Genomic DNA, 115343 nt, shown 5'->3' with positions numbered 1-115343 from the left:
CGAATCGTGGAGCTGGAGGGGAAGGATGGAGAGCTGCATTCTATTCGCCTGGAGGAAGGCTCGCGGGTGCGCTGCTCCGGAGGTTTCGTGTCGCCGATCTGGCGGCAGGCCGCTCTGTTTGGCGATTGGCTTGGGTGCGAGGTGAATGATCAGGGCGGCATACAAACTGATCGGTTAGGTCGTACGAGCGTGTACGGCGTATACGCAGCTGGCGATTCCTCAGTCATCGCGCCTGCGCAGGCTGTTATTGCGGCGGGAGAGGGCAGCAAGGCCGCGATCGGGATTAATGCGGATTTGATTCAGGAGGATTTTTGAGGGGGAGAAATGAGTTAGGGTTAGTGGATCGGAAAAATGAACAAAGGTAGGCAGATGTAAAGGGGTTCGGTATAATAGGTCACAAATTAGTGTTTCAGCCTGGCCGGGGTTTTGAATTAGGGCATATTAGGGGGAGGACATGTTTGTGATCTATTTGATTTTTATCATACCTATCTTGGGTATGATGCTATACATCAATACCGTAAAGCTGCTCAAAAATATAAAAGAAGGCAGAAATACCGCCAATCAAACGGGTTGGGGGGCAGTGCTGACTGGCTTGATCCTATTTCTTTCGTTTGTCGTGATACTGAATGCATTGTCCTATTAATTCAAAGTGAATGTCTGGTACGGCAAGTCTGACTATCTTGTGTTGGGGAGTCCATTTCGCTGCTATAGGATTTTCTCAACTTGCGCCGCAAAATTTCTTTATGATGTTCCTTCAGCAGCTCGAATTGCTTCTTGCGATGGCCGTTGGCGCCAGAAGGATGAGGGAAGTCGAATAAACAGCGTTCATGGAGCCGTTCCCCGGGGAGCGGTTTTTCGTCGTCGATGTAACGCAATACGTCCGAGACGGATTTGCCGAGCGGAATAACAATGGAGTCTTTCACGGCTGCAAGTTCATTGGCAAAGTCATGTAGTGCATACTTGCGAATGAGATTGGATGATAGCATCCGCGGATTATGGCCAGTGTAGTTGTCTCCTTTGCGGAACAGGGGATAGCGAATGACCGAAGTCGTGTGAATTAGCTCACGGCGGTCTCCGAATAGTTCGCTGCTATCGTAGACATTAAGCAGCTCCGGCAAGCCGAGCTCGTTCAACATGTCTATCAGATGGCGGCGCATCGTTCCGGCGAAGCTTGCCACGTACTTTGCTCTCCGGTCGATATCGGATAGGCTGATCCCGGACGCCAGGTCATCCTTGGCTTGAAGGAGTGAAAGCGACATTTGAGTAAAACCTGGCGTAATGCCGACGATGGTGACTTTAGCAGCAGGATTCACGTAATCGTAGGGTGCGTAGTACAAGGAAAGGTCGTTTTCTTGCTTCAAAAGTAAGTCCTCTATTAGAAGGTCCTCGCGTTGCCACGGCTGATCGGGAAGACCGGCAATGATGTTCTGATATGTCGCTAACTTCGATTGTGCCAATCCATCCGCCTCCGTAACATTTCGTTTAAGTAACTGTATCTTGTGATTGCGCGCAGCTTAACTTTATTATGCCATGTATTCGGAATAGTTGGCGGACAATCTCTCTGCAAGCAGAGAAACTCGGCTTAGAGGGCCGCCCGAGCGGGAAAAGGAAGCTGTAAGCAGTGAAACTCGGCTTAGAGAGCCGCCCGGGTGGGAACGGGAAGCTGCAAGCAGAGAAACTCGGCTTAGAGAGCCGCCCGGGTGGGAACGGGAAGCTGCAAGCAGAGAAACTCGGCTTAGAGAGCCGCCCGAGCGGGAAAAGGATGCTGCAAGCAGAGAAACTCAGCTTCTATATAGAAGGAGGGCTGCCCACGACGGGCAGCCCTCCTTCTGTCAACGCAGCGCTTCCTACTGAAGCGCATCAACAATTTTCTTGCGCAGCTCCGCGCTGAGCGGACCGCCGTGCGCGAGCTCCAGCGCCCAGACGACCGCGCCTGCGGCTGGCGGCTCCTGGAGCAGGATGAAATTGCATTCGCGTCCCGTCAGCTCCGCAACAATTTGCTTGTAGCGGTCGCGCATGATCGGGGAGGCAGCTTTTACCCACACCGAGCCGGCCATGACGATGTCGACAGGTCCCTCATCGAAGTCTAGGTGGCTGATGCAGCCAACCGTGGAGTAGGCGAGCTGGCGCGCGGAATGCTCCACGATTGCCGATGCCACAGGATCACCGTTTTCCGCCGATTCGAGCAGCAGCGTCACCAGCTCTGTAAAAGGAAGCTTGCGTGTGATCAGCTGCTCCAGTGCATAATCCATAAAGCTTTCCTTGTCGCTCACGCCGATCAGCTTCAGAGCAGGCGCTGTCATGCTTGTCTCGGGAGCGAGACGGTAGAAGCTGTCATAGATCGCGCGAATAACGCGGCGAGACAAGTAGAAGCCGCCGCCTTCGTCGCCGGACAGCTCGCTGCCGACACCGCCGACTTGCAAGCGCTGGCCGCTAGGCGAGATGCCGCCCGTGCAGACGCCGGAGCCGTTGATCGAGCAGATGCCGTAGCCTTTTTCGCTGCCGACCTTGATCCCGAGGAACGAGTCATTGTCCAGCGCATAGGTGGTGAAGCTGATCTTCTCCACCACTTCATTGAGGTTGCGCTTCTGGACCGGGATGTCCGCTCCTGCAAGTCCGAATGCGCCAGTAGCTACATCCTCCATCGATAGTCCATTTCTCGATAGCAGCAGCGTAATTTGTTCGTTCATCACGCGATAGGCTTCGGCATAGCTGTCCTTGAACTGCTCATGACTGCATGTGCCCGAGCGGATATGATCGACGAGCGTGCCGCTAAGATCGAATAAGAAATAATCCGTTTTGCTGTTGCCGCCGTCGACGCCAATTACATAATTACCTTTCATAACAGGTCATGCTCCTTAGTTGTACACCTTATTTGAATTGTGGCAAATAGTCCTTGTGCGCTTCCTTCAGCTCGTGGAAGCAATCATGTGCCGTCTGGTAGTCGCCTACCAGCGGGTTCATCATCAAGGCGCGCATCGCTGCCGCTTCGCTTCCTTCTACAGCTGCTGCAACGGTTTCGCGCTCGTAAGCCTTCACCATGCGCATGTAGTCGATGATATGCTGGTTGTCAAAGTCAGACACGGCAATCGGCTTCGCGCCGTCCTTGCCGATCACAGCCGTCACTTCAATGGCATCGCTGTCTTCCATAAATGGCAGAGCGCCATGATTCAGCAGGTTCACGACATGCTTCTCTTGCTTGTCGTTGAAGATCGCGTCCACGAGGCTGATCGCTACTTCGGAGTAGTTGGCGCCGCCTCGGGAGGAGAGCAGCTCCGGCTTCGAATGAAGCTCTGCGTTGGAGTAGATGTCCAGCAGCTCTTCTTCGATCTGCATGCATTTCTCGCCGCGAGACAGCTCAGCGTCCTTCAGCAATTTCAGTTTTTTATCTTTGAAGTAGTAATATTCAAGATAGGAGGACGGGATTGCGCCGACCAGCTGGACAAGCTCCTTGCTGAAGCCGGTGGAAGGAATGTTCTTCATCGTCTCGCTGTTCAGACCCATATCCAACGCTGTCTTCAAGTAGTCTTTGCCGTCTTGCTCGATGGCGGTTACCCAGCTCAGATGGTTCAGGCCGATATACGTAAGCTCCGCATTCGGCAGCTCCATGCTTTCGCGGATGCTCTTGTTCATATTGTAAGGGACGTTGCAGAGGCCTAGCATTTTCACATTCGTATGATTCAGAATCGCTTCGGTAATAATACCTGCCGGGTTGGAGAAGTTAATGAGCCAAGCATCCGGACAAAGCTCTTCCATTCGTTTCGCAATATCCAGCATAACGGGAATGGTGCGCATCGCTTTGAAGAAACCGCCGATGCCGCAAGTCTCTTGGCCGATCAAGCCGTATTTCAGCGGAATCTGTTCGTCCACTACGCGTGCAGGCAGCTTGCCTACGCGAATCTGGCCAAGCACGAAGTCCGCGCCGCGAAGCGCTTCGTCGAGATCCTTTGTTTTGACAACCTGGCAGTTCATGCCCGCAGCCGTTGTCATGCGCTCGCACAGGCCGCCAACAATCTCAAGCTTCCGGTCATCGATATCCATCAAGGCAAGCTCGTGAAGTGGAAGAGAATCCTTCCGCTTGATAATGCCTTCCATCAGTTCAGGTGTATACGTGCTGCCAGCGCCGATAATCGCGATTTTAAGCTTTCTCTCCATGTCACTCATCCTTTGCTGCATTAGTAAGGCCAGTATATCACGCGGTGCTATTTTCAACAATAAAAATCAATATGACTAAAAAGTTTTGAAATAAAATTTTAAAAATTGGATACTCATGCAAACGTTTGTGCCGAAAAGTGCTTGTAATTTGTGGCTATTACGTATACTATTTAGTTGCGAAAACATGACACGGAATAGGGAGCGGCACATGGCGATTAATGATAATGTCTTGATTAAAATCCGCGAACGCAAAGACAGTCTGACGCCTGTTGAACGGCTGGTCGCGGAATATATATTAGCCAATAAAGAAGAGATTCCGCATCTCTCGATCAAAAGCCTTGCGCAAGCGAGCAAGACGAGCGATGCATCCGTCCTGCGTTTCTGCAAGACGATGGGCTACAACGGCTACCGCAGCTTTATCGTCAGCATCTCGGCTTCGTTAGGCTCGATGGACGAGGATTCGGTTGACCAATATACAGATATCCAGCCTGGAGATGAGCTCATGACGATCATCTCCAACATAAGCCGGAACAATATGCGCTCTATCGAGGATACGTTGAGCGTGCTCGACCGATCAGCCGTGGAGCGGGCTGTTCATGCACTGCGCACGAGCAAGCGGATTATCTTCTTCGGAATCGGCGCTTCCGGCTTGGTAGCGCAGGATGCGGAGCAGAAGTTCACGCGCATCAATATGATGTGCCATGCCTTTCTGGACGGACACAGCCAGCTTACAGCTGCTGCGCTGTTGACCAAAGACGATGTGGCGATCTTCATCTCCAATTCTGGCGATACGATCGAAATTCTGGACTCGCTGGAGATTGCGAAGAAGAACGGCGCCCATATCGTAGCGATCACCAAGTACGGCAAGAGCGAGTTGTCCAGCCGCGCTGATACGCTGCTCAGCATCTCTACACCGGAGATTTCGATCCGAAGCGGAGCGATGGGCTCGCGTATCGCGATGCTGACGATCATCGATATGCTGTTTGCCGGGGTGGCAAGCGCGGATTATCAGCAAGTGAAGAAATATTTGTCCAAGAGCCGCAGCATTATTGCAAACAAGCGGAGAAGATAACAGAGCTGCCTATATGGTAGTTGATGACAACCACTGTCCTTCGGGACGGTGGTTTTTTATTTCAGCCAAGAGGGAAACTACAAGGCAGTCCCCATACGGCTTCCTATGGGGAAACCGCGAGTGCCGCGTTCGACACAGATTGTGCAAGGGGTACAAATTGTGATATAAAATGCCAAATATAAGTTTCAACTTAAAAATTTATTTCAAAATCTATTGACGAGATTGAAATAAAAGTTTTAATATAGAGTCAGCAACACAACAGAAATGAAACGATCACTCGGGATGACACACAGAAACGAACCCAAGCCATGATCACGTTAGGGGAATCACTATGAATGACTATCTTGCAAGCTTAACGACGGAGGGGATTAATGCCGAAACGGCCATGATTGACGAGTTGACGACAGAGCAAATGCTGAAACTCATCAATCAGGAAGACGCGACGGTGCCTACAGCGGTCGCCGCTGAGCTGCCTCAAATTGCAGCTGCGGTGGAAGCGCTTCATCGGGTGCTGGCAAGCGGGGGCCGTATGTTCTACATCGGCGCGGGAACATCGGGGAGACTTGGTGTGCTTGACGCTTCAGAATGTCCACCGACCTTCGGAACCGATCCCTCATTGGTACAGGGTCATATCGCAGGCGGAGACATCGCACTGCGGGTAGCTGTGGAAGGCTGTGAAGATGACGGCGAAGAAGGAAAAGCGTTAATCGATCGCATTGGCGTAACAGCTGGCGACGCGGTAATCGGAATTTCCGCAAGCGGAAGCGCTGCTTTCGTCATCGAAGGACTGCGAAGAGCAGGCGAGATTGGCGCGACGACGATTAGCGTTGTCAACAACAAAGGAACGAAGCTTGGCGAAGTAAGCTCCATTACGATTGCGCCGGTTGTTGGACCGGAGGTAATCGCGGGCTCCACAAGATTGAAAGCAGGGACGGCGCAGAAGCTGGTGCTGAACATGCTGACGACGGGCACGATGGTGAAGCTGGGCAAGACGTATAATAACTTGATGGTTGATATGAAAGCGAGCAACAAAAAGCTGTATGATCGTGCGGTGCGCATGATCAGAATGACGACCGGGGTTGACCACGACACGGCCAAGGACACATTGCAGCAAGCGAAAATGGACTGCAAGCTGGCGATCATGATGATCAAGTCCGGGCTTAAAGCCGATGAGGCGCGGAAGATGCTGTCTGATTGCGGAGGCAGCCTGAAGAGAGCTATTCGCGTTTGCGCTAAAGTAATGTAAGCTTGCTTGGCCGGATGTGGGTATATAGAATGAAATGATTAAAGGGAGGATCTTAGCAATGAAAAGAAAATCGAAATTTGCTGCAACTGTTTTGGCTCTCATGCTTTCTGTAGGCGCACTTTCCGCTTGCGGATCCAGTAACAACAATGCTGGTCCAAGCAACTCGCCTAGCCCGTCCGCTTCTACAGGAACGGAAGGCGAAGCTGCGAAAGACACCATCACGGCGCTGCTTCCGCCGGTGTCTCCTAAGTACCAAGAGAACTTCAAGCAAATGGAAGCCGACTTCAACAAGCTTTATCCTAACCTGACTTTGAAAATCGAACCTGCAAGCTGGGAAGACATGACACAAAAGCTTGACACACAAGTAAACGCGGGCAGTCCTCCTGATCTTGCTTTCATGGGCTCCGACGGTATCTCCAAGTATGCGCAAATGGGCATGCTGATGGATATTAAAGACCTTGTTACACCAGAGATGGTAGCTGACTTCGACGAAGCTCCGCTGGAATACATGAAGAACGGCGAAGGCCTGTACGGTTTGCCAGGATACATGGAAGTTCACTCTATTGGCGGCAACAAGCAAATGCTTGAAGATGCGGGAATCGACTGGAAGAAAGTACAGCAAGAAGGCTGGACTTATGAAGAGTTCCGTGAAGCGATCAAAGCTGGCGTCAAAACTGAAAACGGCAAAACGCGTTACGGTTTCGTATTCGCAACAGCTGGTGTAGCTTCCAAGGATTACCTGAGCATTTTGGTGAAAAACGCAGGCATGCCTTCGCCATTCACAAAAGATCATAAGTATTCCTACACAAGCAAAAACTATCTGGAAGTATTGAAAGCAATTCGCCAAATGATCGACGACGGCTCCATGCCGAAAGAGCTGAGCTCCGTTGACGCCGGCAAGCGCTGGAACATGTTCCTGACTGGCCAAACGATGATCACGGGTAAAGGACTGGCGGTATTCGAAAACTCCGCTAACCAAAACAACAAGAAAATCGAAGCAAATGATGGAAGCGCTGTTGCGGACAGTATAGCTGTAGATTACATTGCATTGCCAGTGCCTTCCTTCGCGGGCCAAGAAGCGGTATCCCATGCCGTTGTCGACGGATATGTAGCGTTCCGCGGCAAGAAAGAGCCAACTGAAGAGCATAAAGCAAACATTGTTAAAGCAGCTTACTTCCTGGCAAGCGGTCAAGTAGCAGCTACAACAAATGGAGACCTGTTCGCAGCTCATATCACGAACAGTGCTCGTGAAATCGCTAAAACAATGGAATCCACTCGTAACCCTGACAACATCGCGGCTGTAGAGAAGATGCTGGAGCATGCTGCACCGGCACGTCCTGACATCCCTGTAGAGCTGGGCGCGAAAGCGATCAAAGTAGAAAACGAAGTTGTCATTCCGAAGCTGCAAGCCTTACTTGCTGGCGAGATTTCGCCGGAAGACATGTACGAAGCAGTTAAGAAAGCTGCAATCGATGCCTTTGGCGCAGATGGAGTTGTACAAGAGTAATACAGTTCAATCCCATCGTATGCATTCGAGGGTGAGCGACCGCGTTTGAGCGGAGGTTTTGATCGCCGATAAAATTCGGCAAGATTAACGCTCGGATAGCCGCCCCCTGATCGGGGGGGCTATCCGATTATGTTTTCGGCGAAGTTAGCGGTAGTGAAAGGAGTCCTGAATGATGGCTCGAGCATCAAGCATCAAGAATCGTCTTAATAAGGGCGATAGCGTATGGGCGTACGCATTTATTGCAGTAGCGCTCGTCGTATATGCGCTATTCACAGCGTATCCCGTTATAAGTGCACTACTTATCAGTTTTCAGGAATACCGTCCATTAGGCTCCAGCTATATTGGAATTGACAATTACGCGAGTATCTTCAAGAGCGAGCTCTTCGGCAAAGCTTTGTGGAACACGCTAGTCTATACGGTACTGACGGTTCCGGTTGCGCTGATTCTCTCCTTCGGTGTTGCCATTATGATTATGCCGCTTAAGAAATGGGCACAGACAACGTTCAAGGCGATCTATTACTTGCCAGCTGTAGCATCAGGCGTAGCGTTGTCCGTTGTATGGCTGTGGATCTATGATCCAATGCCGGGCGGCATACTCAATCAGCTGATCGGACTTCTCGGCATCGAGAATCAGAACTGGCTGGGCTCCAGCTCTACGTCCATGTTCTCACTCGTGCTGATGTCCTGGCTATCCAGCCACGGAACGAGCATCATCATTTATGTAGCCGCGCTGCTTGGCATCGACGAAAGCTACTATGAAGCGGCGGAGATTGATGGCGCGACGTTCTGGCAGAAGATGTGGCATATCGTAATTCCATGTTTGAAGCCAACCACTTTGTTCTTGCTCGTAACCGGCGTTATCGGCTCCTTCCAGGTATTCCAGAATGCATACCTGATGACAGGCGGCGGACCGGACCATTCCACAACAATGGTGGGCTTGCTTATCTTTGATACGGCGTTCAAATATTTCGAATTCGGCAAAGCGGCGGCTCAATCGCTTATCCTTGCCTTGATTATCGGCATCATCGCGTTTATCCAGTTCAAGTTCCTGGGCAAAGACGTGGAATACTAGTAGAAGGAGGGACCCGAATTGGCCCTGTTTAACAACCACTTGGGAAATCGCGCAGCCAGATATACACGCAACACGATCATTGTTGTCCTCCTTCTGCTGTTTGCGTTAGCGACTTTGTTCCCAATTTATTTCATGATTATGTCGTCCTTCGGGGACCCCGTAGAAGCCGGAGCGATCAGCTATTCGATCTGGCCAAGCAAGTTCTCGTTCGAATCGTATAAGTTTTTCTTCAATTTTAGCGAGTACTCGTATCGCTGGTTACTGAACTCTTTAATTGTTGCTACGGTCGTTATGGTTTCTAACGTCATATTTGCTACGATGGCGGGCTATGCGTTTGGCAAGATCAACTTCAAAGGACGCAACGTGCTGTTCGCCGTATTGCTGGCGGCTATGATGATTCCTTACCAGGTTACGCAAGTGCCGCTGTACATTCTGATCGTGAACATTTTCGAGATTCAGAATACGTATCAAGCGCTCATTATGCCATCTCTCGTTACGGTCTATAATATCTTCCTGGCGAAGCAGTTCATGAGCTCGATTCCGAAGGAGATATTGGAGAGCGCCAAGGTAGAGGGTGCGAGCCAGTTCAAGATTTTGACCAAAATCATTATGCCTTTGTCCAAAACCGTTATGGCCGTTATGGCGATCCTGACATTCATGGAAAATTGGAATACGTTCTTCTGGCCGTTCCTGGTCACGAACACCATGGATATGCAGACGATTCAAGTCGGTCTGAAAAACTTCCGCTTTGCCAACACGACGTTCTTTGCTCCAATGATGGCGGGTGCGACCATTTCAGCGGTTCCGATGTTCATTCTGTTCTTCAGCCTGCAGCGTTACTTCCTGGAGGGTGTAACAGTCGGCGCGGTCAAAGGTTAACATTTGCGCTTACAAGGCTGCGGCTCCTGCCGCAGCCTTGGTATTAGGAACGGTTCATGGAAGAGGAGGGACAGCATGATTACAACCTGGAATGAGCGATATCGCTCGGAAGTGATCGATTTGTGGAATAAGGAAGCCGTTAAGGACAGCTACAAGGAGATGACGGAAGAGGACTTCTCCCGGATCTTCACGAATCATGCCAACTTCGACCCCGCCTGCACGTTCGTATGGCTGGAGGATGGCCGGGTAACGGGCTTTGCCTGCGGCTGTACGGGAGACGAGCTCCCGCTTGGCGATGCCGCCGGATATATCACCTGCATTGTGCTGGATTCTGGTTCAGATAAGCAGGAACAGTATGCCGGATTGCTGGAGGCTATGGAGGATCGCTTCCTGGAGCTGGGCAAGCGGCAGGCGGAGGTCCTGTTCTTTAACCCGATGCAATTGCCTTGGTACATCCCGGATACGGATTGCCACGAGCATAATAATGCGCCGGGCGTGCCTGTCGGAAGCGGCCTGCATCAGTTTCTGCTGCAGGAGGGTTACACGGAACGGGCGACGCAATGCGCGATGTATCTGAAGCTTGGTGGCTTCGAGGTGCCGGAGAGTATTCTGGCGAAGGAAGAGAAGGCTGCGGCAGAGGGTTACATGGTTGAATTGCTGGATACGTCGAAGCATACCGGCATCGCCGAGATGCTGGAGACGCTCGGCAATCCGCTATGGACGAGAGAGATTGGCGGCAGCGCGGAGTCGGGTACGCCGGTTGTTATCGCAGCGCATGAAGGGAAGGCGGCAGGCTTTGCCGGACCTGTGATCAGGCAGCCTAACGGACGCGGCTATTTTGCCGGTATCGGGGTTACGCCTCAGCATGAAGGCCATGGACTTGGCTCAAGCCTGTTCTTCCGTCTATGCGAAGCCTTTCAGAATATTGGCACTGACTATATGTCGTTGTATACAGGCAGCAACAATCCTGCCATACGCATCTATGAAAAAGCCGGATTTCAGACGGTGAAAACATTCGCTATCATGAGGAAGGAGCTTGTATAACCATGAGTGAGAGACAACCGATTACGATTCTGGGCATTGGGGCCCATGTAGGTGACGTTGAGCTGGTAGCGGGAGGCGTGCTTGCAAGCCATTACTTGAAGGGCGACAAGATCGCGACGCTGGCGCTGACAGCGGGCGAGCGCGGTGTGCCGGACTGGCAGGACGTGAATGAATACCGCGAGCAAAAAGTACGCGAGGCGCATACCTTCGCCAATATGCTTGGCGGCGAGGCACGTGTATTCGAGATTCCGGACGGCGAGATTCAGGATGATCAAGAAATTCGTCTGCGCGTCTGCGATGTAATTCGCGAGGTGAAGCCGAACATCATCATTACGCATCACTGCAACAGTATGCATAAGGACCATGCAACAACTCATCGTATCGTCAACGATGCGCGATTCTTCGCCGGTTTGCGGGCGATGGAGCGCGAGCATCCGGCGCATTTTGCAGCGAAGCTGTACTACGGCGAGAACTGGGAAGATGCGGTTGACTATGTTCCTTATGTCTACGTGGACTTCAATCAAGAAGCGTTCGACCTGTGGATCGAAGCTTTGTCCACGCACTGGTTCGTGACGGGCAGCAAGTCGTTCAACTATATGGATTACTACAAATCTCTTGCCCGCGTAAGAGGACTGGAAGCCAGGAAGGAATATGCGGAGACATTCATGATTCCAGCCGAGACGATGCGCTTGCGTCAATCCGAGCTGTAGTCCGGGATCAAAAGGAGAAGCTTATGATACGAAACGGAATTGACAATATCGATGCTTACGCCGATCTGTTCCGCGGCAAGCGGCTTGGTCTCATTACGGCACCGACCGGGCTGAATGCGGAGTTTCGTTCAACGATTGATATCCTGCATGAGAAATTCCATCTTGCAGCGATGTTCTCCCCCGAGCATGGCGTTCGGGGCGATCTGGCCGCGGGTGCGCTGGTCGATACGTATGAGGACCCTGCGACCGGCGTACCGGTCTACAGCTTGTACCGGAAGGATTCCAAACGCCTGACGCCGGAGATGCTGGACGCCGTCGATATGGTCGTCTATGATATTCAAGACGTTGGCGCACGCTATTATACATTCATCTATACGATGCTTTATGCGCTAGAAGACTGCGCGAAGGCAGGCAAGCCTTTTGTCGTGCTGGACCGGATGAATCCGCTGGATGGCGTGACGGTGGAAGGGAATGTGCTGAAGGAAGGATTCACATCGTTTGTCGGCAACTACCCGCTGGCCGTACGCTACGGGCTGACGGCTGGTGAAGTCGCCACGATGGCGAGCAGCGAGACGAACCTGGGCGCCGAGCTGTATGTCGTACCTTGCGAGGGCTGGAGCCGGACCATGACGATCTCGGAGACGGGACGCGCATGGATTCCCCCTTCCATGGGTATTCCGCGCTTCCATACGGCGCTGCTTTATCCGGGCACTTGCCTGTTCGAAGGCACCAATCTATCGGAAGGACGCGGCACGACAGCTCCGTTCGAGCTGATTGGCGCGCCATTCGTAGACGCGGAGCTGCTCGCGAAGGAAATGAACGCCAAAGGCTTGCCGGGCGTATATTTCCGCCCGTCCTACTTCAAGCCGTCCTTCTCGAAGCATGAAGGCGAGCTGTGCAGAGGCGTGTATGCGCATGTGCTCGACGAGCGCGCGCTCAGACCGGTAGAGCTAGGTGTCGAGCTGCTCTTTACCGTGAAGAAGCTATTTCCGGAATTTGCGTTCTTGCCTCCTGTAAAGGAAAATGGAAGACCGTTCATCGATCTGCTGTGCGGAGACAATGTATACCGCGGGGATTCGGTTGATGTTCCGGCGCTGCTGGAGCAATTCCGCGAGGAAAGCCGTGCCTTCGCGGCGCGCAAGGCGCAATTCCACTTATATTAGAGACAACGAAGCCGGAGTGATTCGAACATGAGATATGTTGCGGGACTGGATGGCGGAGGCACGAAGACGGCAGTGACGATTGCAGATGAGAACGGATCAATCGTACACGAATTTGCCGTCGGCGCCTTGAATATTAACGGCCAGGATGAAGCCAGCGTAAGAGCGGCACTTGCCGAAATCTGCGAGGAGATTGGCCGGGCTTTGCCAGGCGGCCTTGCTGCTTGCTCGGTCATCTGCCTAGGCGCGGCGGGCATCAGCAATCCCGTGGTAAGCGGTCTGATGACCTCGGGTCTGCGCGAAGGCGGTTATCAGGGTGAGCTTGTGCTGGTTGGCGATCATGAGACTGCACTATGCGGAGCGCATGATGGCTTGTACGGTGCCATTCTGATTGCAGGCACAGGCTCGATCGCTTACGGCCGCAATGGGAGCGGCGATACGCATCGCGCCGGCGGCTTCGGCCATCTCATTGACGATGAGGGCAGCGGTTACAGCATTGGCCGTGATCTGCTGTCAGCGGTTGTCCGTGCATCGGACGGCCGGGAGGAGTCTACGGTTATTACGGATTTGGTGTATGAACGACTCCATATCGGCTCGGTTCGCGAGATTGTAGGATTCGTCTATGACAAGAACCGGAATAAAAAAGAGATTGCTGCAATCGCGCCTCTGTTATCCGCAGCTTGTGAAAGCGGGGACCGCGCGGCTCTGCGCATTGCGCAGAAGAATGCAGAAGCTCTTGCCGAGACGGCATGTGCCGTCACCCAGCGTCTTGGTCTGCAAGATGGAGAGCTGGCACTGCTCGGCAGCGTGCTGACACGCAATCGTCATGTGCGGGAGATGTTCATCGAGGCAATGAGCCGTCTGCAGCCGCAGGTGAGCTGTATTGAGCCGAAGCGGGACGCGTCGTATGGTGCGGTATTGCTTGCGCTAGAGAAGCTGAAGGATGGCGAGACAGGCTAGGGCGGCTGGAGCCGCAGTCTTTGGGAGGATGAAGCATCCTCCGGCGGCAGCTGGCAGAAGTTGAAGGGCAAGAAGAGGCCGGCAGAACGATCTGTCGGCCTCTTGCCGTATCAAGATGATAGGCCGAGGCCCGCAGGCATCGATGACGCCGCATGCGGGGATCAACAATGAAAAAGGAGTGTGGCGGAGCATGCTAACAGGCTTGGCGGGGAAAGCATCGGTTATCGGCATCGGTCTTATGTCTGGCACATCACTGGACGGAGTGGATGCCGCTGTAGTAAAGATAGAAGGAAGTGGACTGCAATCCAAGGTTCATCTGTTGCATTATTATACGAAACCCTATGATGATGAATTGCGAGCGCGGATCAAAGAGCTGTGCGATCCTGCGACGTCCAATGTTATGAATATTTGCGGCATGAATGTCTATATGGGCGAGCTCTTCGCACAGGCGGCGATCGAGGCGGCGCGCGAGGCGGGTCTTGCGAAGGAGGAGATCGACTTCGTGAGCTCGCACGGACAGACGATCTGGCATATGCCTGAGGAGACGGTACAGGATCAATATCTGAGCCGCTCGACTCTGCAGATTGGCGACTTGTCGGTTATCGCCAAGCGGACGGGATGGCTCACTGTGGGCGACTTCCGGCCTGCCGACATGGCGGCAGGCGGTCAAGGTGCGCCTCTAGTTCCTTACGGAGATTTGATCCTGTTTGGCGACCCGAGCAAGGGCAGGCTGCTGCAAAATATCGGCGGCATCGGCAATTGTACAGCGCTGCCTCCTGGAGCGGGGCCGGAGGACGTATTCGCCTTCGATACCGGTCCGGGCAATATGATCATGGACCAGACCGTGCTTACGCTCACCGATGGACGTCTGAGCTATGACGAAGGCGGCGCATGGGCAGCGCTGGGCACACCGGACGAAGAACTGCTGGCTGAGCTGCTGTCGCATCCGTACTTCCGCCAGCTACCGCCGAAGTCAACGGGCCGGGAGCTGTTCGGTGCTGCTTATACCGAAGCCTTCCTGCGCAGAGCAAGCGAGCGCGGCCTGCATGCAGCGGATATTGTAGCGACGGCTACAGCGTTCACGGCGCATACGATAGCGGATGCCTGCAAGGAGCTGGTTATGCCGCGCTGCCGGATCGACGAGGTTATTGTCAGCGGCGGAGGCGCTCATAACCGCACGCTCATGGCTGCGCTGGCACGGCTGCTGCCAGAGCAGAGCATTATGAACGCCGGGGCGCTGGGGCTGGCTGACGACGCCAAGGAGGCTGTCATCTTCGCTTTGCTCGGCCATGGCTTCCTGTGCGGCGAGACGAACAATGTGCCGGCAGCGACCGGAGCGGCTTATCCGACGGTGATGGGCAAGCTGGCTTTGCCGTAAAGGAGAGGCCATTCAACTCTCCAGATCCATAGAAAAGAACCTTCGTACTCTCAAAGTGATGCGCTCCTCTAATCCACTCGCCGGACAAGAACTGCGGTTAATCCGGTGGGTGAACAGGGGCATATCTCATCGCCTGAGAGGCTTCGAAGGTTCTATTTGTTGTGGAGTGCTAATTGTATTGTGCGGCTGGGACTCGCCTCAATGACCGGTCAGATAAGGAGGCAGGCTGCCTTCGTTCGTCTTCAAGGTCATGCTTCCTCGCGTCACCGTATAAATCATCGCGCGGCTTCCTTCTTCATTCTCTTTGCTCCATTGCTCCCGGAAGGTCACTTCAAATTGCTCATGGCCAACCCGTGCAACAGATGTTTCCCGGGTGACCTTGTAGCCGTCCAGCTCAAGCTGGGTAGCGCCTACCTGCTTCGGGAATATCTCAAGCTCAGTGCCGCTGGTCCCAGAGGTTGCGGCTCTGACAGCGGCTTCTTTCGTGAAGGGCTGCTGTTCAGGCGTCTTTTCGTTTGTAAGCGACAGGAGGCCTACCCCGGCAATGATAACGAGCGGCAGCGCCAGCGAGATCAGTATGCCGTTTTTGCGCCATCCCCGCTCCGAAATCCAGGCAAACAGGAAATCTGCAAGCCAGTAAACCAGAGCAGCCGCAAGACATAACCAAGTGAAGCTGGCTGACCGGAAAGGGATGCTGAGTAATGCGCCGAATATCAGATGTCCGGCAATAGGGAGCGCAATCTCCATGATGCGGCTGTGCACGCGCCGGTTCGTTACAAACTCCAGCGCAATCGATACAAGTGAGCCATATATCAGTACGATCGGAAACACATATAAGCTAATGAAGGTCGTCCAGGTCATGAATTGATCAAAGCGGGGGAAGGTAGCTTGCGCTTCTACCCCGGTCAGAACCAAAGACATGTAGATGACGACTGCAAATGAAGTCAAATAAGATGCCATGACTTTTCTAATTAGCAAATGCAGGCCTCCTTTCCGAAATATTATCACCGGCGCCACAAGCCGAATGATGCGAAAGCGATTGCAAGGACGGACAGTCTGTTACTGCGTATAGGAATGATGTTTTTGAAAGAAATATATAGGATGAATGAGAAGCGCACCCCAAAAAAGCTGCCATGCCAACGGGACGTATGACCCGTTTAGCAGGCAGCCTTGTGCAGCCCGGCGCTACTCTGCTTGATAATCCTCGACGATAACTTCGAGCTCGCCCGTCTCAGGATCGATGACGAAGCCATGTACAGGAATCGCTTTAGGGAACAATGGATGCTTGCGAATCATTCGAACGCTATGCATGACGCCTTCTTCTGCACTGCTGAAGCCGCGAAGGAACTTCTCCATGCGAATGCCGGAATTCTCCAGTGTCTCGAGCGCGAGCGGGTCGATACCGTGCTCGCTAAATTTCTTGATCATGCCTTGCGTATCCAGGTTTGTCATACCGCAGCCGTGGTGGCCAATGACGAGCACCTCGCGCGCGCCAAGCTCGTATACCGCTACCAGAATGCTCCGCATGGCACTTCCGAAGGGCTGGGTCAGGATGGCGCCAGCGTTCTTGATAAACTTGGCGTCTCCGTTGCGAAGGTTAAGCGCTTTGGGAAGGAGCTCAACGAGTCTGGTGTCCATACAGGTGAGGATGGCGATTTTTTTCTCCGGGAACTTGTCCGTTAAGTAAGCCTCGTATTGTTTTTCCTCGACGAATGTTTTGTTGAATGCCATCAATTGTGGAACGATAGACATAGGTGATCCTCCTTTTAACATTTGAAACTCGTACAGAGCGTGCTTTTTTATCTATTATTCATACAATCGCGCCGCTCGTCAATGAAAGACTGTTGACAGGAAACCGAAAGGTTTCGTATTATGATAATTAGAAACCATTTGGTTTCCTAATGAGTGGTTTAGTGAGCGGAACTGTGTTTTATAGCATAAAACCTGACGAGGGAGCGAAGAGACGGTATCGCTATCGCCTCAATCGTGACCTGCGTCTAATAGGAGGAATGAATACAGGATGTCGAGTGAACAACAGGGAGTACTGGCGGATGTAGTCAAGGAAGTCACGATAAAAGCTCCAATAGCAAAGGTATGGGAGGCAGTAGCAACGGCGGAAGGAATCGCTGCATGGTTCATGCCGAACAACTTCGAGCCGATACTGGGGCACGAGTTTCAGTTAAATGCAGGGCCATTCGGTCATTCGCCATGCAAGGTGCTGGAGCTGGACCCGCCTAATCGCCTGGTCTTCTCTTGGGACAAGGACTGGACGGTAACTTTCCAACTGGAGGAGATAGATGAGGGTACAAAATTTAAGCTCATCCACGGGGGCTGGGATGCCGATACGGCTACCGCTTTTGGAGAGAAGCATGCGGTGGTCAGAGAGCGGATGGCTGGCGGTTGGACGGGTATTGTGCAGAAGCTTGTCCGTATGGTGGAGGGCTGAGATGGGAGAGGCATTGCCTAAGCATGATGTCTTCCATGCGATCTCGGACCCCACAAGACGGAAGCTTCTTCACCTGCTCGGCGATGGCGAGCTGCCAGTGAACGTCATCAGCGGACACTTCCCGATGAGCCGGCCAGCGGTGTCCAAGCATCTGCGCATTCTGGCGGATGCAGGGCTGGTGAAGGATCGCAAGGTGGGAAGAGAGACGAGGTACAGGCTGGAGGCGGAGCCGCTGCGGGAGCTGCAGCAATGGCTCACTTACTTCGAGCGGTATTGGGACAATAAGCTTGCTGCTCTCAAGCAGTATGTGGAAAGCGGAGAACAAGAAAACGGGTAGTGTGGCAAATAGCCATGCATCACGCCCAAGCATGAACCCAAAAGGTCCCGTCAGCGATTATGCTGGCGGGACCTTTATTGTATGACGGACTATTCTCTTAACAGCCGCAGATCGAATGCCGGTACAAGTCCAAGCTTGGCCGCACGGCCGAGCAAAGCTTCTATGGCTCCATAGCCGTCCTCGCCCAGATCATGGCTGAAGGAATTCACATACAGCTCGATATGGGACTGCGCCACTTCAGGCGACAGCTCCTGGGCATGGGCCATGACGTACTCTGTGGAGGCGGAAGGGCTATTCCAGGCATGCTCGAGCGAAGAGCGAATCCATCCACTGAGGGCATCTGCATCCAGCGAACGCTTGGCGATAATGGCGCCGAGCGGGATCGGCAAGCCTGTATCCTCTTCCCACCAGCTGCCCAGATCGGCCAGCTTATGAAGCCCGTAGTTACCGTAAGTGAAGCGGGCTTCATGAATGACCAGACCAGCGTCTATCTTGCCGTCTCGAACAGCAGGCATGATTTCATGGAATGGCATAACGACGATCTCGCCTACGCCGCCAGGCACTTGCTGGGCCGCCCATAACCGGAACAGCAAGTATGCCGTAGAGCGCTCGCTAGGAACAGCAACGCGTTTGCCCGTCAGAGCAGAGTCGTCTAGCGAGCCGCTGCCCCCTTGCATCAATACAAGCGGCCCGCAGCCTCTTCCGAGCGCGCCGCCGCAAGGGAGCAGTCTGTAATCGGAGAGCACCCAAGGCAATGCGGCGTAGGAGATTTTCATCACTTCCGGTCCCTCACGGCGGGCGGCCAGATGGTTCGTTATATCAATGTCCGCATAGGTTATGTCAAGCTGGGGCGCATCCGGAAGCAGACCGTTCGCCCAGGCATGGAAAATAAAGGTGTCATTCGGACAAGGAGAATAAGCGATTTGAAGACGTTGTTGCATAAAAATCCCTCCTTCTGTTGTTCATGATGCCTATATTCAATGAGCCAGTCTTATCAAGGCGTAATAGAAGCGAATGCGGCAAAGGCGCTCTCCAGTGACTTCAGAGCTTGGCCGATCTGCCATGTGGAACGGTCGCGCGGGCCGACCGCATTGGAGATGGCGCGCAGCTCCGTGACGGGTATGCCTTGCTGTGCCGCGGCAGTCGCCACTCCGAAGCCTTCCATGCCTTCGGCTGCGGCTCCCGGCACAAGCCGTTCTCGCAGCGCTGCTGTCGCAGCTGTTCCCGTCGCCGAAGAGACGGTCAGGATAGGGGCAAGCGTACAGGCCAGACCCGCATCGGCTAACTGAGCAGCGAGTCTCTTATTCCACACTGCGTGGGAGTCGATGCGCGAGCTGCCGAAGCCAAGTTCGTCTATGCTGAGGAAGCCGTCTGGCGTCTCTGCGCCAAGATCGGCCGATACGATCGTATCGGCGATGACGAGTGACCCGATCTCGGCCCGTTCGGGGAAGCCGCCCGCTATTCCCGCGCTGATGACAAGTTGATAATGATGTCCGGCGGTCGCCAGGAGGGCAGCTGTGCGCGCCGCGACGGCAGCAGGCCCTACGCCGCCAGCGATCACCTCAAAGCGGGTGGAGCCGGCTTGGGAGAGGCCGCGCAGGACGGCTTCTCTCTCGGCATCTACAGCCGTCACAACCAGGATGCGTGTATCTTCTGTAGTTATTGTAGCAGGGTGGGTCATGGTGAAGACTCCTTTATATGGGTCGGCAAGCAGTTGCCGGAACGGTGGTCGCCTTACTGGTCTGCCGCCCTGTTCACAGGAAGACGAATCTCTACGCAGGTGCCTTCGCCGACCAGGCTCCGGTATTTCAATTTGCCGTTATGATTGCGGATAATCTGCTGGCAGATCATGATCCCAAGGCCGTTGCCGCCTTCCTTCCGCGTGAAGAACGGTTCGCCAAGGCGTCCCATATCTTCCTCCGAGATGCCGAGGCCTTGGTCGGTGAAGCGAATGGCAATTTCGCGGCCATCCTCGATAGCGGCAAGTTCGACCGTAAGCTCGCCGCCATCGGGCATGGCTTCGACGCCATTTTTGATCATATTGACGAACACCTGCTTGAGCTGGCTGCTAACGCCTCCGATAACGGGGATATCCGTGATTTGATGAACGGACAGATTGACTTTGCTTAATCGTGCCTCCGTATCCATCAGCATGACGATATCCCGTATCAGCTCGTCGACATTCAGGCAATCATGCCGGATCGCCTGCGGCTTGGCGAGCACCAGAAACTCGCTTACGATCATGTTGATCTGATCCAGTTCAGACAGCATCAGATCCAGATGCGACATGGACAGGGAGCCTGTCTGCTTCTGCAGCTGGACGAACCCGCGCAGCGTAGTAAGCGGATTGCGCACCTCATGGGCGACTCCGGCGGCCAGTTGGCCGACAACGGCAAGCTTCTCCGAACGGCGGATCATCTCCTCGGATTGCTTCCGGGATGTAATGTTTCTGGATATTGTAGCGATTGCGACAATCTCGTCCATCTCGTCCCGAATGGCGGATATCGTAATGGAGACGTCGATCAGCCCGCCGTGTTTGGTGTAACGAACCGTCTCGAAGTCGGTCACAGAGCCGCCATCCATAATCGTAGCAATCAGCATCTCATGCGACTCTATCTGGCTGTCCGGCAAGTTAGGAGGCAGTTGGCCGATCACTTCTTCGCTGCTCCAGCCATAGATGGTCTCGAACGCCGGATTGACCTGGATAATATGCCTGTCCAGATCCAAGACATGAATGGCATCAGAGGTATGATTGACAAAGGACTCCAAATATTGCTTCGTGCTTTGCAGCTCCTTAGCGGTATCCTTCAATTGAGTCGTATAGTTCAGCAGCCGCACGCCCATTGAATTGACGCGAGATGCCAGCAAGCCAAGCTCGTCCTTATTCTGAATAGAGATGCTGGCGTCGAAGTTGCCCTCCGCAATGGCATTCACTTTGTTCATAATCTGATTCAGCGAACGGAGCATATAACCAGCAATAAAATAACTGCCTAGCATGGCAAACAGCAGCAGGCATAACGAAATCAGCACGTGGGCAAGCAGCTGGCGATGAAGGGGCTCTTGAAGCCCAGCCTTGTCGAAGGCAACGCCGATGACATACGTTTTCTCAGCGTTGATCTTGATCGGGATGAAGCTGCGCAGCACCTCTTTGTCATTGATCGTATACTTCTCGGTCTGCATGATCCCGCTCTCCAGCACCGTATGAATATGATGCGTATCCTCCTGAGAGTTGCGGTATTCATATTGGCCAAAAGGGATAGCCCTAACGTCCAGATTATAGACGGGAATGCCTTTTTTCATCTTAATGATCGGCTCTGAGCCGAAGTACTGCGGATCGAAGCCGGTCACTTCCAGCAAGCTTGGCTGCAGATTCTTGAGCTTGGTGATCACATTATTGGTGCCGTTGACGAGATCAAATGAGAAATTCTCATCCGTATTAATGATTGTGTTAATCATATAATTGGTTGTCCCGTCGTAATAATACCCCCATTTGTTAATTTGGGTAGGGTCGGAAACCGCATAATTGATAGGACCGGACCAATAATGCTTAAGCGCATCCCCGCGTCCGACGGACACCTCTGCCATATCGAAGAGCTGATGGAACGCTTTGTCCCAGTAATCCCATGTCTTGGAGCTCAAGTTGATTTCCTCTGGATTGGAAGAAAGGACGGAGACGACCTCGCCATCCAACCGTTGCCATAGCGTAATGTCGTCCAGACCCAGCTCTTCGCTGAGGGATACCAATTGCGCATTGCTGACATGCTCAATATCGGGATCAAGCTTCTGCTTGGCCACGATAGCGGCCATGCGAAGCTTCTCGCCAAGCTCGGCGTCCATCGCCTCGCGTGTCGTCTCAATAATTTCAAGCGTAACGCCGAGCTGCTCGACGATCGACTGAATTTGCTGCTCCAGGGCGGCGTCTTGGGCCATCTTGGTGCTGATATAGGAAAACATAATATTTAAGGCGAGAATCGCCGCTACAATCGCGGAGATGGAAAAGGATAGCTTAGCTTTGATGGACACAGATGTTCCTCCCGAAATCTAGTTGTTTACTTACAATTAGACAACGGGAGGCAAATTCCTGTCTATTCGCGTCGAAACCCTTCATCTGCCAAATACTGAGTCGCTTCGTCATGCGTCTCGAACGCCATGTCCAGCTCATTGCCGGCATAGACATACCACAGATCTTCCTGGAATAACAGCGTCAGCCGGGTGCCGCCGGCTCCACGCCAAAATTCGGCGCGAGAAGAACGATAGCCAGCTTCTTCTTCAGCTGGCTGAACTTCTGGTTCGCTTGCTTCTCCAGCAGATAACGATGCAATGGAACGGGTGATCAGGTCCTTAAGCTCTGCTTCATCGCAGTCGCGAATATTGACGAGCCCTTTGGCGTCGGTGTCCAGGCCGTCGATCAGTCCGCCATAGACAAAGCCGTTCCCGTTCGGGTGGAGATGATAGACGACGGTTTTTTTCTCATGGACGCTTTCTTCGTAATGAAAGTTTACGCGCCCAAGCGAAACGTCCTTCCGCTGAAGCTCAGGAAAGGACGCGATAATGGCAAGCTTTTGGTCAAAGGTAAGCATAGCTTTGGTTAATCCTCCTTGGATGGTAGGCTGCCACTGGCTTTCTCTCAGTCGGATTTCTTGCGCAGCGTCAGAATCGCGGCTCCGCCTACAATGAGCAGGATGGCGAAGTACGGTTGTTTCGTCAGCAGCACGTCAAATAGCGAGCTGAAGGAGAAGACGATAAAGAATAGCAGCGACAGTACGGTCAAAATATTAATCGGAATAAGCAGCCACTTGTTGCGGTTGCCGAACCAGTAGAACTCGAACAGGCCGACAGCCGGCGCCAGAATGAAGCCCGGCCACATGTATTCCCAATTGCCAAACAGCATCGCGATCTGGCAGACAAAACCCGCAGTAAGCAGCACGCCTCCTGGAATGAGCAGCCCCGAAGCCCGGCGTTCCGTTACGCTGAAATACAGCCAGTGGAAAAACAAACCGAGCGGTATGACGAACAGGGATGGCCAGAAGTAAGCAAAGATTTTGCCGGGACCAAATGTCTCGCCTTGATTCAGAAGCAAGATAATGCCGAGCAGCAGCAGGAGTACCCCGCCAATGGTTTTGATTTTCATACCGATGAACACTCCGTTCTTCATATTAATTATATAGGATTAGAGGGCCCGATCATAGCGTGGTGCCCTATTCCGGATGATTATGTGTTTCGACACCGATTTGGAAGGGAGAAGTGACCCCCTCGTACATCAAATGCATCGTCATCCCCGCGGCTGCGTGCTGGAGGTTGTGGCAGTGATCCATCCACACTCCGGGATTGTTCGCCAGATAAGCAACCTCGTAGACTTCGCCGGACAATACATCCAGTGTATCGGACCACCAGGGGCTGCCCGTTACCGGCTCGCCATTACGGGAGAGCACAAGCATATGATGGCCGTGCAGATGCATGGGGTGATCGACAGCGCTTCGATTATAGATCGTTGTTTTGATGAGTTCCCCTTCCTTGACCATGTACATAGGTGTATCGGGGAACACCTTTCCATTAATTGTATCATAGAGCGCAGGCACCCCGTTGAAAAAAGCGAGGCGATTATCCAGAATCATCGTAAACGCCCGATCGAAGTCGCTGCTGGCATCGAATGGCGTCGGCGCTTCCTTGCCATAATGGGTCGGATCAAAGACGGATGCCGGACGAATCGTCTTAGGCGCATCGCCTGAGCCATCGGCGCTCATGAGTATTCCTCGCTCGCGGTTGCCGTCTACGCTGAGATAGACAGGCGCTGCGGGCATAATGAACTCCACATCGTAACGTCCTCCGGTGGTCAGAATCAGATCTGCATTCTCCAGCAGCTCCGGCTCGTTCAGATCGACGCCATCGATGGCCGTAACCTTGAATGGCGTACCGGATAGCGTATAAGAGCGGCGAACCCAATTATCGGTCTGAATGAATCTAAGCTTCACGCGTTCGCCAGCACCAATCTGCATGCGCTGGAGAGTGTCGTAGCTGCCGACAGCGGTGCCTGCTCCCTCCCAGACATGGGTGAGCACGACGATATCATGATCAGACTGAAGGTCTGCCTTGGCAGGCTCGACGATCAGAGCGCCGAACAGTCCCTTCTCGACAGCTTCCTTGGAATGCTGATGGGAATGATACCAGAAGGTGCCGACCTGCTCCGCTATGAAGCGGTAAGTGTGGCTGCCGCCAGGCATAACGGCATCCTGAGTTGCTCCAGCCACGCCGTCCTCAGCATTCGGCACATCGAGGCCATGCCAATGGAGCGTAGCGCCGTCTTCAATATCCTCGTTGTACAACGTTACTTCTACAAGATCGCCTTTGCGTACCCGGATCTCCGGTCCCGGCAGTTGGCCATTGTACGTCCAGACATCAACCATTTTCCCTGAGCTTAGCGCAACGCTCGCCTTCTTGGCCGTGAGTGTGAAGGAACGGTCCGGCGTGCCTTCCTGCGGTCCGCTTAAGGCGGTCACGGGAACACCAATTTCATCGGACTTCAGCGTCGCTGATACAACTGGCAACGAATGATGAGCATGGCCAGCGGGGGCAGCCTTGACCAGCTTGCCGTTCGGCTCGCGGATCATCCCATAGTCGGGTTTTCCTGCCATCATGCTTAGGCTTCCGGGATGGCGGCTCGTATCCATCGCGATAAGCAGCGGTACACTCAATACGGCGCAAGCGACTGCCGCGGCCCCTGTGATGCGGACACGTCTCGACCAGGGGCGATAGACGGCGACTGCATCGGACGCAGCGGCTGCTGCATTACGGCTCGATTGGTGCATCCAGAGCAAGCTGCCGACGAACAGCATCGTGGTCAAAGGAATCGCGATCTCTACCATTAGGAATGGCACAGGCGGAGACAGGACGAAGTAGATGAGTATAGCAGCCGTAAGCGCCAGCCACTTGTAGGGCGCGACCAGAGCCGTGTCTGTGGCATGTCTCCTGCGCGGCATATCCGGTGCGAGCTCCCTTTGGCTCTGCGTGCGCTGGATGAGCATCCGCAGCCTTGGCCATGCCATCAGCCAGAGCAGGGCGAGAGCAAGCAGAGCAAGCGGCGTGCGCAGGAGAAGGCGGTCCATCCAGAAAACGGGCGGGCTTATTGCGGCGAGCAGAGCATCCGCTGCGATCGAGCCTGCGGCCAGTATGCTGGGCAGTATCGTCCAAAAGCGCAGCTTGCGCGCTCTGCGATGCAATTCCATTTCCGTCGGAGAGAAAATCAGCTTGGATGCCTTATTGGCGGCGATCAAGCCGAAGATCAGCAGAAGGAATAACATCGCCTGGCTGATATTGGTTAACACACTATACATAAGGTGTAATCCTCCCGTTCATTTGCTTTCGTTAATATCGTATCCCGTGAGGGATTTGCGTGTAACCTCCGGGAGACTCATCCTTACCTAGACCTCAGACGGGGAGGTCTGACAAGCGGCAAAACCCGCATCGCAAAACGGAAAAACTTCCTATGAAACGACATTTTACACCTCTATCCCCATACCTATGAAAGCGCTACAATAAAGATACAAAATGGTAGGGAGGTGAGAGATATGAGCCAAGAACAAGAAATTGTTCAAGAGGGCGCTGAAGAGATCGTGGAATTGATTTCGGAGGATGCACCTGCTGCGGAAGAAGCGGCAGAAGAGGCTGAAGACGAAGAAGCAGTTGATGCAGAAGCCGCAGAAGCGGTGGAAGCGGAGCTGGAGGAAGAACTGGAAGAGGCGGCTGCATCGGTGGAAGAGGCCGAGGCGGAAGCAGAAGAAGTATCCCAAGAAGAAGCGGAATAATATTTATTATTTGCAAATAGAATGGAAGCTGTCCTCGCCGTCTTACGGTGGCAGGGGCAGCTTTTTTATATGGTCATGCCAGAAAAAAAGAGTTGACAGCAAGATGTCTTTGATTTAAGATAATTTCATAATCTAAAGTTAGTTAATAATTAATTGTTAGTAAATAAAATCACATATGGAGGTTATTGATATGACTAAAGCACAATGGGCAGTAGACGCATCGCATAGCGAAGTAGGATTTTCCGTAAGACATTTAATGATTGCAAAGGTTAAAGGCACGTTCCATGCGTTCGATGCGAATATTGTTGCAGATCCGGCCGATCTGACTTCCGCGGAAATTTCCTTCAATATCGATCTGGGCAGTGTAGATACGCGCAATGGCGATCGCGATGGGCATCTGAAATCCGCTGATTTCTTCGACATCGAGAAGTTCCCTACGCTGGGCTTCCAAGCGACATCCATCTCCAAAAGGGGTGAAGGCGAATACACAGTTACGGGAGACGTAAGCCTGCATGGCGTTACGCGTTCCGAATCGTTCGAGGTGACATTCGAAGGCACAAGCCGCGACCCGTGGGGCAACACGAAGGCAGGCTTCAGCGCGACTGGCGCGATCAAGCGCAGTGACTACGGCTTGACGTATAACGCAGCTCTGGAGACAGGCGGCGTGATGATTGGCGATGAAGTGAAAATTACGCTTGAGATTGAAGCTTTGCAACAAGCTTAAGCCTCATGCGATCGGGAAGACTGCAGGCCATCGGCCTGCAGTCTTCTTTTTGTTTGTCGTCCGTTTGCCGGCTTCTCATCCTGCGGAAAGAATCAATTTACATAAATGGATGTAGATGCTATGTTGTTCGTAGATAAGCAGTGATGACGAGGGGGGAAGGCGTTGAGCAGAACAAAAAGACAAGCTGCTTGGTTATTAATTTCCATTGCGGTGGTGGTGGCGGCCATGATATTCGGAGGACGGGTCATGGCTCCGGGTGGGGATGAGGCCGCGCCGGTTGCCGATCAGTTGCCGGATCTTCAGCAGGCAGCTCAATCTCCTGAACCATCCGCAGAGGTACCAAAGGAGAAGAGTTTGGAGGAGCTGGTGCAGGCGTACCGTGATCTGCAGCTAATGGACGCTCACAATCATAATGCAGCGGGAGGCAAATACCTCAGCATGATCCCCAAATGGGATGCGAGCGGGGTGGACCGGATCGTGCTCTTCGGAGCCGTATCGGAACCGGCTGCGGAGGCAACGGATGAGACGGCTTGGAAAGCGTATCAGAACCATCCTGAGCGATTTATTCCCTTCACGTCCGGTATCAATCTGCTGGAGCAATCAGGCCTCGATAAGCTTCGCGAGAATCTGGAGCAAGGATACTTCGGCCTGGGCGAGATAGCCGCCGCATCCCAGCATTCTCCGGTGCTCGCCCAAGTGGAGTGGAAGACGGAGCATCCGATGGATGGCATTCTCCCGGATATCTATGCCTTATGTGCGGAATATCAGGCACCGGTTCTGCTGCATATTGATCCGCTGAACGGTATGCCGGTCACCAAGCTGAAGGAAGCGCTGGCTGCTTATCCCGATACGACCTTCATCCTTGCCCATGCCAATGCATTCAACTCGCCTGCAAATATCGAATCGTGGTTGGAGGCGTATCCGAACCTGTATGCCGATTTCTTCGCGGGCTTTACGGTATTCAATCCCGAAAGCGCCAATGTGCTGGAGGATTTCATTCCAGTGATTCGGAAGTTCCAGGACCGATTCGTGCTGAGCACGGATTCGGGCTTTGGTCTCAATAGCGAGGAACAAGCCATTGAAGCGATGTATCACTTAATAGATAAGCTGGACGACCGCGAACTGGCAGAGCGTATCGCGTACAGCAATATGAACGGGCTGATCGAGCGGCAGCCGGCAACCCGGACGCAGCTGGAGCAGATACGTGCGTTAGGCGGGGAAGGCGATAGCGGGCTTGATCTGGCGACGCTGTCGAAGCGGGAAGCGGGCGAATGGCTGATTCGGACACTTCTTCCGGCGAGTTGATGCCATGCAGATTGCAGACAATGGTTTGCGATTGCTGCAGCAGGCTTGTACCCGCTGCGTCTTCCGGAAGGGAAAGTGAATGGGGCTTGCTTTAAACGGGAAACCTATTTATAATACAAAAAAAAGATACGGACATTATGCCAGTGAAGAGAATCCAACTCGGAGGCGTACTCGTCAAGGTGAAGGCCTGTCACATCTGCCTGTTTCCCTAAGTTTGCCGGAATCCGCCCGTTACCGCGGAACAAAGAGAATCGGACTCTCTAATTGGTCCGGTTAATTTGGGTGGCACCGCGAGACAAGCGCTCCTCGTCCCATAGGGATAAGGGCGCTTTTTGTATTTCTATACGAAAAGGAGCGCGGTGACATGTTGGACATGAAATGGGTAAGGGAACATGCGGAAGAGGTAAAGGAAACGGTGCGGAATAAGGGCATTCATCTGTCGGTGGATGAATTGCTGGCACGTGATGAGGAGCGTCGCAGGCTGAAGCGGGATACCGATGTGCTTCGGGAGCGTCGCAACCGTCTGTCGAATGAAATAGGACGACTTATGCAGGATAAGCGTCGGGAGGAAGCGGAGGCCATTCGCTCGGAGACGAAAACCGTCAATGCCAAGCTGGCAGAGCTTGAGACAGAACTAAGGGTGGCGGAAGAGCAATTTAGGGTCTTATATGAGCTTGTCCCCAACGTCGTATCGCCCGATTCGCCGATTGGCCGCTCGGATGAAGACAATGTAGAGTTGAAGCGCGTTGGGGAGCTGCCGGTATTCCCGTTCGAGCCGAGGGATCATATCGAACTAGGGGAGCTGCACGGCTTGATTGATGTGCCGCGGGGTGTGAAGACAGGCGGCAGCCGCCACTATTACTTGATGGGCGCGGGAGCGCAGCTGCATCGGGCTGTCCAGCAGCTCGCGCTGGATTTGCTGTTGGAGCGTAACTTCACACTGCTGGAGGTTCCGTTAATGGTGAAGGAAGAAGCAATGAACCATACCGGATATTTTCCGCTTGGCCGTGACCAGGCTTATAGACTGGATGGCGTGGACGGCTATCTTGTCGGCACTTCGGAAGTGCCGCTGATGATGTATTATGCGGGTGAAATTGTGGAAACGGAGACGCCAATCCGGTTGGCAGCAGCCTCGATGTGCTTCCGAAGCGAGGTAGGCTCGGCAGGCAGAGATGTCCGGGGACTCTATCGCGTTCATCAATTCGCAAAGGTGGAGCAAGTGGTCATCTGCAAGGCCGATCCCGCCGTGTCGGAAGCAGTTCTGCAGGAAATTACGGCTAATGCAGAGCTGCTGCTGCAGAAGCTGGAGCTGCCTTATAGGCAGATGGCAGTCTGTACCGGGGATATGTCGCAGAAGACTTACAAGCAATACGATCTGGAGACATGGATGCCAAGCCGCAGCGCATACGGCGAGACGCATTCGTCGTCGAACCTGCATGACTTCCAGGCGCGCCGCGCCAACATTCGCTATCGGGATGAAGAAGGCGTGCTGCGCTATTGCCATACGCTCAATAATACAGCGGTCGCGAGCCCGCGCATCCTGATCCCGCTGCTGGAGAATCATCAGCGGGAGGACGGCTCGATCTATATTCCGGAGGCGCTTAGGCCATATATGAACGGATTGACCGAGCTTTGCCTGCCTTGCGAGCCTTAAGAAGAGGAAGCTTGAACGCTGTGCAGATATGCTATGACCTTGCGGTCCTCTTCCTCGTTGTAGGCAAAGCCGAAATGCTGCGCAACCATATGGGCCGTCTCGCGGAACAGCTCGATCATGACGAATAAGGACCGCCAAATTTGAGCGGTATCGTCATTCGAGAAGGTTAGCCGGAATTTGGCCCACAGTTCAGGAGGAAGCAGCTGCTCGTAATATTTGCCGAGTTTGCCTGGATTTCCTTTAAAGTCCGATTGGCAGCCAATATACCAATCCAGCATATAGATCAGCATATCGCGCACTGGACGCTCCAGGTGGAACTTGGCGTAATACAATTCGCCGCGCCACAGCCCCTTGGCGATGTAGGTGCTCACCCACCAAAACTCATTGCAGCATTCGGCAAAATGCTGGGCGCTGGGCTCCTTCGTCCGGTAGTCATCAATGGTGGGGGCCGGGAGCGTCCCTACGCGCACCTCCTTGTCCAGCAACACGAGGCTAAGGCTGTCATGACGCATGTTGTTGCTCAATATGTTGGCGGGCGAGAAAGTCAGATCGATGCGGTTGCCGTCCATGAACAACATAAGGTAGGCAAAGCTGGCGCGAGGCTCGTCCTCGATGAGCGTGCCTTCATCAGGTGTCTGCATGATCAGGATGTCGCCGAAGCGGCGGATCCAGTTGCGGTCTGCTACCCACTCTTGTACATCGGAGACATAATAGACGATATCGTAATCCTGGAATCGGTCTTTGGCTGCGTGAGGATTGACGCGGGAGCCGTTCATAATGACGGCTCTAATCCCCGGCTGCTCATTCGCAAAACCCACAATCAACCCTATCATTTCCTCTTCGGTACGCATGGCGGTTCACGCTCCTTGTTCCCTATAGGGATGATTTCCCTTATTATAGACTTGAATGGAACAAGTGGGAATCAAGGTTATGAGCCAGGTATGTGGGGGAGGGCTTTGCTATTCGTATAGATCTCCTATCAGGATTGATTCTTTTGATTGGCGTCTATGCTCATCGTTGCAGGTTTGTTGAAGCTGGTGATTTTGGGAAGATAGCGGAAGATAGATCAAGCTCCTGGCAGGAGTGCATAACAGCACCAATGCCAGGAGCTTTTTTGGTTAATGAAGGGGTCACAGCCCGGCTACAGCACCTTCTCCAAAAACCGCTTGGCGCGCTCGCTTTGGGGGCTGTCGAAAAATTGCTCGGGAGGCGTCTTCTCGACCAGTCTGCCGTCGTCCATGAAGTAGATGGTGTCAGCGGCTTCGCGGGCGAACTTCATCTCATGCGTGACAATCAGCATAGTCATGCCAGTGCTCGCAAGTCCCTGAATGACGGCGAGCACCTCTTTAACCATCTCAGGGTCCAGTGCCGACGTGGGCTCGTCGAACAGCATGATGTCGGGCTCCATAGCGAGGCTGCGAGCAATGGCGACGCGCTGCTTCTGCCCGCCGGACAGACGTGACGGATAGCTGTCCGCCTTATCGGCTAAGCCTACGCGTTCCAGCAGCGCGCTCGCTTTATCCCTGGCTGTTGCGGCAGACAGTCCCTTCACCCGGCGAGGAGCGAACGTAATATTCTCCATCACCGTCATATGGGGGAACAGATGAAAGTGCTGGAAGACCATGCCGATACGCTGCCTGACCTTGCCGATGTTGGTATGGCGGTTGGTCAGCTCCGTATCGTTAATTGTAATAATGCCGGAGGTGGGCGTCTCCAGCAGGTTCAGGCAGCGCAGAAAGGTCGACTTGCCAGAGCCGGAAGGGCCGATCAGGGCGACGACTTCCCCTTTGCGTACAGAGGTCGTTATGCCCTTTAGCACCTGGTGCTTGCCGAAGCTCTTGGTCAATTCCGTTACGTTAATCACTGCGTCGCAGCCTCCTTTCCAGTAGATGGGCAAGCGAAGTAAGCACAAGCACCAGGACGTAATAGATCACCCCGGCGAAGAGGAGCGCCTCCAGTGCGCGGAATTCCGTCGCCTGCACCACATTGGCTCTGCGCATAATATCTTGCACGCCAATAACAGAGACGAGTGACGATTCCTTCAGCAAGGCCACGCATTCATTCACAAGCGCAGGAAGAATGGTCCGCACAGCCTGCGGCAGGATGATGCTGATCATCATCGTCCGATACGGGATGCCAAGCGACATGGCCGCCTCCCGCTGGCCCTTGTCGACGGCCATAATGCCGCCGCGAATCGTCTCCGATAGATAAGCGGCGGAATTGAGGCCAAAAGCCAGACCCGCTGCCATAAGCGGAGAGATGTCATACTGGAACAGCTGCGGCGTCGCGTAATAGATCAGGAAAAGCTGCAAGAGCAGCGGCGTTCCGCGCAGCACGGAAGTATAGGCGGTTGCGAACCACTCCAGCGGCTTGATCCCGGATATTTTGAAGAGAGATAAGATGGTCCCCCAAATGAAGCCGAATGCAGCGGATACAAGCGTGAAGAGCAGCGTCACGTAGACGCCCTTCAGCATGTAAGGGATATATCCTTTCAGGATGCCAAAGTTCAAATTAAGGAAGTTGTCCGCTTGCGGCTCGCGCTCGGTGGCAAACCACTTGTCTACGATGGCATCGACTTGACCGCTTGTCTTCATCTCCTCCAGCACGCCGTTGAAGGTCTCCACCAGAGCCGAGCCCTTGGGAAACGCGATTGCATACCCGTCCTCCGTGCTTCCTGGAGGCAGGAAGCTCATCATAAGGTCAGGATTTGCGGCCGTCATCTCCACCGCAACAGCATCTTCAACGATTACCGCATGAATGCGTCCGGTCTTCAGCTCCTGGATGAGATCCGGTATCCGGTTCAGCTTCTTCAGCTCGACGCCCTTCAGTGTCTGCGCATAGAGATCCTGCGTCGAGCCAAGCTGGGTGCCGACCACCTTCCCTCCCAGCGATTCACTGGACTCATATGGCTCATTCCTTCTGGACACGATGGTGTTCCGCGCTACATAATAGGTAGTAGAGAAGTCGACGTTCTGCTTCCGTTCCTCAGTAACGGACATCGCAGACATGACGAAGTCGACCCTTCCCGTCTGCAAGGCGGCGATCAGTCCGTTGAAGTCCATCGCGGCGATCTCCAGCTTGTAGCCGAGCTGTGCCGCAATGAATTTGGCGATATCAATGTCCATGCCGACAATTTCACCGTTGTTTTTGGCATCGACATTCTCATAGGGCGGATAGTCGGGCGATGTGCCGAGCACGATCGTTCCCTTTTCCCCCACGCTTGGAGCGACTGGGGCAGTTGTTGACGCATACGGTTCGATTCCCGTGCGGGCATCGCCCAGAAGGCTGGGCAGCAGCGCAGCGGAAGCGACGAACACAAGAAGAAGCAGATAGATCATTCGCAGCAAAGTCGTTCTTCGCATAAGCCCTCTCCAGATCATTGTGAATTGTTGTTACTATAACCTGTTTGCATCCGTATAATTAAAAACGATTCTTAGTCCGAGGAAGGGAGGGATTGACATGTTCGAGTTGGAACTCCAGGAATGGCTGCCATATCTGCTCACAATCGGCTGGATCTGCGCAGTAGCAGGGCTTTATTCCGTCCATCTGCATACCGTGTCCGCGACGATCGTCCATAGCGAGGATGATAGCGGCATGCTCATTGCGTCGGAACGCCGGATTGTGGCGATTGCGGCAGTGGTACAGAAGCGGCTGGTCCGGCATATCAAGCGGAAAGACGCGCCGGAAGAAGATGATCCGGAGTGCAGCGCCTCGTTGGTTCGCAGAAGATCCAATCAACGAGGAGGGACTATATGGCAGGTCGATCATTCATCTCTTCCCGGCATAGCGGGATAAAAAAATTCATGCTGGTGCTGGCTGTGCTGGCGCTGCTGGTCATCTTGCCTGGCTGCGGTTCAGCTACAGGCACAATCAATGAAGATACGCCGGGCGTATTTAATCATTACGTTATCTATCCGCTGTCGGAGCTGATTAGCGGTATTGCAGGAGCGCTTAGCGATAATTATGGTCTTGCGGTCATGGCGATCACTATCATTATCCGTCTTGCTCTCTTCCCGCTGATGGTTAGACAGCATAAGTCGCAGCGGAGCATGAAGGCCAAGATGGCCGTACTGCAGCCCGAGTTGAAAGCTCTGGAGGCCAAGTATAAGGACAAGAAGGATCAGGACGCGCTAAAGAAGAAGCAGCAGGAGACGATGGAGCTGTATCAGAAGCACAAGGTCAATCCGCTTGCAATCGGTTGTCTGCCGATGCTCATTCAATTGCCAATCCTGACGGGGCTGTATTCCGCGATTCGAATGACGCCGGAGATGTCTACCCACACGTTCCTTTGGTTCAAGCTGGGGGCGCCGGATCTATGGCTGCCGCTTATAGCGGCATTTGTCTACTTCCTGCAATTCAAGGTGTCCCAAAGGGGTGTCGACAATTCGGCTAATAAGCAGCTTGCGTTCATGGGGTACCTTTCGCCGGTTCTGATGGGGTTGTTCGCTTTGTGGGCTCCGGCCGCCATATCGCTGTATTGGGTGACGGGGGGAGTATTCATGATCGGACAATCATTCCTTCTGTCCAAGCTTTATCCAGCGATCAAACTTCCCGACATCGCCACTCCGGCCCCCAAGGGCAAAGCTCAGAAAAGCGAAGCTTGATCACGATCAAGAGATGGCGGATCGTCATTCTCCTGACATTATTCGTACGTATCCTGGCAAATAAAGAGGCCTCCCCTTATCACGAGGGGAAGCCTCTTTCGTCGTTTTGCCGCTTATTTATTGGTGCTGTGCTGTTTATTCGGAAGCTGCGCGCCTGGCGATCCCTGACCGTTGGTACGCTTATTCCGTTCGGCTTTTTGCTGAGTATCTTTCACTTTATCCACGAATGAATCCGCATGGCTCATTGGCTCACCTCCTCTGTCCACTTTCCCCCGAGTCATGGATTTCCATTCCTTTGAATAAAAATAAAGAAGTAGGGTGTGAAAGACCGTCCTGGGGTAATGAAGGATTGGAAATAACAAGTATAGGAGGGATTTGCCTTATTCCGGTGTACATGGTACAATGACGGAAATTTAATACTTAACTTCCTGTTGTCACCTAGACGATGACAGAGCCCCATAGACGAAAACTGCCCGCTGACCTAGCGTTTGAGGCAGTTTTCCGTTTTGTCAAGGGGTTGTCGGGATAGCCGGATGATGGGACGCACATTACACATATCTGCGAGGCGGACGCTGCCGGATGACCGGCATGCGTTGGCGCTGGCGCGAAGGAGGCTGGCCATGTACAATCGTAAAAAACCGCTAGAAGAAATTCCGCTTGAAAACACGAAAGTATGGACATGCGAGACTGAGGGCTGCAACAGCTGGATGAGAGATAACTTTTCATTCGAGCGAGTGCCAAGCTGTATTATGTGCAACGCGCCAATGGTAAGCGGCGAAAAAATGCTTCCAATGCTAGTCAATTCTACGGCGGAACTGAAGAGCTAAGCCACTGCAAATCAGAAGAACGCTGCATGGAGAGATTCCCTCTCATGCAGCGTTCTTCTGTATATGCGGGGAATGATCCGCGTGCTGGTTGATTGTGAACTTGAAAGGGTAATCTATAGCAGATCAGAAACCCAGAGCTTGCATGAGGAGGCCCCATTATCAAGGAGAATCAACGCGTAAGGCTGCCGGATACCGTCAAGCATGAAGGCTTGGTTACCGAACGGGACATTGACGAGGAATTCGGATTGTTCACAGAGGAACCTGAAATCGGGAGCGCCTGGAAGAAGGGGACGGAGCAGGAACGAGAAGCCTAAGCCATAGTCAGGAAGAAGCGGCAGCTCAACTACCATTCAGGTATTCCGGGCTGCCGCTCTCCGGTTTTATAAGGATTTGATCGACGTATGGTCCTTGATGGCTTCGATGATGGCGTCCCAGTCATGATGATGCAGCTCGTGGCCGGTGCCGTCCAGTGTTACTAGCTTGGCTCCTGGAATGGTATCCGTCAGATGCTGACCATGCGCATAAGGAATGATCGGATCTTCTGTCCCATGAATAATTAAAGCAGGGACATCTATCTCGCTTGTACGCGTCAGGTAGTGTTCACCACCCGTGACCAAGGCATGATTGTTGATGCTCTCCATTCTTGGGCTGCGTCTCGCTTCTTCCTGAGCCAGCAGAGAAACTCGGGGCAGATCGAACGGGTTCTTGGAGCCGGAGAGCAGCTTTGACTTGCTGATATTGAAATCAATGACCGCTTGGGTGTCCATCCAGTCTATCTGCCCGGCATTTGAGAAATAGTCCATTATCTTAGCTTCCATAGGAGGAAGATGCGGCGCAAAGTTGGAAGTCGCAAGTAACGTAATGGTGCGCACGCGGGACTTATGACGAAGTGCTGTCATCTGTGTCAGCATGCCGCCCATAGACATGCCGACAATATGCGCCTGCTCAATGCCGTAGCTATCCAGAACATGAATGGCGTCATCTGCCATGTCCTCAAAGGTATAGTCTGGACTGCCGGGCTCGCATGTGGTGGATAACCCTGTGTCACGGTTGTCGTAGCGAATGACAAACCGGCCCTCGTCTGCGAGATAGTGGCAGAAGGCCTCCTCCCACCAGACGAGCGAGGACTGCGCTCCCATAATGAGCAAGACAGCAGGATGGGCTGGATGGCCGAAGCTTTCTGTGCAAATAACAGCTCCGTTGCTCGTCACTAGCTTTTGATTCATATCATCATTCCTCCTATCGCGATTCGCGGTCTAATATAAAAAAGCACAGGCTATGGGCCTGTGCAGATCGTAATCGAGACATAGAGGAGCGCGGATGATAACCGGGCTGTCGGAAGGACAATAAGGGCATTGGCAGACTGCGAATACTGCCTATTGTCCTTGCGGGCCGGGTTACGAGGGATGCGTCCTCTATGTAATTGGGTTACCGTATGGCAAACCAATTCTTCGATTACGATGCACAAAGAGAGCCTATAGGCACGATCTGTGTTCTATGCACATCGAGCAATCGAATCATTAGTTCAACACACATAACCCTCCGTTCAAGTGAATTGGTTCTCATATTATCACATGATTTTTTTGGATGTCAACCCGCTTTTTTGCATGGATTTGCAGCTTTGGAACGGCTGGACAACTCCTGGATGTATGCTACACTAAGGGAACAAATGTTCTTTCGGGCGGATGAGAAGGAGAGATTATGTCGGAGACGTATACAGTATCCTTGTCAGTTAGGCAGCTAGTTGAATATGTCTATTCCAGCGGCAGCATTGATGCCCGGCTGCAGAGCGCGGACGCGATGCAGGACGGCACGAAGGCGCATCAGCGCATTCAGGGTGAATATGGCGAGGACGACCAGAAGGAAGTGTTCTTGAAAGCGGATATCGTCTGGGGGGATGACTTGAAGTTCACCATTGACGGGCGATGCGACGGACTGCTTGCATCTGGATCTGTACCGATGATCGACGAGATCAAGTCGACGAGGGGAGACCTTGCCCGCGTGAAGGAAGCAGGCGGATTGCCCGTTCACTGGGCGCAGGCTTGGTTCTATGCCTATATGTATGCGAGAGACTACGACGTGCCAAGGATGAGCGTGCAGTTGACGTATGTTCACACCTTAACAGATGAGACGATCCGCTTCGTACGAGAGGCGAGCTTCGAGGAGCTGGAGTCGGATATTCTAGGCATGATCGAGCAGTATGCCCCGTATGCGCAGCTTCGCAGAGAGCATGAGCAGAGTCGCAATGCGAGCATCGGACAACTCCCTTTTCCGTTCCATACCTATCGGACCGGTCAGAGGAAGCTGGCAGGAGCTGTGTTCAAGTCGATTGAAGAGGGAGTATCCCTATTCGCAAGAGCGCCTACCGGGATCGGCAAGACGATTTCCACTACCTATCCTGCCATCAAAGCGATAGGCCAGGGGTTGCTTCAGCGCATTTATTATTTAACAGCCAGAACGACGACAAGAGCGGCGGCAGAGGATGCGCTGCGGCTTATGGAATCGCAAGGGCTGCGGCTGCATGCCGTGACCATTACAGCCAAGGACAAGATCTGCTTTCAGGAGGAGACTCGCTGCGAGAAGGAACATTGTCCGTACGCAGACGGTTATTATGATCGGATTAACGAAGCGGTCTTGGATATTTTGCGTGAGGAGACGCTGCTGACGCGCCCGGTCATTGAGCAATACGCACGCAAACACCTTGTATGCCCATTCGAATATTCGCTGGACCTGGCGTATGCCGCCGACATGGTCATATGCGACTACAACTATGTCTTTGATCCTCGGATTTCGTTCAAGCGGCTGCATGGGGAAGTGAAGAAGCGGACGGCGCTGTTGGTGGACGAGGCGCATCATCTTCCCGATCGCGGGCGGGAGATGTTCTCCGGCATGCTGACGAAAGCTCCGTTTCTTGCCATGCAGCGGGAGCTGAAGGGCAAGCATCCGGGCGCGCATGGCGCGGCGAAAGCGATCAACGATTATTTCATCGCGAAGCGCAAGCAACTTGGGGACGGAAGGCCGCAAGCTATGGAGCAGGAGAAGCCAGAGGAGCTGATCGTGCTCGCGGAGCGATTTGCGGAGGAGATCGAGCCACTGCTGGAAGGCGCCGGCGCCGAGCTGCTGGATCTCTATTTTCAGTCCCAGCAATTCCTCCGGGCCGCGAAGCTGTATGACACTCGGTACGCCACACTGACGGAAGTCTCACGGGGCGATGTCACCATGAAGCTCTATTGCCTTGATCCTTCGGAGCTGCTGAAAGGGATGAGGAAAGGCTATCGTTCGGCTGTTTATTTCTCGGCCACGCTAACACCGCTCGGGTATTACATGGACATGCTGGGCGGCGCGGAGGAGGATTATACGATCTCGCTGGCTTCTCCCTTTGACAGCGGACAGCTCGATGTCTCCATTCATGCTGTCTCGACCCGTTATCAGGTTCGCGGACAATCGTACGGGCCTATCGCCGGCATTGTGCATCGAATGATCATGTCTAGGAAGGGCAACTATTTTGTGTTTTTCCCCTCCTATGCCTACATGAACGCAGTCCATGAAGCATATATAGAGTTGATGGAGAGTGAAGGGTTGCCGCCTGAGGAGCGTCCAGTCGTTCAGGTGCAGAGAAGCGATATGACAGAGGAGGAGCGGGACGGCTTCCTGGAGGCGTTCCAGCCGGGGGGAGCTCGGTCGCTTGTCGGCTTTGCAGTCATGGGCGGCGTCTTCTCGGAGGGTGTTGACCTGCCGGGAGACCGATTGATTGGCGTCGTCGTTGTGGGCGTCGGCATGCCGCAGCTAGGGATGGAGCGGGATGCTCTAAGGGCCTATTACCAGCAACGGGGTAATAGAGGTTTTCACTATGCCTATGTCATACCCGGGATGAACAAGGTTCTCCAAGCTGGCGGGCGGCTCATTCGATCCGAGACGGATGAAGGGCGGCTCATGCTCATCGATGATCGGTATCTGGAGCAGGATTACCGCAGGCTGCTTCCGGAGGAATGGCTGCAGGCGGTAAAGAATACCTATAGCGAATTTTTGGATTGACAGCCTCTTGATCGGGATGATAAAGTGACAAATAGATTTCAAGAAATTTCTAGCAAAGAGGGAGGATTACGAACATGCGGAATAACGATCTTAACGGCCATTTTAATATGGGATTCCTTAACGTAATCCATCTGCGCGAAGAATAGCTTTGTATATCAGGGTATTCCGGATATCAAAGGCGCAGGGTTACGTGACCGTAATCATGCGCCTTTATTGTGCCTTGGAAGGGTTTCCCTGCGTTCCGCGCGGGGGAAATTCCAGGCCGGATAAGAGCGTGTCGTTGCGGCGACAGGCTCTTTTTGTATGAGCGGAAAGCGGGAGCAACCGGCAATAGTCCCGATTAGAAAGAGAAAGAGAAAGAGAAGCATCCGACTTGTGGATGCGAGACGGAAGGTGTGGTAAAAGCGATGTTTGGCGTATTGAAAAAATTGGGCTGGTTCTTTCGAAAGGAATGGAAGCGATACACGCTGGCAATCTCGCTGCTTGTATTGACTGGAATTATTGATATTATTCCGCCTTGGCTGCTCGGCTACATCGTAGACGGGATAAGCCAAAATGCGCTCGGCACGTCCGAGTTCAATCGCATTATGTATATGTGGATCGGGTTGACCGTGTTTGGGTATCTCATTACGTATGTGTGGCACTATAAGCTCTTTGGCGGTGCGTTCGTGCTGGAGAGGCTGCTGCGCTCCAGTATGATGGGACACTTCCTGCGCATGACGCCTACATTCTACGAGCGCAACCGAACTGGCGACTTGATGGCCCGCTCGACGAACGATCTGGGAGCTGTGGCGACGACGGCAGGCTTCGGCATTCTGACGCTGGTCGATTCGACCTTGTTCATGATTACAATTCTGATCGTGATGGCAGCCGCAATCAGTCTGAAGCTGACGCTGGCTGCGCTTCTTCCATTGCCGCTTATGGCAATTGCAATGTCCTATTACGGCAAGAAGATTCATGAGCGGTTCACAGAAGCGCAAGACGCTTTCGGCGAGATGAACGACCAGGTGCTGGAATCGGTGGCAGGCGTACGCGTCATCCGTGCATTTGTGCAAGAGGAAGCAAGTGAAGGGCGATTCAATGCGAAAACAGATGAGGTATTGGGCAAAAATATCGCAGTAGCCAAAATCGACGCGCTCTTCGAGCCAACAATGAAAATTCTCGTCGGCAGCAGCTATCTGATTGGTCTGGGCTACGGCGGCTTCCTCGTATTTCATAACGAAATTACGCTAGGCGAGCTGGTCTCGTTCAACATTTTCCTTGGCATGCTGATCTGGCCGATGTTCGCGATCGGCGAGCTGATTAATATTATGCAGCGCGGCAATGCGTCTCTGGATCGGGTGAATGAGACATTAGGCTACAAGCCGGATGTGAAGGACGCTTCGAAGCCAGCCGTAGTTGGCGAACCGACTTCGCTGGAATTCGATAAAGTGACATTCCGCTACCCGTCCTCAGAGGTTGATAACCTGACGGGCGTGTCGCTCAAGCTTCATCAGGGCGGAACACTGGGTATCGTCGGCCGCACAGGCAGCGGCAAGACTACGCTGCTCAAGCAATTGCTGCGCGAGTATCCGCTTGGCAAAGGCCATATCCGGGTATCCGGTGAACCGCTTGGCAATGTAAAGATTGATCACATACTGGGCTGGATCGGCTATGTGCCTCAGCAGCCGATTCTTTTCTCCAAGACGATTCGGGAGAACATCTTCTTCGGACGTACAGATGCGTCGGAAGACGATCTCCAGCGGGCGCTGGAGCGCGCATCCTTCGCGAAGGACATCGCCTTCCTGCCGGATGGGCTGGATACGATGGTCGGCGAGAAGGGGGTTGCGCTGTCCGGGGGGCAGAAGCAGCGGGTAAGTATCGCACGCGCGCTAATCGCCGATCCTGAAATTCTGATGCTCGATGATGCGCTATCCGCTGTCGACGCGAAGACGGAAGCGGAGATTATCGAGGGCATCCGTACGGAGCGTGCAGGCAAAACGACTTTAATTACAACGCATAGGCTGTCTGCGGTGCAGCATGCCGATTGGATTATCGTGCTGGAGGACGGCAAAATCGTGGAAGAAGGCACACATGACCGCTTGCTCGCAAGCGGCGGCTGGTACCGCGAGCAATATGACCGTCAGCAGTTGGAAGCATCAATTGAGACTGAATAGATAGGAGGCGTCAAGAACAATGGGTACAACAGGCAAACGATTGTTTCAATACGCCATGCTGTATAAAAAAACGATTCTGATCGCGTTGGCGCTTCTCGTGCTGGCGGTATGCGCGGAGCTTACAGGACCGCTTATTGCCAAGCGAATGATTGATCAGAACATTCTTGGCATTGAGAAGAAGTGGCATCAGGTAGAGGGCGATCAGCCTTATGCCGTGCAATATCAAGGCAATTGGTACAAACGGGAGGACCGCTTCTCCGGGGAGGAGAGCGGAGGGAAGGGGCAAGAGGCTCGCGTGCTGCAAGTGGGCAGAAGCTATTACTTCCTGACTGGCTCACTAGTGAGCGAGACGGGCAAGCGGGAAGTGACAGGCAACGAGCTGACCGTGACGGACGGCACAACAGGCGAGCAAAACGTCTATCCCGTGACGAAGCTGGAATCCAAGGAACTGTACAGCTTCTACAAACCGGAGGTGCCGGGACTGCTGGTGCTGGCAGCCATTTATTTCGTCCTCTTGCTGGTGGTGGCTGCCCTGACCTACGGACAGCGGCTCATGCTGCAGACATCTGCGAACCGCATCGTGCGCAAGATGCGTAATGACGTGTATGCACATACGCAGCGTCTGCCGGTTAATTATTATGACAATCTGGCCGCAGGCCAGGTCGTATCCCGCATTACGAACGATACGGAAGCGATTCGTGAGCTGTATGTAGGCGTGTTGGCGAACTTTTTTACAGGCACGATCTACATGGTTGCGATATTCGGTGCGCTGTTCCTGCTGGATACGCGCCTTGCGCTTGTTACGCTGCCGCTGATTCCGCTGTTGATCGTATGGATTATCGTTTACCGGAAGTTTGCAGCCAAGTACAACCGCATAATCCGGGCAAAGCTTAGCGAGATCAACGCGATGATCAATGAATCGATTCAAGGCATGACGATTATTCAAGCCTTCCGCCGCCAGAAGGAGACGTCCAAGGAATTCACTGAGATGAACGATCATTACTTCAAGTATCAGAACAAATTACTGAGTCTGAACTCGATTACTTCTCATAACTTGGTCAATGTCGTTCGGAACATACTGTTCTTGATCGTCATCTGGATGTTCTGGGGCGGCACGCTCGGAACGCTGGTTACGGTCGGGGTGCTGTTCGCTTATATCGACTATATGAACCGGATGTTCTCGCCGATTGTCGGCATCGTCAATCAGCTCTCCAATCTGGAGACGGCCCGTGTCTCCGCGGAGCGTGTGTTCAAGCTGATGGATGATGAAGGCATTGATGTAGCGAAAGGAAGGCTGGAGCGCTATAAAGGAAATGTGTCATTCGAGAACGTATCGTTCGCGTATAAAAAGAATGAATACGTGCTGAAAAACATTAACTTTCACGCGAAGCAAGGCGAGACGGTCGCTCTGGTCGGGCATACGGGCTCCGGCAAAAGCTCCATTCTGAACCTGCTGTTCCGCTTCTATGACATTAAGGACGGGGAAGGACGTATTGTCGTAGACGGTCGGGATGTGCGTGATATTCCAAAGCAGATGCTGCGTCAGCATATGGGCATCGTGCTGCAGGACCCGTTCCTGTTCACCGGAACGATTGCATCGAACGTCAGTCTGGATGATCCGTCGATCTCCAGAGAGAAGGTCATTCAAGCGCTGAAGGACGTTGGCGCTTATGAAATGTTCAGCCAGCTGCCGGGCGGCATCGACGCGGAAGTGATCGAGAAGGGAAGCACGCTATCCGCAGGACAGCGTCAGCTGATCTCCTTCGCGCGGGCGCTGGCCTTCGATCCGGCTATCCTCATTCTGGATGAAGCGACAGCGAGCATCGATACAGAGACGGAAGCGGTCATTCAGGAAGCGCTGAATGTCCTCAAGAAAGGGCGGACAACGTTCGTCATTGCCCACCGCCTGTCGACGATTCGTCAAGCTGACCAGATTCTGGTGCTCGACCGCGGCGTGATCGTAGAGCGCGGCAATCATGACGAGCTGATGGACCATCGCGGCAAATATTATGCGATGTATCAGCTGCAGCAAGGCTCGGTTCAGACAGCTTAATGTTTGCTATAGATTCTTTAGATCATGTCTGGATATAAGCTGGCAACAGGAGAGGCCCGCAAGCACACCGTAATGGCGTGCTTGCGGGCCTCTTATTAAATAAGGACTTGAATTAGGTCTTGAAGCGTCCGACGGCTTGATTCAAGCCGGTTGCCAGGCTGCGGAGCTGCACGGAGCCGCTTGCTACCTCTTGCATGGAAGCCAGCTGCTCCTCCGAAGCGGCTGCGACGCGTTGTGCGTTAGACGCAGTAGATTGGGCAATGTACGACAACTGATCCAGTGAAGCGGCAATTTCTTCGCTGCCGGCCGACATTTGCTCGGATGCGGCGGATACTTCCTGCACCTGAGCCGACACCTGCTTGATGGAATCTACGATGGAGCGGAAGGATTCACCCGCCTGATTCGCTACGGAAGAGCCTTCGCGAGCCGCCACCGCTGAGCGCTCCATGGAGCTTGCGGCTTCTCTCGTGCGCATGCCGATCATGTTCAGAATCTCGTTGATTTGCTCCGAGGATTCCTTGCTTCTCTCCGCGAGCTTACGGATTTCAACGGCAACTACCGCAAAGCCTTTGCCATGCTCTCCTGCCCGAGCCGCTTCAATAGAAGCGTTCAGCGCAAGAAGGTTAGTCTGGTTGGCCACTTCGGCAATAAGGCCAAGAATGCCCTCAATTTTCTCGCTATGATCTCTGAGCTCACGGAGCGTGACGACCGTCTGCTCCACATTCTGCTCCAGCTCTTTCATCTGGGTCTGCGTTTGCTCCATGACGCTTTCGCCTTCTGTAGCCAGATGAGTGGCATCCGATGCCATCTCCGATACGATGGCCGACGATTCGGCAATCCGTCCGATACCGACCGCCATCTCTCCCATTGCACGCTGGCATTCCTGGAAGCTCTGCAGCTGCGATTCCGATCCGGATGCGACCTCTTGGATCGCTTCCGTCACTTCTTCCGTTGCGCGGGAAGTCATCTCCGCACTCTGCTGCATATTTTCCGCCGAGCCGGCTACTTCTCCTGTGCTGTTCCGAATATCGCCGGTCAGCTTGCGCAGGCTGGCAATCATGCCGTTGAACGATTTGGACAGCTGCCCGATTTCGTTGTCGCCCTTCGCATTCACGGATATTGTCAAATCTCCGGCAGCCGCCAGCGCCGACACTTCAGCGAGCCTGCGAAGCGGCCGGAGCACGAGACGGACCAATATTGTAATAATCAGGATCGCACCGGCTGACAGAGCAGCGGCGATAAAGACGCTTTTCCACACCATAGCTCCCAATTCGTCTTCGACGTGTCCGTAGTCGAAGTCAATGGCTAACAGGCCCACAACTTTGCCCGTTGTATCCTCAATTCTTTTTATATATGTGATCCAATGGCCGAAGTCGTCCTCATAGATTTCTGTCCATGCTGCTCCTTGAGCCTCAGCCTTCTGGAATGCGGTATCGAAACTTTCTGCCATCGCATAAGTCTCGCCTGGACCCAGATCGGTCTGGTGCAGCTCTTCATTGCTTTGAAGCATGGTGGCTGTGCGCTTGCCGTCCACTTCTTTCACTTCAGGCATATAGATGGCGGCATTCGTTACCCGTTCATTGCGCACCATGGCGTCGAATTTGCTTTTCAGCACACGGAAGGCATCCGCTTCATAGGTACCGCTTTGCAGCAATTCATCATGAGCGGCTGCGACAAGATCATATTCGAATTCTAGTTGATAGCCTAATGTTTCGCCCAAATCTGTAATATCGTCTTTGTAAGCTGCTTTCTGGGAGTTGTAGGATAGCCACTGCGTCGCACTGATCAGCACGATCAGAATAAGGGCTAATACCAGAGAGCTAGTTACGACCAAACTGCGGTCTTTCCATCTGAACATGAATGCCACACCTCTCGTTTGTTGTAAAGGCTGGCAAGACAATTGGCTGTCCGTCATGGTAGGAATATGTTAGAACAAACCGGTCCCGCCTAATATCCTACACTAACATGCATTTATTAGAAAAGTTTAGCAGCTAATGTTAGGAAAGTATCAGGTGGGACCGGCTTTTAGCTAACGTTTTCGGTTGGGACGAGCAGGGCCTCCAGCTCAGCGGCTGGCAGCGGCCGGCTGAACAGATAGCCTTGCAGCTCATCGCACTTGAGCTCCTTGCAGAAGCGAGATTCATCGGCTGTCTCGACGCCTTCCGCCACAACCTTCATGTTCATGCTATGGACAAGCTCGATGATGGCGCGAACGATAGACGACTTTTTGTCATCGCTTGTAATACCTTGAATGAAAGAGCGGTCAAGCTTCACATCTGAGATCGGCAGCCGCTGCAGCTGATTCAGCGACGAATATCCCGTGCCGAAATCATCGATCGAGATCTGGATGCCCAGATTGCGCAAGTACAGAATCGTATCAATGACTTGGTCGATATTGCGCATGAAGACGCCCTCTGTAATTTCAAGGCATACATAGTGCGCTTCAAGCCCTGTTGCCTTCAGCTCGCTGAGGATCATTTCCTTTAAGTTGCCCTGATAGAAGTGACGCGCCGATATGTTGACCGAGACGCTGATCTTCTTCAGTCCGGCATCCTGCCAGGCTTTATTCTGGCGGCAAGCCTCGCGGAATACCCAGCGGTCGATCTCCAGAATAAAGCCGGACTCCTCCGCCAGCGGGATGAATTTATCCGGCGGCACAAGCCCCAGCTCCGGATGCTTCCAGCGAATCAGCGCTTCGATGCCGCATAACTCACCGGTTGCGGCGCTAATCTTAGGCTGATAGTAGAGCGAGAATTGATTCTCTTGCAGCGCCTTATACAGACCGTTCTCCAGCCGCATCTTCTCAGCAATGAGAGGCAGCAGATTCGGCTTGAAGTAGCGGTAGCAGCCATCTCCTTCTTCCTTGGCGTTATACATGGCAATGTCCGCATTGCGGACGATGGTATCCATATCGTCTCCGTCATGCGGATAGGCGCTGATGCCGATGCTTACGGTCAGGAACAGCGGCATGCCGTCGATGATGAACGGCTCGACGAAGCAATCCAGAATGGCTTCCGCATGGCGAGACAGCTCCTCCTCCTCTTGATAACGGACGACAAAGACGAATTCGTCCCCGCCGAGGCGGAAGACATCGCAGGATTTGCATTGAATGGATTGGAAGCGCCCCCCGGCCAACTGCAGCAGCTTGTCCCCAAAGGCGTGGCCCAGCGTGTCGTTAATTTGTTTGAACCGGTTAATGTCGGTGAACAGCACGCCGACCTTCAGTCGTGAGCCTGTGCCGGTGTTCATGGCAATCAGCTCCTGGAAGTGCCGGGTGAACTGATGGCGATTAGGCAGTCCTGTCAGCATGTCGTAATACGCCAGCTGATGGAGCTGCTCTTCCGATTGCTGCAGAAGCTGAGCCTGCATCTCCAGACGTTCGTTGTTGCTTTGCGATTCACGGAACAGATAGAGCAGGCTGCTCGACATATGCTTGATATTCATAATGAGCGAATGAATTTCGACCGTGCTGCTCTCAGGCAGCTCCAGCGCATTGTTATGCTTCAGCTTGAGCGGCAAATTCGTTGTCACGACCGCCAGCCTCTTCAAGCTGCGGGCAAAAGAGCGGTTGATGAGCAGCGAGACAAAGGCTGCTACAAGCCCAAAGCCGATCAAATAGAAGATATGAGTGAAATATTTGCCGAGCAGATACTTCTGGTAGTATTCCAGTGGGAACGTAATGACAATTTGTCCGGTTCCGTTGCCGAGCTTGGATTGGAACAAAAACTGCTCATCATTCCAGGTATAAAGCTTTAAACGGCTAAAGCTATTGTAATTGGATGAGAAATACAGATACTCGCTGATTGGCCTGAACGTCTTCTCGCCGAACGGATCAATATGCGTACCAATCAGTCCGTGATGGTTCGATGCGACGACCTGGTGCTGGTCATTCGTCAGGCTGAACGTATAGGTTTCCGTCGTATAACGGTCGATGAGGAATTGCAGCGTGCGAATCGATACGCCATCCGATGGAATCGTATAGGGAACATTGGATGCGCCCCATTCTTTTGTAATCGTGTTCGTGGCTTGCAGCGCGATATCCTCCACGTAGTAGCTGACTTCCTTGAAGGAGTTGATGCTGTTCACCAGCATATTCAGCAAGAAGCTGACGAGTACAATGCCGAGCGACAAATGCAGGAGCAGCTGGCTCATGGATCGGGGCAGACGCTTGATGCTGGACATGCCGCTCCAGCGGCTAAGCGGCAAGTATTGATGGGCGATTTCCGCGAATAGTGCATTAAATAAGCCATTGATTGCGATGAGGCAAGCAATAAGCTTAATATCGATTCCTGTCCCTGAATAATGTTGATTATAGAAGAAATATACGAGCGGAGCGCCGATGAGCAGCCAGAAGAAGAGGTCCGTCATAAACAGCCGGCCGCGATACCGGAGCATCAGCAAGCCGACGATGAGGGCTTCCAGCAAGCCGATCGCCTGGAACATGAGAAGATCCGCGGAAGCGGCTCCAGCCAGGAAAGCGGCGCAGGCGGTCAGAAGCCCTCCCCAGATCCCGAACAGCCGGACAGACAGAAGAACAAATAAGCTGGTGAGTGAAAAGGTAATGCCGTATATGAAATGGAACTGGCTCCATTCTCCTGCAACTGCCAGCAAGGCGCAGAGCGTGAGAGAGATGGCAATCATCCATTGGTTGCGAGGTTGATGAGTTGGATTGCTCAAGTTCGTCCTCCAGTTGCTGTTAGAAGCGATGTAATGAACGATAGATACGATGTATAAAAGCGCGTTATTTGGCATATGTATGTCGTGTTGATTCCCTAATATTCGACAAAATTTTCTTAAATCCTCCTTTCAAAAAAGAGGGTCGATTGACGTTAATTTGCATGCTTGTACCTGTCATGATATAGTTCTATTATCGAATAGTTCGACAATAGAATTAATTAGAGGAGGAGGGAACGAAATGGAAAAAGACCTCAGCCTGTTGAAATCCTTGATCCACCGCTACGAGATTGCGAATTTTATCGTAGAGCGAGGTCTCCATGTTAAGGTGAAGGACTTGATGCCAGAGGAATTGACCGTCGATCAGTTCAAGACGCTGCGATTTCTTCGACATAACGTCAACAGTACGGCATCGGAGCTTGCTCAATTTTTTTGTGTGGGCAAAAGCTCGATTACCGCGATTATTACCCGGCTGTCGGATAAGGGGCTCATTGATCGGATTCAGGATGATGACGACCGCAGAGTCATTCATTTGAAGCTGACAGAGGAGGGGGAGCGCATCAGCAGCCTGCTGGAGGAGCGCGTGCAGAATGTCCTTGCGGATATTATTGAGCACTTCGACGAGAAGGAAGCAATCGCCTTCATCGAGACCTTCGAAAAGCTGGCAAAAGTTGTGAAAGCCGCCCAGTAGTGCCTAGAGAGATCGACTTGGAAAAGAGAGGAAGATCATTGATGAGGGTTGTGTTGAAGTTAAAGTGGCTGGTCCTCGCCCTTTGGTTGCTTGGATCGGTGGGCCTGATGCTGAGCGCGCCGGCCATGGAGGAGCTGGTTCGCACGAAGGGCCAGATTACGGTGCCGGAAGGATATTCCTCTTCGGTAGCCGGACAATTGGAGAAGGCGATCGGTGGGACCGGCACGGAAGAAGGCGGAGAGCCGGGGATGTCTACTGTGCTTGTCTTTCATAAGGAAGGCGGGCTGAGCGAGGCGGATCTGAAGGAAGTCGAAGGAGCGCTAGCGAAGCTGGATGCGGAAGGCGAAAAGCTCGGCGTCAGCTCCGTGATGACCCACTTCGATATACCGGAGCTCGCAGAGCAAATGGTGGCGGAGGATGGCAGCACCATTCTGTCACTCCTAACCGTTGAAGCGGGCGATCGCGAGCTGAAGGAAGTACAGGATGGCTTGTACCAAGCGCTTGAAGGCGTATCGGTCGATCATTACTACACAGGCAACTGGATTATTAATGAAGACGTGATACAGAGCTCGCAAGAGGGTCTGAAAAAGACGGAATTTATTACAGTCGGATTTATTCTGGTTATTCTATTCCTTGTATTCCGTTCTGCCGCGGCGCCGCTTGTGCCTCTTCTGGCCGTCGGCTTCACTTATCTGGTGTCGCAATCAATAGTCGCTTTCCTGGTGAAGTATGCGGACTTTCCTCTATCTAACTTCACGCAGATTTTCCTTGTAGCTGTCCTGTTCGGTATCGGAACGGACTACTGCATTCTGCTGATTAGCCGCTATAAGGAGGAGCTTGCGCATCGGAGCGACCGTACGGAGGCGATTGTGCACACGTACCGTACTGCGGGCAGAACCGTATTGTTTTCCGGCTTGGCGGTGCTGGTCGGCTTTGCTTCCATCGGTTTCTCGACCTTTGTGCTGTACCGCTCGGCAGTAGCGGTGGCGGTAGGCATTCTCATCCTGCTGCTAGCCTTGTTCACACTGGTGCCGGTCTTTCTCTCGCTGCTCGGCAATGCGCTGTTCTGGCCGTCGAAGGGCAAGCTGGAGCATAAGCCAAGCAAGTTGTGGGATGTCGTTGGCCGCTTCTCCCTGAAACGCCCTGTCTGGGCGCTTCTTATCCTGGCGGTCATCATCGTACCGTTCCTGACGGCATATAAAGGGACGATATCTTTTAACTCGCTGGATGAGATCGGAGACAAATACGATTCGGTCAAAGGCTTCAATATTATTGCCGACAGCTTCGGTCCAGGCGAGTCGCTTCCGACCGGCGTGATCGTGAAGTCGGATGATCCGCTCGATACGCCGGAAGGCCTTGCGGCATTGGAGCAGGCAAGCCGCGAGCTGTCGAAGGTCGAAGGCGTGAAGACGATTCGAAGCGCAACGCGCCCGACAGGCGCGATCCTGGACGATTTTCTCGTTGCGGATCAAGTGCTGACGCTCGATGAAGGACTTGGCAAAAGCGGCGAGGGTCTCGACGAGATTAGTACCGGACTCACCGATGCCAGTACCGCATTGAACGAGAATGCGCCTAAGCTTGCGGAGGCGGCGGATGGCGCCGGGCAGCTTGTCAGCGGCACGAAGGAGCTGAGGTCCGGGGTTGAGGCACTGGCATCCGGCTTGAAGGCGATTCAGAAGGGGCTTGATGACGGCACAGTCGGAGCGGAGGAGCTGCTCAGCGGCTTGACTGAGGCGCAGGAAAGCGCCAAGAAGCTTGCTGCTGGAAGCGCAGAGCTGCTGACCGGCTATAAGGATTTGGGCGGTGGCTTGACGCAATTAAGCGGCGGCTATGAGGCGATTGCAACCGAGCAAACGAAGCTGGCGGAAGGGCTCGCAGGCGTAACTGCCGGTCTCGACAGCTTGCAGGAGAAGCATCCCGAGCTGAAGCAAGACGAAGCTTTCCAGCAGGCGCTGGGCGCATTGTCCGGTATGCAGCAGGGTGCGGCCGCGCTGGGCACGCAGCTTGCAGAGCTGAATAAAGGCCTGGCCGGTATCTCTACTGGCGTAGAACAGGCCAACAAAGGCTTTGCCGAAGCGTCTGCCGGCCAGTCCGCGCTTGCGGAAGGATTATCGCAACTCGCGACAGGCCTCGGAGCGCTGAAGGACGGTATTAGCCAAGCGGCGGCTGGCCAAGGACAGATTGTAGGGCAGCTGCCGGGCGTGACGAAAGGCCTTGGCGATCTTGCCAAAGGACAGGAGGAGCTGAAGTCCGGCTTCGCATCGCTAGGCGATCAGCTCGGCGAGCTGACAAGCGGACTGGATCAGAGCGTCGACGGCTTGACGCAAGTGACGGACGGCCTGTCATCGGCCGGAGGCTACCTCCAAGGCTTGGCGAACGCACCGGATAAGAATATGACCGGCTGGCATATTCCGCAGGAGGCAATCGAGGATGAGCAGTTCCAAGCGTCGCTGGATGTCTACATGTCGCCTGACCGCAAGACGGCGAAGCTGGACGTTATCTTCGAAAGCAATCCGTATGCGCAAGACACGATGGCTGAGATTGAAGCTCTGAATGCTGCGGTCAAACGGGCCTTCCAAGGCACATCGCTGTCGGGTGCGGAGGTCGCGATTGGCGGCGTTACGAGTATGAACCATGATTTGAGCACAATCTCGAACGGTGACTATTCCAGAACGGTCATGCTGATGTTGATTGGCATCTCCCTTATCTTGATCGTGCTGTTCCGTTCCATTGTTATTCCGATTTATATCGTCGCTTCATTGCTGGTTACGTTCTACACGTCGTTGGCGATGGCGGAGGTGATCTTCGTCCGCATGCTGGGATTGTCCGGCATCAGCTGGGCGGTGCCGTTCTTCGGCTTCGTCATGCTGATCGCGCTAGGCGTTGATTACAGCATCTTCTTGATGGACCGCTTCAGGGAATACAAGGATCTGGATCCGAAGAAGGCGATCCTGGAGGCAATGAAGAACATGGGCGCGGTCATCATGTCCGCGGCTGTCATTCTGGGCGGAACCTTCGCAGCGATGCTGCCTTCCGGCGTCATGTCGCTGCTCCAGATCGCGACGGTCGTCCTATGCGGACTGTTCCTGTACGCTCTCGTGATCTTGCCGCTCTTCATTCCGGTCATGGTGCGCACCTTTGGCGAGGCCAACTGGTGGCCGTTCATGGCAAGTCGCGAGCAATCAAGCAGAGAGCTGAAGCAGTATGCAGTCATTAGCTCCAATAAGGAAGGACAATAGTTTTTGGAAACCCGAGCCTCGATTGAGGTTCGGGTTTCTTTATTATGCGTGAGGTGCATGGCGTCGTGTAGAGCGGTTAAATGGGAAAGTGGCTTGGGTTACGGGGGTGATCGAATAGTATTGCGTGACACCACTGAAGTTCGCGAATGGCGGGAAATGCAGAATTAGTGTTGTGTAAAACAACTACATTGAGAACCATGTGCCAGCAAGGGCGAATAGTATTGCGTGACACCACTAAGTTGCGCGAATGGCCTGGAATGAAGGGTTAGTATTGTGTAAAACAACTAAATGGAGAACCACGGGCCAGCTAGGCGAATAGTGTTGTGTGGCACCACTAAATTACGGGAATGGCGGGAAATGCAGAATTAGTGTTGTGTAAAACAACTAAATGGAGAACCATGGGCAAGCTAGGCGAATAGTATTGCGTGGCACCACTAAAGTGCGCGAATGGCAGGAAATACAGAATTAGTGCTGTGTAAAACAACTAAATAGAGAAATGTGGGCAAGCTAGGCGAATAGTATTGCGTGGCACCACTAAAGTGCGCGAATGGCAGGAAATACAGAATTAGTGTTGTGTAAAACAACTAAATGGAGAAATGTGGGCCAGTGATGCGAATAGTGTTACGTAACACCACTAAACTGCGCGAATAGTAGGAAATGCAGAATTAGTGCTGTGTAAAACAACTAAATAGAGAACCATGGGCAGCTAGGCCAATAGCGTTACGTAACACCACTAAATTGCGCGAATGGTAGGAAATGCAGAATTAGTGCTGTGTAAAACAACTAAATGGAGAACCATGGGCAAGCTAGGCGAGTAGTGTTGCGTGGCACCACTAGATTGCGCGAATGGACGGAAATAGTGTGAACGGGTTGAATAAAACTGTTGTACGGAGAAACTAACATCATTCATTCCAGTAGCATTGCGACTTGCCACTTGATTGATCACTTGGTTGTTGAGCTATATAGAAGCGGCTTGGGAACACTACATAAAAAAAATGATGAGACGCTCCTCTGATCTGCCTCAATATGATGGCCGTGAAACAATCAAATATAAAGCAGCCAAAATGCACTTAGACATTCGACTTCACAGGTAGTAAGATGGACGTATTGCGTTGCCCCAAGAGGGCAATCTTGAACAATGACAGCATGATATGAGTGGAGGGAGGCTGCTTATGAAGCGGCTTTTGGTAATTTTCACGGGAGGCACCATTGGAAGCAAGGCGGAGGGACTGGCGATCAACGTTAGCGACAGCGGCTCATATACGCTGTTGGAGGAGTATCGCAAGCAGCCCTTCTATCGAAATGATGTACAGCTGGATACGATCCAGCCGCTGAATCTGCTCAGCGAGAACTTAACCCCTCATGACTGGGCTGTACTGGCAGCGGCCATCCGGGAGGTCGATTGGAGCCTATACGAAGGCCTGATTGTTACACACGGATCAGACACACTGGCCTATACAGCAGCGATGATGAGTTATCTGTTCGCAGACATTCCGATTCCGCTCGTCCTGACGGCAAGCAACTATCCGATCGCGGACGAGAGAAGCAACGGCCTGCGTAATCTGTCGAGCTCCATTGATTTTATTGTGAATGCGGGGCTTCCCGGCATCTTCGTCGTCTACGAAAACAATAAAAGCGAGCCGCTTGTGTACTTGGGTACAAGAATATTTCAGAATGAGTCCTTTACGGATCAATTCCTCAGTCCATATGAGCTCGTCTACGGGAAAATGGCCAGCGACAGAACCTTCCAGCTGGTGGAGGACCTGCGCAATCCCGATCCGGACAGCTTAGCGCCGCGTGCCAGCACGCTGTCGTGGGAACCGTCGACACTGAAGCTTGAGGATGCCGTGTTATACATAAAGCCGTATCCGGGCTTGAATTATGAGTTGTACGACTTCAGCAAGAAAAAGCCTAAAGTCATTCTGCATGACCTGCATCATTCCGGCACCGCGAACGCGCTGGAGTCCGGACCGTATTCGTTAACCACTTTTATCGAGAAGAATAGAGAGCTCGGGATCGATTGCTACTTATGCCCCATCAAAAACGCATCCGATGCGTTGTACGATTCCTCACATCGGCTGATTGACGCCGGAGCCCGGTTCATTGAAAATATATCCATAGAAGCCGCGTTGACCAAGCTGATGCTGGCATACGGCATGATTGCAGAGAATGAAGCTCGTGATGAGTTCATTCGCAGCGAGTCGATTTACTATGAGAAGCTTGAGGTGCTGTCATGATTATGGAGTCGGTCACGTTGCTCACGAGGAAGCGTCCGGAGGAGCTGCTGCCATTCTATCGGGATGTATTGGAGTTGCCGGTCATCGATTCTGCGGAGAACCGCTTTACGGTACAAACAGGGTACTCGAGCCTGACCTTTCTACATCAGCCAGAAGACGCTGCACAGGCGCCTTATTACCACTTTGCGATTAATATTCCGGAGAACAAGCTGGATGAGGCGAAGCAATGGTTGGAGAGCCGAATTGAGCTTGGCACAGAGGATGGATCGGATATCTCCCACAGCGAGCTGTGGAACTCCCATTCCGTATATTTTCTCGATCCGGCAGGCAACATTCTTGAGCTGATTGCGCGCCATACGATGGACAATGCGGTGAACCGGACGTTCGATCCGAAGCAGGATTTGCTTGGCATCAGCGAGATGGGGCTGCCGACGAAGGATGTGCCGCGAGCTGTAGATGAGCTGGAGGCGCTCGGCATCCCTACCTATAAGAGGCGGGACCCGGTCTTCAATCCGGTCGGCGATGAGGAAGGCATCTTCATTGTCGTGAAGCCGGGACGCAGATGGCACTTCACGAATTTGACAGCGGCATGCTTTTCATTCCAGGTTAACGTGAAGGGGATCGGCCCGCTGACGCTGGAGGAAGGCGAGTCGGGACTGGTCATACGCAGAGAATCGCGATGGGAATAAAGTATTTCAGAGGAGGAGAAGCAAGATGAGCAATGTAACAGTAAAGGTTGGAGAGACGGTGCCGGATTTCACTCTGCACGCCTCGAATGGTAAAGACGTATCGCTTAGCGACTACAAGGGCAAGAAGCTGGTTATTTACTTCTATCCGAAGGATATGACACCGGGATGTACGGCTGAGTCCTGCGACTTCCGTGATTTCAATGGTGAATTCGCGGCAAATAATGCGGAAGTCGTCGGCATTAGCCCGGATGATCTGACTTCCCACGAGCAGTTCGTCAATGAATACAAGCTGCCTTTCCTGCTTCTGTCGGATACCGATCATAAGGTGTCGGAGCTGTTCGGCGTGTGGAAGGAGCTTAGCTGGGGCGGCAAGACGTTCCTTGGCGTAGAGCGAGCAACCTTTATCCTCAACGAAGAGGGTACGTTGGTGCGCGAATGGCGCAGCGTCAGCGTAGAAGGGCATGCGGCTGAAGTGCTCGAAGCGGTGAAGTCTTAAAGGCCTGGCGGTGAGCAAACGTGTAGCAGCTGGTATTGTCCAGCGATAAGGAAGAGCATATTCTAGCCGATACCGCTATCGATAAAAAAAGGTCCTCCCGTCTCAAGCTGCATCAAGCAGTCTTGAAGGGAGGACCTTTTTTTATTTCTGATCTTTCTTCCAATTCGGCAAATGATTCACATAGCTGTCGGACAAATTCAGCAGCTCTAGCGCGCGTTCGAATTCGTCTTCGGTTGCCTTGTTCTCGTCGTTGCCGTCCCCAGCGAGCGGATAATGCTTGCCGTCCTCGAAGCCGCTGCCCGACATGAACAGCTCTTGGCTGCTCAGGAACGAGCCGCTCGGCAAGTAATAGCGTTGAGGCAGGATGTTATAAGTCTGATTGAACAAGTCTTGGCCAAAATGAACCTGGTCGTTCAATGACATGCCCAGCAAATTAGCTACAGTCGGCAGCACGTCGACTTGTCCGCCGAGCTGCTCGTACTCGGCTGGCTGCACGGTTTTGTCCGGATTCACGATAACGAGCGGAATATTGATCATATCCGTGTACGTGTATTCACGCGAGTAAATTTCCGCCATCAGATCCTTCTCATGACGATCCAAAGAATAGATAGGCAGCCCCAGATGATCGCCATACAGCACAATCAAGCTGTTGTCCCAGATGCCGCGCGCCTTGAGGTCTTCAATGAAAATACCCAGTGCGTGGTCGGCATAGTTCTGCGAGACAATATAATCGCCAACAAGCGTATTGTTGAAGCGTTCCGGCAGCGTAATGAGCCTCTTGTCATCTGGAATGGTGTACGGATGATGCGCCGTCATGGAGATGACTTGAGCATAGAATGGGTTGTCATTCTGATCCATACGCGCCAGTTCATCTATCGTTTTCTTATATAACATGTCGTCGGAAGCGCCGAAAAATACAGTGTCTTCCGTTCCGAAAAATTCAGCATCGTAATAACGGTCGAAGCCGATCGCCTTATACAACTCGCCGCGGTTCCAGAATTCCACGACGTTCGTATGGAAGGTCGCTGTATCATAGCCGTGTCCCTTCAGGAGCTTCGGCAAGCTAGGCAGCTCTTTGCCTGCGTACATCTGAGTCGCAGCGCCGCGAGGCGGAATGTATAGCGATGTATTAATAACGAATTCGGCGTCGGATGTATTGCCTTGTCCAACCTGCTGGTAGAAGTGCTTGAAGTAGCTGTTCTCCTTCACGAGCTTGTTCAGATTCGGCATGATTTCTTGACCTTCAATGTTTAGTCCGACCAGGAAATTCTGCATGGACTCCATCTGCAAGATAATCAGGTTCTTGCCGTTAGCCGTTGCGTGCAGCACCGGTTCGGCTGGAGGCTGAGTCTTCTTGACGGAGTTAATCTTCTCTTGCGAGATTTGGTCCGAATCGACATAGTCGATATCTTTGTTGGAGAAAATGGTATAGGCCTCATAATTAAGAATACCCATTTGTTCTGCTTTGACGATCTCATTCATGCTGGCACGGTTCGGCAGTACGTTGAACAGACAGATAACCAGCGATACCGTCAGCAAGCCGACGACGAATCTGGTATTCTCTTTGCGCTTGAACGAGTTTTTCCATTCTATCGCCTTATTCTTGCGGAACATCAGGAACATCAGAATCACGACATCCGTGTAGATGAACAGGAAATAAGGGTCCATGAGTGAAAATACGCTGTTTTTGACTGCGGTAACCTGGTTCACCTGCGCAAGTGCGAAATAGGTGACAATTACGCCGTAATACTTGTAATACATGATGACTGCAAATAGAATAGATGTCATGGTCAGGTTCGCTATGAGATAATAGAGAAGCTTCCTCTTGCTGGCGAACCACTCAATGAGGCAATACACGATAAGTACGAACGGAATTTCCTTGAGCATAGTCGTCCAGGACGGACCGCCTTCGAAAATAACCATCCAAGCTAAGTAGCTTTTGAGAAGCATAATGAGCGAAAAAAACAAAATGGGACGAGTGCTCAATAGCCGCTTTGATGTTATGATTGACACTTTGACCCTACCTTTCACAGCAAAAACCGGCTTTCTCTCCGAGCCAGCCGCCAGCGCTTTTTTTCTATAATTATAATCGTATTGTAAATCCACTATCATTATGCTCCTTCTGGGAGGCAATTGTCAAAAGGCAAAAGGGCCCTTAACAGGAATGTCGAAAATTAACAAACGTTAGTCGCATCATCCTGATGTCTGCAAACGTCAATAGATAGGATATGCCATGTTACGAACAGGAGGAACCAGAATGGGCAGAGGGAAGTTTTTGATGTTGGTCGCACTAGCGGTCGTCGTTGTGCTGGGCGCATATGCCGTCTTGGAGAAGAAGGAAGCGGTCACGGAGACGCCGCCGAAGCTGGCCGAAGGAGCGGATGACGGCTCTGGCGAGAGCGAAGGGGAAGTATCCGGGCAGACTCCACAAGAAACGGGCGGAGAGGCGACAGAGACTCCTGCGACGGACAAGCCAAGCGGTGGCGAAGCGACAACGCCTCCTGCAACGGACAAGCCATCAGGCGGAGAGGCGACAGCACCTCCTGTTACGGATAAGCCGGGTTCGGCTAATGGCGGACAAGCCGGTATCTCCAAAGGCGAAGACGGTGCCATTGCGGTAATCGGCAAGCCGGAGAGCGTGGCAGCGCTTGTGAATCCGTTCAATATGCTGCCGGACGATTACGTGCCGGGCGATCTGGTCTACCCGGATGTGCGGTTTATTTTCAAAGAAAAGATCGAGAAACGGATGATGCGTAAGGAAGCGGCGGAGGCGCTGGAGAATCTGTTCGCGGGCGCCGAGAAGGATAATATCTATCTGGCCGGCGTGTCGGCATACCGCTCGCACAAGACGCAAAAGGCTTTGTTCGACCGCTATGTGAAGCGCGATGGCTATGAGAAAGCGAGAACATACAGCGCATTACCCGGAACGAGCGAGCATGAAACAGGGCTGGCGGTAGACGTCACAAGCAGCGACGGCAAGTGTGCAGCGGCTGATTGCTTCGGCGATACGAAGGAAGCGGATTGGCTGAAGAAGTATGCGGCGGACTATGGGTTCATTATTCGCTACCCGGAAGGAAAGCAGGGTATAACTGGTTACCAGTATGAGCCTTGGCATTTGCGATATGTAGGCGTGGACCTTGCTCTCGAGATTGCGGCGGACGGTTCGACGCTGGAGGAGCACTACGATGCCGTTCCAGTTAGCGGAACGAAGTAGAGAATGATAAGTTGAAGGCAGACGCACAATAGAGAAACGGCGCAGCGGCTGGAGATAAGCGAATAGCCAGCAGCATGCATGAATGGACGCTAGTCCCCAGGCTGCGCCAATGAGGCGGTTCTTTAAATCTTTGATTCAAATGTCTTGCAGTCGGTTTCTTCGGAATGGCTTGCCTGCTTGCCGCGATTGCTGACCACATAGATACTGCTCGCACCGCAATTGTTTCCTGCCGCCCAAAACTTGCATGAGTTCACTTCACATAATACGTCCTTTGCCATTGTCTATTCACCTCCTATGAATAGGATGGTCAAGGGCAACCCTCTTTTATACTTAGTACAAATCGGATTTGTGGCGACACGGAGGTGCCGAGCGTGCATATCACCATGCTCCAAAATATTTATTTGATCATTATGCTGCTCAATATTTTTCTGGCGATTACGGTTATTTTTTTGGAACGGCGCAATGCCAGCTCGACTTGGGCTTGGCTAATGGTCTTGTTTTTTATACCGGTGCTTGGATTTATTATGTATCTGGTGCTGGGACAGAAGGTTCGGAAGCGGCAGCTTAACAAGCTGCTAGGGGATAATCAAAGAATATTGGAAGATACGCTGGAGAAGCAGAGGGTTGATCTGCTGGAGCACCGGCTGCTCCCGGCGGATAGTGAACTGTCGGAATACCAGGATATGATCTACATGAACCTGATTACGAGCTACGCTCTGTATACCAGCAATAATTCCATCGAGATCTTTACCGAGGGCAATCAGAAGTTCGATGCGTTGATCGCAGATATTGACGCAGCGCAGCATCATATCCATCTGGTCTACTATATCGTTCGCGATGATGCGCTTGGCAGGAAGCTGGTCGGGGCACTGACGAAGAAGGCGGCGCAAGGCGTCGAAGTCCGATTCTTGTACGATCATATCGGCAGCTCGAATTTGCCGAGGCGGTTTTTCGGGGAGCTTCGCGAAGCAGGTGGGATGGAGGCAGCCTTTTTCCCATCGCGCATTCCTTACCTGAATCTGAAGATCAACTACCGCAACCATAGGAAGCTTGCCATTATCGACGGCAAGGCTGGCTACATAGGCGGCTTTAATATCGGAGACGAATATTTGGGCCTTAATAAGCATTTTGGAGAATGGCGGGATACGCATTTGAAGGTGACGGGCGGCGCTGTCCTGCAGATGCAGGCGCAATTCCTGATGGACTGGAATCTCGCATCCTCCGGGCGTATTAATTTGAGCGAGGCGTATTTCCCCGTTGTTCCTTTTGTGGGCGGGAAGATCGGCATGCAACTGGTGGCGAGCGGACCGGATACGGAGTATCAGGAGATCAAGAACGCCTACATTAAGATGATTTATTCCGCCAAAGAAACGATCAGGCTGCAGACGCCGTATTTTGTGCCGGATGAGAGTCTGATGACGGCTCTGCGCATCGCGGCGCTGTCCGGCGTCAAAGTATGCATCATGCTTCCAAGCAAGCCGGATCATTTCTTCGTCTATTGGGCTACGCATTCCTACTTGGGCGAGCTGCTGAAGAGCGGGGTGCATGTTTATTTGTACGAGAAGGGCTTTCTTCACGCGAAAACGCTAGTGGTGGACGGCAAAATCGCTTCTGTCGGAACGGCCAATCTGGATATTCGCAGCTTCAAGCTTAATTTCGAAATGAATGCGTTCATTTATGATTATGAGACAGCTACGCGGTTAATTAATATCTTCGAGGAGGATGTGCTTCACTCCCGAACGCTGACCCAAGAGGATTACGACCAACGACCGCTGTTCAACCGGTTCAAGGAGTCGATTTCCCGGCTGCTTAGCCCCATACTATAGTCCTGCAACACATAAAAAGGGATTTCGCTTATCGATGATAACCGAAATCCCTTCATGTTTCTGAGGAACAACTATTCAATTTCTTCAAACGCTCCATTCTACTGCTTGCACAGCCTCTTGAATTAGGTATTGCATGATCCTTTCGAATGTATCATCCACTTCCGATTATCCAACTGCACCGAGTCCCCGCATGCTCCTGTATACGGCCAACTCCTTCCCGCGTTAGTGGAACACGCTTCGCTAACCTACTTCAATGGACTATCCCCTCTCGTTTGTTATGACTCTATTATAGCCTATTATTTTAATTTTGTAAATATTCAGACAACTCTTATTTGTGTCAAAAACGTTACGATGGTGTTAAGAAGCAGGGAAGGTTGACGGTGTCTGAAAATGAATTTATACTTAGTCTAAAATCATTTGATGAAGGCGGCATGAAGAAGTCATGAACAAAATAAACTTAACTATACAGAGGAAAGCCGTGTACGAAGTTGTGCAACAGGCGTTCGACCATCCGACAGCAGCGGATGTGATTGAGAGATTACGCAGCAACGGCCATAACTTTGCTTATGGCACAGTCTACAATTCTCTTCGCTACTTAACAGATGTCGGACTGATTCGTGAGCTGAAGCTAGGGGAGGCGGTAAGCCGATACGACGCCAGAATGGAAGATCACCAGCATATCATGTGCTTGAAGTGCGGGCGTGTGGACGAGGTATTGGTCGATATGCCTGCAGATTGGATGGCAAGTGTAGCGAAGGAAACTCATTACCGCATCGAGCACGCCCACGTCGTTCTGGAGGGGGTGTGCGAGACATGCGCGAGCAAAACTTCGTGACGGACCCATCTCCGCAGACGGGTGTCCTCTGTTCTTTGACGCAGAGAGTTATGATCATCAGTCCGCTGCCGGATCGCGTGCGCAGCCTTCTGGTGGCCTTGTCGACAGAATGCTTCGACGTATTCTCCCTGCATGAATTTAATAAGGGTATGCTGCCAGCGCTGCAGCCGGAGCTGCTTGTCTATGATGCATTGCCATTGCCGCTGCCGTCCGTAGGCCATACGCTGGAAGGCGGTGCTGAGCTCCTGGCCGATGCGAGGGACTATAACGTTCCCGTGCTTGTGCTGCTCGACGCTCCTTCGTTCGAGGAGCATAAAGACCGGTCGCTCCAAGGCGCAGAATTGCTTCAGTGGCCTGCGCAGCCCGAAGAAGCGCTGAATCGCATTCACCGCATGTTGGAGAATCGCCCAGTCCAGGCAGCCGGCAGTCTGGAAGATGTGCGCGTCTTCAAGGATATCCGCATCGATCTGCGCAAGATGAAGGTAGAGCGGGCAGGCGTACGGGTGGAGCTGACCAAGACCGAATACGACTTGCTGCTGTATTTTGTGAATTCGGACGGTTCCGTGCTGACGAGAGAAATGCTACTGGACGACGTCTGGGGCTCGCAATTCTACGGCGGCAGCAACGTGGTCGATGTGCATATCAAGACACTGCGCAAGAAGCTGAAGGATAGCGCGGTATCGCCTCACTATATCGTCACGGTCCGCGGAGCCGGCTACAGGCTTGCGGATGACGTTAAACACTAGCCTCCTTGTACATTCGTATTGGATTCATCTAATGTTCATGCACCGTTCATCATGATTTCATGACAGCCGGACACCTGCAAGTTACAATTAGTTTAAAGATTTAGATCAAGTCTAAATATATAACTAATGAGGTGGATATAATGGATAATCGTTTGACGACCAATCAAGGCGCGCCGGTAGGTGATAATCAGAATTCGAGAACGGCAGGACAGCGAGGGCCGACCTTGCTGGAGGATTACCATTTGCTAGAGAAAATCGCGCATTTCGACCGCGAGCGTATTCCGGAGCGCGTCGTGCATGCGCGCGGTGCCGGAGCCCATGGCGTGTTCCGGCTGGAGAACAGCATGGAGGAGCATACGAGGGCTCACTTCCTGGGGGCCGCAGGTACCGAGACACCGGTATTTGTCAGATTCTCGACCGTTATCCACGGCACCGGCTCTCCCGAGACTGCTCGTGACCCGCGCGGCTTCGCCGTGAAGTTCTACACGCAGGAAGGAAATTATGACCTGGTGGGGAACCATCTGCCAATCTTCTTTATCCGCGATGCACTGAAGTTCCCGGATATGGTGCATTCCCTGAAGCCAGCACCGAACACAAATATTCAGGAACCGGCGCGTTACTGGGATTTCATGACACTCTCTCCCGAATCGACACATATGCTGACCTGGCTGTTCTCCGATGACGGAACACCAGCTACCTATCGAGAGATGGATGGCTTCGGCGTTCATGCGTACAAGTGGATCAACGCGGCAGGCAAGCAAACGTATGTCAAGTACACATGGAAGACGCTGCAGGGTGTACGCAACTTTACCGCGAAGGAAGCGGCGGAGACGCAAGCAAAGGACTTCAATCATGCCACTCGTGATTTGTATGAAGCGATCGAGCTGGGCAATTATCCGGAATGGGAGCTGCATGTGCAGCTAATGCCGATCGAGCATGTCGACCGCTACGCGTTCGATCCGCTGGACCCGACCAAAATATGGCCGGAGGATATGTATCCTCTGCACAAGGTAGGCACGATGACGCTGAACCGCAATCCGGTCAACTATTTCTCGGAAGTGGAGCAATCGGCATTTGCCCCTAGCGTGCTGGTGCCGGGCATTGAGCCATCGGAGGATAAGCTGCTGCAGGGAAGACTGTTCTCGTATCCGGATACGCAGCGTTATCGGCTTGGAGCCAATTACTTGAACATTCCGGTCAATTGCCCGTATGCGCCGGTGCGCAACTACCAACGCGACGGAGCAATGACGATGAAGGCTGATCCGTCCCCGGTCAATTACGAGCCGAATAGCGATTCCGGCAGTCCGAAGGAGGATGCGGCATACCAAGATTCGCATATCCCGCTCCAAGGCGACGCCGGACGCCAGAAAATCGATAAGACGGATGACTTTACACAGGCGGGTGAGCGTTACCGAGGTTTGCCTGAGGAGCAGCAGCGCAATCTCGTGTCCAATCTGGTCAATGATTTGCAGGCCACCAACGATGATATCCGCTTGCGCGCAATCTGCAACTTCTTCCGCGCCGACCGGACGCTCGGCATGAAGCTGTCCGGGGAGCTTGGCGTAGATATTAGCAAGTTTATCCCGCAGGGGCATGTTCAGGCGTAGCATAGCTATTTATATGTTCATTTCATTTTGGCAGCGGCTTTTGTGCGATCACTCGTGCAGAAGCCGCTGCTTTGGGTTAACAGGGAGAAGAACATCGTATTTGCTTACGAGCGGGGCTGGAGGTTAAACTAATAGATAGGTAAGCTTATCGGAATAAATTGGCATGAGCCAAGCTGTAGCAGAGGTGCTGCAAGCCGAGAAACTCGGCTTAGAGGGGGCGTTGGGCTCGTGAAGGAGAGCTGCAAGCCGAAAAACTCGGCTTAGAGATGCTGACCGGGCCGTGTAGTAGAGCTGCAAGCCGAGAAACTCGGCTTAGAGGGGTCGTTGGGCTCGTGAAGGAGAGCTGCAAGCCGAAAAACTCGGCTTAGAGGTGCTGACCGGGCCGTGTAGTAGAGCTGCAAGCCGAAAAACTCGGCTTAGAGTAGCCGCCGGGCCGTGTAGTAGAGCTGCAAGCCGCAAAACTTGGCTTGGAGGAGCCGCACGAGCCGAGCAAGTCATTTAGGAACAAACCAAACTTTTTTACATAAAAGCAATGGAGGTTGCAGAGGATGCTGTGGTCCAATCCAATCGTACAGACGGGTGCGATCGTGTTTTCGGTGCTGGCGGGGCTGAGCCTGATTATTATACGCATGCGCGCGGGCAAACGGCCGACGACGCTGAAGAAGATCGTCATCCCGCCTCTCGGTATGGCGACAGGATTCATCATGTTCGCAGTCCCCGTTACCCATATTCCGTGGTTGTGGGGATTGTCCGCATTCGGAACGGGACTGCTGATCTTTTCTTTCCCGCTCATCGTAACCACCAGCATGGAAAAGGTGGACTCGGACATCTTCGTTCGCCGCTCCAAAGCATTCATTGCCATTATGCTGGTCCTCTTCCTGACCCGGCTTATGCTGCATAGCGTCGTGGAACAGTATATGTCGATCCCGCAGACCGGGGCGATCTTCTACCTGCTCGCGTTCGGCATGATTGTACCGTGGAGGCTGGCTATGGTGGGCGATTATTTGCGCCTGCGAAAATTGGAGGCATAAGCGTCAAGTTGGTCATACTACCCATTACCGAAACTTTTGGCGATGGGTGGTATTTTTTTTATGGCTCAAAACGATCAGCGTGCCGACCGGTTTTCCTCAACAGGCTTTATTATGTCGGCTGTGGGCAGTGCGGTAGGACTGGGCAACATGTGGAAGTTTCCTTATGTAACGGGCCAATACGGAGGAGCTGCGTTTTTCCTGCTGTTTATGGTTTGTCTGCTGCTGGTGGGTTTGCCTATTCTGCTCGCCGAGCTCGCGGTAGGCCGGGGAGGACGCGGGAATGCCTCATCCTCCCTAAGCAAGCTAAGCGGCAGGAAGGCTTGGGGGGCGCTCGGCTTTTTATCTGTGGCAGGCTCCTTCTTCATCATGTCCTTCTACGGCATCGTGGCGGGATGGACGCTCCATTATGCGGTGCTGAGCTTTACAGGAGAGCTATTCTCCACCCAAGATTATGCGGGTCTCTTCGGGCGGTTCATGAATAGCTGGCTGCCGATCGGCTGGCAGCTGGTCGTGATGCTGGTGACGGCATTGGTCCTGATACGCGGCGTGTCTGAGGGCATCGAACGTTTCAATAAAGTGCTGATTCCGTCGCTGGTTGTTTTGCTGCTGCTGTTGGCCGTTCAGGCGCTGTCGCTGGAGGGAGCGGGAGAGGGGATATCCTTTTTCCTGAAGCCGGATTTCAGCAAGCTGACGGCGGAGTCGGCGCTAGTAGCACTTGGGCAAGCCTTTTTCTCGATGTCGCTGGGGATGGGAACGATGGTTACGTACGGCGCTTATGTCCAAAAAAAACAGTCGCTCGGCACGGCAACCCTTGCAGTAGGTGTAGGGAATGTCTTGTATGCGTTGTTGGCGGGGCTGATTATTTTCCCGACCATCTTTGTATTTGGCATTGAACCGACTCAGGGAGCGAGTCTTGTATTTATTGCGCTGCCGGCTGCTTTCTCCGCAATGCCGCTCGGCGCGGTGTTCGGCGGATTGTTTTTTGTCCTTCTAGCATTCGCAGCGATTACCTCGGCGGTATCGGTGCTGGAAGTGCCGGTCGCTTTTGCAAGAGAGACCTTCGGATGGAGCCGTCCTGTCTCTGTCGCCATCGTGGGACTGTTTTGCTTCCTTGCGGGCGTTCCGTCCGCGCTGTCGTTGGGCGAAGGCCCTTGGCTTTCGTTTGGTGGGAGAGCTTTGTTCGATTGGGTCGACTTTATATGCTCCAATGTGGTACTGCCCATTAGTGGACTGGTTATTACGATATTTGCCGGGTATGTCTGGAAAGGGGCGGCTGAGGAAGCGCGATTATCGCCGATATGGTTCCGAATCTGGCTGTTCATGCTGCGGTTTGTAGCCCCGGTGCTGGTCCTGCTGGTTTTGTTATATTATGCAGGCGTGATCCAAATTTAAGGGTGATCATGAAGGGGTGAAGATGCTGCTTAACCGCAGAGGCGCAGGATTGTCCATCCAATCGTGAGATGCAAGGCAGACGCAGCACTTGATGAAAGACAGTGGTGGATAGGCATCGGATCATCGACAAGCTATCCCTCTAATATTGATTGACAGCCGCTTCAAATGTAACTATGATGGTTCTATTAAGGAGGGAGAGTATGAGTACCAATAGTCAGTCTACGATTGCTCTGCATATTCTATCCCGTATTCGGTATGAGCAAGACCGGAAGGATACTTTTATTTCATCCGAGGTCATCGCGCGGAGCGTAAATACAAATCCCGTATTCATCAGACGCATCTTGTCTGCGTTGAACAAAGCGGGTTTGGTTCAGGTTCGCCGAGGCAGCGTCAATGGCGGATGGAAGCTGGCGAAGGTGGCCGGAGACATCACGCTTCTGGATGTATACGATGCCGTGAACGGAGGGCCGCTTCAGGAGCTGCATCATAGTGAGCCGAACGATAATTGTCCGGTGGGCAGAGGCATAAAACCGACCTTAAGAATGTATTATGACCGGGCTGAGCTGGCATTCCGCAATGAGCTTGCGGCAACCTCGCTGGAGGCGGTCTATCAAGACATTATGGAGAACGCGCAGACGCGATAATTTTGTGGATAGTAGTCTTGGCGGGAGGTTAGTTTTTTTGTGGCCATTAATGTAACTAATTCAGTTACAATAACAATCAAGCAATCATTGTTGAGTAATCAAAAACAATCTCAAACAGAGAGATAGGATGGAAAATGGGGATGGGAAGAGGTCAAAGCGCAACGCGTTTATATTACGGCTGGATAGTAGTAGGTATCGTCTTTTTAACGCTGCTCGTATCGGCTGCAATCAATTCATTGCCGAGCGTGCTTATGCTGTCTCTGGAGGATGAGTTTGGTTGGGACCGGGGAGCGGTATCTGCGGCAGCTTCGATTCGTATATTGCTTTATGGCTTAATGGGGCCGTTCGCAGCGGCTTTTATGTTAAGGTTCGGCATTAAAAAAATCATGGTCATTTCGATAGGCATGCTAGTCGCAAGTATTCTGATTACCCCAATGATGACACAGGTGTGGCATTATATTGGGTTATGGGGCGTGCTTGTAGGGCTAGGTACCGGGTCGCTTGCCAATGTGCTTGGCGTGACAGTAGCGAATCGCTGGTTCGTCAAACATAAGGGACTGGTCATCGGCTTGCTGACAGCCAGCGCAGCGACCGGGCAGTTGCTGTTCCTGCCGCTGCTTGCGCAAGCAACGGATGCGCTGGGCTGGCGCTTCTCGATCTATCTGGTTGCAGGCGCCTTGCTGCTGCTTGTTCCGCTAGTGGTATTGGGCATGAAAAATCACCCTTCCGATGTTGGGAAACCGGCGCTTGGCGAGGATCAGGTGGAGGAGCCGGTTCCGTTCACCGGCAATTTGTTCACTACACCGATTAAGGCACTCGGCACAGCTGCAAAAAGCGGGACCTTCTGGCTGCTGGCCGGAACCTTCTTCTTATGCGGATTTTCCACAAATGGTCTGATCGGGACGCATCTCATTCCCGCTTGCGGGGACTTCGGTATCTCCATTGTAATCGCTGCTGGACTGCTGTCACTGATGGGCTTGTTCGATCTGATCGGAACGACACTCTCAGGATGGCTGACCGACCGTTTCGACAGCCGCTGGCTGCTCTTCTGGTATTACGGGTTAAGAGGGCTGTCGCTGATCTTCTTGCCCTATGCGCTGGGTACGGGCTATACGCAGCTGCTGATCTTCTCGGTCTTCTATGGTCTGGACTGGATTGCAACGGTGCCGCCTACAGCCAAGCTTGCGTCCGATGTATTCGGCAAGGAGAAGGCGGGGATGGTATTCGGCTGGATTCTCGTTGCCCATCAGCTTGGAGCGGCGCTTGCCGCCTACGGAGCAGGTGTGGTGCGGGAAGCAATGGGGAGCTATACGGTTCCTTTCGTTGTTGCCGGATTTCTCTGCTTGTTTGCGTCCCTCATGTCAATCCGGATTCGCAAGACCAGGCAGATGAAAGCAACCATTGCGGCATAACGCATAACGCATAACGCATAACGCATAATGCATAATGCATAACGCATCAGAATCAAAGAAGCTGCTTTCCAATAGGCATACGGCCTACAAGGGAAACAGCTTCTTTTCGTTCAAGGCGAGTTATCGGCTTTCAAGCAATTGTACTGCGAAGCGATGGTCCATACCCGAAGCAGCGTTTGGACAAGGGGATAACCTTGGTGCACGATGAGGGCGAACAGCCCTGCCCAGATCATCGACATACTCGTAATCGCAAGACCCAACAGCGCAACGATGCCCCACATGAGCAGCGAGATTGCGGCATATGGAAGGAAGCGCCTTACGGAACGCCATAACGCAGGGAACACGCCTTCGCCGGACACCGCTCCGAACTGCATGGAGAGGAACAGCAGATGAACGAGTGCGATCCAGAGAAGCCATACTGCGGCTCCCGGCGCGACAGCAGACAGAAATGCCGGCGAAAGCCCATGTCTCAACGCGTCAATCCACTTCGGCAGAAACCACCATGCTGGAGCCAACATGAGGGCGGAGCTAATCCAGTACAGCAGCATAATCGGCTTCCACGTCTTGCGGATGCCTTCTAGAATGCGCGTTCCCTCTCCGCGATCGTACTGATGGTGAAGGGAGTATAACAGTCCGGCATTGAAAAGCGGCGTCAGCAGCATACGGGCTAGGAACAATCCGCCAAGCAGCCATAGATAAGGTGTGATCAGGTCGGTCTTGAATAGCTGGAACTGGGCCTCCGCAAGGAATGACTGCACGGCCTGCTCGGTCGGGGCAGAGGCGGGAAAGCGCCTGAGCAGCGGAGATACCGTATCGTCGATTGTGCGGTAGACGAGGAAGCCCCATAGCAGCTGGTATAGGAATAGCAGGATGACCAGGTTCAAATGCCGGAATGCCAGCCGCCAGCCTTGCAACATGTTTTGTTTCATCTCGATCTCTCCTTGAAAAGCGAATACGTACCGATGGGCAGGGGGGCTGCTACCAGCCGAACGCGCCCAATACGCCTTGAATGAACTTGGATACGCCAACGTTCCATCTCGTGCGTGTCTCTCCTGGAAGCTCGGCCAGCATAAAGTTGTTGATCAGCTTGTTGTCCAGCACGTTGGTATGATCAGGGTCGACGGAGACCCATTCCAGAGGCGCGATTGTCACTTCGGTATATTGAATATGAGACTCGTCTCCCGCCCATTCCTTTACGATAGTCGATCCGTCCGTGAACTTGAACAGGATCGGGATCGGTCCCGTCGTACCGCCGTTTTTCCTGATGAGCACGGTGGATTCATACAGTTGGCCTTCCTCGCGTTCAATCGGTTTGACCTCGATGGCATCCACAGAGAAGTCGGCCATTCGGTTGCTGTAGACAAATTGGTTGAAATACTCGGTCCAATCAGCCTTCGTCACTTGCTCCACGACACGCTGGAAGTCTGCCGTAGCCGGGTGCTTGAACTTGTACTTCTGGAAGTAGGTACGCATGATACGGTTCATCATCTTCTCGCCGACTTTGTTCTCGATATCCACCAGAACCAGCTTGGCACGCATGTACACGTTTTCGGCATATTGAAGATGGCTGCCATAAGCCCAAGACGGCTGCCTGAGCGGAGCGGGATGGGTCATAAAGCTGGCTTCAAGACGCAGGTTAGGCGTAATGCCGTAGGCTGCTTCCATCACTTTGTCCTCGGCATAGGAGGTAAAGCCCTCATCCAGCCATGCTTCCTCGAATTCGTTGGAGGCGACCATCCCATACCAGAATTGATGGCCGATCTCATGCACGACGGTGCGCTCCAGTTCGTAGCCGGGATCGCTGTTCTCGGCTGCAAAAGCGGTAACGAGCGTCGGGTACTCCATGCCGCCAGCACCGGCAGCTCCTTTCGGAGGCACGACAACGGACAGGGTATTGTACGGATAGGTGCCGTACCATCTGGAGTAGTTCGCTAGCGCAGACTTGGCTGCATGCATGTAACGGTCCTTCAGCTCTGCGTGTGCCGGATCAAGATAGAGCTTGATCCTCACGCCCGGAATGCCCTTGTCCGAGAAGGCGACTTCCTCGTAGATGAAATTCGGCGATGCCGCCCAAGCGAAGTCATGCACATCCTCCGCATAAAATTGGAACAGCTTGGTGCCGTCTTGCTGGACAATCGGCTTGGTCTGGAATCCTGTAGCCGCGACGGTATACGTTTCGGGCACTTGAATTCGCACGCTGTAGATGCCGAAGTCGCTGTAAAACTCCGAGTTGCCGTGGTACTGGTGGACGTTCCACCCTTCGGAGGTGCGTCCTCTCGTGCCTTGGGTTTCATATACGGCCAGCTTCGGGAACCACTGGCCAGCCATGATGAAGTCCCCGGAGTAGCCCATTCTGGCGAATACCTCGGGCAGCTTCACCTCGTAGCTCATGCGAAGCGTAACCGACTTGCCGGGAGGCACAGGCTCTGGCAGGCGCAGTCTCGCAAGCGTATAGTCGCTTGGATTGCCATCATCAGGCTGTGTGTATTGCAGGCGCGGAAGCAGGCTCTCGCCCTCAAGCGTCTGCAGCTCCAGCAGCTTCATATGGCTTCTGCTGTTCGGTGTCGCCTTATCCTTGCGCAGCATGCCATGAGATTCGGTCATGAACGTCGTCTTGGGAGATTGGAAGGCGTTCGGGTATAGGTGGAAATAGAGCTCGGACACCGTTTTTTTGCCAGGGTTCGTCCAGGTAACATCCTGCGCTCCGTCCAGATGTTGACCGTCATCGCGAAGCGAGACGTTAATGTGGTACTCGACTACCCGTTTGCTCAGCGGCTGCGGCTTCGGCGGCATGGCTGAGTCCGGCTGCTGGACAACTTGCGGCTTGGCCGAATTTGGGGCAGGAGAAGGCTGCATGACATCGGCGGCAGGGGCAAGCGCATAGGTATATTGGGATAGCCATGCTTCTCCGAAGCCGTACTTCATCGAGGTGACGAGGAAGACGACTGCGAGCGAACCGAATAAAATCCGTTTGATATTGCGTGGAGTCATTGAACGTTTCCCTCCCGTTGACAAGCATCTACAGCATGTATATGTTTGCAATTCCAAGATTATTAGCTAAAATGGAATTATTGTATGGGAAGGTGGGATAAGCATGACGGAGCAAGAAAATACGCCGGCTCAGCCGGAGGTTAAAGAGAAGAAATCCTTGTCGCTCAACGTAGTGAGCAGCAAGAAACATAAAGGCTTTGGCGCAGGCTCTATCGATCTGAGCGATGTGGCTTGTGTAATGATCGATCAAGGAGTCGCTTATATTGATGTAGGAGCGATGCATGCGAAGAGCAAGATCGAGCGGGGCATCAAGTTCACGCCTAACAAGGAAGACACACCGAACGGACGCGAGTGCTGGATTGTCTGGGTTGCGGTCGACCGCAACGAGGAAGGTTCGTACTATGCGGGAGCGACAGCATGCGAGATGATGATCGATACGGAGGCGAGACGCGGTTGGAAGATTCTTGCCGATCATGTGAACCGTCTCGACTATGCGCTCAAGCGCCGTTATATGGTGGATAACCTCGGCGATGAAGAGAAAGCTGCGCTACGCAAGCTTCTGGTTGAACATAACGCGGAATGGTGGGAGCGTACGCCTGCTGAGCTGAAGGATGCTCTGGGCGGATAGTGACGCTTATTTCAATAAAGTAAAGACCCGGCTCACTGGAGCCGGGTCGTTTTGTTTCTGCTGTATTACTTCCATTGATGAAAACTTTCATTAAGGTCTAAAGTATTGTGTAACCGTTCCTTTACCCTCGGCTACAGCGATTTCTGCATAGGCTCCGTTGATAAATGTCATTTGAGGCGGAACATGGCCGCAATCGATATCGTAGATAACTGGCAGTTCAAGCTCTTCCGCCAGATCACGGTACACATCTTCGATCTCATAGCCCTCTACAGGCGCATTCGCTGCGCTTCTGCCGAACATGAGGCCGGAGCAACGGTCGAACCAGCCGGCAAGCCTTAGCTGCACAAGCGACCGCTTAAGATCCGTTGTGCGCAAATCGCAAATCTCGAAGTACCACACGATCGGCTCGCCCGGGATATGCTTCTGCCGGAACGCAGCGACATCTCCGTACGGCGTCCCCGCCAGATGGCGAATGATATCGATACAGCCGCCCAGCAACCGTCCTGCCAGATGGACAGGTCTGCCTTGGACGGACTTCCAGCTCGTAGGCTCCGTTAAGTGGAAGACACATGGCGAAGGCGTCTCAAAGTTCCACTCCTTCTGAAATAGGGGGGAGGATTGCTGTACGATCGACTCGCCCGTCTTCGTGCGCAGAGCCTGGAGCCATAAAGCGGTGGTGTCGTCCCAATATTCTCCGCGCAAATCTACCAGATTCGTGCCATGCGCCGTCGCGATTCCCGTAGCGAGTGTCATGGCGAGCAACAGAATGCTCGTATCCGAGTAGCCCAGCAGCCACTTATCAGGGTAATTGGCGAAATTCAGATGCTCCAATAGCTCAATGAGCAGTTCTCCGCCCCATGGCGGAATAATGATGTCAATGTCCTTGTCGGCCATCATGGCGTTCAGCTCCGAGGCTCTCTCGATAGCAGAGGAGGACTTGGCTTTGTGCTGTGTCCATGGTGTTTCTCCCAGAGTGACGGCAAATCCTTCATTCTTCATCTTGGCGACCGCTTCGGTCAGAATGTAGTGCAGCTCTTCTTGCACGCCGGATGATGGCGCTGTAACGCCAATCGTCGCGTTTGGTTTCAATTGCGGGTACGTAATCATGGTAGCCCTCCTCTGTTTCCTTTTTGGGAATTATACAAGGATAAGGGTGCTCAGTCCATATTTTTTCGGTCGGTATCTGGGATAGGCTGCTTGATTCGGCTGCGGAATGCTGCCCGTGCGTGGTTGCAGTTATCAGGGACTGCACTGTAGAATGAACCAGATATCTGTTCGTCTAAAAATAATTTGTACACTGCGCAGGGTTTCAATGTGGAACCAACGTCTATCTGTATCGGGAAGGGAGGAGAGCGCAATTCAAGACGAAGCATGGCTCAAAGCTGTACGCGATGGCGGGCCCGAGCAATATCGACCATTCGTGCAAGCCTATGGAGCTTACATCTACAAGACCGTCTTCGCCGTGCTGCATTCGCCGCATGATGCAGAAGACGTGACCCAGGAAGTCCTACTGCTCATCTATCGCTCTCTCCCGAATTACCGAATGGATGGGCTGAAGACCTGGATTACCCGAATAGCCGTTAACCGGGCTATCGATTTCAAGCGAAGCAAGGCTAGACGGCCTGAGCAGCTTATGAAGCAGGAGACCGTCGACTTGCAGCAGACGGAGTTTCAAGCGGAAGGCATGCTGAGCGCCTTGCCTGTTCCTGCAGCAGAATCAATCGCGCTGCGCGCGGAGGAACTGAGGTACATACACGCCAAGGTTGACGAACTGCCGGATCGTTATCGCGAAGTTATACATGCCTTTTATATAGAGGAAAAAAGCTACGAGCAAATTGCCGCCGAGACGGGGCTGGAGCGCAAAAGTGTAGAGTCCAGACTCTACCGCGCCCGGAATTGGATGCGGCAGCATTGGCGAAAGGAGGACTTTGAATGAATGGAATGGAAGCAGGACATCTGACAGATGAGCAATTGCGGCGATATATCTGCAATGAGCTGACTCCGGGCGAGCGCGAACATGCGGACTCGGAGCTGGAAGTTTGCGAGGGCTGCCTATGGCGGTTCATGGCCATGATGGAGGAAGCGGACAATGCTGACGAACCATTGTGGATGGAAGCCGGACTGCCCGACATGGCGAGAATGGAAGATGCGGTAATGGCTGCTCTGATGCACACGGATGCAGGGGAAGCGGAGCACTCACCATTCATCGAAGTTGCTCCTTCGCCGGTTCCTGACCGGCTGCCTATGGTCATGAAAGAAGAGACGCAGGAGAAGAAGCCTCCTGAGCCCGCAGATGATACGAAACCAGTGCAGAATGGGAAGCAACAACAGGAGAGGAAGCAAGCGGATAGACGCACGACGCGCGAACGCGGCTCATGGCTGCAGCATCCCGTTACGCATTATACGATTGCGGCTTCCATAACTCTTATGCTGTTGGCAACGGGCGCGCTCACGAGCTTCTCTCAATCGCTGCAGCAGCTGCATGAAAGGGACACGAACCCTATCCCGCCGCAACACGTTGGAGCGGAATGGATGTCTGCGCCTTCCTGGTCGGACCGGCTGGTCAATCAAGCCGGGAACTGGCTCGACGGCATTCAATCCTGGCGGTTTAAATAATGAAGAGTGAAAGGAAGTATGAGATATGATGGATAAAAGCCCGCTTGTTGCGTTTTTTCTATCTTTTATTCCCGGTGCGGGACATCTGTATCTGAGAAGGCCGATTCGCGGTCTGCTGTATGGGGGAGGTTTTTTTGGCGCTATTGCCTTGGCTCTGTTTATTTGGTTCGTAAGCGGAGGCTATGGTAACGAGGAGTTTGTGATCTTTCTAATGTTCGTAGCTGCCGTATTCGGTTTTGTGAATATGCTGGATATGATCATTACGCTTGTATCGGGCAAGGTGTTCACACCGCAGGCAACGCATGGCTATATGCCGCATGGTGAGTATGCGGGAGGCCCATCCCATACAGGCCCTCCGCCTCCGTATGGTCCTGCAGGCTTCCCGGGTGCATCGTATAATCAACAGGGTGTACCACCGGGACCGGGTTACGCCCAGCGGCCGGATTATGAGTTGGAACAAATGAAAAGCAAAACGATCATGATGTCCATCATCCCCGGTCTCGGTCATATGAATCTGGGATTGATGCAGAGAGGCATTACATTCTTGGTCTCTTTCGTCGGCTTGTTCGCGATTACGCTCTTCTTAAGCTTCATCACCAATTCAGGATCGCTGCTGGTATTCCTGCTGGCGCTGCCCGTCATCTGGATCTACAGCATGTTCGATGCTTCCAGTCTCGTACAGCAGAAGATGCGCGGCGAGGCACTAGAGGATAAGTCGCTGTTCGAAGGAGTTGAAGCCCACATTGCTTCCGGTCAGAAGAACCGGGTGTTTACGATCGCACTGGCTATTTTCCCGGGAGCGGGGCATCTCTATCTCGGCTTGCAAAAGAGAGGACTGCAGCTGATGGCGGGCTTCCTTCTGGCAATCTTTATTATGGACAATTTGCGCCTCTCGCTATTTTTGTTCTTGCTGCCGTTATTCTGGTTCTTTGCCTTCTTCGATGCCCTTGCTCAGCTATCCCGCTATGGGCGTCAGCAAATGAACGACGAGCCGCTACTGCCTGCGATCGTTCCGTATCAACGCTGGCTCGGTATTGGACTGCTCGGGTTCGGCATCTACTTCCTGATTGACCGCATTCTGCTTGATACTGTCTTAAGGAACTGGCCGGGACTGTACCAGCAATATATGCAGTACAAGTATATGCTGCCGACAGCGGTCATCGCATTCGTCATGATCGTTATCGGGTTGCGGCTGGCGTTCGGTCGGCGCAGCTTGCTTGGCAGCGGCACACCGTCCCCCAGCGAGCCGCCGCCGCGCTTTGAAGACAGGGGAGGAAACGCATGATGGATATGCATAGACCCGTCAATCCGTACCCTGCCGAGCCTTATCCGGCTTCGAAGCCGGCTGAACGAGAATGGCGTGTCGGCTCGCTGTCGATGGGCATTACGCTCATTCTGATCGGCACGGCCTTTGCGGTATCGATCTGGCAGGATACAGAGGCATACGAGCTGCTGCTATGGGTGGCGCCCGTTGTGTTTATTTTGCTAGGCGTGGAGCTTCTGATCTACCTGAATACGTCAGGAAAATCCAATACAATTATTCGGTATGATTGGCTGAGCGTGTTTTTTGTCGGTTTGCTTGGCGTGGGGAGTATGATGCTGGCGCTGCTCATGTCGTCCGGAATCTACGGCGAGCTGCAGCGAGAGATCAATATGACTTCCAGAACGGCGTACGTAGAAAGCGGGAAAATCGAAGTGCCTGCGGGGATAAAAACGATTGTCGTACAGTCTACCTTGTATGTAACTGTGGAGGAAGCAGATACGAATGAGCTGCAGCTTATCGGACAGATTCGTTATCGTTCGATGGAGCCGATGTCGAACCAGAACGAGCTGCTTCACACAAACATAGTGGGCTCTTCGATGTATGTGTTCGTGAATGCGCCAGATGCGAAGAGCGGTGTGTTGACCTCGGACTCGCTAAACCCTAACTTGATTGTCACGATACCGGAAGGGCTCGAAGTGGAGCGGCGCCCTTATTAACCGGAAGTATAGCAAAGGTGATCAGAGACTGTGCCAGTATGGGCACAGAGCGGGGGCTACGCCGCGGTATCGGAATCCGCTTTGATCACCGCCGATTTGTTGCTTGTCAGCTTCTCTGCGAAAGCGGCAGCAGACAAGATAACGAGCAAGCCTGCCAGCGTACAAGCTACGGATACGGGGATGACCCACATGTTAGGCGGCTGGGTAAAGAACGGAATTAAGGCAACGGCCAATATCGGCGGCGCGTTCCAGTTCAATTTCTTCATCAGGCCAAGGACGATGAGAAGGGTTGCGAGAAGAGAGAGAATGCCCGTGCTTAGATTAACAAACAATGAGCCGATAGCTGACGCCACGATTGCTCCCGTTGCAATATTCCTGAGTTCCGTACGATTAAGCGGCCGTGAAATAAACAGCAGGCTGAAGGCGCCGAGCGTAGGGAAGAACAGGGAATGCATCTGGGGAATATGGGATGAAATCCAATAAATGAATAGAATATATATACAGATCGCATAGGTTTTCAGTCGCATTACAATACCGCCTTTAAGGGTGAAAATTAATTGGAGCAGGATTTTCTGCCTGCATTATTGTACCCCTGAGACGAGCGAATCGTCAACATAATCGCTATTGGATAAGTTGGAATTGCACGCAAGGAATGGAAATCGGTTCTGCAATATCAACAAACAAGCCCTCCGAGAGTTCGGAAGGGCTTTTGTTAAGGAGGCTCATATGCTGCTGCACAAAGGAGAAACGTTATTCAGACAAGGCGAGACCGGCGATCTGTTCCATCTTAAAAGCGGTATGCTCAAAATTATGCGTATCCATGAGGACGGCAATCCGTTTCTTGTGAATCTCATAGTGGCGGGGGAGACGATCCCCCATCATTCGCTGCTCAGTCCGATGCCTTATCATGGAACGGCTGTCGCACTTGTTACCTCAGAGTTTGAACGAATTTCCCCGGAGCGATGGTATGATGAGCTGAATCGCGACGAGACGAAAAGCAGGGAAATCGCGCTGCTGCTTCAGAGCAAGCTGCGCATGATGCAGCAGCGGATTGACCAGTTGACGCAGGTGACGCCCGCTGACAAGCTGGTCAAGCTGCAGCAATGGTTTCAGACGTACATTGCGCCACAGACCATTACCGATATTTTGACCCAAGATGAAATCGGGCAATTGATTGGCCTGCGCCGCGAGACGGTCAACCGACTGCTGCGGGAACAGGCGCGAAATGCCTGATGCTAAGCTCCAGCTGCTTCAATATCGGCTTTCGGGCCGAAGAACTCGTAGTGAATATCCTCATTCGGCACACCCCACTTGATCAAGGAAGCTTTGACGCTCTGCATGAACGGTACAGGTCCGCATAAGTAATAGGCTGCAGGGTGATCCGCGAGTACCGATTGGAGCCAAGCGAGATCAATGCGCCCTTCTTTATGATAGGCTTGCGCTTCGCGGTCTCTATCGGTAGGACGCTCATAACAATATTGCACGGATACCTTGGCGTTGCTTTGTGCAATGTCTTCAACCTGCTGTCTTAGCGCATGCATCCGCCCGTCTTGCGCGGCATGGATAAAGGTAACAGAACGCTCCGGATATTGATCGGCGAGCGTGTTCAGCATGCTGACCATCGGCGTAAGGCCTACTCCGCCGCTAAGAAGGACAACAGGACGCTCATCTGCCGTATCGAGCACGAAATCACCGGCAGGAGCCGAGAGATGCAAGGTATCCCCCTCCGATACCCTTTCATGCAGATAGGTGGATATCATGCCTGCGGGACGCTGGTCGCGTTCACCTTCGCGTTTCACGGAGATGCGGTAATACGGCTTGCCCGGAGCATCCGACAAACTGTATTGACGGATATGCGTGTGGCTCTCACCGGGAATATCGAGCTTGACGCTCACATATTGTCCAGGCTGGAAAGCGGCGATATCGCGGCCGTCCTCCGGTACGAGGTAGAACGAGGTGATGATGGAGCTCTCCTGCACCTTACGCTCCACACGGAACGGCCGGAAGTCCTCCCAGCCGCCTGCCTGGCTGTGGGACTGCTCATACATCTGGGCTTCGACTCCGATGAAGGCATCGGCTATGACTCCGTAAGCTTCCCCCCATGCGCCCAGAATTTCATCTGTTGCGGCATCTCCAAGCACATCTTTAATCGCGGTTAACAAGAATTTCCCGACAATGGGGTAATGCTCCGGCTTTACACCGAGACTGCGATGCTTATGGGCGATTTGCTTCACGGCCGGAATGATGGCCGCCAGGTTGTCGATATGCACAGCCGCCGCATATACCGTATTGGCGAGGGCGGTCTGCTGTCTGCCTTGCTTTTGATTGGCATGATTGAATATATTCAGCAGCTCGGGATGAGCTTCGAACATAAGCCCGTAGAAGCGCTTGGTAATGGCAACCCCATGGACCTCGAGCACCGGCACCGTAGATTTAATGATTCCAATCGTTTGTTCGCTTAACATAAAACATCCTCCCTCTACACTTTGATTATCAGACGTTACGCCAAGGTGGCTTGCTATCTTGAACGCCGTATCGTCTGCCTGCATAATCTCAGTATAGGGGAGGATTGATGAACGGTTTGTGATTCCAATCACAGCAATCCGCAACGATTTGTGACCGTACAAGCCATGAAATTTAGGATGGTCGAGATTTGCCTGCGGTCAATGCTTCCTTCACCTTCTCCATGGAGGAAACAATGCGATAATTGCCTCGAAGCGGGACATACCCGAGTTTGCGGTTAATGGTGAGGATCGGCGCGTTCATGGAGTCATTGTCTGTGCGGACGTAATCTGCCCCGCGGCGCTTGCCGGCCCGGATCGTCTCCAGCTTAAGGGCAAGGGCCACCTTCTTGCCGCGATATGCCCGGTCTACCCCTGTGAATTCGTGGTAAAGCCCGTTTGTAGTGGTATTATAAAGCACATTGGTCATGCCGACGAACCGGTCGCCGTCAGCGGCGATCAGGACCAGCTCAGGCGTAAAGCCGTCTACCTGCAGATTCCACTTTTTCCACTCGATAAAGTCAGGCACATCTCCAAGAAAGCTTGGTACATCCCTCAGCGTCGCGCATCCCAGCTCATAGAGCTTGCGTTCGCTCTCTTCTCCCGGTTCCTCCGCCAAAGTCAGAAGCCTCAGACCGTTGCATGCCAGAATCGCCTCCGGCTCCACTTCCATCAGCTCCAATGACGTATCCTTCAGTTGAAGAACCGACTGGTAAGCATGCCTCTCGATCTGAAAGCTTCTTTGCTTGGCAAAGGTCAAGGCTTGCGGATGGTCATCCCACACTTCTGACATCAAGGCAGATGCTCCAAGCTGCTCCGCCCAATCGTAAGCATGGCGCAGCAAAGCGTCCCCGATTCCTTGCTCGCGCGATTCTGGTGCAACTACCAGCGTTATGTAGATATAACCGGGCTCCGTCCAGGGCGCCCGCCATGCCCATACATAGCCTATAATATCGTCGTTGGCATTCACCGCTACGCGGCGCGTACGATCATAGCCAGCCAATAGGCCATTCTCATCCTTCCAGGTTGCCCCCACTTCATACAGCTTGCGGTCATCCTCTTCCAGACGCTCTGCGGAGGTTGGCTCTGACCAATAGCCGCTCAGCAGCACGGCCAGTTGCTTGTAATCATGAGGAAGCTGTAGTTCACGTATGCAAAATGACATCGATTCACCATCTTTCCCTTTATATAGCTCAAATTATGAGGCAACAAAGACAGGGAAGGTAGGGAAAGATTGGTTATGAAGCAATTGTTACTTGTCATGCTGTACACTGTTGCACTTGCACTTCTCCCCATTTCAAATTGCCACAAAACCGGATCAGAATATACGGTTCAAAATATACGGCTCGAAAAATCCAATCATTTACAAAAGCTTATCTCGCCAACTGATGCTGTTTTGATAGAATGGGGGCGTATTCAAGTTGATGGAGGTGATGAAGAGGGACAAGTTCAGGCAGTTCTGGCAAGACAGCTTGCAGAATGGGTCATATTATGGAATGGAGGGAAATCGTAAAATGAATGGGTATCAAAGAATCGTCTCCTTATTGTTGTCAGCGGTATTGATCATCGGCGTATGGCCAATCGGACAAGCTGGTGCTGAGGGGCCGTCCGATCCCGCCCCCGTGCTTATACCGGTTGGCACGCCTAACGGAAAGTCCGTCTTGTTTGATAATTCGCATGGACAGACAGCGGGAGCGGCGGACTGGGTCATAGACGGCGCTTTCTCCGCATTTGGTTCAGCGCTGGCCGCTGAAGGCTACTACGTTAAAGAACATCGCAAGTCCAGCCCGTTAACGGAGAGCGACCTGACAGGGTATGATGTATTCGTTATCCCGGAAGCCAATATTCCATTCAAGACAAGTGAACAGCAAGTGTTAGCCGACTATGTAGAGGATGGCGGCAGCATCTTCTTCATAGCGGATCATTATAATGCAGACCGCAATAAGAATCGGTGGGATTCCTCTGAAGTTTTCAACGGATACCGCCGGGGAGCCTGGGCCAATCCGAAGGCAGGCATGAGTGCGGAGGAGGCCGCTTCTGCAGCGATGCAGGATGTTGCGAGCGCGGATTGGCTGTCGGATGAATTCGGCATGCGCATCCGGTATAATGCGCTAGGCAACGTGAATTCCGGCACCATCGTACCCCCGGCGCAAGCCTTTGGCATTACGGCAGGAGTAGGTACGGTGACGATGCATGCGGGCTCCACTATTGCGATTACCGATCCCCAGAAGGCCAAGGGCATCGTCTATATGCAGACGACCAGCGCAGCTTGGCCGAACGCCGTCGATCAAGGCGTCTATAATGGCGGAGGAATCGCAGAAGGCCCGTATGCGGCAATCGCCAAGAAGGGGCTTGGCAAAGTAGCGCTTATCGGAGATTCGTCTCCAGTAGAGGATATTACGCCTAAATATAAGCGTGAAGAGACTGGCGGGACAAAGACCACCTATGACGGGTGGTATGAAATGGATAATGCCTTGTTGCTGACCAATATCATCAACTGGCTGGCTACGCCGGAGAGCTATACGGATTTGACACAGGTGTCTGGCATTACGCTGGACAGCGCCACGGTACTGCTTCCCATGGAGAATCCGCAAACCTCGACAGAGCCGCAATTCGAGCCGTGGTCACCGCCCGCAGCAGGCTATAAGTGGTGGGACCCGTCTACATTCAAGTCGGGGTCGTACGGATTCTCGGACGTTGATCCTCCCAATCCCTCTGACGACGGCGTTGAAACGTTCGAAAGCGGAGTGAAGGGAGCATACACGACGGGGACGGTCACGCTGGACAGCGGCTTCTGGACGTTCGACAACGCTCTTATCGGCGATATGACAACAGACAAGAAGGTTGGAAGCAAGGCGGCTCGCGTTCGTGCGGAGGGCTCCATCTACATGAATGCTGACGTGACTGGCGTCCAGAGCGTCAAGGTACAGCACGCGCATTTCGGATCGGATAGCGGGGCAACGTGGAAGCTGCAAAAATCGCTTAACGGCGGAGCAACATGGAGCGATATCGGCGGACCATACGCCAGCGGTTCTTCGCTTGCGGAGCAAACGATTGCCGTTAATGAAAGCGGCAGCGTCCGCTTCAAGATCGTCGTCAGCGGCGTCTCGGGCAAACGGCTGAATTTCGATCAATTCCAGATTGTGCCGCTGCCTGCCGAGGTGCTGCTGGAGACATTCGAGAATGGTGTCAAGGGAGCTTATGCGGCAGGCACGATTACGCTGGACAGCGGAAGCTGGACGTTCGACAATGCGCTGATTGGCGACCTGACAACGGACAGGAAGGCAGGAGCCAAGTCGGCGAGGCTGCGCGCAGCGGGATCAATCGCCATGAACTTCGACATAGCGGGCGGCGTAAAGAGCGTGAAGGTACAGCATGCCAATTTCGGCTCGGACACCGGGGCGACATGGAAGCTGCAAAAATCCGTCAATGGCGGCGTCACTTGGACGGATGCGGGAGGACCATATGTAAGTAGCTCGGCACTTGCGGAGCAGACCGTGAGCGTGAACGAGAGCGGCAGCGTCAGGTTTAAAATCGTAGCCGGCGGCACATCAGGAAAACGATTGAACCTGGATCAATTCATTATCGTACGTTAGGCGAACATACGAAAAAAGAGGCAGCTGATCGGAATGATCAGCTGCCTCTTTCTATAGAATGACATGATGTCTAGGTTGCTACCGCATTGTACGTCATGATCCAGATCGAACCTGCCACGATCGTCAGCATGATGACCAGGCCGAAGATCAGGGAGATCAGGTTGTAACGAGGTTTCTTCTCGTCACGGATATGCATGAAGAACAAGAGCTGGACTGCGAATTGCAGAATCGCCATGACGAGGATTAGCACCGTCGTCGCTTGCTTGCTGAACATGCCGTTCATGACGGCGACGAGCGGGATGATCGTCAGCACGATCGAGAGCAGGAAGCCGATGACATACGACTTCATGGAGCCGTGGCCGCCTTCATGGCCGCCGTGATCGCCATGCCCTGTGTGAGCGTTATGGTTCGCCATCCTACATCACCCCCATCAGATACACGATTGTGAAGACAAAGATCCATACGACGTCAAGGAAATGCCAGTACAAGCTGACGATATTGACCTTGCGCTTCGTGACTGGCGTAATGCCGCGCCGTCTGATCTGAATAATGAGTGCCGTCATCCATACGAGGCCGACCGTTACGTGAAGACCGTGCGTGCCAACCAGGGTGAAGAATGCGGACCAATATGCGCTTGTACCGATATTCGCGCCTTCATGCACGAGGTGGATAAATTCGTTTACTTCCAGATAGATAAAGGACGCGCCAAGCAATGCGGTAATGATCAGCCAAGTGATCAACCCTTTTTTGTTGCCTTTGTTCATCTCCAGCAGCGCGATGCCGCTGGTGAAGCTGCTTGTTAGCAAGATGAACGTCGATGCGATGATGCCCGGCATCTCGATCAGCTCGCTGCCAAGCGGGCCGCCTGCGAAGTTGTTCCGCAGGACGACATAAGTGGCGAATAGTGTGCCGAATAGAATAACGTCAGTAATGAGGAAGAGCCAGAAGCCAAATGTCTTCATCTCTTCCTGGTCATGATGGTCATGACCGTGACCGTGGTCGCCGCCGTGGCTTCCGTGGCCGGCATGGGCGAGGTGCCCCTTGTTTTTTATTGCTTCTGCCATTAGTGAGCCCCCCTTGCAGCGGCTTCGGTCCGCTCAACTTCTTCGACCGGGATATAGTAATCCGTATTATAGGTAAAGGATCGAACCAGCATACTTACGATGACGCCGCCGAGTCCAAGTACAATCATCCATTTCCAATCCCAGACAAAGCCAAAGCCGGCAGTGAACCAGAAAGCAGACATGACGAACGGTATGCCGGAGTTGCGCGGCATATGAATCGGTTCGAGCGGAGCTTGCTCTGCTTGCACAACCTCTGGAGGATCGGCTTCGCCTCTTAGGCGGCGCTGCTTCTTCTCCCACCAGTCGTCTTGTTCTGTAACGACAGGAGTACGAGCGAAGTTGTACATTGGAGCAGGCGATGGAATCGACCATTCCAGTGTACGGCCATCCCAAGTATCTCCGGTTTTCTCTTTCTTGTAGAACTTGATGCTATGCGCAATTTGCCATACTTGGAACAAGAACGCGATACCCATCAGGAATCCGCCTACCGTCGAAACGATGTTGAGCGGCTGCCAGCCCATATCAAAGTTGTATTCGTTGAAGCGGCGAGTCATACCCATCAGGCCAAGCGCATATTGCGGCATGAAACAAACATAGAAGCCAATATTCCAGAACCAGAATGCCCATTTGCCCAGGCCTTCATGAAGCTTGAAGCCGAACATTTTTGGCCACCAGTAGTACAGGCCTGCGAAGTAACCGAATACGACGCCGCCGATGAGCACTTGGTGGAAGTGAGCGATCAAGAAATAACTGTTGTGGAACTGGAAGTCCGCAGGCGCTACCGATAGAAGCACCCCGGTCATCCCCCCAATGACGAAACATGGGATAAAGGCGATCGTCCACATCATCGGTGTCGGGAAACTTAGCTTGCCTCGATACATCGTGAACAGCCAGTTGAACACTTTGACACCGGTCGGTATCGCGATCAACATGGTTGTGACGGCGAAAAATGCATTGACATTCGCGCCGGAGCCCATCGTGAAGAAGTGATGCGCCCAAGTAAAGAAGGAGAAGAAGCTGATGGACATTAGTGCGAATACCATCGATTTGTAACCGAACAGCTTTTTCTTCGAGAATGCCGAGACGATTTCGGAGAAGATACCGAATGCCGGCAAAATAACGATATACACTTCCGGGTGACCCCACATCCAGATGAGGTTAATATACATCATCGGGTTCCCGCCGCCGTCGAGGGTGAAGAAGTGCGCACCCAGGTAACGGTCAATGAACAGCAGGAACAGAGTTACCGTCAGAATCGGGAATGCGAAAATAATTGTCGTACAGGAAGACAGTACGGACCAGGTGAACATTGGCATTTTCATCAGCTTCATACCTGGAGCGCGCATCTTCAGGATCGTAACGATAAAGTTAATACCGGTTGCTAATGAGCCTATACCTGATATTTGTATGCCCCATATATAGAAGTCCTGCCCGACGCCCGGACTGCCTGACAGCCCTGACAGCGGCGGATAGGCGAGCCAGCCCGCATCCGGCGAGCCGCCGATAACGAATGACATGTTGAACAGCATAGCCCCGAAGAAGAACATCCAGAAGCTTAAGGAGTTCAGGAACGGGAATGCCACGTCGCGCGCGCCGATCTGGAGCGGAACGACAATGTTGAACAAACCGAACATAAGCGGCATGGCCATGAACAGAATCATGATAACGCCATGCGTCGTGAATATCGCGTTATAGTGCTCCGCATTCAGGAATTCCACCTGCGGGACAGCCAGCTGCATCCGCATGAGCAGGGCATCAACCCCGCCGCGGAACAACATCAGAATAGATGCGATGATATACATAATGCCGATTTTTTTATGATCGACAGAGGTTAGCCACTCCGTCCATAGCCAGCGCCATTTCTTGAAATACGTGAGGATGAATACGATGGCTACCATGGTAATTGCAATCGATACCTGGGCTCCGAGAATGAGGGGATCGCCCGTCACGAAAAACTCGGATGAAAAATCTTTGATCTTATCCCACATGAGCTAGTTCTCCTTTCGATAACGGTACGTTAATGGCCCGCATGTCCGTTGTGTTGAGCTGATGCGTCGGCCGTTTCGGTCTCGCTATCGTTGTTCTTGCTGCTTGCTTCAGTCTTCGAAGCGTCCGAGCTGACGCCATGATGCGAGTGCGCGCCGCTGCTGCCTTCTTCGACATATTGCGTTACGATTTGCTCGAACAGTCCTTCAGGGAAGCTAGAGAACTGCTGCACATCAGAGCGGCCTGGCTTCTGTAATTCCTTATAGCCATCCAGAGTCAGGGCAGGAGCGTCTTTCTTCACTTCTTGAATCCATGCATCGTACTCCTCTTGCGATACAGCATCGGCTTTGAAGGTCATTTGGGCAAAATCCTTGCCGTTGAAGTTAGCGCCCGAGCCGTAGTAGCTTCCTTGCTCGTCAGCTTGCAGGTACAACGTCATCGCCATGCCGGACATGGAGTAGAGCTGGCCGCCAAGCTGCGGAATCCAGAAGGAATTCATCGCCGTATCGGATGTCAGCTGGAAGCGGACAGGCCTGTCTTCTGGGAACTTCACATAGTTGACTGTCGCGATATCCTCATCCGGATATTTGAACAGCCACTTCCAATCCATTGAGGTTACTTGTATTGTAATCGGCGCCTTCTCAGATTCGATCGCGCGGGACGGCTCCAACTTGTAAGTATAGTTAATGGTTACGGCCGCAAGGATAATGATGACCACGATCGGAATGCTCCACCATGTCACTTCCAGCTTCGTATTGTGTTCCCAGTTCGGCTTGTATTTCGCTTTGCTGCCTGGGCGGTCGCGGTAGCGCCATACGATTATAGCCGTCATGATAAGCACTGGGATAATGATGACTGCGCACAGAACGGTTGATATGATAATCAAGTCCTTCTGAGATTGCCCGATCGGCCCTTTCGGATCGAGCACGATGTACTGCTCGCTGCAGCCTGAGAGCAGGAAGACCATCGCAAGGAAGAGCCCTACTGCCAGCATTCGATAATTACGTCTCATCTTGGTTCCAACTCCTTAAAGGTTTGTGAAGCATAAAGCCAAGCAATTGGCTTGTGAACAAACCTAGCTTCGAAAGCGTCCGCTTAGGTTTGTGAAGCATAAAGCCAAGCAATTGGCTTGTGAACAAACCTAGCTACGGAAGCATCCGCTTAGGTTTGTGAAGCATAAAGCCAAGCAATTGGCTTGTGAACAAACCTAGCTACGGAAGCATCCGCATAGGTTTGTGAAGCAAAGCTTATGCCTAGGCGTGTGCAGCATATACGCTTTGGCTTTGAAAGCATGCGTTAAGGTTTGTGAACCAGAGCACATGCTGGAATAGTCACAGTCGTCTTGCTCAGTCCGCAAACTCTTAAAAATAGCTTACGACTAACATAGCAGATTCGAAACGCTGTGACTGTAGGGTTAACAATTACGTAAACAATTCGACTTTTTTCCGCCATATATTATTCACGAGTTAGACATATGGTTGAAAATAGCCCAGTAAACAGGCATTTCTAGGAAAATTACGTGGTCTATCCCCATGCGTTTATAGGGGATTTTCGGGCGAATTCGGACAAGGTAACGTCTCGATCATGAAAGCCATTGAATGGAGAAGCCAAACTATTCCTTTGAGGAGTGCCTTAACAATAAAGTCGAACCAGCTTTCTGCTATTAGTGGGTTGGTTTGACTTTTTGGTGTTGTCATATTCGTTCATCCAGAGCAAGAGCAACTCTCCTGTCGAAGTTATCGTCTTGTGAAGGCTTTATTTTACTTTCTTCAAAATATTAACCCTTATATGGCTCTATTGAGTCATGTAGATGGGATTTTGATAAGTTATATTACTTATTAGATAGAAATTTTGAGAGGATTGAATCAGAAATGAGAAAAATTGTAATATCGATGATGTCCGTTAGTCTTATGTTATCCGTTGCTACGGCATGTACTAGTAATGATAACCAAGTTGTTGAAAGCAGTAAGGTTTTGCCTGAAAACGCTTACGAAACGGCCGGCGTAGTTGATAATGAGAATGCTTCATTAGAATATTTGAGAATAACGGACGACCTGGGCAGAGAAGTGGTCTTGAAGAGCAAGCCGGAGCGAATTGTGACCTTGACTCCAACATTTACTTCAATGCTGTATGAGACAGGGGGGCAAGCGGTGGGTCGTGTGTCATTCCAGAGCTTCCTGGGTGACATTCCCGCTGGAGCTGAGGATGCAACGGAAGTCGGATTTAACGCCCAAGTGAACTTGGAGAAGGTCGTAAGCCTTAAGCCGGATTTGGTCATTGGCGGAGTCAGGCTTCATGATTCCATGGTTGAACAGCTTGAAGCGAACAACATTCCGATAGTTGTTCTTAATATGACAACTTATGAGGATGTGAAATCCAAGCTTCAATTTTTTAGCAAGCTGTCGGATGACGACAGCAAGAGCGAAGCTGTGCTGAAAGAAATGGAACAGAAGATCACCCATCTTCAAAGCAAGGTACCGGCTAATAGTCCGAGGGTGGTCATTATTCAAGTCTCGACAAGAGAAGTGACTCTGGAACGCGATAACTCCATTGCGGGAGGAGCTGCCAAGCTGCTGGGTGTCGATAACCTTGGGGCTAACTTGGTTGCGATGGAGGGACGTCCGGACAAGACACCTTTTAGCCTTGAGAAAATAATGGAATTTGACCCCGATCTCATACTCATCTCTACCCGAGGCAGCAAAGAGGATATTGAACCGCGCATGAAACAGGATATGGAGAGTCATCCGGCTTGGAGTTCGCTTCGGGCTGTAAATGAAGGGCAAGTTCGCTTCCTTCCCCAACAATATTTCCTCACTAACCCCGGCGTAGACTATGCGGATGCAGTAGAGTATATCGGCAAGGTCGTATACCCGGAAGTATACGGATATGCGGAATAAATTCCCTCAACAGGAAGCCGGATTCAAAATAATATGGGGCTTGAAGCCGCACAGTATCTTGATTCTGGTGGCTTTTGCACTATTCTCCCTGGCCAGCCTATCGATAGGCGTGGCTAGAGGGGCTGTATCTATCCCACTGGCGGAGATGGCGAGAATCCTGTTTCTTGGCGAACAGACCGAGCATTATAGCATTCTAATGAATATTCGTCTCCCGCGAGCGCTTGTTGGCGCGGCAGTGGGGATTAACCTTGCGCTTGCTGGAGCTATTCTACAAGGAATTATGAAGAATCCGCTCGCTGATCCGCAAATTATCGGGGTGAATGCGGGAGCAGGATTTGTCGCCATCACTATTTTGATTTTGTTTCCGCAGTCGCAATGGCTGTTGACGCCAGGTGCCTTCGTCGGCGCCATGCTGGCAGCTATTCTCGTGTATGCTTTGTCGTGGAAGAATGGAATTCAAACTACCCGAATCATATTGGCAGGGGTGGCTGTTGCATCAATGCTTGGCGCGGGTGTATCCGGCCTGCTGGTGTTCTATTCTGACCGGGTGCATGGCGCTATGCAATTTATCGTAGGCGGACTGGGCACAAGCAGCTGGCCTCAGCTCAAGATTATTGCTCCGTATACGCTCATAGGACTGATTCTCGCTTTGATGAGTACGAATCGGCTCAACTTGCTGCTCTTGAGTGACAACAATGCCAGATCGCTTGGATTAAATGTTGAAGGAAATCGGCTGCTTTTGACGGCTTTAGCTTCTCTGCTTGCGGCAAGCGCTGTCAGCATTGTAGGCTTGCTTGGCTTCGTTGGTTTAGTTGTCCCTCATGCTGCAAGGCTGATGATCGGCAACAACTACCGATTGCTTATTCCAGCATCTGCTTTATTGGGAGCGGGAGTGGTGACGCTGAGTGATATGATGGCAAGAACGATTTTTGCACCAGTAGAACTTCCGGTAGGCATTGTGATGGCTGCGATAGGTGCCCCATTCTTCTTATATCTGCTTAAGAGGGGAGGTTAGCTATGCTGGCATTGCAGGCACTTAATATACATCTGAAATACGGCAATCGAACGATCATACACCAGATGTCTCTTTCTATTGAGCAAGGGAAAATATACACCATTTTGGGACCGAACGGCTCAGGCAAAAGCACATTGATAAAAGCACTTTCGAGAAACCTGAAGCCCAGCAGCGGAACGATAGAGCTGGAGGGGGAAAATGTATTCTCCATGAAGGCTCTTGAGGTAGCAAAAAGGATGGCTTTGCTGCATCAGAAGCCTCAGGCGCCTGGCGATTTGAGCATTAGGGAACTGGTAGAGCATGGCCGATTCCCTCACCGCAAGTTCTGGAGTGCGGATGCCTCAGCGGATAATGAGAAGGTAGACTGGGCTCTTAAGCAGACCCGACTCACTTTCATGCAGGACAAGAAATTGCAGGATTTATCCGGCGGCGAAGGGCAGCGAGCATGGCTTGCCATGGCGTTGGCACAAAGCTCGAAGCTGCTTCTGCTGGATGAGCCGACAACTTTTCTGGATATTTGCCATCAACTTGAAATGTTGGAGTTAGTGAAGCAACTGAATCGAGAGCACGGGCTGACGGTCGTCATGATCTTGCATGATATTAACCAGGCCGCAAAATATTCTGACGAGATCATCGTCGTTCATAACGGCCGTCTTCACTCTGCAGGCGAGCCATCCCATGTCATTACAAAGGATATGCTGAATGAAGTGTTCGGTGTCGAGGCGGAGCTGAAGTCGGGGCATCAAGGACAGTTGATCGTAGAGCCGATTGGAATTGCTGAGAAGAACAGCGGACAGGTTGATTCGATATAGTATTTTGCAAAATTTGAACGAAAGAAGGGATTGCAATGAGCGCGGAGCAGGAAACGTACAAGCCTATGTCTACAGAGGAACGCTTAAAAAAGCGGAAGCTGGCTAACCGGATGATGGATTCGCTGGAGAAGCATGTTTTTATATGCGACGGTATTTGCTGTGTGAGAAAAGGCAATGCGCCAGAAGTGATTGCGGCGTTTCGAGAAGAGCTTAAAGAAACGGGAATGGCGCATAGGATTAAGCTGTCAGAAGTGAAGTGCCTGAGTCGCTGTGCAGATGCCGGGAGTATGGTGGTATACCCGGAAGGCGTATGGTACCAAGGCGTATCGACGGATGATGTGAAGGAGATTGTGCAACAGCATTTTATCGAAGGCCGGCCCATCGAAGAGAGAATCGCGTATTCTCGTTCGGAGGAAGGGAAGTTTGTCCGCTCTCCTTTGTTTCCTTCGGATGAATATATCGTTTAAATACGATGTCGAGAAGCTATCCATTATCGGGATAGCTTTTTTTGTGCCGGCATGGCAGCCGCCGAATACGGCGTGAAGAGGAATTCCGGGGAACCTTGAAGGGGGCATTTGCACTCGATCCCATTCAGTTGAGTTAATCGATGATGTTTGTCGAGACAGGCCAGACGCGGATATGCGCCTATGGACCGTGAAAGCATAGAATGGCGATGCCGGGAAAGAAACCCCTAAGCATCGCCATTACTGATTTTTGTAACTATGTTTGATCAGGAAAACATCCTTTAAGTGAACGAGTCCACTTTTGGGAAAGCCACTTGCTTGTGAAGTGGAATAATGAATATTAATGATCCTTGCCGGAAGATCCGGAAGAGTTCGTGTCCTTGTTGCTGTTCAATCTCGCATGAACGAGACCAATAGCCGTACCAATGACATAAATGTGAACACTGCCTACGAGGAATCCGATTCCGACCATGAGGCCGATATTTTTATCGCTGAAATGACTTAAGTTAATGAGGCATAAGAGGAAGCCGATGCCGAGAACACCCCAAGCCATCGCAGTCATCACATTGACGAGACGCTTCACGTCGGATTTCGTTGGGCCAAGCTGGCTGATCGTTGCCGTTTTTGTAGTCATATCAAACACTCCTAATTTGAGAATGAAAGTGCTTTCTTAACCATACTATACCACATAATATGTCGTTTGTTCAAAGAAAATTCACTTTTTGAACATAAAATAGACATAAAAATAGAATGAGAAGATGAACGGTGGAGCAACAGGGAGCAATGCGGAGAATATTGAAGTACAACAGGGATAAGTTTGTGTCAGGAGCGATAATGGGGATTTGGAGCCGTGTACAAACGAATTTGTGGAAATAGCATAAAGGACAAATTAGAGCATTGAAGTAAGGTTATTTTGCGGAGTCGACAGAATGAGGAATTAGTGGTGAGAGGAAATGTTAAATGTGTGAGGTCGGCAGAAATGAGGAATTAGAGTTGTGTAGTAACGTTAATCGCTGGAACATATTCTACATATAAAAGACGGCCTGCAGCTACCCTGCAGGCCGTCTTGCCATTTAGCGTTAATCCGTCCACCACCGCTTCAGATCGTTCCACCACGAGCGTTGCTTTTGCGGCTTGCTGTTGCTGGTGCCGCCTTGGCCCTCTCCATGGTCTTCGCCATTGCCAGCATCCACTGGAGAGCCGCATACCTCTGTCGGCTCCGTACCGGCCAGGAACGACTCCAGCCGACGATTCGGACAAGTCGCTGCCGCAAGCTTGCCGGATACGGGATCAATGAGAACATTCACGACGCCCTCCGGCACGCGGAAGTACTTCGGAGGCACGGCGGATAACGTGCCTTCGATAAACCGCGCAAAAATCGGCGCTGCCCGGTGCGCCTCGGCGACTGTCAGCTTGCGGTCCTTGTCATAGCCAACCCAGACAGCAGCCGCCAGCTCAGGCGTATAGCCTACGAGCCATGCATCTGTGGCCGTGGTGCCTGTCTTGCCGGCAATGGGGCGTTTGATCGTTGCGGCTACCCGGTGCGCCGTACCGCCATCGTCGAAGACACTCTCGAGCAGGCTCGTCATGACATAGGCTTCTGCAGCCGTAATGACCTGCTCCTCCGCAGGCTTCGCTTCATATAATACGTTACCCTTCCGGTCCTCAATGCGAAGGATGGAGACCGGCTCTACTCGAAGCCCCGCATTGGCGAAGATGCCATACGCAGAGGCCATCTCGAACGGGCTGGCGGGGAACGTCCCCAGCGCGAGCGAGGGAACAGGCTGCATACGGCTGCGAATGCCGAGCTTACGTGCAGTCTCAATTACCTTGTCTGCGCCAACCGTCATAATCGTATTGACCGCATAGATATTGTCGGAGCCGCTGATGGCGGTGCGCATGTCGATGTAATCCTCCGCATACTTGTCACCATAATTATGCGGTTCATACGACTTGCGGCCTTCATCATAGCTGAATACGGTCGGTTCGCTCTTGAAGCGCGTAACCGGAGACATGAAGCCGCTTTGCAGCGCCGACATGTATAGGAACGGCTTGAAGGCGGAGCCTGGCTGGCGCGTACTGGCGAACACGCGGTTGTATTGGTTTTTCGCGTAATCCCTGCCGCCGACCATCGCCTTAATATAGCCAGTACGGGGATCGATGGCGACCAGCGCTGCTTGTTGCTCTGAGCTTGCCGGCATGATCTGCTTAATGGACTCTTCCGCTGCCGCCTGTGCTTCCTGATCAAGCGTCGTATAGATGGTAATGCCGCCTTCATTCAGAAGAGAGGAATCGATGCCAATCTGCTCTACTGCCAGATAGCGAATGTAGTCTCGGAAATACGGAGCGAAGCCCTCCTGCTGGTCCGCTCCTAGCGGTTGAAACTTCAGTATCTCCGCGTAAGCTGTCTGAGCCTGCTCTTCCGTAATAGAGCCGCCTTCCTTCATGGCTTCAAGGATAATATATTGCCGGTCCTTGGCATTCTTCATATTCAAATAGGGAGAATAATATTTGGGGCCCTTCGGTATGCCCGCCAGCATGGCGCTTTCGGCCAGCGACAGCTCGGAGGCATGCTTGTCAAAATACATCATGGCTGCCGCTTCGATCCCATACGAGCCGTGCCCGTAATAAATTTGATTCAGGTACATGCCGAGAATATCGTCTTTGCTGTAATTCATCTCAAGCTGGGCGGTATACATCGCTTCCTTGAGCTTACGCTGCCAGGTTCGTTCATGACTGAGATAGAGATTGCGCGCGAGCTGCTGGGTTAGCGTACTGGCTCCTTGCTTCGCCGACATACTCTGTACGTTCACGACGACGGCGCGGGCCATGCCCTTCAGATCAAAGCCGGAGTGATCGTAGAATCTCCGGTCCTCAATCGCAAGCGTTGCATCCACTACATAGTGATGAATATCGGACAAGGAGACGGAGCGTCGATTCTCCCCCGCATGGAAGGTATCAATGATGTGGCCCTGTATGTCAATCATCTGAGAGGTCTGGCTGATCTTCGAGACGGGCAGCGCCTGCGAGCGCAGATACAGATAGAGTCCCGCCATGAGGACGGCGACGACTGCCAGAGCCATGGCCGAACGCCGAAGCCACTTCCGCAGCTTCAGGATATATGGAAGAAACCGCTCGGAGATATGAGGAAAGGCCAAGCGGCGTTTGACCCTGCTTTTTCGTCTGAAGAACGGGGGTATCCATTTGTTCATGCTGCCGACTCCCTTCCGCGTGTTGCTGATCTATTCTTTAGTATGGAAAAATGCGGAATCGGCTATTCATTTATCAATAGATGTCGAATAATTGTTTGGTTCAAAATGGCTATAAACACATTATTATCTTGAACTCTGGCAGGCTTTATGCGAGTATGTTGAGAATAACGGTCTGATCGGCAATGAAGCTTAGAATAGGGGAGAGAAAGAAATACTGCGGCCAGCCTCACCGTACCGACGGCAGTAGGCCGTCACTTGCCTTTTGACTCACGGTGAACAAAGGCTGGCTGTTCCTATAGATATAGAAAAATACGGGGATGGTAGGATGAGTAACTTTATTGCGTCAACTAAACAGCATGCCAAGACAGCATGGGGAATTCAAGGATTCCCGATTATTATGGTCATCAACATTTTTATGGGCATATCCCATGCTTTCGTTTTGCCCTTCAATTCCTTGTTCGGCATCGACGAAGTGGGAATGAGCAATACGACTTTCGGCATTTTCATGCTGGTCTCGTCGTTATGCGGTATTGTGCTTAGCACTGGAATCGCGAAGCTGTCCGACCGCGTGCCGGACCGTAAGTTCATTCTGATACTCTGCTCGGTGGCCGGCATCATTGGTTATCTGGGCTTTGCCTATTCGCGCGACTATTATGTGCTGCTTATTTTTTCTTCGGTATTCCTCGGGATTGCGTCCTCGACGTTCGCCCAAGTATTCGCGATCGGAAGAGAAGCGCTGACAAGGTCCGATGTGCCCGCCAAGCAGGTGCCGCTGTACATGAACATGTTAAGGACGATCTTTGCCCTGTCCTGGACGGTCGGTCCTGCCATTGCCTCTTATGTCCTTCTATTTATGGGCTTTACAGGGCTGTTCGTCGTCGCGGCTACCTGTAATGCGGTCGTAGCGATCGTTGCGCTGCTGTTCTTGCATCGCCGTAAGGATGCCGCCGGAGCGAAGTCGGAGCAGGCCAATATTCCGCTCAAAAAAATCGTGTTCCAGCCGACCATCTTCATCAACCTGGTCGCCTTTACGTTTATCTCGGCGGCGACTACGCTCAGCTCCATGAATATGGCGCAATTCGTGACAAAGGTGCTAGGCGGAGGCAAGGAAGACATCGGTATCATCTTCAGCATTCCGCCGATCTTCGAAATTCCGTTCATGCTGGGCTTCGGCTATATGGCGACGAGAATGAAGAGCGATCGGCTTATACGTCTTGGTGCGCTACTGGCTCTTGTCTATTTCTGCCTGTTGTTCTTCGCCAATTCAACTTGGCATATCTTCTCGGTGCAAATTTTGAGCGCGGCATACATCTCGATCACGTCGGGTATCGCAATCACTTATTTCCAGGATTTTTTGCCGGAGATGCCAGGAACCGCAACGAACCTGTATTCCAATTCGAGCAAGGTAGGCAACATGCTGGGCTTTCTGCTGTTCGGACTCATCGCAGATGCTTTCGGCTACCGAAATGTGTACCTGGCTTGCGCTATATTTACCTTGGCGGCAGTCGTGCTTTTGTTCGGGCTTAATCGGGCGAAAAGAGTGTCAAACCATGCGTCAGTAAGCGGATGACTGAGGATTTCATGAATTTTTTGTGCAGGACGGGTGAAAAGGTTGCTTTTTTGGCTTAAAACACTATAATACAGGATGAAACATTGACGGAAAGAAGGGATCAATCTCATGGAATTGTGGTACACCGAGAAACAAACTGAAAACTTCGGCATTACGGCGAAGATAACTAAAAGCTATGTACATGAACAAACGGAATTTCAACAATTGGATATGATCGAGACGGAAGAGTTCGGCACAATGCTCGTACTCGACGGCATGGTTATGACCACGGTCAAGGATGAATTCGTCTACCATGAGATGGTGGCACATCCGGTTCTCTTCACGCATCCTAACCCTGAGAACGTGCTTGTTGTAGGCGGCGGCGACGGCGGCGTCATCCGTGAAGTCATGAAGCATCCGAAGGTGAAAAAAGCCGTTCTGGTCGATATTGACGGCAAAGTGATCGAGTACTCGAAGAAATACCTGCCGACAATCGCAGGCGAGCTGGACAACCCGCGCGTAGAAGTGCTTGTCAATGACGGCTTCATGCATATCCATGATCATAAGAACACGTATGACGTCATCATGGTAGACTCCACAGAGCCAGTAGGCCCGGCGGCGAACCTGTTCACGCGCGGCTTCTACCAAGGCATCTACGAGGCGCTGAAGGAAGACGGCATCTTCGTCGCACAGACGGACAACCCATGGTTCAAAGCCGATCTGATCCAAAGCGTAAACCGCGATGTGAAGGAAGTATTCCCGATTGTACGCGTATACGGCGCGAACATTCCTACTTACCCGTCCGGTCTATGGACATTCACAATGGGCAGCAAAAAGTATGATCCGCTTCAAGTGGACGAGTCGTCCATTCCGGAGCTGGATACCAAATATTACACGCCCCGCTTGCACAAAGCGGCTTTCATCCTTCCGAAATTCGTTGAGGATTTGGTGAAGTAAGGCGAAGGGCTGCAGCGATGCGGCTAACCAAAAGAACGAAGCAGCGTAATGTCGCTGCTTCGTTCTTTTTGGTCTATTTAGAGCCTTGCGGGTATTGCACCCACATGCCCCTATTTATTGAAGCTTGAAGTAGATTTTACGATCATTGTTCTCTAACGTAGAGTCGCTTTTGTTAATGACCAGGTAATTTTCTTGACCTTTAATAACAGGAAGAATGACGTTCCCTGTCACTTCGAATGAGCTGCCTTTGGTCGAAGGTGTCACCTTCGGGAAGTCTGGCAGTGCCTCAGTGACCGCCACGCTCATCGAACCGTCGAAGCCGTAGTCTGTGCCGCCGATGACGTAAGCGCCATCCGCTGTTTGTGCCCCCCAGATATAAGGCCTGAAGCTGGAGAGGTACATGTAGCCGATGCTGCTGCTCTTTCCGCTGCTTTTCATCGTCGCATTTTTGACTTTCACATGAAGGGTGACCAGCTTGTATTCCAGGTCTGGGTCTTCTTCCGGACGCTGGAAGCCGTAGTCAACGATCTGGTCGCGTGTAATGGATACAGCCTTCTTGACGGTTACCGTGAAATCAGCGGAGCTGGTGTCGTATTCATCCGGCTTGTAGTTAACAAGCTCTTTATATGTAAATGCTGTATTGAATTTAATGGGGTCTTTAATCGTACCTTTGTTGCTGGAAGCCGCAGCCGATCCGCTTGGAGGCGTCGTATTGGAAGAGCCTGTATCGATCTTCGGAGGTGTCTGTCCTTCAGGCGTAATAACGACGGTCTGACGTTTCTCGTCCCATTGGACATTGGCGCCGAGCGAGTCCGCGACGATACGCGCCGGAACGTAGGTGCGGCCTTCGAATGTGATCGGGTACAGCTTTTTGCCGTCCATGCTTAGATCTGTTTTTTTGCCGCCAACTTCAATGCCAATGGCATAGTTCTGGTACGCGGTAATTTTTTTGAGCGTGGTAGCGGAATATGCGATCGAGCCTGCGCTAACTGCTAGCGAAAGCGCCGTCGTCATGATCAGCACTTTCTTAGTGAAAAACCTTTTCATGAAGCCATCTCCTCTGTATGTGAATAGTATGTTGAAGTCCTGGGACTTAACAACCGCTGCTATACACCTGAGCTGCGGGCAGCTTGCTTAATATGGAATCATCCTGTGATTTATCCCTGATAGACATGTTTATTGAAAAATATAATAAGGAATAAGCGGAGTGAATCATTTTTTATTTCCATTACATATACTCGATCTAGTATAACTGAGAAAATTAACCATCGCCAACATAAATTCAATGCTAATTGATTTGATCTATTCACGACAGATGGTTTGAATCGCCCAGCATGCTTCTATCTTCGCATGAGCAGCGCACAGCAGGATATAATGGAGAGATAAAAGGAGGCGACTTCATGTCGGTCATCTATTCATTTCCGCCCGTTGTCGATGAGCGCTCACGCGTGCTTATTGCTGGTACGGCGCCAAGCGTGAAGTCGCTGGAATACGGGCAGTTCTACGGACATCCGCAAAATTATTTTTGGCGAATTTTATACGGCTTGTTCCAAGTGAGCACGCCGGTCCAGGAGGGATATCCGCCGCCTGATCCCGTCTACGAGAACCGGCTAGCGTTCCTTCGGGAGCATGGACTAGCGGTATGGGATGTCATTCACTCCTGCGAACGGGAAGGCAGCCTGGATGCGAATATAAAAGAAGAAACCCCCAATGATTTTCCCGGACTGCTGGAGCGATATCCCGGCATTCGGGCGATTGCGTTCAACGGAAGCAAAGCATATGACACCTTCCGCAAGGCTTTTGGCGGGCATCCTGCGCTAGAGCATATTGCGAAACTCAAGCTGCCCTCATCCAGCCCGATTCCGACCAAGCATATGCGGAGTCTGGAGGATCGGATCAATGCGTGGCAGGTGATCGTTCCTTTTGCCGTGGAACGCTAGTCTTTCGGGCATTCAGGCGTTGAAATTGGAGGGCTTCCTGTATATAGTAGTAACATACGAAAGAACGATAGCGGGAGCGGAGCAATGAACGACAGCGGCAAGGCCATCATTATATTGGAAAGCAAGGCGGACGGAGAGAAAGCGACGCATCGCTATAAGGGAGAATGGTTCCGCAAGGAGAAGTCGCTGTTCATCCGCTATGCGGAGGACGAGGCGACGCGGGCGCTCATTCGGTATACGCCTGGTGAGCTGTCGCTCAAGCGAAGCGGTGCGGTGCAGTCGGATCAACTGTTCGTATCCGGCCAAAGCCGGATTGGCAAGTACCGCTCAGCGGTAACGGTATTCGAGCTGGAGACACGTACGAAGTCGCTGACGCTGCAAGCGAAGGCAAAGCAAGATCAGCCAGGCGCGTTATTGCCGACTGCGCCGCCGTTTATCTTGGAGTGGCGGTATGATTTATTTGTAAGCGAGCAACTATCGGGACGGTTCCATATCCGTCTCCATATACAGGAGGATCATGAATCATGAGTGCGAATGTACTGGACAAAATGTATGAGCAAGTGAAATCGGCTATAGCGGATGCGGCGGTAGCTGCTGGGCTGGCGGCAAGAGAGGAGCTTCCCGTCTTCGTTCTTGAAGTGCCGAAGGACAAAACCCACGGCGATCTGGCGACGAATGCAGCAATGCAGCTGACAAAACTGGCGAAGAAGAATCCGCGTCAGATTGCGGAGGCGATTATCGAGCATCTCGACCAGAAGGGAGCTTCCATTCAATCGGCAGAGATTGCAGGACCAGGCTTCATTAACTTCCGTATGGACAAAAGCTATCTGTATCCTATCATTGCGGATGCGCTAAGGGCAGGAGAAGATTACGGCCGTGTGTCAGCCGGTCAAGGCTCGCGCGTGCAAGTAGAGTTCGTCAGCGCCAATCCGACGGGAAGCCTGCATCTGGGCCATGCGCGCGGTGCGGCAGTTGGCGATTCGCTATGCAATGTACTAGACTTCGCGGGTTACGAGGTTACACGGGAATATTATATTAACGACGCCGGCAAGCAGGTTGAGAATCTGGCGCTGTCGCTGGAGGCGCGTTACCGTCAAGCGCTCGGCCAAGAGGCGGAGATGCCGGAGGACGGCTACTACGGGGAAGATATTATCGTTTTTGCCAAAGGGCTTGCGGAGCAAGAAGGCGACAAGCTGCTTCAATTGTCCGACAAAGAGCGCTTCTCGTACTTCCGTACCTTCGGACTGGAGAAGGAGCTGGATAAGATCAAGCGCGACCTAGGCCGCTTCCGCGTTGGCTTCGATGTCTGGTACAGCGAGACTTCGCTCTATGAGAGCGGTCAGGTCGAGCAAGGTCTGGAAGCACTGAAGGCATCCGGACACGTCTACGAGGAAGAAGGCGCAACCTGGCTGTCGACGATGCCATTCGGCGACGACAAAAACCGCGTGCTTGTGAAAAACGACGGTTCGTACACCTACCTGACGCCGGACATTGCTTACCATCGCGATAAGTTCGCAAGAGGCTACGACCGGATGATCAACATCTGGGGAGCGGACCATCATGGCTACATTCCGCGCGTGAAGGCTGCCATGGCGGCGCTCGGCAACGATCCGGAGAAGCTGACCGTATTGATCGCCCAGATGGTCAGCCTGTTCCAGAACGGCGAGAAGATGAAGATGTCGAAGCGGACCGGCAAAGCCGTGACTATGGAAGACCTGATGGACGAGGTTGGCGTGGACGCGATCCGCTACTTCTTCTCTATGAGAAGCATGGATTCGCATCTGGACTTCGATATGGATCTGGCGATCTCGACATCGAACGAGAATCCGGTCTTCTATGTGCAATATGCGCATGCCAGAATCTGCAGCATATTCAGACAAGCGGAAGAGCAGGGTATCGCTGTTCCGGATGCCGGCAGTGTGAATTACGGCAAGTTGAACACAGAAGCAGAATTGGACCTGATTCGTAAAATCGGGGAACTGCCGCAAGAAATCGCGGAAGCGGCGGCTCAATACGCTCCGCATCGCCTGATTCGTTATGTGTATGAGCTGGCTTCGGAATTGCACAGCTATTATCGTGCGGAGCGCGTCATTACCGAAGACGCAGAGCAGACGGTAGCCAGACTTGCATTGCTGGGCGCTATTCGCGTTGCCCTTGCGAATGTGCTCCGCCTGGTTGGCGTATCCGCGCCAGAGCGTATGTAATACAAACAAGGATAAAACACAAGCCGCAGAGCTATTTCCGCTCCGCGGCTTGCAGCATGCGTATGACATCCAGCTCGCCGATATTTCGGCGGGCTTTGCTGTTTTTGAGAGGCTGCATAGATCGTTTCATAATCGACTTGATCTCTCCGGGAGACAGTCCGGGACGCAGCGACAGCAGGAGGGCGATCGCGCCGCTGACATGAGAGGTGGCCATCGAAGTGCCGCTCATCTCATTGTATTTGCCTCTCAGCCAGGCTGACGTAATTTTGTCGCCGGGCGCGTAGATGTCGATATAAGTGCCACGGTTGCTGAACGGCGCAATACGCCGATGCCGGTTCGTCGCTCCTACGGAGATTGTTTGCGGATAGCGCGCCGGGTAATCCACCGACCGGAGCTTCCCGTCATTGCCGGAGGAAGCAACGATGATGACGCCAGAATTGTAGGCATTCGTCACGGCGCCGAGCAAAGCCTTGCTTCGGGTCTTCATACCGAAGCTCATATTAATGACATTCATTCCGTTGCGTACGCACCATTCGATGCCGAGGATAATGTCGGAGACAAAGGCGCTTCCGTTATGATCGAAGGCTTTCACGGGTGCGATCAGCGCTCTGGGCGCTACACCGATCATGCCTTGCATTTGATTGGCAGCCGCTATCGTGCCTGCGATATGCGTGCCGTGTCCGTTATCGTCATAAGGCATCTTGCTCCGATTCAGCAGGTTAATGCCTCGAAGCAGGGAATGGTGGAGATCGGGATGTCCGAAGTCGACGCCGGTATCAATGACACCAACCTTGACCCGATGGCCGGTCGTAATGCCCCAAGCCTGCGGAGCCCGGATTTGCTGGATGCCCCAGGGAATGCCGTTTTCAATCGCAAGCGCTTTTTGACCCGATGGACTCACGCTTATTTTGCAGTCTTTCTCCATCCAGACGCGTCCGGAGAAGGATTCCTGAAGTCTGGCATCGAACGGCAGCTTACAGGAGATGGCACGAATGAAGGGCAGAGGTATGATCGCTTTCAGATTCGCGGCCGTTGAAGCTGCTTCGGACAGCTTATGAAGGAAGCGCCGGTACTCGCTGCCATTCTGGAATCGGATAATTCTTTTGGTAGTGGCGGATTGGCTGTTCATTGTCACTTGCTGTAACCAGCGTAATAATGCGGCGGTATCCAATTTTGGCTTCCCCTCCCGAAGGACGATGCTTCATCATCTTATGAATTCGCATCTTCCGCCGCATGAGCAACTTGCCTTTTTTCCAAGAAATAGGTCGAATGCCGTGTCAATTTTCGCCAAAAGACATAGAATAAATGAAGAGCTCACCATGCTCTTGCATTTCCGATAATTCCGCTCGCGGCTTGTCGGATGGATACAGTCAAAGCGAAGGGTCGCTCCTTCGCTTTTTGCTGTGCCGGGGGCCAGATGGAAGCCTGCTTGATTTTTTGCATGAAATAGGTTTTACTATACTGTGACTAGCGTGTAAGCGACTAATGAATGTGTACATAATTTTTGGCAAGAGAGGATGTGTCGATATGAGCGGAAGCAACTATACATTGAAGCTTGATCCCGAGCGCATAAAAGAGATGCCGATGGTCGACCTGGCGTTCGAGGTTCTGAAAGCGGCGAATACGCCTTATTATTATCGCGATCTTATGATGGAGATTGCTAAGATACGTGGTCTTTCCGAGGAAGGCATCAATCAGTTCATCGCGCAGGTGTATACGGAGATTAACATCGACGGACGATTCGCTTGCGTAGGCAGCAACATGTGGGGACTGAAGCGCTGGTATCCGGTTGAGCGTTCCGAGGATCCAGTCGGTAATGCGAAGCGTACCCGCATCATCAATGATGATGACGATCTTGAAGATGAAGATCCGTTCGCCGACGAAGAAGACAGTTATGCTGCGGAAGACGAGGATTACGATGCCTACGATGAAGACAGCGAAGACTTCGATGAATCGGAAGAGGAAGCGGAAGTCGACGAGGATGTCGAAATCGAAGACGAAGACCTGGATGAAGAGGTTGAAGACGAGGAACTGGACGCCGAGGAAGAGGAAGAAGAGGACTCGTTCGACGAAGAGGAAGCCGGGGAAGATCGTTAGTCCGAGATGGAAGCTAGTTTTGCTTGACATGCCCTGTAGCGGCAGAGTAAACTATTGCATGGGCTTTAAGATTAGTTTAACAAATAACGCATTTGATATGCAGATGAGAAAAGTGCCCCCGGTGCTACGGGTGTCACTTTTTTTGTTTGAAGGGACAGTTGAAGAAGCAAGGTTTTGACCTGAAAGCGTATGGTTTAAAAAGACAAGCCTTCATTAAATCGCTTTTTAAACCACCTCTGTAAGGGCAAACTGAAATTAACATAGGAGCATGGAGGGTATCATCACAGTGACCAAATATATATTTGTAACCGGCGGCGTAGTCTCATCCTTGGGCAAGGGAATTACAGCGGCTTCTCTCGGCAGATTGCTGAAGAACAGAGGTCTGAAAGTTACGATTCAAAAGTTCGATCCGTATATTAACGTGGACCCGGGAACGATGAGCCCATATCAGCATGGCGAAGTATTCGTAACCGATGACGGAGCGGAGACCGACCTTGATCTTGGTCACTATGAACGCTTTATCGACATCAACCTATCGAAGAACAGCAATGTGACGACCGGCAAAATCTACTCCAATGTCATTACGAAAGAGCGCCGCGGCGATTATCTTGGCGGTACGGTGCAAGTTATCCCTCACATCACGAATGAAATTAAGGACCGGGTCTTCCGCGCTGGCCGGGAAGCGGGTTCCGACGTTGTCATTACCGAGATCGGCGGTACGGTAGGCGATATCGAGAGCTTGCCATTTTTGGAGGCGATTCGCCAGATCAAGAGCGATATCGGCCGCGACAATGTGATGTATATTCACGTAACGCTTATCCCTTACATTAAAGCGGCAGGCGAAGTGAAGACAAAGCCGACGCAACATAGTGTAAAAGAACTGCGCAGCATCGGCATTCAGCCGAATGTCATCGTATGCCGTACGGAGTATCCGCTCGCTGAGGACATGAAGCGCAAGATCGGCCTGTTCTGCGATATCGACGCTAATGCTGTTGTGGAATGTCGCGATGCTTCCACGCTGTATGAAGTGCCGCTCATGCTCAGAGAGCAAGGTCTTGATGAGATCGTGGTCAATCATCTGAAGCTGACGACAGATCAACCAGATATGCAGGAATGGGAAAGCATGGTTGCTCGTGTCAAATCGCTGCATAAGAAGACTGAAATTGCCATTGTCGGCAAATACGTAGCTCTTCATGATGCTTACCTTAGTATCGTGGAGTCGCTCGGGCATGCAGGCATTGCGCTTGATTCCGAGATCAAGATCCGCTGGGTGGACGCGGAGCTGCTTACAGACGCCAACGTGGCGGACAGCCTGCAGGGCGTTCACGGCATTCTCGTGCCAGGGGGCTTCGGCGACCGCGGCATTGAGGGCAAGATCAGCGCGATCCGCTATGCGCGTGAGCAAGGCGTACCGTTCTTCGGCATCTGCCTTGGCATGCAAGTTGCGGTGATCGAGTATGCGCGTAATGTTGTTGGTCTTGCGAATGCCAACAGCTCGGAGATCAACTCTGCTACGCCTTACCCGGTTATCGATCTGCTTCCGGATCAGAAGGACATCGAGGATCTGGGCGGAACGATGCGTCTGGGATTGTACCCTTGCAAAATCGCGTCTGAGACGATTGCTGCCCGTGAATATTCCGATGAGCTTGTATACGAGCGTCACCGCCATCGGTATGAATTCAATAATGAGTATAGAGAAGCAATCGAGGCCGCAGGTCTGCGTATTTCCGGCACGTCGCCTGACGGACGCCTGGTTGAGATGGTGGAGCTTGCCGACCATCCTTGGTTCCTTGCCGTTCAATTCCATCCGGAATTTACGTCCAGACCAAACCGTCCGCAGCCGTTGTTCCAAGGTTTTGTACGCGCATCGCTGGGTTATTCCGAACGCTAATGCATGATGCTTTATAAGTGCTTTATAAGCTGATGTCGTATTTCCTATCAAAGCCAGTAAGTTTTTGTATGGATTAGAAGGAAAATCCCTTAGCTTCACGAATATATAAAAAATGAGGATTTTCGTTGGATTCAATTTTTTATATGGAGTTTAGTCTTGGGGGGTAGATGGAGCTTGGATAAGAAGAAGGTACTTATTGTTGACGATCAGAACGGAATCCGCGTGCTGCTACTGGAAGTATTCAGCAGCGAGGGCTATCACACGTTTCAAGCGGCTAATGGTAAAATCGCCCTGGAGATTGTGAAGCTGGAAGCGCCGGATTTGGTTTTATTGGATATGAAGATTCCTGGCATGGACGGACTGGAGATTCTGAAGCATATCAAGGCCATTGACCCTTCGATTAAAGTCATCATGATGACCGCATATGGCGAGCTTGATATGATTAAGGAAGCGACCGATCTTGGGGCGCTGATGCACTTCACGAAGCCGTTCGACATCGACGAGATGCGAATGGAAGTGAATCGTCAGCTGCAGGGAGGCAACTCTTCAGGCCGTTTTGCGGTTGGATCATAATGGGATATAGAACGGTACCGATGCTGGAAAAGCGTCGGTACCGTTTTTGCTTTTCGCAAGCAGAAGAGAGCGCTCTCTTTTTACTATGACAATTAGCAGGTGCTTATAGGAGGCGCATCCTTTTGCGGCCTTATAAAACAAGCTTTACTATTTGGAGCCGCAATATGATATAATAGCTCAGAATGACAAGTCGGAACGGGCTTGAGACAGAAAGCAGAAAGCTAACTATAGGAGGAAACAGAACTATGCCACTCGTGTCTATGAATGAGTTTTTGCCACAAGCAAAAGCAAACAAATTCGCAGTAGGTCAATTCAACATGAACAACCTGGAGTTCGCGCAAGCGACTGTCGAGGCTGCAATGGAAGAGAATTCGCCATTTATTTACGGGGTCAGCGAAGGCGCTCTTAAATATATGGGTATCGAATTTACCGTAGCAATGGCTGAAGCGGCTGCTAAAAAATCCGGTCTGCCAATCGCGCTTCACCTTGACCACGGTAGCAGCTTTGAAGTTGCGATGAAGTGTATCCGCGCAGGTTTCTCGTCCGTTATGTTCGACGGCTCCCACTATGGCCTGGAAGAGAACATTCAATTGACGAAGGAAGTTGTGAAAGCAGCACGCGCTATGGGCGTATCCGTAGAAGGCGAGCTGGGAACAATCGGCGGCGTTGAGGATGACCTGAGCGTTGATGAAGCTGATGCTACATTGGCTAAACCAGAGGAAGCAATCCGCTTCTACGAAGAGACTGGCGTAGACTGTCTGGCTATTGCTGTTGGTACGGCTCATGGCATGTACTCAGGCGAGCCAAAAATCCATTACGATATTATTCAAAAAGTAGCTAGCGCTATTCCGGTGCCAGTGGTGCTTCACGGCGGATCGGGCGTTCCAGACGAAGCCATTCGCCTGTCGATCGCAGCTGGCGTTGGTAAAATCAACGTGAATACGGAGAACCAAGTAGCTTGCACGAACGCGATCCGCGAAGTGCTGGGCGCTAAAGCTGATGTAATCGATCCTCGTAAATACTTGACGCCTGCACGCGCAGCGATGAAGGCTGTTATTCAAGAAAAAATCCGTTTGTTCGGAAGCAACAATCAAGCTTAAGCAACAGGAACAAGGGAGGACAAACCGCCTGAACAGGGCTAGCGGCTTCACGGCCGCTAGCTTCGGCGGTTTTTCCTTTGTTATCTTCCAACTAACAGGAGGATTATTGATTTGATGGAGAAACTCATGATCCGCGGCGGGCGTCCGCTGCGCGGAACAGTCCAGATCAGCGGGGCCAAGAACAGTGCAGTTGCTCTTGTGCCGGCAGCGATTCTGGCAGAATCAGAAGTGGTACTCGATAATTTGCCGCTTATTAGCGATGTGGCGGTCTATAGTGAAATATTGCAAGAGCTGGGCGCTGTCGTGAAGCGTGATGGCGATACGATGCGAATCGATCCCTCGCAGCTGATCTCGAAGCCGATGCCTAATGGCAAGGTAAAGCTGCTCAGAGCCTCCTATTATATGATGGGCGCGTTGCTGGGGCGTTTTGGCGAAGCAACGATCGGACTTCCGGGCGGCTGCAACTTTGAGCCACGGCCTATTGATCAGCACATTAAAGGATTTGAAGCACTAGGCGCGACCGTAACGAATGAACATGGTTCAATCCGAATTGCTGCCAAGGAATTGCGGGGCGCAAAGATTTATCTGGACGTCGCAAGTGTAGGCGCGACGATTAATATTATGCTGGCGGCCTCAAGGGCCAAAGGCCACACAATTATTGAAAACGCGGCGAAAGAGCCTGAAATTATAGATGTAGCTACTCTCCTGAACGCCATGGGCGCCACAATTAAAGGTGCCGGAACCGAAACGATCCGTATCGAAGGGGTCGATCGGCTTCACGGCTGCCGTCACTCCATTATTCCCGATCGAATCCAGGCAGGCACTTATATGATTATGGCTGCGGCAACACGCGGCGATGTTCTTATCGATAATGTTATTCCAAAGCACTTGGAGGCACTGACCGCCAAGCTGGAAGAGATGGGCGTGCAAGTGGAAGAGATGGATGAGGCAATCCGTATTGTCGGAGCGCCTGAATATACGGCGATTGATGTGAAGGCATTAATCTATCCGGGGTTCGCCACGGACCTGCAATCCCCGATGACGACATTGCTGACCCAAGCCAAGGGTGTCAGCATTCTGTCTGATTATGTATATGGAACACGGTTCAAGCATGTACCGGAGCTTACTCGTATGGGCGCCAACATTCGTCTAGAAGGCCGCTCTGCGATTATCGAGGGCACGAAGCTGAACGCCGCTAAGGTGAAAGCTGCGGACTTAAGAGCGGGAGCTGCGCTTGTAGTAGCCGCCTTGACGGTAGAAGATGGCGTTACGGAAATTACGAACGTGGAGTACATTGATCGCGGATATGATCACCTCGTTGAGAACTTGACCAGACTAGGTGCGGAAGTATGGCGCGAGACGGAGTCCTAAGGGACTCCGTGTGCCCATGCGGAATAGAATTGCCATACAATGGAAAAGATGAGTAATCAGTCATACTCTATATAATTTGAATAAAGTGGTGAGAATATGTCGGATCTACAGATCGCGGATCTGGAAGGAATGAAGCTGACGGAACTGTACAAGCTGGCGAAACAATATCAGATCGCCTATTATGGTCAGCTCAAAAAGAAAGAGCTTATCTTCGCTATTCTCCGGGCGCAAGCCGAGAAGAGCGGACTTATGTTTATGGAAGGCGTACTTGATATTTTGCAGGAAGGCTTCGGCTTTCTGCGTCCGATCAACTATCTGCCAAGCAAAGAAGACATTTATATCTCGGCCTCCCAGATCCGCAGATTTGATCTGAGGAACGGCGATCTCGTATCCGGCAAGTGCCGGCCGCCAAAAGAAAACGAACGTTATTTCGGTTTGCTTCAAGTCAATGCCGTTAATGGGGAGAATCCCGATACAGCATCTGAACGACTTCATTTTCCTGCCCTTACTCCTCTATATCCCGAGAAGCAACTAGTGCTCGAAACCTCACAGTCGAAGCTATCCACTCGCATGATGGACTTACTCGCACCTGTTGGACTTGGTCAGAGGGGTCTGATCGTTGCACCGCCGAAAGCGGGCAAAACTCTCTTGCTGAAGGAAATTGCCAACAGCATATCGGAGAATCATCCAGATATTGAGCTGTTTGTGCTGCTTATTGACGAGCGTCCAGAGGAAGTGACGGATATGCAGCGTTCTGTAAAAGGCGAGGTTGTATCGTCTACATTTGACGAGCTGCCGGAGAATCATATTAAGGTAGCGGAGCTGGTGCTGGAGCGTGCCCTTCGATTGGTAGAACATAAGAAGGACGTCGTTATTCTGCTTGACAGCATTACCCGCCTGGCTAGAGCGTACAACTTGGTAATCCCGCCGTCGGGACGCACGCTTAGCGGCGGTATCGATCCGGCTGCTTTCCATCGTCCGAAGCGTTTCTTCGGCTCTGCCCGTAATGTAGAAGAGGGCGGCAGCTTGACGATTCTGGCAACGGCGTTGATCGAGACGGGCTCACGTATGGACGATATTATTTATGAAGAGTTTAAAGGTACAGGCAACATGGAGCTTCATCTGGACCGGAAGCTGGCCGAGCGCCGCATTTTCCCTGCGCTGGATATGCGCAGATCGGGAACGCGCCGCGAAGAGCTGCTGCTTAACAAGGAAGTGCTGGACAAAGTATGGGCGATTCGCAGAAGCTTGACCGATACGCCGGACTTTGTCGATAATTTCCTCAAGAAGCTGAAGGATTCGGAGAATAACGAGCAATTCCTTATGTCGCTGGATACATCGGCTGATCCTCCGAAGCATGAACGTCCTTCGATGAAGAGCAATTCGGCTTCATCTGCAAGCCGCAGGCCTGTAGCCAGAACGACGCACACTTCTTAAGGTCCGGGGAAAGGAGCACATCATGAATCTCGTATATGCGGACGAACACGGCAATGTGTTCGACCATCCTGACTATTTCGGACTTGGCCGTAGCGGCGATATGATCGTAGAACTGCTGGAGGAAGAGCTTATTCCGCTGCCGGAAGGAGCGACGCTTGTCAGCCTTCCGTTCACCAGACCGATCGGGCTTGATCCCGAATCCGGTCAAATGCAGGCGCTGCCTGGCGGCGCACAGGCCGTTGGCGCCCTGCTGCCTCAAGGGTTCACTCGGCTATGTCTGCCTGGATACGTCAAGTCGGACAAGAAGGAGAAGCTACCTCTATTCGGCTATACAGCCGTCGTCTGGAAGGACGGGCAGTTCTTCGTAACGGCGGAGCAATCCGATGATCCTGAACGTTGGGACCCGCTTAATTGCGACCGGCAAGAGTTGAATGTACAAGTCGAGAGGCTGCTTCAGAAGTATCCAGACAATCGGCTGTACAAGCATCTGTCCCACTGTGCACTGGGATACGAATGTCTAACGGCCTCCAATACGTTCCTGAGCAGATGGGAGGGGGCAGTACCCGTATCCTATTCCTGCAATGCCGGCTGCTTCGGCTGTATTTCAGAGCAACCGGATGACAGCGGCTTCGTTGCCCCGCAGACGCGTATGAACTTCAAGCCGACTGTGGATGAAGTGGTGGAGATTATGCTGGAGCAGTTGAAGGAGCCTGAGTCGATCATCAGCTTCGGCCAAGGCTGCGAAGGCGAGCCGTCTACTCAAATGAAGATCATTGTGGAAGCGATGAAGCGAGTAAGAGCCCAAACTTCGCTTGGCTATATCAATATTAATACGAATGCCGGGTTGACCGACTTCATGAGAGCAATCGTGGACGCCGGGCTTGACCTGATGAGGGTCAGCACGATTAGTGCTATTGACGAGCATTACAATGCTTATTATAAGCCGCGTGCGTATACGCTGCAGAACGTGGAGCGTTCGCTTAAGTACGCTACGGACCAAGGTGTGTATACCTCGATCAACTATCTGATCTTCCCGGGTGTTACGGATCGGGAAGAAGAGATTGAAGCGATGATTGGCTTCGCCAAACGGACAGGATTGAAGCTCATTCAGATGCGCAATCTGAATATCGATCCGGAGAGCTATCTGGAACTTATTCCGAAGGCGCAAGGCGAAATCTATGGGATGAAGCAAATGCTTGAAATCTACCGTCAGGAGCTTCCTGATGTCGTGATCGGGTCGTATACGCATGTTCCGCCGGTCTTGATGCGCCGTCCGATTGTAGCCAGATAGCAATTTGCTCCAATCGCGATATGGAGGCTGTGAGGCATTGCGCCAAGCTGCCTACCGTGCTATAATTCGTTTATGTGTCATTTTAACTCTGGGTCCGCATGTGGCTCAGGGCAGAAAGAGGTGAACGAGATGAAACAAGGTATTCATCCGACATACCACGTCGTTACAGCAACTTGCGCTTGCGGCAATACGTTCGAGACAGGTTCGATCAAATCGACCCTTCGTGTTGAGGTTTGCTCCGCATGTCACCCATTCTTCACGGGTAAGCAGAAGTTCCTGGATGCCGGCGGCCGCGTCGACCGTTTCAAGAAGAAATACGGCATTTAATTTATTACGAACATTCAGCCTTTATTTGGCAGAATACAAGTACCTCCCTCAGCCATCCTATGGTTATAAGGGAGGTTTTTTTATGCGTATTTTCAAGGGATATAGAAGAGGACGAAGGATGTGGAAGCTGCTTTGGATCGGCCTGTTCGGTGCGGCTATTATGCTTGGCGGATGCGCCAAGGGAGCGTCGGATAAAGCGCAGACTTATCATAATGACGGATATCTCGGTTACTCGAACTCCAATCCGAACCTGTTGAATCGCAGCGGTACGCTGTACCAAAAGGATATTCAGTTCATGGGTGAATTGCTGGAGCCGGTGAAGGGTATCCGCAAGACGGAGGTTGGCTTTAACGGCGACGACGCCAACGTGACGCTGCGTGTCGAGCGCGGATTGTCCGATGCTGAGCGGAATCGCATCCGGGCAGAGGCGCAGAACATCCTGCAGTCGAACTTTCCAAGATACGATGTGCATGTGAAGGTGCGAAGTTAAGGCGCAGCCTTATAGCATGTGATCCAAACCGTGATCGACGACCGCGTATAGCGGAAGCTTTAATCGCCGATTAGGTATTGATTATATAGGGGTATAATCGATGCCTAATGCGGTAAAAAACACCTAAGGAGATTTTTCACAGCCTTACGGCATGCAAAAAACTCCATAGGTTGCGCTTTGCTCTCAAATGTACTATACTTGTCTTTGCCGTGCTAGATGGGGAGGTAGCGGTGCCCTGTAACTCGCAATCCGCTGTAGCGAGGTTGAATTCCTGTCTGAGGTTATGCTGATGTGAGGCTTGGCGCTTGCAAGCAGTGTTGACAGCTGGGTCCTCCGCAATGGACGCTTGTGAACTCGGTCAGGTCCGGAAGGAAGCAGCCGTAAGCAAGTTAGTTCATGTGCCGGGGGAGTGCCTGGCTCGAGCTGTGCAGCAAGAATGCCGCTTGGATCACATATATCAGGGGCAGGTGCACGGTCCTAACCATAGAAGTAAAGGGCAGCGGATGCCCATGTCATGAAAGTCCTGCAGTAGCTGTTTCTCAAGCGACCAAGTTTGAGTGAACGCGAGACTGCGGGACTTTTTGCATGCGTAAGCTTTTTAACATTTTGCTTGATGCCGTGATGTAGTATAATAGATGCATCTGAAAACGCTGCTTTAAGAAGATCAGGCAAGCTGAAAGGGAAGGGTCGCGTGTCACATATTGCGTTATATCGTGCCTGGCGTCCTCAGACGTTTCAGGACATGGTTGGACAGCAGCATATTATACAAACGCTTCAAAATGCGATTCGAGAAAATCGCGTATCGCATGCCTATTTGTTCAACGGCCCTCGGGGGACGGGGAAGACGACGACAGCCAAGGTGCTTGCGAAAGCCGTGAACTGTGAACGGGGACCGGCGGTCGAGCCCTGCAATGAATGTGATGCTTGCCGCGGTATAACGGCGGGACATATTATGGATGTCATCGAGATTGATGCCGCATCCAATCGCGGCATTGATGAAATTCGGGAGATACGAGACAAGGTAAGATACGCTCCGTCAGAGGTGCGCTTCAAGGTGTACATTATTGACGAGGTTCATATGCTTACCACAGAGGCGTTCAACGCGCTGCTTAAGACGTTGGAGGAGCCGCCTGGACATGTGATCTTTATATTGGCGACGACGGAGCCGCATAAGCTTCCGGCGACGATTATATCGAGATGCCAGCGGTTTGACTTTAGGCAAGTATCGCTGGATGAACAGTCGGCTAGACTGCTGCAGATTTGTCAGGATGAAGGAATAGTTGCCGATGATGATGCGCTGGCTTATATCTCCAGGTTGTCCGAGGGGGGAATGCGGGACGCTATTAGCTTGCTTGAGCAAGTGGCGGCGTTCGGCGATCGGCGAATTACATTGGATGCGGCCATCGATGTGACCGGCGGCATGGCAGCCGATCAATTCTATCAGTTGGCGGAAGCTGTAAAGGAGCGCAATGTGGCGGCACTGATGCCGCTAGTAGAGAGCTTGATGCAAGCAGGCAAAGCTGCAGATAAGTGCATGGAGAATTTAATGTACTATTTCCGTGATCTGCTGGTACTGAAGCTTGCTCCGACAGGTGGGGCCGTCACAGAACGAGTGGTGGATCGCGAACGGTTCCAAGCAATGGCAGAGGCTTATTCGTCTCAGCGATTATTCTCCATGATTGATGTACTCAATCGTTATCAAGTAGAATTAAAGCATGCCTCTCAGCCGCAGACTTTGTTCGAAGTGGCTTTGATGAAGCTGTGCGCCATCGGGGATGAACAAGCTTTCGAAGGATCTAGTGGTGCGGGCAGCAGCGATAGCGTCTCATCTGCAGAGGTGACGAAGCTTCGTCAGCAAGTCCAGGCTTTGGAGCGGAAGCTTGAGAGTGTGCTTCAGAACGGCGTGCAAGTGCAGGCAGGACAAGACGCAGGGGCAGGAGCATCCCGTAATCCAGCGCCTAACTCTAGGGGTGCGCTTCGCGGATCATTCGGCAGCGGCGGTGGTGTTGCCCGTTCAAAAGTAAAGCTCGATGGATATATCGCATCCGCGAGCAGTCCGGAGTCTGGCATAGCGCGTTCGCGTTGGGGCGATGTGCTCGGCCGCGTAAAGGATGCCAAAGTTACCTTGCATGCGTGGCTGAAAGACGGCGAGCTTGTATCCGTCGACGCAGGGAATTTGCTTCTTGCCTTCAAGAATGATATTCATCGGGAAACGACGGAAAAGCCGAATCATCGCGAGATTATTGAGCGAATCGCTCAGGAAGTGCTCGGAGTCTCTTATCATCTGGTGACGGTTATGCTGAAGGATTGGCACACCGCTCTGGATGGAGCGGGCAACCCGGCAAGCGAGCCGCTAGAACTTGTGCCGGAAGGTGAAAGTGCTCCGGACGCAGCAAGCAAGCGTTCTGAATGGGTCGAAGAAGCCGTTAAGCTGTTCGGCGAGGAGCTTGTTGTCGTGAAGGATAATCAATAACTACTAAATTGATGGGGTGAATGTAATGAACAATATGAATCAAATGATGAAGCAAGTGAAGAAGATGCAGGAGCAAATGTTGAAGGCACAGGAGGAACTGGAAACCAAATCGGTTGAAGGAACAGCTGGCGGCGGCGTTGTTACGGTAAGCGTTAATGGACATAAGAAACTTCTTAACATTGTGATTAAGCCGGAAGCAGTAGATCCGGATGATGTAGAAATGCTGCAAGACCTTGTGATGACGGCTGTCAACGACGCCCTTACAAAAGCGGATGAGCTTGCAAACCAGGATATGGGTAAATTTACGGGCGGCATGAAAATCCCGGGTCTGTTCTAATTGACAGGCTAATGCTTTGCTGAAGGCCTGAAAGGAGCTGTACCCTCTTGCATTACCCGGAACCGATAGCGAAATTGATCGATTCATTCACGCGCTTGCCTGGCATAGGCCCCAAGACGGCGGCAAGGCTTGCTTTCCATGTGCTGCGGATGAAAGAAGATGATGTCATCGACTTCGCCAAAGCGCTGGTAAGCGTAAAGCGGAATTTATTTTATTGCTCCGTATGCTGCAATATTACAGATACGGACCCTTGCAGAATTTGCCAAGACAAGTCTCGAGACGGTTCTGTTATTTGCGTGGTGCAGGAATCCAAGGATCTGGTTGCCCTGGAACGTATGAAGGAATTTGACGGCTACTATCATGTGCTGCAAGGAGCTATCTCTCCAATGGAGGGAATCGGACCGGATGAGATTCGGATAGCGGAGCTTTTGAGAAGGCTCAGCGACGAGAAGGTGCAGGAGCTTATTCTGGCCACCAATCCGAATATCGAAGGCGAGGCAACCGCCATGTATCTGTCCCGGCTTGTTAAGCCCTTTGGTCTTAAGGTCACTCGAATTGCGCATGGATTGCCGGTTGGCGGCGATCTGGAGTATGCGGATGAGGTTACGTTATCCAAAGCGCTGGAGGGCAGACGAGAACTCAATTGATCCCATACGATTATTTTGCTCGAACCGAATTCCCCTGCATGGGGAGTTCGGTTTTTTTGTTGTCTGGAATCCGTTGTGATCATGTTACCGTTCTAATCTTGTCCCAAGGCTTATACACATAAGAAGGAAGCGGATTAGGATGCACAAGGAGGCTGGAACATGAATTCCACAATCGAACAGGAAGAAGAGCAGCTACAGAAGCGTCGCATCAAGGAAGAGATTCGGGAAACGCTGAGGGAATGGGAAAATGCCAAACGCTTTTTTGAGCATGCATTGGGCCACGAGCAAGTGGATTATGCGATACATGCTATTATTACGGCTGAGAAGAGATACGCCATGTTAATACATAAGGCCAAAAAAATGAAAGGGCCATGGCCCAAATGGGAGGGAATAGATCAATGAAAATCGTCTGGCTGTCCATGCTGATTGTTTCATCTTTACTATTAGTGGGGATTCTGCTGCGCAACAAGTTATCCTGGGGATGGCTGAAAGGCTTCGCACTGCATGTAGTCATTGCGGCGGGATTGCTCTATATCGTGAATGAACTGGCGATAGTGGAGGGACTCCATATTCCGCTGAATCCAATTACGATTAGTACGGCTGTCGTGCTTGGCGTTCCGGGGGTTCTCATGATGGCAGGCGTTCAGCTGTTTATCGTCTAATAAAAGGTGTGAATGCTCATCCAACTCTGAATGTTGCGAATATAATAGAAGAGGTTGACGAGCTATCGTTAATTATGCTACATTAATGTTCGCGCCAGGGAAAAAGGCAAGCGGGCAAGAAAAAAAGATTTAAAAAAATGCTTGCATTAACCTAGGCAGCTGTGATATATTATAAAAGTCGCCGCTGAGAGAAACGGCTGACACGCAAGAAAACGAAAGACATAAGATTGTTCTTTGAAAACTGAACAACGAGCGAAAATGCCCTGTCATTAATGACAGAAAAGCAACAACGTTATTGAGCAAGTCAAACTAACTTTTATGGAGAGTTTGATCCTGGCTCAGGACGAACGCTGGCGGCGTGCCTAATACATGCAAG

General features: G+C 52.3%; 104 protein-coding genes, 1 rRNA gene and 1 other RNA gene (1 of these 106 running past the window's edge). 72 read left to right on the top strand and 34 right to left on the bottom strand.

What is annotated here, in order from left to right; translation table 11 throughout:
• Together ACFVSO_RS26075 and ACFVSO_RS26070 are read left to right on the top strand one after the other, a co-directional pair.
• Positions 1-315, top strand: the final stretch of a protein-coding gene (locus tag ACFVSO_RS26075) for an NAD(P)/FAD-dependent oxidoreductase (protein WP_387479640.1). The gene continues 588 nt to the left of window position 1, outside the view; the window shows 315 of its 903 coding nt (coding positions 589-903); its start codon lies beyond the left edge, outside the window; it ends in the stop codon at positions 313-315.
• A 145-nt stretch (positions 316-460) separates the two neighbouring features.
• A complete protein-coding gene (locus ACFVSO_RS26070) occupies positions 461-643 on the top strand; it encodes a hypothetical protein (protein ID WP_387479638.1) in 183 nt (60 codons plus the stop codon).
• Position 644: 1 nt separating this feature from the next.
• On the opposite strand, the gene ACFVSO_RS26065 is transcribed toward ACFVSO_RS26070, so the two are convergent.
• Positions 645-1457 (bottom strand): uracil-DNA glycosylase family protein, encoded by an 813-nt coding sequence (locus tag ACFVSO_RS26065; RefSeq protein ID WP_387479636.1) that lies wholly within the window; start codon positions 1455-1457, stop codon positions 645-647.
• 164 nt (positions 1458-1621) lie between these two features.
• Here ACFVSO_RS26065 and ACFVSO_RS26060 point away from each other — a divergent pair, with 164 nt between their 5' ends.
• Positions 1622-1891: a hypothetical protein gene (locus ACFVSO_RS26060; RefSeq protein WP_387479635.1), complete on the top strand. Its 270-nt coding sequence runs from the start codon at positions 1622-1624 to the stop codon at positions 1889-1891.
• Here the strand turns inward: ACFVSO_RS26060 and ACFVSO_RS26055 are convergent.
• The gene (locus ACFVSO_RS26055; RefSeq protein ID WP_387479633.1) at positions 1848-2843 is read right to left on the bottom strand and encodes an N-acetylglucosamine kinase; all 996 of its coding nucleotides are present in this window, start codon (positions 2841-2843) and stop codon (positions 1848-1850) included. The genes ACFVSO_RS26060 and ACFVSO_RS26055 overlap by 44 nt on opposite strands.
• Positions 2844-2871: 28 nt before the next feature.
• The gene (locus ACFVSO_RS26050; protein ID WP_387479631.1) at positions 2872-4155 is read right to left on the bottom strand and encodes a 6-phospho-beta-glucosidase; all 1284 of its coding nucleotides are present in this window, start codon (positions 4153-4155) and stop codon (positions 2872-2874) included.
• 208 nt (positions 4156-4363) lie between these two features.
• On the opposite strand from ACFVSO_RS26050, the gene ACFVSO_RS26045 reads away from it, so the two are divergent.
• From ACFVSO_RS26045 to ACFVSO_RS26000, 10 genes are all read left to right on the top strand, one after another.
• Positions 4364-5227, top strand: a complete 864-nt coding sequence (locus tag ACFVSO_RS26045; protein ID WP_387479629.1) for a MurR/RpiR family transcriptional regulator — start codon at positions 4364-4366, stop codon at positions 5225-5227.
• Positions 5228-5558: 331 nt separating this feature from the next.
• Positions 5559-6473 carry an N-acetylmuramic acid 6-phosphate etherase gene (gene murQ, locus ACFVSO_RS26040; RefSeq protein WP_387479627.1) on the top strand — a complete coding sequence of 305 codons (915 nt, stop codon included), beginning with the start codon at positions 5559-5561 and terminating at the stop codon, positions 6471-6473.
• A 58-nt stretch (positions 6474-6531) separates the two neighbouring features.
• Positions 6532-7980: an ABC transporter substrate-binding protein gene (locus ACFVSO_RS26035; protein WP_387479625.1), complete on the top strand. Its 1449-nt coding sequence runs from the start codon at positions 6532-6534 to the stop codon at positions 7978-7980.
• 172 nt (positions 7981-8152) lie between these two features.
• Positions 8153-9052: a carbohydrate ABC transporter permease gene (locus ACFVSO_RS26030; protein WP_387479721.1), complete on the top strand. Its 900-nt coding sequence runs from the start codon at positions 8153-8155 to the stop codon at positions 9050-9052.
• A gap of 18 nt (positions 9053-9070) precedes the next feature.
• Positions 9071-9931, top strand: a complete 861-nt coding sequence (locus ACFVSO_RS26025; RefSeq protein WP_387479623.1) for a carbohydrate ABC transporter permease — start codon at positions 9071-9073, stop codon at positions 9929-9931.
• 75 nt (positions 9932-10006) lie between these two features.
• The gene (locus ACFVSO_RS26020; RefSeq protein ID WP_387479621.1) at positions 10007-10975 is read left to right on the top strand and encodes a GNAT family N-acetyltransferase; all 969 of its coding nucleotides are present in this window, start codon (positions 10007-10009) and stop codon (positions 10973-10975) included.
• Positions 10976-10977: 2 nt separating this feature from the next.
• Entirely contained in the window at positions 10978-11685 is a 708-nt protein-coding gene (locus tag ACFVSO_RS26015; protein WP_387479619.1) for a PIG-L deacetylase family protein, read from the top strand.
• Between the two features lie 23 nt (positions 11686-11708).
• The gene (locus ACFVSO_RS26010) at positions 11709-12848 is read left to right on the top strand and encodes an exo-beta-N-acetylmuramidase NamZ family protein (RefSeq protein ID WP_387479617.1); all 1140 of its coding nucleotides are present in this window, start codon (positions 11709-11711) and stop codon (positions 12846-12848) included.
• 27 nt (positions 12849-12875) lie between these two features.
• Complete coding sequence (locus tag ACFVSO_RS26005; protein WP_387479615.1) at positions 12876-13805, top strand: N-acetylglucosamine kinase; 930 nt, start codon at positions 12876-12878, stop codon at positions 13803-13805.
• A gap of 190 nt (positions 13806-13995) precedes the next feature.
• The gene (locus ACFVSO_RS26000; RefSeq protein ID WP_387479613.1) at positions 13996-15183 is read left to right on the top strand and encodes an anhydro-N-acetylmuramic acid kinase; all 1188 of its coding nucleotides are present in this window, start codon (positions 13996-13998) and stop codon (positions 15181-15183) included.
• 198 nt (positions 15184-15381) lie between these two features.
• On the opposite strand, the gene ACFVSO_RS25995 is transcribed toward ACFVSO_RS26000, so the two are convergent.
• Both ACFVSO_RS25995 and ACFVSO_RS25990 read right to left on the bottom strand, forming a co-directional pair.
• Entirely contained in the window at positions 15382-16161 is a 780-nt protein-coding gene (locus tag ACFVSO_RS25995) for a hypothetical protein (RefSeq protein ID WP_387479611.1), read from the bottom strand.
• A gap of 207 nt (positions 16162-16368) precedes the next feature.
• Positions 16369-16935 (bottom strand): beta-class carbonic anhydrase, encoded by a 567-nt coding sequence (locus ACFVSO_RS25990; RefSeq protein WP_387479609.1) that lies wholly within the window; start codon positions 16933-16935, stop codon positions 16369-16371.
• Between the two features lie 268 nt (positions 16936-17203).
• On the opposite strand from ACFVSO_RS25990, the gene ACFVSO_RS25985 reads away from it, so the two are divergent.
• Together ACFVSO_RS25985 and ACFVSO_RS25980 are read left to right on the top strand one after the other, a co-directional pair.
• Positions 17204-17629 (top strand): SRPBCC family protein, encoded by a 426-nt coding sequence (locus ACFVSO_RS25985; RefSeq protein WP_387479607.1) that lies wholly within the window; start codon positions 17204-17206, stop codon positions 17627-17629.
• A 1-nt stretch (position 17630) separates the two neighbouring features.
• The gene (locus ACFVSO_RS25980) at positions 17631-17966 is read left to right on the top strand and encodes an ArsR/SmtB family transcription factor (protein WP_387479605.1); all 336 of its coding nucleotides are present in this window, start codon (positions 17631-17633) and stop codon (positions 17964-17966) included.
• A gap of 89 nt (positions 17967-18055) precedes the next feature.
• Here the strand turns inward: ACFVSO_RS25980 and ACFVSO_RS25975 are convergent, their stop codons facing one another.
• From ACFVSO_RS25975 to ACFVSO_RS25950, 6 genes are all read right to left on the bottom strand, one after another.
• Entirely contained in the window at positions 18056-18907 is an 852-nt protein-coding gene (locus tag ACFVSO_RS25975; protein ID WP_387479603.1) for a 1,4-dihydroxy-6-naphtoate synthase, read from the bottom strand.
• Between the two features lie 53 nt (positions 18908-18960).
• The gene (locus ACFVSO_RS25970) at positions 18961-19647 is read right to left on the bottom strand and encodes a futalosine hydrolase (RefSeq protein WP_387479601.1); all 687 of its coding nucleotides are present in this window, start codon (positions 19645-19647) and stop codon (positions 18961-18963) included.
• A gap of 53 nt (positions 19648-19700) precedes the next feature.
• Positions 19701-21989, bottom strand: a complete 2289-nt coding sequence (locus tag ACFVSO_RS25965) for an ATP-binding protein (RefSeq protein ID WP_387479599.1) — start codon at positions 21987-21989, stop codon at positions 19701-19703.
• Between the two features lie 62 nt (positions 21990-22051).
• Entirely contained in the window at positions 22052-22546 is a 495-nt protein-coding gene (locus ACFVSO_RS25960; RefSeq protein ID WP_387479597.1) for a hypothetical protein, read from the bottom strand.
• 47 nt (positions 22547-22593) lie between these two features.
• Positions 22594-23097, bottom strand: a complete 504-nt coding sequence (locus ACFVSO_RS25955; protein ID WP_387479595.1) for a hypothetical protein — start codon at positions 23095-23097, stop codon at positions 22594-22596.
• Between the two features lie 67 nt (positions 23098-23164).
• Entirely contained in the window at positions 23165-25297 is a 2133-nt protein-coding gene (locus tag ACFVSO_RS25950; protein ID WP_387479593.1) for a multicopper oxidase family protein, read from the bottom strand.
• A 234-nt stretch (positions 25298-25531) separates the two neighbouring features.
• Between ACFVSO_RS25950 and ACFVSO_RS25945 the strand changes: the two genes are divergently transcribed.
• The 4 genes from ACFVSO_RS25945 (at position 25532) to serS (ending at position 29451) form a co-directional block, all read left to right on the top strand.
• On the top strand, positions 25532-25768 hold the full coding sequence (locus ACFVSO_RS25945) for a hypothetical protein (protein ID WP_387479591.1): 237 nt from the start codon (positions 25532-25534) through the stop codon (positions 25766-25768).
• A 190-nt stretch (positions 25769-25958) separates the two neighbouring features.
• Positions 25959-26492 (top strand): YceI family protein, encoded by a 534-nt coding sequence (locus ACFVSO_RS25940; protein WP_387479589.1) that lies wholly within the window; start codon positions 25959-25961, stop codon positions 26490-26492.
• 162 nt (positions 26493-26654) lie between these two features.
• A complete protein-coding gene (locus tag ACFVSO_RS25935) occupies positions 26655-27797 on the top strand; it encodes an amidohydrolase family protein (protein ID WP_387479587.1) in 1143 nt (380 codons plus the stop codon).
• Positions 27798-28161: 364 nt separating this feature from the next.
• Complete coding sequence (serS, locus tag ACFVSO_RS25930; RefSeq protein WP_387479585.1) at positions 28162-29451, top strand: serine--tRNA ligase; 1290 nt, start codon at positions 28162-28164, stop codon at positions 29449-29451.
• On the opposite strand, the gene ACFVSO_RS25925 is transcribed toward serS, so the two are convergent.
• From ACFVSO_RS25925 to ACFVSO_RS25915, 3 genes are all read right to left on the bottom strand, one after another.
• The gene (locus ACFVSO_RS25925) at positions 29448-30302 is read right to left on the bottom strand and encodes an aminoglycoside 6-adenylyltransferase (RefSeq protein WP_387479583.1); all 855 of its coding nucleotides are present in this window, start codon (positions 30300-30302) and stop codon (positions 29448-29450) included. The two genes, serS and ACFVSO_RS25925, sit on opposite strands and share 4 nt — an antisense overlap.
• Before the next feature lie 290 nt (positions 30303-30592).
• Positions 30593-31315: an amino acid ABC transporter ATP-binding protein gene (locus ACFVSO_RS25920; RefSeq protein ID WP_387479581.1), complete on the bottom strand. Its 723-nt coding sequence runs from the start codon at positions 31313-31315 to the stop codon at positions 30593-30595.
• Positions 31308-32813, bottom strand: a complete 1506-nt coding sequence (locus ACFVSO_RS25915) for an ABC transporter substrate-binding protein/permease (protein WP_387479579.1) — start codon at positions 32811-32813, stop codon at positions 31308-31310. The genes ACFVSO_RS25920 and ACFVSO_RS25915 overlap by 8 nt, the downstream gene beginning before the upstream one ends.
• A gap of 97 nt (positions 32814-32910) precedes the next feature.
• On the opposite strand from ACFVSO_RS25915, the gene ACFVSO_RS25910 reads away from it, so the two are divergent.
• Positions 32911-33246, top strand: coding sequence for a hypothetical protein (locus ACFVSO_RS25910; protein ID WP_387479577.1), 336 nt, complete (start codon positions 32911-32913; stop codon positions 33244-33246).
• Positions 33204-34055, top strand: coding sequence for a membrane protein insertase YidC (gene yidC, locus ACFVSO_RS25905; protein ID WP_387479575.1), 852 nt, complete (start codon positions 33204-33206; stop codon positions 34053-34055). The genes ACFVSO_RS25910 and yidC overlap by 43 nt, the downstream gene beginning before the upstream one ends.
• Before the next feature lie 113 nt (positions 34056-34168).
• On the opposite strand, the gene ACFVSO_RS25900 is transcribed toward yidC, so the two are convergent.
• Positions 34169-34300, bottom strand: a complete 132-nt coding sequence (locus tag ACFVSO_RS25900; RefSeq protein ID WP_387479573.1) for a DUF4023 family protein — start codon at positions 34298-34300, stop codon at positions 34169-34171.
• A gap of 375 nt (positions 34301-34675) precedes the next feature.
• Between ACFVSO_RS25900 and ACFVSO_RS25895 the strand changes: the two genes are divergently transcribed.
• Positions 34676-34882, top strand: a complete 207-nt coding sequence (locus ACFVSO_RS25895; protein ID WP_120113927.1) for a cold-shock protein — start codon at positions 34676-34678, stop codon at positions 34880-34882.
• Between the two features lie 380 nt (positions 34883-35262).
• Here ACFVSO_RS25895 and mle read toward each other — a convergent pair whose 3' ends face one another.
• The gene (gene mle / locus ACFVSO_RS25890) at positions 35263-36108 is read right to left on the bottom strand and encodes an alpha/beta fold macrolide esterase (protein WP_387479571.1); all 846 of its coding nucleotides are present in this window, start codon (positions 36106-36108) and stop codon (positions 35263-35265) included.
• A 475-nt stretch (positions 36109-36583) separates the two neighbouring features.
• Between mle and ACFVSO_RS25885 the strand changes: the two genes are divergently transcribed.
• The 3 genes from ACFVSO_RS25885 (at position 36584) to ACFVSO_RS25875 (ending at position 43126) form a co-directional block, all read left to right on the top strand.
• Complete coding sequence (locus ACFVSO_RS25885; RefSeq protein WP_387479569.1) at positions 36584-38917, top strand: ATP-dependent DNA helicase; 2334 nt, start codon at positions 36584-36586, stop codon at positions 38915-38917.
• Between the two features lie 407 nt (positions 38918-39324).
• The gene (locus ACFVSO_RS25880) at positions 39325-41073 is read left to right on the top strand and encodes an ABC transporter ATP-binding protein (RefSeq protein WP_387479567.1); all 1749 of its coding nucleotides are present in this window, start codon (positions 39325-39327) and stop codon (positions 41071-41073) included.
• A gap of 19 nt (positions 41074-41092) precedes the next feature.
• On the top strand, positions 41093-43126 hold the full coding sequence (locus tag ACFVSO_RS25875; RefSeq protein WP_387479565.1) for an ABC transporter ATP-binding protein: 2034 nt from the start codon (positions 41093-41095) through the stop codon (positions 43124-43126).
• 112 nt (positions 43127-43238) lie between these two features.
• Here ACFVSO_RS25875 and ACFVSO_RS25870 read toward each other — a convergent pair whose 3' ends face one another.
• Together ACFVSO_RS25870 and ACFVSO_RS25865 are read right to left on the bottom strand one after the other, a co-directional pair.
• Entirely contained in the window at positions 43239-44984 is a 1746-nt protein-coding gene (locus ACFVSO_RS25870; RefSeq protein ID WP_387479563.1) for a methyl-accepting chemotaxis protein, read from the bottom strand.
• Between the two features lie 167 nt (positions 44985-45151).
• A complete protein-coding gene (locus ACFVSO_RS25865; RefSeq protein WP_387479562.1) occupies positions 45152-47803 on the bottom strand; it encodes a putative bifunctional diguanylate cyclase/phosphodiesterase in 2652 nt (883 codons plus the stop codon).
• Positions 47804-48041: 238 nt separating this feature from the next.
• On the opposite strand from ACFVSO_RS25865, the gene ACFVSO_RS25860 reads away from it, so the two are divergent.
• The 5 genes from ACFVSO_RS25860 to bcp all read left to right on the top strand — a co-directional run bounded on the left by ACFVSO_RS25860 (position 48042) and on the right by bcp (position 55152).
• A complete protein-coding gene (locus tag ACFVSO_RS25860; RefSeq protein WP_387479560.1) occupies positions 48042-48491 on the top strand; it encodes a MarR family winged helix-turn-helix transcriptional regulator in 450 nt (149 codons plus the stop codon).
• 41 nt (positions 48492-48532) lie between these two features.
• Positions 48533-51730 carry an MMPL family transporter gene (locus ACFVSO_RS25855; RefSeq protein ID WP_387479558.1) on the top strand — a complete coding sequence of 1066 codons (3198 nt, stop codon included), beginning with the start codon at positions 48533-48535 and terminating at the stop codon, positions 51728-51730.
• A 1172-nt stretch (positions 51731-52902) separates the two neighbouring features.
• Positions 52903-53967 carry an asparaginase gene (locus ACFVSO_RS25850; protein ID WP_387479556.1) on the top strand — a complete coding sequence of 355 codons (1065 nt, stop codon included), beginning with the start codon at positions 52903-52905 and terminating at the stop codon, positions 53965-53967.
• Positions 53964-54656 (top strand): ring-cleaving dioxygenase, encoded by a 693-nt coding sequence (locus ACFVSO_RS25845; protein ID WP_387479554.1) that lies wholly within the window; start codon positions 53964-53966, stop codon positions 54654-54656. The genes ACFVSO_RS25850 and ACFVSO_RS25845 overlap by 4 nt, the downstream gene beginning before the upstream one ends.
• A gap of 25 nt (positions 54657-54681) precedes the next feature.
• Complete coding sequence (bcp, locus tag ACFVSO_RS25840; protein ID WP_387479552.1) at positions 54682-55152, top strand: thioredoxin-dependent thiol peroxidase; 471 nt, start codon at positions 54682-54684, stop codon at positions 55150-55152.
• Positions 55153-55293: 141 nt separating this feature from the next.
• Here the strand turns inward: bcp and ACFVSO_RS25835 are convergent, their stop codons facing one another.
• On the bottom strand, positions 55294-57165 hold the full coding sequence (locus ACFVSO_RS25835) for an LTA synthase family protein (protein ID WP_387479720.1): 1872 nt from the start codon (positions 57163-57165) through the stop codon (positions 55294-55296).
• A 244-nt stretch (positions 57166-57409) separates the two neighbouring features.
• Here ACFVSO_RS25835 and ACFVSO_RS25830 point away from each other — a divergent pair, with 244 nt between their 5' ends.
• Positions 57410-58366, top strand: a complete 957-nt coding sequence (locus ACFVSO_RS25830) for a M15 family metallopeptidase (protein WP_387479550.1) — start codon at positions 57410-57412, stop codon at positions 58364-58366.
• Between the two features lie 122 nt (positions 58367-58488).
• Here ACFVSO_RS25830 and ACFVSO_RS25825 read toward each other — a convergent pair whose 3' ends face one another.
• Positions 58489-58644 (bottom strand): DUF1540 domain-containing protein, encoded by a 156-nt coding sequence (locus ACFVSO_RS25825; protein WP_387479548.1) that lies wholly within the window; start codon positions 58642-58644, stop codon positions 58489-58491.
• Positions 58645-58743: 99 nt separating this feature from the next.
• Between ACFVSO_RS25825 and cls the strand changes: the two genes are divergently transcribed.
• The 8 genes from cls (at position 58744) to ACFVSO_RS25785 (ending at position 67859) form a co-directional block, all read left to right on the top strand.
• Positions 58744-60192, top strand: coding sequence for a cardiolipin synthase (gene cls, locus ACFVSO_RS25820; protein WP_387479719.1), 1449 nt, complete (start codon positions 58744-58746; stop codon positions 60190-60192).
• 442 nt (positions 60193-60634) lie between these two features.
• A complete protein-coding gene (locus tag ACFVSO_RS25815) occupies positions 60635-61027 on the top strand; it encodes a Fur family transcriptional regulator (RefSeq protein WP_387479546.1) in 393 nt (130 codons plus the stop codon).
• Positions 61006-61773, top strand: coding sequence for a response regulator transcription factor (locus tag ACFVSO_RS25810; RefSeq protein WP_387479543.1), 768 nt, complete (start codon positions 61006-61008; stop codon positions 61771-61773). Before ACFVSO_RS25815 ends, ACFVSO_RS25810 begins: the two co-directional genes overlap by 22 nt.
• Before the next feature lie 140 nt (positions 61774-61913).
• Entirely contained in the window at positions 61914-63380 is a 1467-nt protein-coding gene (locus ACFVSO_RS25805; protein WP_387479541.1) for a catalase, read from the top strand.
• 548 nt (positions 63381-63928) lie between these two features.
• Complete coding sequence (locus ACFVSO_RS25800) at positions 63929-64411, top strand: CcdC family protein (protein WP_387479539.1); 483 nt, start codon at positions 63929-63931, stop codon at positions 64409-64411.
• 60 nt (positions 64412-64471) lie between these two features.
• On the top strand, positions 64472-65803 hold the full coding sequence (locus tag ACFVSO_RS25795; RefSeq protein ID WP_387479537.1) for a sodium-dependent transporter: 1332 nt from the start codon (positions 64472-64474) through the stop codon (positions 65801-65803).
• Positions 65804-66003: 200 nt separating this feature from the next.
• Positions 66004-66447, top strand: a complete 444-nt coding sequence (locus ACFVSO_RS25790; protein ID WP_387479535.1) for an Rrf2 family transcriptional regulator — start codon at positions 66004-66006, stop codon at positions 66445-66447.
• 140 nt (positions 66448-66587) lie between these two features.
• Positions 66588-67859 carry an MFS transporter gene (locus tag ACFVSO_RS25785; protein ID WP_387479532.1) on the top strand — a complete coding sequence of 424 codons (1272 nt, stop codon included), beginning with the start codon at positions 66588-66590 and terminating at the stop codon, positions 67857-67859.
• Positions 67860-67969: 110 nt separating this feature from the next.
• On the opposite strand, the gene ACFVSO_RS25780 is transcribed toward ACFVSO_RS25785, so the two are convergent.
• Together ACFVSO_RS25780 and ACFVSO_RS25775 are read right to left on the bottom strand one after the other, a co-directional pair.
• Positions 67970-68788: a hypothetical protein gene (locus ACFVSO_RS25780; RefSeq protein ID WP_387479530.1), complete on the bottom strand. Its 819-nt coding sequence runs from the start codon at positions 68786-68788 to the stop codon at positions 67970-67972.
• Positions 68789-68837: 49 nt separating this feature from the next.
• The gene (locus ACFVSO_RS25775) at positions 68838-70850 is read right to left on the bottom strand and encodes a M1 family metallopeptidase (RefSeq protein ID WP_387479528.1); all 2013 of its coding nucleotides are present in this window, start codon (positions 70848-70850) and stop codon (positions 68838-68840) included.
• Positions 70851-70953: 103 nt separating this feature from the next.
• Here ACFVSO_RS25775 and ACFVSO_RS25770 point away from each other — a divergent pair, with 103 nt between their 5' ends.
• Positions 70954-71478, top strand: a complete 525-nt coding sequence (locus tag ACFVSO_RS25770; RefSeq protein WP_387479526.1) for a YwhD family protein — start codon at positions 70954-70956, stop codon at positions 71476-71478.
• A 90-nt stretch (positions 71479-71568) separates the two neighbouring features.
• Here the strand turns inward: ACFVSO_RS25770 and ACFVSO_RS25765 are convergent, their stop codons facing one another.
• Positions 71569-72585, bottom strand: coding sequence for a S66 family peptidase (locus tag ACFVSO_RS25765; protein ID WP_387479524.1), 1017 nt, complete (start codon positions 72583-72585; stop codon positions 71569-71571).
• A 205-nt stretch (positions 72586-72790) separates the two neighbouring features.
• Here ACFVSO_RS25765 and ACFVSO_RS25760 point away from each other — a divergent pair, with 205 nt between their 5' ends.
• The 4 genes from ACFVSO_RS25760 to ACFVSO_RS25745 are packed head-to-tail and all read left to right on the top strand — an operon-like array spanning position 72791 to position 76074.
• Positions 72791-73414, top strand: coding sequence for an RNA polymerase sigma factor (locus ACFVSO_RS25760; protein ID WP_387479522.1), 624 nt, complete (start codon positions 72791-72793; stop codon positions 73412-73414).
• Positions 73411-74094 carry a hypothetical protein gene (locus tag ACFVSO_RS25755; RefSeq protein WP_387479520.1) on the top strand — a complete coding sequence of 228 codons (684 nt, stop codon included), beginning with the start codon at positions 73411-73413 and terminating at the stop codon, positions 74092-74094. Before ACFVSO_RS25760 ends, ACFVSO_RS25755 begins: the two co-directional genes overlap by 4 nt.
• Positions 74095-74119: 25 nt before the next feature.
• Complete coding sequence (locus ACFVSO_RS25750) at positions 74120-75379, top strand: hypothetical protein (protein ID WP_387479518.1); 1260 nt, start codon at positions 74120-74122, stop codon at positions 75377-75379.
• Positions 75376-76074, top strand: a complete 699-nt coding sequence (locus tag ACFVSO_RS25745; protein ID WP_387479516.1) for a hypothetical protein — start codon at positions 75376-75378, stop codon at positions 76072-76074. The genes ACFVSO_RS25750 and ACFVSO_RS25745 overlap by 4 nt, the downstream gene beginning before the upstream one ends.
• 56 nt (positions 76075-76130) lie before the next feature.
• On the opposite strand, the gene ACFVSO_RS25740 is transcribed toward ACFVSO_RS25745, so the two are convergent.
• A complete protein-coding gene (locus ACFVSO_RS25740) occupies positions 76131-76601 on the bottom strand; it encodes a hypothetical protein (RefSeq protein WP_387479514.1) in 471 nt (156 codons plus the stop codon).
• A 199-nt stretch (positions 76602-76800) separates the two neighbouring features.
• On the opposite strand from ACFVSO_RS25740, the gene ACFVSO_RS25735 reads away from it, so the two are divergent.
• Positions 76801-77307, top strand: coding sequence for a Crp/Fnr family transcriptional regulator (locus ACFVSO_RS25735; protein ID WP_387479512.1), 507 nt, complete (start codon positions 76801-76803; stop codon positions 77305-77307).
• A 2-nt stretch (positions 77308-77309) separates the two neighbouring features.
• Here ACFVSO_RS25735 and hmpA read toward each other — a convergent pair whose 3' ends face one another.
• Positions 77310-78539, bottom strand: a complete 1230-nt coding sequence (hmpA, locus tag ACFVSO_RS25730) for an NO-inducible flavohemoprotein (protein ID WP_387479510.1) — start codon at positions 78537-78539, stop codon at positions 77310-77312.
• 172 nt (positions 78540-78711) lie between these two features.
• Positions 78712-79740: a GNAT family N-acetyltransferase gene (locus tag ACFVSO_RS25725; protein WP_387479508.1), complete on the bottom strand. Its 1029-nt coding sequence runs from the start codon at positions 79738-79740 to the stop codon at positions 78712-78714.
• Positions 79741-79815: 75 nt separating this feature from the next.
• Between ACFVSO_RS25725 and ACFVSO_RS25720 the strand changes: the two genes are divergently transcribed.
• The gene (locus ACFVSO_RS25720) at positions 79816-80088 is read left to right on the top strand and encodes a hypothetical protein (protein WP_387479506.1); all 273 of its coding nucleotides are present in this window, start codon (positions 79816-79818) and stop codon (positions 80086-80088) included.
• 1 nt (position 80089) lies between these two features.
• Positions 80090-82171: an Ig domain protein group 2 domain protein gene (locus ACFVSO_RS25715; protein ID WP_387479504.1), complete on the top strand. Its 2082-nt coding sequence runs from the start codon at positions 80090-80092 to the stop codon at positions 82169-82171.
• 70 nt (positions 82172-82241) lie between these two features.
• Here ACFVSO_RS25715 and cyoD read toward each other — a convergent pair whose 3' ends face one another.
• From cyoD to cyoA, 4 genes are read right to left on the bottom strand one after another with little or no spacing between them, the layout of a single operon-like run.
• Complete coding sequence (cyoD, locus tag ACFVSO_RS25710) at positions 82242-82586, bottom strand: cytochrome o ubiquinol oxidase subunit IV (RefSeq protein WP_387479502.1); 345 nt, start codon at positions 82584-82586, stop codon at positions 82242-82244.
• A gap of 1 nt (position 82587) precedes the next feature.
• Positions 82588-83235 carry a cytochrome aa3 quinol oxidase subunit III gene (qoxC, locus tag ACFVSO_RS25705; RefSeq protein WP_119801681.1) on the bottom strand — a complete coding sequence of 216 codons (648 nt, stop codon included), beginning with the start codon at positions 83233-83235 and terminating at the stop codon, positions 82588-82590.
• Positions 83235-85223: a cbb3-type cytochrome c oxidase subunit I gene (locus tag ACFVSO_RS25700; protein WP_387479499.1), complete on the bottom strand. Its 1989-nt coding sequence runs from the start codon at positions 85221-85223 to the stop codon at positions 83235-83237. Before ACFVSO_RS25700 ends, qoxC begins: the two co-directional genes overlap by 1 nt.
• A 29-nt stretch (positions 85224-85252) precedes the next feature.
• Complete coding sequence (cyoA, locus tag ACFVSO_RS25695; protein ID WP_387479497.1) at positions 85253-86233, bottom strand: ubiquinol oxidase subunit II; 981 nt, start codon at positions 86231-86233, stop codon at positions 85253-85255.
• An 859-nt stretch (positions 86234-87092) separates the two neighbouring features.
• On the opposite strand from cyoA, the gene ACFVSO_RS25690 reads away from it, so the two are divergent.
• From ACFVSO_RS25690 to ACFVSO_RS25675, 4 genes are read left to right on the top strand one after another with little or no spacing between them, the layout of a single operon-like run.
• Positions 87093-88118 (top strand): ABC transporter substrate-binding protein, encoded by a 1026-nt coding sequence (locus ACFVSO_RS25690; RefSeq protein WP_387479495.1) that lies wholly within the window; start codon positions 87093-87095, stop codon positions 88116-88118.
• Positions 88108-89133, top strand: coding sequence for a FecCD family ABC transporter permease (locus ACFVSO_RS25685; protein ID WP_387479493.1), 1026 nt, complete (start codon positions 88108-88110; stop codon positions 89131-89133). The genes ACFVSO_RS25690 and ACFVSO_RS25685 overlap by 11 nt, the downstream gene beginning before the upstream one ends.
• Positions 89134-89135: 2 nt before the next feature.
• Entirely contained in the window at positions 89136-89945 is an 810-nt protein-coding gene (locus tag ACFVSO_RS25680) for an ABC transporter ATP-binding protein (protein WP_387479491.1), read from the top strand.
• Between the two features lie 35 nt (positions 89946-89980).
• Positions 89981-90412 carry a (2Fe-2S) ferredoxin domain-containing protein gene (locus ACFVSO_RS25675; protein ID WP_387479489.1) on the top strand — a complete coding sequence of 144 codons (432 nt, stop codon included), beginning with the start codon at positions 89981-89983 and terminating at the stop codon, positions 90410-90412.
• A gap of 337 nt (positions 90413-90749) precedes the next feature.
• Here the strand turns inward: ACFVSO_RS25675 and ACFVSO_RS25670 are convergent, their stop codons facing one another.
• Positions 90750-91043 carry a hypothetical protein gene (locus tag ACFVSO_RS25670; protein WP_387479487.1) on the bottom strand — a complete coding sequence of 98 codons (294 nt, stop codon included), beginning with the start codon at positions 91041-91043 and terminating at the stop codon, positions 90750-90752.
• Positions 91044-91488: 445 nt separating this feature from the next.
• Positions 91489-93621: a transglycosylase domain-containing protein gene (locus ACFVSO_RS25665; RefSeq protein WP_387479485.1), complete on the bottom strand. Its 2133-nt coding sequence runs from the start codon at positions 93619-93621 to the stop codon at positions 91489-91491.
• Positions 93622-93946: 325 nt separating this feature from the next.
• Between ACFVSO_RS25665 and ACFVSO_RS25660 the strand changes: the two genes are divergently transcribed.
• Both ACFVSO_RS25660 and speE read left to right on the top strand, forming a co-directional pair.
• Positions 93947-95191: a sugar efflux transporter gene (locus ACFVSO_RS25660; RefSeq protein WP_387479483.1), complete on the top strand. Its 1245-nt coding sequence runs from the start codon at positions 93947-93949 to the stop codon at positions 95189-95191.
• Positions 95192-95299: 108 nt separating this feature from the next.
• Positions 95300-96127 carry a polyamine aminopropyltransferase gene (gene speE / locus ACFVSO_RS25655; RefSeq protein WP_387479481.1) on the top strand — a complete coding sequence of 276 codons (828 nt, stop codon included), beginning with the start codon at positions 95300-95302 and terminating at the stop codon, positions 96125-96127.
• Positions 96128-96241: 114 nt separating this feature from the next.
• Here the strand turns inward: speE and ACFVSO_RS25650 are convergent, their stop codons facing one another.
• Entirely contained in the window at positions 96242-97174 is a 933-nt protein-coding gene (locus ACFVSO_RS25650; protein WP_387479479.1) for a stalk domain-containing protein, read from the bottom strand.
• Positions 97175-97527: 353 nt separating this feature from the next.
• On the opposite strand from ACFVSO_RS25650, the gene ACFVSO_RS25645 reads away from it, so the two are divergent.
• The 3 genes from ACFVSO_RS25645 to argS all read left to right on the top strand — a co-directional run bounded on the left by ACFVSO_RS25645 (position 97528) and on the right by argS (position 100271).
• Positions 97528-98067: a DNA-deoxyinosine glycosylase gene (locus ACFVSO_RS25645; protein ID WP_387479476.1), complete on the top strand. Its 540-nt coding sequence runs from the start codon at positions 97528-97530 to the stop codon at positions 98065-98067.
• Between the two features lie 84 nt (positions 98068-98151).
• Positions 98152-98595, top strand: coding sequence for a YwiB family protein (locus ACFVSO_RS25640; protein ID WP_387479474.1), 444 nt, complete (start codon positions 98152-98154; stop codon positions 98593-98595).
• The gene (argS, locus tag ACFVSO_RS25635; RefSeq protein WP_387479472.1) at positions 98592-100271 is read left to right on the top strand and encodes an arginine--tRNA ligase; all 1680 of its coding nucleotides are present in this window, start codon (positions 98592-98594) and stop codon (positions 100269-100271) included. Before ACFVSO_RS25640 ends, argS begins: the two co-directional genes overlap by 4 nt.
• A gap of 31 nt (positions 100272-100302) precedes the next feature.
• On the opposite strand, the gene ACFVSO_RS25630 is transcribed toward argS, so the two are convergent.
• The gene (locus ACFVSO_RS25630) at positions 100303-101442 is read right to left on the bottom strand and encodes a S8 family peptidase (protein WP_387479470.1); all 1140 of its coding nucleotides are present in this window, start codon (positions 101440-101442) and stop codon (positions 100303-100305) included.
• Positions 101443-101798: 356 nt separating this feature from the next.
• Between ACFVSO_RS25630 and rpoE the strand changes: the two genes are divergently transcribed.
• The 16 genes from rpoE to ACFVSO_RS25550 all read left to right on the top strand — a co-directional run.
• Entirely contained in the window at positions 101799-102368 is a 570-nt protein-coding gene (gene rpoE, locus ACFVSO_RS25625; protein WP_387479468.1) for a DNA-directed RNA polymerase subunit delta, read from the top strand.
• Positions 102369-102654: 286 nt separating this feature from the next.
• The gene (locus ACFVSO_RS25620) at positions 102655-104259 is read left to right on the top strand and encodes a CTP synthase (RefSeq protein WP_387479466.1); all 1605 of its coding nucleotides are present in this window, start codon (positions 102655-102657) and stop codon (positions 104257-104259) included.
• 174 nt (positions 104260-104433) lie between these two features.
• Positions 104434-104832, top strand: coding sequence for a response regulator (locus ACFVSO_RS25615; RefSeq protein ID WP_387479464.1), 399 nt, complete (start codon positions 104434-104436; stop codon positions 104830-104832).
• Positions 104833-105077: 245 nt separating this feature from the next.
• Entirely contained in the window at positions 105078-105932 is an 855-nt protein-coding gene (fba, locus tag ACFVSO_RS25610; protein ID WP_387479462.1) for a class II fructose-1,6-bisphosphate aldolase, read from the top strand.
• Positions 105933-106046: 114 nt separating this feature from the next.
• Positions 106047-107303, top strand: a complete 1257-nt coding sequence (locus tag ACFVSO_RS25605) for a UDP-N-acetylglucosamine 1-carboxyvinyltransferase (RefSeq protein ID WP_387479718.1) — start codon at positions 106047-106049, stop codon at positions 107301-107303.
• 96 nt (positions 107304-107399) lie between these two features.
• Positions 107400-108740: a transcription termination factor Rho gene (rho, locus tag ACFVSO_RS25600; protein WP_387479460.1), complete on the top strand. Its 1341-nt coding sequence runs from the start codon at positions 107400-107402 to the stop codon at positions 108738-108740.
• Positions 108741-108762: 22 nt separating this feature from the next.
• Complete coding sequence (locus ACFVSO_RS25595) at positions 108763-110031, top strand: radical SAM family protein (RefSeq protein WP_387479457.1); 1269 nt, start codon at positions 108763-108765, stop codon at positions 110029-110031.
• Between the two features lie 129 nt (positions 110032-110160).
• The gene (gene rpmE / locus ACFVSO_RS25590) at positions 110161-110358 is read left to right on the top strand and encodes a 50S ribosomal protein L31 (RefSeq protein ID WP_116047876.1); all 198 of its coding nucleotides are present in this window, start codon (positions 110161-110163) and stop codon (positions 110356-110358) included.
• A 118-nt stretch (positions 110359-110476) separates the two neighbouring features.
• Positions 110477-110848, top strand: a complete 372-nt coding sequence (locus ACFVSO_RS25585) for a hypothetical protein (RefSeq protein WP_387479454.1) — start codon at positions 110477-110479, stop codon at positions 110846-110848.
• Positions 110849-111055: 207 nt separating this feature from the next.
• An RNA gene (ffs, locus tag ACFVSO_RS25580) (signal recognition particle sRNA large type) lies at positions 111056-111323 on the top strand.
• Between the two features lie 216 nt (positions 111324-111539).
• Positions 111540-113321, top strand: a complete 1782-nt coding sequence (dnaX, locus tag ACFVSO_RS25575) for a DNA polymerase III subunit gamma/tau (protein ID WP_387479451.1) — start codon at positions 111540-111542, stop codon at positions 113319-113321.
• Positions 113322-113346: 25 nt separating this feature from the next.
• Entirely contained in the window at positions 113347-113658 is a 312-nt protein-coding gene (locus tag ACFVSO_RS25570) for a YbaB/EbfC family nucleoid-associated protein (RefSeq protein ID WP_387479448.1), read from the top strand.
• Positions 113659-113705: 47 nt separating this feature from the next.
• Positions 113706-114305, top strand: coding sequence for a recombination mediator RecR (gene recR, locus ACFVSO_RS25565; protein WP_387479445.1), 600 nt, complete (start codon positions 113706-113708; stop codon positions 114303-114305).
• A 159-nt stretch (positions 114306-114464) separates the two neighbouring features.
• Positions 114465-114707: a DUF2508 family protein gene (locus ACFVSO_RS25560; RefSeq protein ID WP_387479442.1), complete on the top strand. Its 243-nt coding sequence runs from the start codon at positions 114465-114467 to the stop codon at positions 114705-114707.
• Positions 114704-114967 (top strand): pro-sigmaK processing inhibitor BofA family protein, encoded by a 264-nt coding sequence (locus ACFVSO_RS25555; protein ID WP_387479439.1) that lies wholly within the window; start codon positions 114704-114706, stop codon positions 114965-114967. Before ACFVSO_RS25560 ends, ACFVSO_RS25555 begins: the two co-directional genes overlap by 4 nt.
• Before the next feature lie 315 nt (positions 114968-115282).
• A 16S ribosomal RNA gene (locus ACFVSO_RS25550) occupies positions 115283-115343 on the top strand; the annotation flags it as partial.

Source organism: Paenibacillus sp. NPDC057967 (assembly GCF_042887015.1).
In the GTDB taxonomy this organism is placed as follows: Bacteria; Bacillota; Bacilli; order Paenibacillales; family Paenibacillaceae; genus Pristimantibacillus.
Note: the sequence above shows the minus strand (reverse complement) of the source record. Positions and strands in the feature narration are given on the sequence as shown.

Excerpts from the sequence above, each read along its gene's own strand:
- ACFVSO_RS25955 (WP_387479595.1), bottom strand. The coding sequence starts at position 23,097 with ATGAAAATCAAAACCATTGGCGGGGTACTCCTGCTGCTGCTCGGCATT.
- rpmE (WP_116047876.1), top strand. The coding sequence starts at position 110,161 with ATGAAACAAGGTATTCATCCGACATACCACGTCGTTACAGCAACTTGC.
- ACFVSO_RS25780 (WP_387479530.1), bottom strand. The coding sequence starts at position 68,788 with ATGAAACAAAACATGTTGCAAGGCTGGCGGCTGGCATTCCGGCATTTG.
- ACFVSO_RS26050 (WP_387479631.1), bottom strand. The coding sequence starts at position 4,155 with ATGGAGAGAAAGCTTAAAATCGCGATTATCGGCGCTGGCAGCACGTAT.
- ACFVSO_RS25870 (WP_387479563.1), bottom strand. The coding sequence starts at position 44,984 with ATGTTCAGATGGAAAGACCGCAGTTTGGTCGTAACTAGCTCTCTGGTA.
- ACFVSO_RS25690 (WP_387479495.1), top strand. The coding sequence starts at position 87,093 with ATGAGAAAAATTGTAATATCGATGATGTCCGTTAGTCTTATGTTATCC.
- ACFVSO_RS25725 (WP_387479508.1), bottom strand. The coding sequence starts at position 79,740 with ATGTCATTTTGCATACGTGAACTACAGCTTCCTCATGATTACAAGCAA.
- ACFVSO_RS25605 (WP_387479718.1), top strand. The coding sequence starts at position 106,047 with ATGGAGAAACTCATGATCCGCGGCGGGCGTCCGCTGCGCGGAACAGTC.
- ACFVSO_RS26035 (WP_387479625.1), top strand. The coding sequence starts at position 6,532 with ATGAAAAGAAAATCGAAATTTGCTGCAACTGTTTTGGCTCTCATGCTT.
- cyoA (WP_387479497.1), bottom strand. The coding sequence starts at position 86,233 with ATGAGACGTAATTATCGAATGCTGGCAGTAGGGCTCTTCCTTGCGATG.
- qoxC (WP_119801681.1), bottom strand. The coding sequence starts at position 83,235 with ATGGCAGAAGCAATAAAAAACAAGGGGCACCTCGCCCATGCCGGCCAC.
- ACFVSO_RS25990 (WP_387479609.1), bottom strand. The coding sequence starts at position 16,935 with ATGTCTATCGTTCCACAATTGATGGCATTCAACAAAACATTCGTCGAG.
- ACFVSO_RS26030 (WP_387479721.1), top strand. The coding sequence starts at position 8,153 with ATGGCTCGAGCATCAAGCATCAAGAATCGTCTTAATAAGGGCGATAGC.
- murQ (WP_387479627.1), top strand. The coding sequence starts at position 5,559 with ATGAATGACTATCTTGCAAGCTTAACGACGGAGGGGATTAATGCCGAA.
- ACFVSO_RS25640 (WP_387479474.1), top strand. The coding sequence starts at position 98,152 with ATGAACGACAGCGGCAAGGCCATCATTATATTGGAAAGCAAGGCGGAC.
- ACFVSO_RS25795 (WP_387479537.1), top strand. The coding sequence starts at position 64,472 with ATGGCTCAAAACGATCAGCGTGCCGACCGGTTTTCCTCAACAGGCTTT.
- argS (WP_387479472.1), top strand. The coding sequence starts at position 98,592 with ATGAGTGCGAATGTACTGGACAAAATGTATGAGCAAGTGAAATCGGCT.
- ACFVSO_RS26055 (WP_387479633.1), bottom strand. The coding sequence starts at position 2,843 with ATGAAAGGTAATTATGTAATTGGCGTCGACGGCGGCAACAGCAAAACG.
- ACFVSO_RS25830 (WP_387479550.1), top strand. The coding sequence starts at position 57,410 with ATGGGCAGAGGGAAGTTTTTGATGTTGGTCGCACTAGCGGTCGTCGTT.
- ACFVSO_RS25585 (WP_387479454.1), top strand. The coding sequence starts at position 110,477 with ATGTGGAAGCTGCTTTGGATCGGCCTGTTCGGTGCGGCTATTATGCTT.
- ACFVSO_RS26010 (WP_387479617.1), top strand. The coding sequence starts at position 11,709 with ATGATACGAAACGGAATTGACAATATCGATGCTTACGCCGATCTGTTC.
- ACFVSO_RS25735 (WP_387479512.1), top strand. The coding sequence starts at position 76,801 with ATGCTGCTGCACAAAGGAGAAACGTTATTCAGACAAGGCGAGACCGGC.
- ACFVSO_RS25855 (WP_387479558.1), top strand. The coding sequence starts at position 48,533 with ATGAGGGTTGTGTTGAAGTTAAAGTGGCTGGTCCTCGCCCTTTGGTTG.
- ACFVSO_RS25910 (WP_387479577.1), top strand. The coding sequence starts at position 32,911 with ATGTTCGAGTTGGAACTCCAGGAATGGCTGCCATATCTGCTCACAATC.
- ACFVSO_RS25555 (WP_387479439.1), top strand. The coding sequence starts at position 114,704 with ATGAAAATCGTCTGGCTGTCCATGCTGATTGTTTCATCTTTACTATTA.
- ACFVSO_RS25785 (WP_387479532.1), top strand. The coding sequence starts at position 66,588 with ATGGGAAGAGGTCAAAGCGCAACGCGTTTATATTACGGCTGGATAGTA.
- ACFVSO_RS25740 (WP_387479514.1), bottom strand. The coding sequence starts at position 76,601 with ATGCGACTGAAAACCTATGCGATCTGTATATATATTCTATTCATTTAT.
- ACFVSO_RS25670 (WP_387479487.1), bottom strand. The coding sequence starts at position 91,043 with ATGACTACAAAAACGGCAACGATCAGCCAGCTTGGCCCAACGAAATCC.
- serS (WP_387479585.1), top strand. The coding sequence starts at position 28,162 with ATGTTGGACATGAAATGGGTAAGGGAACATGCGGAAGAGGTAAAGGAA.
- ACFVSO_RS25650 (WP_387479479.1), bottom strand. The coding sequence starts at position 97,174 with ATGAAAAGGTTTTTCACTAAGAAAGTGCTGATCATGACGACGGCGCTT.
- ACFVSO_RS25845 (WP_387479554.1), top strand. The coding sequence starts at position 53,964 with ATGATTATGGAGTCGGTCACGTTGCTCACGAGGAAGCGTCCGGAGGAG.
- ACFVSO_RS25715 (WP_387479504.1), top strand. The coding sequence starts at position 80,090 with ATGAATGGGTATCAAAGAATCGTCTCCTTATTGTTGTCAGCGGTATTG.
- ACFVSO_RS26015 (WP_387479619.1), top strand. The coding sequence starts at position 10,978 with ATGAGTGAGAGACAACCGATTACGATTCTGGGCATTGGGGCCCATGTA.
- ACFVSO_RS25950 (WP_387479593.1), bottom strand. The coding sequence starts at position 25,297 with ATGTATAGTGTGTTAACCAATATCAGCCAGGCGATGTTATTCCTTCTG.
- speE (WP_387479481.1), top strand. The coding sequence starts at position 95,300 with ATGGAATTGTGGTACACCGAGAAACAAACTGAAAACTTCGGCATTACG.
- ACFVSO_RS25675 (WP_387479489.1), top strand. The coding sequence starts at position 89,981 with ATGAGCGCGGAGCAGGAAACGTACAAGCCTATGTCTACAGAGGAACGC.
- hmpA (WP_387479510.1), bottom strand. The coding sequence starts at position 78,539 with ATGTTAAGCGAACAAACGATTGGAATCATTAAATCTACGGTGCCGGTG.
- ACFVSO_RS25900 (WP_387479573.1), bottom strand. The coding sequence starts at position 34,300 with ATGAGCCATGCGGATTCATTCGTGGATAAAGTGAAAGATACTCAGCAA.
- ACFVSO_RS25810 (WP_387479543.1), top strand. The coding sequence starts at position 61,006 with ATGCGCGAGCAAAACTTCGTGACGGACCCATCTCCGCAGACGGGTGTC.
- ACFVSO_RS25760 (WP_387479522.1), top strand. The coding sequence starts at position 72,791 with ATGTGGAACCAACGTCTATCTGTATCGGGAAGGGAGGAGAGCGCAATT.
- ACFVSO_RS25790 (WP_387479535.1), top strand. The coding sequence starts at position 66,004 with ATGAGTACCAATAGTCAGTCTACGATTGCTCTGCATATTCTATCCCGT.
- ACFVSO_RS25945 (WP_387479591.1), top strand. The coding sequence starts at position 25,532 with ATGAGCCAAGAACAAGAAATTGTTCAAGAGGGCGCTGAAGAGATCGTG.
- ACFVSO_RS25850 (WP_387479556.1), top strand. The coding sequence starts at position 52,903 with ATGAAGCGGCTTTTGGTAATTTTCACGGGAGGCACCATTGGAAGCAAG.
- ACFVSO_RS25975 (WP_387479603.1), bottom strand. The coding sequence starts at position 18,907 with ATGCAACAACGTCTTCAAATCGCTTATTCTCCTTGTCCGAATGACACC.
- ACFVSO_RS25700 (WP_387479499.1), bottom strand. The coding sequence starts at position 85,223 with ATGTGGGATAAGATCAAAGATTTTTCATCCGAGTTTTTCGTGACGGGC.
- ACFVSO_RS25560 (WP_387479442.1), top strand. The coding sequence starts at position 114,465 with ATGAATTCCACAATCGAACAGGAAGAAGAGCAGCTACAGAAGCGTCGC.
- ACFVSO_RS25825 (WP_387479548.1), bottom strand. The coding sequence starts at position 58,644 with ATGGCAAAGGACGTATTATGTGAAGTGAACTCATGCAAGTTTTGGGCG.
- ACFVSO_RS25800 (WP_387479539.1), top strand. The coding sequence starts at position 63,929 with ATGCTGTGGTCCAATCCAATCGTACAGACGGGTGCGATCGTGTTTTCG.
- ACFVSO_RS26045 (WP_387479629.1), top strand. The coding sequence starts at position 4,364 with ATGGCGATTAATGATAATGTCTTGATTAAAATCCGCGAACGCAAAGAC.
- ACFVSO_RS25665 (WP_387479485.1), bottom strand. The coding sequence starts at position 93,621 with ATGAACAAATGGATACCCCCGTTCTTCAGACGAAAAAGCAGGGTCAAA.
- ACFVSO_RS25645 (WP_387479476.1), top strand. The coding sequence starts at position 97,528 with ATGTCGGTCATCTATTCATTTCCGCCCGTTGTCGATGAGCGCTCACGC.
- rpoE (WP_387479468.1), top strand. The coding sequence starts at position 101,799 with ATGAGCGGAAGCAACTATACATTGAAGCTTGATCCCGAGCGCATAAAA.
- ACFVSO_RS25570 (WP_387479448.1), top strand. The coding sequence starts at position 113,347 with ATGAACAATATGAATCAAATGATGAAGCAAGTGAAGAAGATGCAGGAG.
- ACFVSO_RS25960 (WP_387479597.1), bottom strand. The coding sequence starts at position 22,546 with ATGCTTACCTTTGACCAAAAGCTTGCCATTATCGCGTCCTTTCCTGAG.
- ACFVSO_RS26005 (WP_387479615.1), top strand. The coding sequence starts at position 12,876 with ATGAGATATGTTGCGGGACTGGATGGCGGAGGCACGAAGACGGCAGTG.
- ACFVSO_RS25595 (WP_387479457.1), top strand. The coding sequence starts at position 108,763 with ATGAATCTCGTATATGCGGACGAACACGGCAATGTGTTCGACCATCCT.
- ACFVSO_RS25775 (WP_387479528.1), bottom strand. The coding sequence starts at position 70,850 with ATGACTCCACGCAATATCAAACGGATTTTATTCGGTTCGCTCGCAGTC.
- fba (WP_387479462.1), top strand. The coding sequence starts at position 105,078 with ATGCCACTCGTGTCTATGAATGAGTTTTTGCCACAAGCAAAAGCAAAC.
- ACFVSO_RS25685 (WP_387479493.1), top strand. The coding sequence starts at position 88,108 with ATGCGGAATAAATTCCCTCAACAGGAAGCCGGATTCAAAATAATATGG.
- ACFVSO_RS25915 (WP_387479579.1), bottom strand. The coding sequence starts at position 32,813 with ATGCGAAGAACGACTTTGCTGCGAATGATCTATCTGCTTCTTCTTGTG.
- cyoD (WP_387479502.1), bottom strand. The coding sequence starts at position 82,586 with ATGGCGAACCATAACGCTCACACAGGGCATGGCGATCACGGCGGCCAT.
- ACFVSO_RS25815 (WP_387479546.1), top strand. The coding sequence starts at position 60,635 with ATGAACAAAATAAACTTAACTATACAGAGGAAAGCCGTGTACGAAGTT.
- ACFVSO_RS25880 (WP_387479567.1), top strand. The coding sequence starts at position 39,325 with ATGTTTGGCGTATTGAAAAAATTGGGCTGGTTCTTTCGAAAGGAATGG.
- ACFVSO_RS25770 (WP_387479526.1), top strand. The coding sequence starts at position 70,954 with ATGACGGAGCAAGAAAATACGCCGGCTCAGCCGGAGGTTAAAGAGAAG.
- ACFVSO_RS25940 (WP_387479589.1), top strand. The coding sequence starts at position 25,959 with ATGACTAAAGCACAATGGGCAGTAGACGCATCGCATAGCGAAGTAGGA.
- ACFVSO_RS26000 (WP_387479613.1), top strand. The coding sequence starts at position 13,996 with ATGCTAACAGGCTTGGCGGGGAAAGCATCGGTTATCGGCATCGGTCTT.
- ACFVSO_RS26020 (WP_387479621.1), top strand. The coding sequence starts at position 10,007 with ATGATTACAACCTGGAATGAGCGATATCGCTCGGAAGTGATCGATTTG.
- rho (WP_387479460.1), top strand. The coding sequence starts at position 107,400 with ATGTCGGATCTACAGATCGCGGATCTGGAAGGAATGAAGCTGACGGAA.
- ACFVSO_RS25895 (WP_120113927.1), top strand. The coding sequence starts at position 34,676 with ATGTACAATCGTAAAAAACCGCTAGAAGAAATTCCGCTTGAAAACACG.
- ACFVSO_RS25885 (WP_387479569.1), top strand. The coding sequence starts at position 36,584 with ATGTCGGAGACGTATACAGTATCCTTGTCAGTTAGGCAGCTAGTTGAA.
- ACFVSO_RS25925 (WP_387479583.1), bottom strand. The coding sequence starts at position 30,302 with ATGCGTACCGAAGAGGAAATGATAGGGTTGATTGTGGGTTTTGCGAAT.
- ACFVSO_RS25755 (WP_387479520.1), top strand. The coding sequence starts at position 73,411 with ATGAATGGAATGGAAGCAGGACATCTGACAGATGAGCAATTGCGGCGA.
- ACFVSO_RS25660 (WP_387479483.1), top strand. The coding sequence starts at position 93,947 with ATGAGTAACTTTATTGCGTCAACTAAACAGCATGCCAAGACAGCATGG.
- bcp (WP_387479552.1), top strand. The coding sequence starts at position 54,682 with ATGAGCAATGTAACAGTAAAGGTTGGAGAGACGGTGCCGGATTTCACT.
- yidC (WP_387479575.1), top strand. The coding sequence starts at position 33,204 with ATGGCAGGTCGATCATTCATCTCTTCCCGGCATAGCGGGATAAAAAAA.
- ACFVSO_RS25680 (WP_387479491.1), top strand. The coding sequence starts at position 89,136 with ATGCTGGCATTGCAGGCACTTAATATACATCTGAAATACGGCAATCGA.
- ACFVSO_RS25875 (WP_387479565.1), top strand. The coding sequence starts at position 41,093 with ATGGGTACAACAGGCAAACGATTGTTTCAATACGCCATGCTGTATAAA.
- ACFVSO_RS25805 (WP_387479541.1), top strand. The coding sequence starts at position 61,914 with ATGGATAATCGTTTGACGACCAATCAAGGCGCGCCGGTAGGTGATAAT.
- ACFVSO_RS25765 (WP_387479524.1), bottom strand. The coding sequence starts at position 72,585 with ATGATTACGTACCCGCAATTGAAACCAAACGCGACGATTGGCGTTACA.
- ACFVSO_RS25750 (WP_387479518.1), top strand. The coding sequence starts at position 74,120 with ATGATGGATAAAAGCCCGCTTGTTGCGTTTTTTCTATCTTTTATTCCC.
- ACFVSO_RS25980 (WP_387479605.1), top strand. The coding sequence starts at position 17,631 with ATGGGAGAGGCATTGCCTAAGCATGATGTCTTCCATGCGATCTCGGAC.
- ACFVSO_RS25720 (WP_387479506.1), top strand. The coding sequence starts at position 79,816 with ATGAAGCAATTGTTACTTGTCATGCTGTACACTGTTGCACTTGCACTT.
- mle (WP_387479571.1), bottom strand. The coding sequence starts at position 36,108 with ATGAATCAAAAGCTAGTGACGAGCAACGGAGCTGTTATTTGCACAGAA.
- ACFVSO_RS25860 (WP_387479560.1), top strand. The coding sequence starts at position 48,042 with ATGGAAAAAGACCTCAGCCTGTTGAAATCCTTGATCCACCGCTACGAG.
- ACFVSO_RS25985 (WP_387479607.1), top strand. The coding sequence starts at position 17,204 with ATGTCGAGTGAACAACAGGGAGTACTGGCGGATGTAGTCAAGGAAGTC.
- ACFVSO_RS25745 (WP_387479516.1), top strand. The coding sequence starts at position 75,376 with ATGATGGATATGCATAGACCCGTCAATCCGTACCCTGCCGAGCCTTAT.
- ACFVSO_RS25970 (WP_387479601.1), bottom strand. The coding sequence starts at position 19,647 with ATGACCCACCCTGCTACAATAACTACAGAAGATACACGCATCCTGGTT.